This is a genomic window from Psychrobacter sp. NZS113 (assembly GCF_015864825.1).
Lineage (GTDB): Bacteria > Pseudomonadota > Gammaproteobacteria > Pseudomonadales > Moraxellaceae > Psychrobacter.
The window spans coordinates 1-115343 of the sequence record NZ_JADYWL010000005.1 but is presented as its reverse complement, the minus strand read 5'-3'; the positions used below and the strand labels follow the sequence as shown (position 1 = coordinate 115343).

Below are 115343 nucleotides of genomic sequence, written 5' to 3'. Positions count from 1 at the left end.
TGACTTTAGTGTGATGACCGTACAGCCGGGCGACACACCGTTGCCAGTGATGAGTTATATGGGTGATGTGTCTATGCATCCAGAGCAGGTCAACTGCTATATCACGCATACCAATGCGCGTACTCATGACATTATCCGTGAGAATTTAGATCGTTCGCCGATGTTCTCTGGCAAAATCGAAGGCGTGGGTCCACGTTATTGCCCATCTATCGAAGACAAGATTCACCGCTTTGCGGATAAAGACAGCCATCAGATATTTATTGAGCCAGAAGGTCTGACCACACATGAGCTATATCCAAACGGTATTTCAACCAGTTTGCCATTTGATGTACAGTTAGACTTTATTCATAGTATGAAAGGGTTAGAAAACGCGCATATTACCCGTCCAGGTTACGCCATTGAATATGATTACTTTGATCCACAAAATCTAAAGCCAACGCTAGAAACTAAGTCTATCGATCGCTTGTACTTTGCTGGTCAGATCAATGGTACGACAGGCTATGAAGAAGCGGGCGTACAGGGTTTGTTGGCAGGTACAAACGCAGCATTGGTGACCACTAATAACAGTGAGTTTGATGTGTGGACACCGCGCCGTGATGAAGCGTATCTTGGCGTGTTGGTTGACGATTTGATTACCCATGGTACGACTGAGCCGTATCGTATGTTTACGAGCCGCGCAGAATATCGCTTGCTGCTGCGTGAAGACAATGCGGATCAACGCTTGACTGAAACAGGTCGCAAGCTTGGCTTGGTTGACGATGTGCGCTGGCAGGCTTATCAAGAAAAAATGGAAGCGATCACGACAGAGACTTCACGCTTAAAAGACATGTGGGCAACCCCTGCAAATGCGCTAGGCAAAAAAGTGACAGAGCAAACAGGAGAGGTGCTTAGCAAAGAAGCGACAGCCTTTGATTTGCTCAAGCGTCCGCAGATACATTTTGCTGATATCGCCGCTATTACTGATTCGCAGGTCGATACACAAGTGGGCGAGCAGATAGAGATTTCTGTCAAATATGCAGGCTATATCGATCGCCAGCAAGAAGACATCGATCAGATGAAACGCTTAGAGAATACTGCACTACCGATGGACTTTGATTATAGTGTGGTATCTGGACTATCAAATGAGATTGTACAGAAACTCACGCAAGTCCGTCCTTCGACTTTAGCCCAAGCTGGACGAGTGAGTGGGGTTACACCTGCCGCCATTCAATTGTTAGCCATGACAGTCAAAAAACAGAAAAAAGCGAAGGCTGCGCTAGATTCATAATAGTCGTATTAATTTTTGATGACAGCCTAACAAAGTCTTTCATAACAAAGTACTTATAGTATAAAAAGCCCGTAACGAGATATCGTTACGGGCTTTTGTTTGTTAGAATTACAGTTGGTTTCGAAAGAAAGGAGCATGTGACCTTGTCTTACTTGCTACTTTGTCTCTATACTAGGTCAGAAACTTTCTCATTACTTGTTAATTTATCTCGCTGATGTCCATATTATGATGGGCTTGTCACCGAATTGAGCCTATTTATGATTGATGCTATTGTATTTGCTATTACTATCGTCTTACCCAACCTTGCCTTAATGTGGTTGGGTTTTTTTATGCAAAGACGTGGCGAAGCGAGTAAGACGTTTATCGATCAAGCCTCTAGTTTTGTCTTTAATTACTGCTTACCTTGTCTGCTGTTTTTCAGTGTGGTCGACAGTGATGTCGATTATGCTAAGCAAATCACACTGATTATCGCTGGTATCTTAGTGACATTCCTTTTATTTATTGGAGCGGAAATTTACGCCAAGTATTTTGTGAGTAAACCTGCTGACCAAGGCGTATTTGTGCAAGGTGTGTTCCGTAGTAATATGGCGATCATAGGTTTGGCCACGGTTGCCAACGCCTATGGAGAGCGAGGTTTAAGTATCGGGGCCGTCTACATGGGAGTCGTCACGATATTATTTAACATCTTAGCCGTGATTACCCTCAGCCGTGTGTCTAAAAGTGTGGATGATACATGGTCCAGTCGCAGCATTATGATTGTCAAAAAACTATTGACCAATCCACTGATTCTAGCATTGGTCAGTGCTTTTGTTTATAAAGCGCTGCCATTGCCGCCTATCACTGGTGTCATTCATACGACCGGCGACTTATTGGCAGCAGTAGCCTTGCCATTAGCACTTATTTGCGCAGGTGCGAGCATCGATATGAAGTCCATGTTGCATCCGTCAGGGTTGTCTATGCAGGCCAGTATAGGACGTATCGTCATTGCGCCAATCGTTGCTATCGCCATTGGCTTGGCATTTGGTCTATCTAGTGTACACATGGGCGTGCTGTTTTTGATGGTGGCATCCCCAACCGCCGCAGCCAGTTACGTGATGGCAAAAGCGATGGGTGGTAATGACATACTCGCGGCCAATATTCTAGCGTTTACCACCGTCGTCGGTATGTTTGGCATGGCGATTGGGGCAGCAACTTTACGTGGATTGGGTATGATGTAAGCTCTGTTTGGGCACTATAAGATGACACACGAGTTAAATAATAAATTCATAAGTAGGAGCACTAAAAGTGCAATTGTTAAATAAAGCAGTCGTGACCGAATACCTTAATATGCAGGCAGCCATTGAGGCGATTGAGACATTGTTACATCAGCAAGCAGCACATCCTAATTGGATTAAATCCCCTGAGCGTTTGGTGATAAGCACCTTTACTGACTCTGATAGTCATCGTTCAGGCTCGCATCTATCTATGCCAGCCACGATGTATAATGGTGAGAACGAATACACGGTCGTAAAGTTAGTGACTATTTGCCCTGATAATCCCAGTCGCGATATGCCAACGACCACAGCTATTATCACTGTATCAAATAACGATACTGGCGCCATACTAGCGGTTATGGACGGCATCTATATTACGCAGGTACGTACCGCCGCATTGTCAGGTATCGCGACCAAGTATATGGCAAAAGCCAATTGCCAGAGTGTCGCAGTGGTTGGTTGCGGCGGCATGGCTTATGAGCAATTGCATGCGGTGCTAACGGTACGTCCAGAGATTGAGACAGTGTATTTATGGAATAGAAATCATGAAGGAGCGCAGCAGTTTAAAACGCGTTTTGCGCGTGATTATGCCCAATGGAATGTAGATATTCAGGTCTGCGAAGCGTTAGACGACGCCGTCCGTGACGCAGATATTATTAATGTAGCAACTCGTGCCACTGAAGGTTTATTTAGCATTGCTCAAATGAAATCTGAAGTACATATCAATGCAGTCGGGGCCTATCAGCCTTCGATGAAAGAGATAAGTAATGATGTTATCGCTAATAGTAAGATGGTCATCGTGGATGATTTGGCTGGCAGCCATCACGAAGCGGGTGACTTAATTCAAGCGCATGACAGCGATGACTGTACGTGGGTATGGGATGATCTGAGCGGTGATTTGCAAGCGTTGGTTACCGCAAAATTAAAAGAAGGCGTTGCTAAGAGCGATAAAGGTATTACACTATTTAAATCGGTTGGTGCCGCCAGTTTCGATGCGGCAGTTGCATTATATGTGGCAAAACAAGCCCAACAACAGAGTCTAGGTTCTTCAGTAGATTGGTAAAATTGCTTATCGTTGAAACACAATAAATTATTCTGTGACGGATAGTAAAATTAAATAAGGCCCCCTTTTCAAATAAGAGAAGGAGGCTTTTTTTATGAATTCAAATTGTTTTTATTGCGTTTGTCTTCTCTACGCTGCTTGCGTTTTGGGCTAGTGCGGTACGTCAAATAACCACCAACGACCATCACGGCGAGAAACGCGACAATGTACAAAAATATCGATGAACCAATCAAAGTAGAAGTTTCCATAGCACTTGTCTTATTAGGGTTTATCAATAATTATGCAATTGTCCTATATCATTGTAAAGTAAACAAGTTTAGCTCAGATGTAAGTTCAAGTGAACGCAAACGAGCTGCCTGATCGTAGATGTTGGCAGTCACAATCAGCTCATCTGGCTCATATTGTGCGAGAAATGCAGCAAGTTTTGGTTTGACGGTTTCGACAGAGCCGATGAACGATACTGACAATGCATTATCTACCATCATCTTTTCTGCTTGACTCCAGATGCTATCCATATCGTGAGTAGGCTTTGGCATTTGACCTGTTTCACCACGGCGCAAGCGTACAAAGCTTTGCTGCGCCGAGGTAAAATGATACTGTGCAGTCGCATCGTCATCAGCCAGTAACAGGTTCGCGGCTAGCATGACATAAGGCTTGTCTAAATAAGCGGATGGCTTGAACTGCTCACGATAAGCGGTAATCGCTTGCTCAAGCATTTGCGGGGCAAAGTGAGAGGCAAATACATAAGGCAGCCCAAAGTGTGCAGCTAGCGTCGCACCAAAGAGAGACGAGCCTAATATCCAAATTGGGATATTTGATTTTGCTCCAGGGAATGCTTGCACAGCACTGCCGTCTGTATCATTGCCTAAGAAATACATCAGCTCTTGCACATCTTGCGGGAAGCGCTCAGCATCTTTCATTTGTCGGCGTAATGCCTGAAAAGTAGCGCCATCAGTACCGGGTGCACGGCCCAGACCCAAGTCTACGCGATCACCATACAATGCTTGCAAAGTACCGAATTGCTCAGCGATGACGAGCGGCGCATGGTTGGGTAGCATGACGCCACCTGCACCGATACGTATACGCTTGGTTTGACTGCCAATATGAGCCAATAGTACTGAAGTTGCTGCACTAGCAATACCGGGCATATTGTGATGCTCGGCCATCCAGTAACGGTTCAGACCGAATTTTTCTGCTTGCTGTGCAGTGTCAACGGTCTGGGCAATACCTTCAGCGATTGTTTTGCCTTGAGGTACGGGTGCGAGGTCTAAAAAAGATAAGGGAATGGTTTTACTCATAAATCACCTGTTTGGTCAGTTTAAAAGCATTCATCGTTTTTCTGACAGTCTTATAGGCTGCTTATAAAAAACGTTGAGTGCTTGACCTTTAACATGATGGGGCAGTTCTACTGAATATAAAGGTCAGAGATGGAGACGATAACAAATCTTAATAATGTGATATGAATACAAGAGGAGAAGATTGAGAGTAAGTTCTTAACAGAAATGGCAGTATGGAAAGCAAACCGCACCCTTATCTAGTGACGAGGGTGCGGTCGAATTTTGTATGAATAGAAATGTTAGCTAACTTACCTTTTGAACCAACAATGCTTTTTAGCTAAGATAGATTTTAACTAAACTGCTTTTGGCATAATTCCATAAAAGCACGTCCATATTGGCGAATTTCAGCATCGTCACGTACTGCCATCCAACTGGTAAAGCGACCAAAATGATCGACTGGTATCGCGGTCAAGTTCTGATAATGACTTGGTTCAAACGCCATCTCGGCGATAATACCAATGCCTAAACCAAGACCAACGTAAGTACTAATAACATCAGCATCAAGTGCTGCTAGCACGATATCTGGCTCTAATCCTGCTTCATCAAAGGTTTTATCAATCGCACCACGACCTGTAAAGCCGCCGTGATAGGTCACGATCGGATAGCTAGCAAGGGTTGGCAAATCAATAGACTCTTGATTAGCAAGTTCATGGTCGCTTGGCACAATGACTCGATGCGTCCAATCATAATAGCGATAACAACGTAGATAGTTATTGTGTAGCAACGACTCGGTTGCGATACCAATATCAGCCTGCCCACGAATCACCATCTGGGCGATGGTCTCTGGATCTGCCTGCTGTAGGATTAGATTGACCTTAGGAAAGCGCTCTTTAAACTCTTTTACCACTTGCGGCAATACATAGCGTGCTTGTGTGTGAGTGGTGGCAATGGTCAATGTGCCGATATTTGGGTTGTTAAAATCAAGACTAAGATTTTCAATGGTACGAATTTCAGCGAAGATAGACTCAATGTGAGGCATGAGCGCTGTGCCCATAGTCGTCAGACCTGTCAGGCGTTTGCCTTGACGTACAAAAACCTCGGTCTTTAGCTGGTTTTCAAGCGCAGCAATATGCTTTGACAGACTTGATTGACTGGTATGTAGCACGGTCGCTGCTTGACTTAAGTTATAGCCATTAATCACTGTATGCCATACTGTTTCCAGCTGCTTGAGCTGAATCTGTAAATGTCGCTGATTGACCACTACATCGATTGCCATAACTTAGTCCTGTTATATAAATATATAAACCCTGTCCGTATACATAAAATAAAAATGTATCAGTATATAGTAAGAGAACAGTGTAAAACAAAGTGGTTATTCTTGTATATACTAAATAGTTATCTATTTATATCTTTTCGGAATATAAGCATAAATAATGTGTATTGGAAATTTTTTAGAGTCTCTAAAAGTATTTATACCGTCTTTTGTCAGCGAGTTGTTGACCCTTGAAATCAGTACATAGCCTAAGACAATATGATACAAACATAAAAAACAGCCACCTTTCGATGACTGTCTTAGTTTACAACTTAAGTAATAATATGACCTGTGGCTGTCTCTAGCTGAAACGATCCGCATTCATGACTTTATTCCAAGCATTTACAAAGTCTTTAACGAACTTCTCTAAGTTATCATCTTGTGCGTAGAGCTCAGCATAAGCGCGTAAGATAGAGTTAGAACCAAACACAAGGTCGACACGGCTGGCTTGCCATTTCACGTTACCAGTAGCGCGCTCACGTAATTCGTATAGTGTCGTGGCTTCATTGTTATCCGTTTTGATAGGATTCCAAGTGTAGCTCATGTCAGTCAAATTCACGAAGAAGTCATTGCTAAGCGTACCCGCACGCTCAGTGAAGACGCCTTGCTGGCTTTGAGCATAGTTGGTATCAAGGACACGCATACCACCGACTAACACAACCATTTCAGGAGCAGTCAGACCCATTAGCTGAGTACGATCTAATAGCATCTCTTCTGGAGATACCACATAGCTACCTTTAATCCAGTTACGGTAACCGTCATGTATCGGCTCAAGATCAGAGAAGCTCTCGATTTCTGTCATCTCATCGCTAGCATCACCGCGACCGGCATTGAATGGTACTTCAATCTCAACACCTGCACTCGCTGCGGATTTTTCAATGGCGGTATTACCAGCCAATACGATTAGATCTGCTATGCTTACTTCTTTATCAAAGTTCGTTTGAATAGTCGTAAGTGCTGCAAGTACACGTGCTAATTGCTCAGGCTCATTACCCAACCAGTCTTTTTGCGGCGCTAAACGAATGCGTGCACCATTGGCACCGCCACGATAATCCGAAGCGCGGAAGGTACGAGCGCTGTCCCATGCGGTGATAATAAGCTCGCGATGGTCAATGCCACTGTTTAATATCTGTGCTTTCAGGCGATCGATATCATCAGCACTAAGATCAGCATTACCTTCTGGAATTGGATCCTGCCATGTGAAGTCTTCTGATGGTACATCTGCCCCTAAGTAGCGAGATTTTGGTCCCAAATCACGATGGGTTAGTTTAAACCAAGCTCTTGCAAACACTTCGTCGAAGTACTCTGGGTTGTTGTGGAAATTCTCTGAAATTTCACGATAGATAGGGTCTTTAATCATCGCCATATCAGCATCAGTCATGATTGGGTTACGGCGTACACTTGGGTCATGCGCATCTAAAGGACGGTCTTCTTCTTTGATGTCGACTGGCTCCCATTGCCACGCACCTGCTGGGCTTTTCGTTAATGCCCACTCATGATTGAGCAGTAGGTCGAAATACTCATAGTTCCATTCGGTTGGATTTGTGGTCCATGCGCCCTCGATACCACTTGAGACGGTATCGCCTGCATTACCCGTACCTTTAGGGTTGCGCCAGCCTAGGCCTTGCTCTTTGATGTCAGCGCCTTCTGGCTCATCTTCTAGTATCGTTGCATCACCATTACCATGACACTTACCAACGGTGTGACCACCCGCTGTCAAAGCAACTGTTTCTTCATCATTCATCGACATACGACCAAACGTAGTACGGATGTCTTGTGCCGTTTTGATTGGATCAGGATTACCATCGACGCCTTCTGGATTGACATAGATCAAACCCATTTGCACAGCAGCTAAAGGATTCTCTAATGATTCGCGCGCTTCATCACTGTCGTAACGGTTTTTGGTAGCGGCAAGCCATTCGCGCTCAGAACCCCAGTAGATATCTTTTTCTGGATGCCAAATGTCAGCGCGTCCACCAGCAAAGCCTAACGTCTTAAAGCCCATAGATTCATAAGCCATGTTACCCGCTAATATCATAAGGTCAGCCCACGACAGTTTGTTGCCGTATTTTTTCTTGACTGGCCATAATAGACGACGTGCTTTATCCAAGTTGACGTTGTCAGGCCAGCTGTTTAGAGGGGCGAAGCGTTGATTACCCGTATTAGAACCACCACGGCCGTCAGCACGGCGATACGTACCAGCCGAATGCCAAGCCATGCGAATCATCAATCCACCATAGTGTCCCCAATCTGCTGGCCACCATTCTTGTGATTCTGTCATTAGGTTTTTTAAATCAGTTTTGACTGCTTCTAAGTCTAGCTGTTTGAATGCTTCAGCGTAATCAAAATCCGCACCCATTGGGTCTGTTTTGTAATCTTGCTGATGTAAGATATCTAGATTAAGCGCGTTTGGCCACCAATCTGTTGCAGCAGATGAAGTGGTAGTATGTGCTTGATGCATAACTGGGCAGCCACCCATGCTAGGACGCTGAGGCTCGTGCGAGTTATCGACGTTTTCGCTATGGATCGTTGGGCCTTTACCATCACCTTGATCATAGGTGGTATTGGTTGATGCAGTATTGCTGCCTTTATGATCTACAGGACAGCCGCTAGTATCTGCTGTGTTCTTATTGTCAGTTGAAGTATTGGTTGAGTCAGACATGGTATTACTCCTGGGTTGTGATAATCGAAAAGAACAAACCGTTAATCTTGGTAACCGTTGTTTATGTAAAGAGCATAACCAAACTTAGTAGATTTATAAAACTAATATATAAGAATTATAAGTTTTAAATTATCAATCATAAAAAGTTTGATGTTTTGTTTATTAAAATCACTGTTAGTACTACTGCTCATTACTATTGGTCTAATAAAAGCCAGTTGAACATACGGCAAAACTACCAAGCAGGCATCCATTCCATTTTTATTTATATATTGCCTATCTATTATATGTTGCCCATTGATAATGCCATTATTAGAACCCTTTAAAAAGGGGTGCTAGTAAGAAAAAAGAAAGCCAAATTAACCCTAGTGAAATATTACTACCATTTGCGTTACTACTTAGAAAGATAGTCTACTGTACAAAGGCCACGAGCCATAAGTTAATGCAAAAACATCTAGTCAAAATAAAGGTTCTCAAGTACCATAACTGAATTTTGTTGTAATCGTAATATTAGTGCAACGTAGAGCAATTTTTATCGATCCTTTCGTTTGTAACTTATTCTAAAGATTGATAAAAATTGTGCACGGTTGTGTTCTTTGTCTGAATTGTTGGTGAGTTATTATGTCTGCTGTCAAATCTGTGCCACCCAATCAACCGGCTGTCAAAAAATCATGGGGAGAAGCTGCAAAAGCTTATTTAGACCCACGTGTCATTATCATGTTGTTTTTGGGCTTTTCAGCGGGTATTCCCATACTGCTTATTTTCTCAAGCTTGTCCTTATGGCTAAGAGAAGCTGGCATTGATCGTAGCGTCGTGACTATGTTTAGTTGGGCCGCACTTGGCTATTCGTTTAAGTTTATATGGGCACCATTAATCGATGCGCTCCCTGTGCCATTTCTGACCAAGTGGTTGGGCCGACGCCGTAGTTGGATGGTGGTATCGCAGCTACTTATCATATTGGCTATCTTTTTGATGGCAAATGTGAACCCTGTTAGTGAAGATGTTTTAGTCTACATGGCAGGAGCTGCGGTGCTGTTGGGCTTCTCTTCTGCCACACAAGATATCGTGATTGATGCTTACCGTATTGAGTTGGCACCGCCATCGATGCAGTCGATTTTATCTTCTATCTACGTGTCAGGCTACCGTATCGGTATGATTGTCGCTGGGGCAGGCGCTTTATATTTGGCTGACTTTTTTGGCTCGAATGAGACTTTTTATAGTTATGAGGCATGGCGTAATACTTACTACATCATGGCAGGTGTCATGACGTTAGGGGTATTAACCACGTTTGCCAGCTATGAGCCAACGGCTGAGACGTTGCAACACAAAAAGCAGAAGAGCAATCTTAAGGTATTTCTTATTTATTCTGGTTTGCTACTAATACCGGGATTGATTTTTAGTTTGATATATCTAATCAATATTTTGGTCAATAAAGTGTTTAGCAGTACATTAGCGCTAATACCGTTAATGGCCATGCCAGCGATTAAATTTTACTTTTTGGCATTGGTCGCTTGTGCGCCTTTATTACTGCTGTACTTCATTATCAACCAACCTAAAATTATCAATAAAGCCCCATTGGTTGCTGAAACTCGCGAAGATTACGTGAGATTGGTATTGCTGTTTGTATTCTCTGTTGTCGCGTTTGTCATGGCTTATGTCTTGATTGGACCATTATTTCCAGAGTTCGAAGGCGCGTTTTCTAGCTTCTTTGTAGAAACATTACATCTGCTGATAAGCTTGGGTGTGGCGATGGCTGCAGGTTATGCACTCGTACAAGTAGGGTTGGTCAAAAAAGAAGTAGCGATGGCCACTTGGGTTGAGCCGATTTTAGATTTCTTTAGACGCTATGGTAAACAGGCATTTTTATTACTGGCGCTCATTGGGTTATACCGTATTTCAGATATTGTGGCAGGTGTCATCTCCAACGTCTTTTATCAAGACATGGGCTTTAGTAAAACAGATATCGCCAACGCAGTGAAACTCGTCGGCGTGATTATGGCGATTGCGGGTGGGTTTTTAGGTGGGCTATTAGCACAGCGTTTCCGTATGATGCATGCCATGATGATTGGCGCGATTCTTGCGTGTGTGACCAATTTGTTATTTGTGCTACTAACTTACAATCCAGGCAGTTTGCCATTTATGTATGTTGCGGTCATATTTGATAACTTAGCAGCAGGACTCGCCAGTGCGGTGTTTATTGCTTTTTTATCAGCGTTGACCTCCATTCGTTTTACGGCAGTACAGTACGCTATTTTCTCATCACTCATGACGTTGATTCCTAAAGTCATGGGCGGATATTCAGGTGCTATCGTCGATAATATGGGCTATCCATTTTTCTTTATCTTTACCTTTGCGATTGGTATTCCGATTCTGGCGCTGATTTACTTTGTCGATAAGCATATCGTCATTGGTGACAACGATGATATTTATGGTGATGATGATAGTGATGGAAACAGTAGTAATGGTATGGGGGATAAATTAACTAAGTCTAATCCAAGTCTGTCCGATACCAAAGAGCCACCACGTGCTACAGAGTAGTGGCTGCATCTGGTTTTATCTTATTCACCATGCATATATACTATTTTTAAGAGCTACCTATGACAGCATCCATTCATCAGATAAAGCAGCACATTCAGCAATTGATGAATGAGGCTGTAAACAGCAAACTACCGTCATTTTGGCTAACGGATTGGCTGTTGCATGTCGTTGATAAACCTGCGATAGCGCTAATCACTGATGAAGACTATCAGCTAACAGACAGCGAATTTGAGCGATTCAATTCAGGTGTGACCAAGATGCAGGCAGGAATACCGCTTGCGTATTTGACTGGTCAGCAGGAGTTTTGGTCGCTGGCGTTTACTGTCAATGAGCATACGCTAATTCCTAGGCCTGACACTGAGGTATTGATTGAGCAGGTATTAGGTTGGATAAATACTCAATCAAATCGTGCAGGTAATAATCAACCGAAGCGCTTACTTGATTTGGGTACAGGGTCAGGCTGTATCGCAATCAGCCTTGCGCATGAGCTCAAAGCAAAAAATATTGGTGATACATCCGATAGCTGGCAAGTGGTTGCGGTTGATTTGTCATTAGAGGCACTGAAAGTAGCTGAGCATAACGCGGCTATCAATGACGTCGCTGATATTGAGTTTATACAGAGCAGTTGGTGTGACAGTTTGCCTACTGATGACAGTCAGCTATTCGATGTCATTGTGTCCAATCCTCCTTATATCGATGAAAAAGATGAGCATTTGGCTCGTTTGGTCGCTGAACCTATTAGCGCGTTAAGTGCGCCCAATCATGGACTGGCTGATATAGAACATATCGCCCAGACAGCTTCGCAATACTTGCGTGTAGGCGGATTGTTAGCGATTGAACATGGTTTTGACCAAGGATTGGCTGTTCGACAGCTGTTTCTGGATAATGGCTTTGAATTTGTGCATACGGTAAAAGACTACGGTGATAATGACCGTGTGACGCTAGGGCAAATTCAGTAGATATTGTACTGAACCGCTTACTGAGTTGCTTAGTGCTGATTTTTTTGTTTGAGAATAGATTTGAGACTGTAGTAGATAAGGGTTAAATATGGCACATTCATTAGAGACAGCGCAGCTATCAGATGAAGAGCTGCTGCGTTATGCAAGGCAGGTATTACTCGATGGCTGGGATATTGATGCTCAGATACGCTTGAAGTCGTCTCGTGTAGTCATGATAGGCGCAGGCGGACTAGGTTGCCCTGCTTCTGAGACACTAGTGCGTGCAGGGCTTGGGTACATTCATCTCATTGATGATGATGATATTGAGGCCAGTAACTTACAGCGCCAGACATTGTTTTTACCTGAAGATATCGGTAAGCCTAAAGCGATAGCAGCGGCGCAGATGTTAGAGAAAACGAATCCTTTAATCACTGCTCGCGGTACGGTGGCACGTTTGAATGAAGACAATGCTTATGAATTGCTCGATATAGCGACCGGTAAGCCTGATTTGCTCTTAGACTGTACTGATAATTTTGCCACACGTGATGTGATCAATCGTATTAGTGTGCGTTATCAGATTCCGTTATTATCTGCTTCAGCAATTGCGATGCAAGGGCAGTTAGCCCTGTATGAGCCACAGTTAAACACTGGTTGCTATCATTGCGTGTTTGGTTCAGTGGTGAGTGATACTGAGTCGGATGAGCGTACTTGTGCCAACTCAGGTGTGCTTGCTAGTACGACTGCGATTATGGGGAATTTGCAAGCCAACGCTGCTCTACAATACCTTGGATTAACCAAAAATCCACTGACAAATAAGCTGCTCATATGGGATGGTAGCCAAATGCAACAACGGCTAATGGGCTATCGCCAAGATGCAGAGTGTCCTATCTGTAGCAGTCATTAATCAATAGATATGAGTTAGTGATTCTATTTGGTTTATCTGCATATATTACCGTCTATTTTCTCACATCCTTTTTATGACCATAGTTGTTTCTTATGAAAATTCACCGTCCGCATTTATTAAAACATACGTTCAATGTTGTCAATCGTGTTCGTCAAACGGCGAGTGTTGCTGGTCTGTCAGCGCTTAGAGTCGCGAGAGGGGAAAAGCCCGACGCGATGCTATTAAAAGAAACGTTTGAGCAATTGGGCACGACTTATATCAAGATTGGTCAGTTTATCGCTAGTACGCCGTCTTTATTTCCACGCGAATACGTAAAAGCCTTTCAGAGCTGCTTAGATCAAACCACGCCCTTGTCTTATGCTTATATCGAGCAGGTGCTAAAAGAAGAGTTGGCGGCTGACGGCATGACGCTGGATGACAAGTTTGCCCATATCGACTCAGAGCCATTGGCTTCAGCGTCTATTGCCCAAGTGCATGCTGCCCGTTTGCATAATGGCGATGAAGTGGTGTTAAAAGTGCAAAAGCCTGATGTTGAAACCATTATGCAGACGGATTTGGGCGTATTGCATGGCGTGACCAAATTACTTGAAATCCTTATGCCATCGATGAAGTTTGCCAGCATTGCACCAATTATTGATGAAATCCGCCTGCGTATGCTAGCAGAGACAGATTTTATCGCTGAGGCACAGAATATCCGTGATTTTCAGCAGTTCTTAGCCGTATCAGGCAATACTCGTGTGGTGGCTCCGACCGTATATGAAGCGCTGACCACTAAGCGTGTACTGACCATGAGTCGCTTGTATGGTGTCTCTATGGTTGATGAGTCGCTCATGCGTCAGTACTGTGCTGATCCTGCACAAGTTATGGCAGATACGTTGAACACATGGTTTGCTAGTCTGATGCTGTGCAATAGTTTTCATGCGGATTTGCATGCGGGCAATTTGATGCTATTGACTGACGGCCGCATTGGGTTTTTAGACTTTGGTATTGTGGGTAAGCTAAAAGCAGAAAGCTGGCGGGCGTGTATGGGTATGATGCAAGCCATGCAAGACAGTGACTATCAAGCAATGGCGCGTCATATGATTGATATGGAGATGACGCATGGTGGCAATCAGGTCGATGTGGTGGCATTAGGTGATGATCTACAGCGTATGATGAAGACCATCATGGCAGAGGACAGAGCCTTTACGAGCGGTGTACCTTTTAATAGTAAAGAACAGGCCGATGAGCTCAATCAAATGATGCTTGAGATTGTGGAAGTAGGTAAGCGTCATGGTATTCATTTCCCACGTGATTTTGCTTTGTTGACCAAGCAGATGCTATATTTTGATCGGTTTATGCGTACACTGGCACCGGATATGGACATGTTTAGCGATCAGCGCGTACAAATGCTAGGGCAAGCATAAAAATAAGTGGCATTAAACGCGATTAAACGGGTGCAACCTCACCAGCTATATTGAATATAATAACTCCACTACCAAAGTATTACAGCGTTAACCTCGCTTGAAGTATCACATATACATCTACACTCGGTTGCCTTGTACTACTTTTAAATTGAATCGACTATACTATTGAATATGTCATCGCTTTTAATGAGAGGTTGTATAGAGTGTCATTGACAGGCATGGCTCAATTCTATACAACCGCTGTGCTTTCAAACGTCCGATACCATTTGCACCCTCTGATACAGAGGGCTGTATGTTTATTGCCGACAGAGGATTGTGATCATTGCCGAAAATCAGCTCTGTCATGATGACGCCCTCTAAAAGCTTTTTTTTCCTGCACTCGGTGTACTCACTCATGAATTCAGCAGCAGTGGTTTACACCACGCTACGACTAAACACTTCTCGTAACTCAAAACTGGTATGTACTTGGGCGACGCCTTCGATACGATTCAATCTATGCAATAAGAACTCTTCATAATGCGCCATGTCACGTACTCTGACTTTAATGAGATAGTCTTCAGAACGTCCTGTGACAATACTGCAGCTAATGACTTCATCGAAGCTCTGTATTTTAGCTTCGAACTGTTCAAAACGCTCGGCAGTATGACGATCCATACTGATAGCAATGAACACGGCCAGCGGGTAGCCAAGCTTTTGCGCATCTGTTTTGGTGTAATAGCCAGTGATAACGCCAGCATCTTCTAAGCGTTTGATACGGCGAGCACAAGGCGTGGCTGAAAGGTTCACGTGTTCAGCAAGCTCTGTGATGCTCATGCGTGCCTGAGTCTGTAATAAGCGTAATAATTGTCTATCGGTCTCATCTATATCAGCCAAAAAGGTGCTATCGAAAGGGCTACTTGGCATAATTTATGACCTTATTAGTGAATTCATCTAATTATACTTATCAATGTAAACTTTTCCACTAAAAAAACCTAAAATTATATAAAATAAAGCCGATTTCTATCTTGCAAACTTTGATATTATAATGACATAAACATTGGTTATCTCGTATGAGAAAGATTGACCTAGTCATCAGCCATTTAGCTAAAATATAAATTCCCATACTTTCTAAGGATTGATTATGTCTGACCAAGCCACACGCACTGTAGCCGCTACGACTGCAAAGGTTACACCCAAAAACGCCGCTTTCGATTATAAAAAGTATCGTCCATTTGCATTTGCACCATCGTTGCCAGATCGTACTTGGCCGAGCAAGACAATTGAGAAATCACCGATATGGGCAAGTGTGGATCTGCGTGATGGTAACCAAGCACTGATTGATCCGATGACTATCGAACAAAAAATGCGCTTTTTTGAAACCCTAGTCGATGTGGGTTTTAAAGAGATCGAAATTGGTTTTCCATCAGCTGCGCAAGTTGAGTTCGATTTTGCTCGTAAACTTATCGAAGAAAACCATGTGCCTGACGATGTGACTTTGCAAGTTTTGGTACAAGCTCGTGAGCATTTGATTGCTCGTACCTTTGAATCATTAAAAGGTGCAAAGCGTGCTGTTGTCCACGTATATAACTCAACATGCCGCATTCAACGTGAAAAAGTCTATGGCAAAGACAAAGCCGAGATTAAAGAAATTGCTATCACGGGTGCCAAGTTATTGCAGCAATATGCCGCGAAATATCCTGAGACAGAGTGGGTCTTTCAGTATTCACCAGAAAGCTTCAGCCAAACAGAGACTGAATATGCCGTAGAAGTCTGTGATGCAGTCTGTGACGTATGGCAACCACAAAATGGTCAGGAAGTAATCTTTAACCTACCAGCGACGGTTGAAGCCTCTATGCCTAACGTCTTCGCTGATCAAGTTGAGTATTTCTGCCGTCATCTTGCCCAGCGTGAGCATGTGATTGTCAGCTTGCATACACATAATGACCGTGGCTGTGCGGTTGCTGCTGCTGAACTTGGTGTATTGGCTGGTGCGGATCGCATCGAAGGGACATTATTGGGTAATGGCGAGCGTACCGGAAACATGGATATCATGGTCATGGCAATGAACTTGTTTAGCCAAGGTATCGATCCCGATCTTGATTTCAGTAATATGAGCGAAATCGTTCAGGTCGTTAGCGAATGTAATAACTTACCTTTGCATCCACGTCATCCTTATGTTGGTGAGCTAGTATTCACTGCTTTCAGTGGCTCACATCAAGATGCCATCAAAAAATCTCTCGACTATAATGAAAAGCATCAAGACGAAACAGACAACGTGTGGGATGTGGCTTACTTGCCGATTGATCCGGCACATATCGGCCGTAGCTATCAAGACGTGGTACGTATCAACAGTCAGTCGGGTAAAGGCGGAGTCGCTTATATCTTGCAACGTAATTATGGCTTCAATTTGCCGCGTTGGATGCAAATTGACTTTAGCGGTGTGGTACAAAAGCAAGCTGAAAGTGCAGCACGTGAATTGCAGAATGACGAGATTTTACAGGCATTTGAAAACACTTATCTACAGCAAGGTGAGTTTGAGCTATTAGACTATAGTGTCAATAATAAAGCCGGTGAAGTGTGCTTTGACGGTCAAGTACAAATGAATGGCGAAACCATCAATATTGATGGTACAGGTAACGGTCCATTGTCATCATTCATCGATGGTCTTGCTCAGCATACAGGCAAGTCGATACATGTTATCAATTATGCTGAACATGCGATCAATCCGCAGCACAATAGCGGTGATGGCATTGACGATGACACCAATCGTGATAACAAAACCAATGCCAACGCAGCAGCTTATATTCAGCTAAATGTCGATGGTCAGGTGTACTCAGGTATTGGTACATGTAGTAGCACTGTGTCAGCCATGCTAAAAGGCGCACTATCAGCTTTTGCTCAAGCACTTAGCGCCGTAACTATTGCTTAATATTAGAAAACATTAAGTTAAAAATAACACCATCGCTTTTTTGCTTATCGCAAGTAAAGTGATGGTGTTATTTTTTTGCATACGAAACAGAAAATCAGTTTAAAGCATTGTATCTCAAAACAGTCTGCGTTTAAGTGGATTAGAGCACCATGACCAATAGCATAATATTACTTGTGTTTTTGGTGTCTAAGACTTACGCTAATGTATATAGTACCTATTATAATATTAATATAAACATAAGGTTAATCATGGAACCTCTATCCTTTGCTTCATTGTCATTGGCATCTATCCTGGCTTCAATACCAGCGAATGGTGAAATTATCACTAAGCCGACCATCACTACCCATATCAGCCCAGCTATTGCAGGACAATGGGAGATCGACTTAAATAGTCCAATTACGATGACAAAAGAAGCCAAAGCGGAGCAAGATACGCTGAAATCTCCCCAACAGGCAGAGAGTACCGAGCCCAAAGTAACGGCTAGTATAGAGGGCGGTGTTTTCTCACAAAGTGAAAGTCGTGTTTTTGATATCAAGCCTAATATGAATACAACATTGAGCGCATCTGCGAAAAAGCCAAATCAATGCCGCGAGCTGTATAATTTTGGGGCTGACAATGAGATGTGGGCAGTGAGTGGTAAAGAGCGGACTTACAGTCGTTATTTAGTCACGCACCGAGAAGAAGGGCTGCCGGTTATTGCTATTAGAACAGTCTCTGACAATAATGAAACAGACTGCTCTGGTAATAAAGTTGATCAGACTGGTGAAGCCTTGATTGCTTTTTTGAATCACGATGGTAATCAGATGCAGTGGTGTGCAGACCCTGAAGGTAGGGAATGTTTCATGAATTTTCATAGAGTGTTGCCATAGAAGTCAGGTGTTTATCATCTATCACCGCTATCGAACACTGCTCATCAATTTCTATATATGGCTATATGCATCACCATATAGCTATCTAGCATGAATAACTTCGCCTCACTCTATGACTTGTACAAATAAAAAAACCGCTATCTATTTAGGTAGCGGTTTTTTAGGTTCTGAGCCAGTTGAATAGCTTATGACTTAGTTTTTTCTTTATTAGCAGTCAAAAGCTCTCTTTCGAGATAATGAATATTTTGTGCTTCATGAACAAAGTTATCATCTGCCAAAATCACATCACGATGTAACGGTATATTGGTTTTGATACCTTCAATCACTAATTCATCAAGTGCATGCAACGTTTTAGATATCGCTTGCTGACGTGTTTGACCATGGCAAATAAGTTTACCAATTAATGAATCATAATAGGTCGGTATCTCATACCCAGGGTACAGATGCGAGTCAAAACGCACACCTGAGCCACTTGGCGCAAACAATTGACTAACGGTACCAGGGCAAGGCACAAAAGTCGCAGCATCTTCAGCATTGATACGACATTCAATCGCGTGGCCTTGGATTTCAATTTCGCTTTGACGATAAGACAAGCCATAACCAGCTGCAATCTTAAGCTGCTCAACGACCACATCAATGCCAGTAATCATTTCGGTCACAGGATGTTCAACCTGTACACGAGTATTCATTTCAATAAAGAAGAACTCGTTGTTTTCAAATAAAAACTCAAAAGTACCCGCGCCGCGATATTTTACGAGCTCACATGCTTTGACACAGGCTCTTAAAATAGGCTCGCGTACGTCGTCAGGGATATCTGGTGCAGGCGCTTCTTCCAGTACTTTTTGATGGCGGCGTTGCAATGAGCAATCACGGTCATATAGATGGATAGCGTTACCGTTACCGTCACCAAGTACCTGTACTTCTACGTGGCGCGGGTTTTGTAGATAGCGTTCCATATAGACCGTATCATCGCCAAACCACAGCTCAGCTTCTTGTTTGGCAGCTTGTACTTGTCCGATTACTTCTTCAAAGCGTTCAACGACACGCATACCGCGACCACCGCCGCCAGAAGCTGCTTTGATCAATAGGGGAAAGCCGATATTGCGTGCTTGTTCTTCAGCGTTATGTAGTGTCACAGCACCAACAGAACCAGGTACGGTAGGCACACCCGCTTTTTTCATGGCATTAATAGCAGAAACTTTATTGCCCATTAAGCGGATGTGATCGGCATTAGGACCAACAAAAGTCAAACCAGCTTCTTCAACTTGTTCAGCGAATTCAGCATTCTCTGACAAAAAACCATAGCCAGGATGAATGGCATCGGCACCAGTGATTTCAGCAGCAGTTAGAATAGTATTGATATCAAGATAGCTTTGATTGGCATTGGGTTTGCCAATACAGATTGCCTCATCAACAAAACGCAGGTGCATCAAGTTAGCATCAGCCGTGGAGTAGACACCGACGGTCTCTATTCCAAGAGCTTTACAAGCTCGAACGATACGTAGGGCAATCTCACCTCTATTGGCGATGAGCAGTTTTTTTATCATGGGGTCATCCTTGCCGAAGCGGCAGTCATTGATAGAGTCGCTATTTTGGCATCATGAACCTAAGCTATTATAGTCAATGCAATATAACTTAAATTCAGATGCCAAAGGGTAACGAGGTCTCAATCATAATGAGATAAAGTGTGGCGAAAGTTACCGTTATGCTTTGTAGCGTACGATAGGTTGGCCAAACTGTACTACTTCAGAATTGTCGACTAAGATTTCGTCAATGACGCCACTTTGAGTTGCTTCAAGCGGATTCATGATTTTCATGGCTTCAATGATACCGAGTGTGTCACCCGCCTGTACCTTTTGTCCAACCTTGATGAAAGGTGGGTCATTAGGGCTAGGAGCTGAATAGTAAACGCCAACCATTGGTGATGTCTCAACGCTACCAGCTTTTACCGCTGGTTTTGCTTCGGCAGCAATGGGAGCCGCGCTCGCAGTAGGAGCAGCCATCATCGTTGGTGCAGGGGCATCATAGTGACGAGTCAAACTAATGTGTTCGTCGTCTGAGCTGATTTCTAAATTAACCAGTTCACTTTCTTCCATGAGTGCGATCAGAGTGCGTATTTTTTCAATATCCATAGTTTTAATTTTGCCTTGTACTAAATTCGAGAAATAGTGTAACTAAATATTGTGCAGATAATTGCTAATGATACCTATATTCACGTCAATGAGCAATCGATGTACAGTTGTTAACTGAGATTTTTTACATATTATGACGTACGTATATGTTATGCGTAAGAAATGTTCAATGATTTATCATAGTCTATGTAACCATATAGCGCCAGTGATGGTTACCAGATACTATAGTTAAATCCATATAAATTCGCTACATCGTCATTCTCATTAGCCATACTAATGTATCACTTGCACTCGGCTTTCTTGTATCGAAATTATTTGGAATCAACTATACGTCAGACAAACATGATTTAGGTAGGCTGTTAAGCCCACTTTGCTGTTAAGCGTCTCTGTTGATAGCGCAGTCGCAGCGTCAGTAGAATAGACGATAAAAACAACCCTGTGATTAATGCCATCCAAAACCCTTGGGCGCCAACGTCAGTGAAACGCACCAAGTAAATACCGAGCGGTAGCGCGACCAACCAATAGCAGAATAGCGTGACCCACATTGGTATGGTCGTGTCTTGCATGCCGCGCAATATCCCAGCAATGTTGACTTGCCAGCCATCAAATAACTGATAAGCCAGTGCAAAGATAAGCAAATGCATGGCTTGTGCTCTGACCACTGGATTGTCAGTAAATGCTGCTGCCAGTTGTGGTCTAAATAGCCAGATTCCAAGCATACAAGTAATGGCAATCAATACGGTCCAAATCAGCCCTGTGGCTTGTACTTGTCGTAATGCCATTAGGTTTTTTTCGCCGAAACGATTAGATATCATAATAGTCAGCGCCATGGCGACTGATATGGGTATCATAAACAGCTGCGAGGTTACCGCCAATGCTACTTGGTGTGATGCCGTTGCTATCTCACCTAAGGGACTGATGACTAGGGCACCTAAGCTAAATAAGCTGGCTTCAAAAAATATCGAGATACCAATCGGGATGCCCAGTTTCAGCAGTTTTTTGATCTGTTCACGATTAGGACTGGCAAAACCATAAAAAAACCGTGTGCTAGCAAACTGTTGTCGCTTAGTGAAGCTGGTATAAGCAGCAAGTAGCAGTACATTTATCCATAATACTAAGGCCGTCGCGACGCCGCAGCCTGCACCGCCCATCTCAGGCATACCAAATAAACCATGAATGAAAATATAGTTAAGAGGAATATCTGCCAGTAGACCAATGATACTAATGATGGTGACAGGCTCAGGGCGCCCAAGCGCCTCACAATAGCTGCGTAATACGGCATAGACGGCTAGTGCAGGGAAACCAAACGAGACACCATGCAAATACTGTGTGGCTATTGGCTGGATGTTTTCAGGCACTCCCATTATTCCCAGTACGTTTGGGGCCAAATTAACCACAATAAAACCAATAATACCAATGACACCAGCAGTCCATAAGGATTGCTGCGTGATATGAGGTACTTGATCAGGCTTGTTTTGGCCGATTGCCTCACCAATGAGTGGCGTGGTAGCAATCAAAATACCAGTAGCTAATAAAAATAACGGCAGCCAAATGCCAGAACCAACGGCAACAGCAGCCAAATCGAGCGCAGAGACTTGACCTGCCATAATGGCGTCGACTACGCCAAGGGCCGCTTGGCAAAACTGAGTAATCAAGATAGGTAGCGCGAGCACACCTAAGCGTAAGCTGTAGCTTTTAAAATCTCTAAAGGATAATGGGAAAACCATAGTGAGCAACTTTTTATTCTTTACGGTATTTATTAGGAACGAGCAAAACCTGCCATCAATAAATTAATAGCGAGACAGAGAGATAAAACGAAACAATGAGATAGGAATAGTGCCGACGATAATACTCCGATAAATAATATGAGCAAGCCTATAATGTTGCATAAGTAGATAGATAGAGTATGAAAAAAAGTGATGGCACTAAAATAAAAATAACCCGTCAATCCAAAGGGTAGATTGACAGGTCATAAATAAATAAGATGGTAAAGAAGCTAGGCTATAATGTCAATGTTTCAGAGGCGAGCAATGATAGTGGATACAAGACAACTATAAAGAAAGGAAAGTATGCCGCTTTTATATGATATCCAGTGTCTCTGCCATATCCATAATCGCTTGCCAATGCTTTGGCTCTAGCGGAATGACCGTCAACTGCTGACAGCCTTTTCTAAGTAACAATGAATCTTCAAGCGCGGGCAAAAACGTAAGATCTAGTAGGGGTATGATATCGGTAAAGGCCTGCTCAAATTTGACATCTACCATATACCAGCGTGGCTCATCTTCGGTTGCAATAGGATCGTAATGGCGATGTTCAGGATGGAACTGGGTGGGATCAGGGTAGCCCGCTTTGCTAATAGTCATGATGCCAGCCACGCCTGATGGTTTGGCGCTAGAGTGATAAAAAATTACTTGGTCGCCAACTTTCATGTCATCGCGCATAAAGTTGCGGGCACGATAGTTACGCACACCATCCCAACTATCCGTCCTTAGACGTTGCAAATCCTCAATACCAAAAAACTTTGGATTAGATTTCATCAACCAGTAAGCCATATTTTTATCCTGTTAATTATTATGGTTTTGTTAGAGGGGTGAGTATTCACCAGACGTCAACCGATGGTAATAGTAGCTATTTTGCCAATAAGAGGATGTAGTTAACATGAGTGTTTGTTACTGGTTTTGTTATTGAAATTATTTTCTTTAAGAGAGCCTTTTTTTTACTGAATTTAGGCGTTATCCTAGCGCTACTTTCTGCTAATGACAGCAGCAACGCATTTATAGATAAATCCTTTTATGTCAAATATCAATATCGTTAACGATTCACAGCACACTGATACCTCTAATGACTTTACTGTTAGTGAAATAGCAGTGAGTGCCATTCCATTAGCACTATATATTCATATTCCATGGTGTGTAAAAAAATGTCCCTATTGCGACTTTAACTCGCATGAGCTACCGATAGACGGTCAGATATCGATGTATGACGAATACGTAGATGCATTACTGTTAGATGCAAACATGCAGCAATCACTAGCCCAAGGGCGCGAGATTAGTTCAATATTTATCGGCGGAGGCACGCCATCACTATTACCGATTGCACAGTATCGACGACTATTCGCTAGCTTACGCAATACCTTTACATTCGCTGATAATATAGAAGTGACCATGGAGGCCAATCCTGGCACGCTAGAGCATGCACCCTTTGCTCAATACCTAGAGGTCGGTATCAATCGTCTGTCGATTGGTGTACAGAGCTTTGCTGCTGATAAATTGACCACGCTTGGACGCATACACGATCCTGCTCAAGCACTGTCTGCCATTCATGCTGCACGCGCTGCTGGCTTTGAGCGCGTCAATGTCGATCTGATGCATGGGCTGCCGAAGCAAACAATGAGTGAAGCGTTGGATGATATTCAAATGGCGCACGATGCAGGGGCGACACATATCTCTTGGTATCAGCTGACGATTGAGCCCAATACCGTGTTTTATCGTAGTCAGCCTATTTTGCCAGACGAAGACAATTTGGCAGATATTGAACAAGCAGGTCAAGCGCTATTGCAGCAATTGGGCTACAACAATTATGAAGTGTCCGCTTGGGCAGGCTCATCCGATCAACCGTGTCGTCATAATGTCAATTATTGGCAATTTGGGGATTATCTGGCCATTGGGGCTGGGGCGCACGGCAAAGTGACAGTTAGTCATAAGGCGATGATGCGTCATAAAGCGAACGAAACAGTAGAAACGAATAAAGCATCAAATAGTGAGCTTTTAATACAATCTGGCATTTATCGTTTTAGTAAGTCGCGATTGCCGAAAGACTATGTAGGGCATTTAGAGGCTAATGAGCAATCTATCGCAAGCCGAAATACCCCAAAGATGGTGGGCTGGCAAGAAATTGATAATGATGAGCTGGTCAGTGAGTTTATGCTAAATGCGCTGCGCCTGCATAGCGGGGTAGCTTGGTCATTGTTTCAAGAGAGAACAGGATTAAGCGCTAAGAGTATTGCCTTATCAGTAGACAAGCTCGTGGCTCAAGGTCTATTGATAGACAGTGCTGAGCGGTTACAGCCAACAGAATTAGGGCAGCGTTATCTCAATCAGATATTACGAGAATTTTTATAGCACTGTCCCTGAATAATTGGTTAATAGCAGCGAGGTACTAACACAAAAAAGGCTTATCAAATAAATGATAAGCCCTTTCTAAAATCTAAAAAAATCAAACCTTAGATTTTGTTTTGAACTTCTTGAGCACTACCACTAACAGCATTACCAGCGCTTGATACGTCTTGGCCTAGACCTTTAAAAGTGTTACAACCAGTTAGTACAAACATAGCGGTCAAAGATGCGATGATTACTTTTTTCATAATAGTATCCTCAAAAAATAAATGAAGTGTTATAAATAATAACAGCGATGCCAAGCGCGATGCTTAACACTCACTGAAGGTTTATTAGATAGAGAGATAATTATAGGTAATAACTATCTCTCTATCCGTTACAGACATCATAGTGAAAGTTAAAAACGCTGCACAGTATCAAAATGTAATTATTGGCAGTAAACTGTAACTTTCGATTACTTATCGATGATAAATACAAATAATAAGTTTCGACCACTGACGGAGTTAGTATGACCATCCATATTGTGTTGGTAGCCCCTAAAATGCCCAGTAATACGGGCAACATCATTCGTTTGTGTGCCAATAGCGGGGCACAGCTGCACTTAGTCAGACCTTTAGGGTTTGAGCTTGATGACAAGAAGCTACGCCGTGCAGGTTTGGATTATCATGAATATGCACATCTGCAAGTACATGATGACTGGACAGCAGCAAGAGAGGCATTGAACGTAGCTGATTGCCATGTGGTTACAGCATTGACTACCAAATTGAGCAAACCATTTTATGATTATGACTTTAGTGGTCTACAAACTAGTGAAAATTTAGAGGGCGCGCATATACCTAAGCAAATGCCTAATATTGCATTGGTATTTGGTTCTGAAACGGCAGGTCTGGCAGATGATATACGCGAAGATATTGGTGCTGATAATTGGTTAAGATTGCCTATGCTAGCTGATTCGCGCAGTCTAAACCTATCTAACAGCGTTGCGATATGTCTATATGAGATATGGCGCCAGCAAGGCTTCGTTGGTGATGAAGGACGTAGTGTCGGCTATGAGACCTTGACGGTATATGATCCTAAATAGCGTTGTTTTTGCTGATGATAGTCAATCCTCTTCCTTTTATGGTGTTTTTTTATGAACAGAAGGAAGAGTGTTTGATAGCCTATTATGCAACGAACACAGTAAACGAAAAAATCACCCCAGTAGTAGGTGTTTTTGGTAGGTCGATTTGTTCAGAACGACGTTCAGAGTGACTTGGATATGGCGGTTAGTCATCCATTACAAACAATTGGGTGGCTTCGGTAGGCCTGATAGGCGATTGACATGGCGGGCGACCAAACCTGTCTTAAATAGCTGCTGTAGTTTTTGATTACTGATATCGTGCTCAGGTAAAGTTTTCTGCAGCCATTTAATCAGCGGGCGCGTTGCTGGCGCATGATTGAATTTAGCAAAAAACGCCCGTACTTGTTGTAAAATCTGCAAATGCTCAGCTTCCAACTTGACATCTAATGTGTCGGCCAGTTGCTGTGCGATATTGGGTGTCCAGATAGTATGATCACACAGATGACCATCTTGATCTAATTCAACACTGATTTTAGTATTATTAGGCATCATAGCAGGGGTAGTAGCGTTATCATTATTCATAAGGCAATGGTCACGACTTTATCAAATTGTGCGTCTTGAGTCAGCTCGACCCACTCGTTGTCTGTCAATACTCTACTCAATTTGGCCTCTAAATTAAGCTTGAGAGTCGTATTAATCGTCAGTTGCGCGACATCATCGGCTAGTGCATAAATACCAGCAATACCATCAATCTCAATATCGCCCAAATAAGCGTCCAACCAGTCGATAAAGGCAACAGTAGTGCCTAGCAGTAGAATGCTATCACCCGTGCGCCACGTGCGTGACATCTCGTCAATACCGCGTCTCAGTGTATCCATTGGACTATGCAATTGATATAACGTTGCCATTTGGTTCTTCCTATCTGCTCAATTAAAAGGTCAGTATTTGCTCAAAGTCTTGTGAGTTAACGACTTCTGGTATCAACGTCAGTTGTGATGCCAAATCTGTTGGCAGCATACCCGTGACCCAACCACTGAATACATCATCAGGCAGCCAAGCTGCTGGCATGTCGTATAGCTCAAGTGATTGAATCATGCCATGCAAACGCGTTTCAGACTGCATCAGTAGGCCAAAAACAGGTGCATCCAAATATAATTGTACGTCATGACCAAAAGTCGCTAGCGTTAGCGCCAGCGCACAGCCCTCATAACTGGCCATTTCAGTCGGCGTGTGCAACTGAATTAATAATTTCATGGTTGAATCCTAATCTGATTACTTGCGTGATGATTGTCGTCTTTGCAATCATATCTTCCAAGCCAAAATATCTTAAAACGGTGCGTTGTTAAAATTGAATCAGGCGGCAGTATTCTTGCATCATCATCGCAAGCTCACTCAGGCCGACTAGCGAAAATCCTGTTGCAAGATTATCACCATTGAGCTGATGGCGTGAGCTGTTATCCTTGTCACTAATCCCGCGACTGAGAGCAGTACTGACGCAGACGGGTAGCGATAATTGATACTGCTCGGCAAGGTTTTGCCATTCTTTGGTCAAATCAACTTGCTCTGCGGACTGCCAGCGTAGGCGATTGGCAGTATGGGCAGCATCTCCATAAAAAAAGACATTTAACGTTTCACTGCTATTCGCATTTTCTTTGCTGGAAGTGTTTTTAAGATAAGCACGAGCATAACGTAGCGCTAGAGAGCCAAGTGGATGACTGGGATCAGCGGTAATCAGAAGTAAAGGAGGCATGGTTGTCATAAGGATTCTTGTCGATCGTCAATGCTAAAGGTGTTTATGCTACCATAAAGCGCTCAAAAGCAAAGCGCGTCAGTGTGATTAAAAGTGGTTTTATCATAAATACTGGCATATATTAGTATGGTTGTCAGATTCGGTGACTACCTCGTAAGAAAAAACGCTAATATTATGCGCTAGGTTCACGTAGTCTTATCATTCCATGTAAGGAGTTTATTTACCTATGTTACCTGCTATGCCTTCACGCGAGACCCATGGTACAGATAATCAGCCTACAGTAGAGCAGCTGCAAGTATTGCAGACGGCGAGTGAGTTTGCTTATCAAATTTGGGAGAGCCGTACGGTCTCATGCCAAACTTTTTTGCGCAGCTACCCATTAGATCATACCTTAACGCGCCAGCAAATCGATGATCTGATACAAGACTATACTTTGGATGAGAACTATCAGATCGCCGATGAAGACAAGGTAATGAAAGGGCTACGTGATTTGCGTACTCTGCTAATGATGCGTTGGATCTGGCAAGATGCCTTACAGATGATATCACTTGAGCAGTTGACTGATGAACTCTCTGAGTTTGCAGGGGGTTGTATCTCTTTTGCTAAGGATTATACCTATCAGCATCTGATCAAGCAGTATGGCGAACCAACCTTTATTGATGCCAAAGGTAATGTGCAAATCGACGATATGGCCATCATGGCTATGGGGAAACTTGGTGCCCACGAGCTAAACCTATCTAGTGATATCGATCTCATTTTTGTCCATCAAGCACGTGGTGAAACCAATGGTGATAAGGCCAAAGGTACTCGTAGCATAGACAACAAGCGCTTTATGACTCGATTAGGTCAAGGTATCATCAAATTGCTTGATCATACCACTGCTGATGGTTTTGTCTTTCGCGTTGATATGCGTCTACGTCCGTGGGGAGATGGTAGCGACTTGGCTATTCATTTGTCAGCGCTGCAAAAATACTTTTCTCAACATGGCCGCGCGTGGGAACGTTTTGCTTGGCTGAAAGCCCGTGTAGTCGGACAGTTAGAGCAGCCGTTCTATGATGAATTACAAGCGCTCATCAGGCCATTCGTTTTTCGCTACTATGTCGACTACAGTGCTTTTTCGGCACTGCGAGAAATGAAGTCTCTCATTCAAAACCAAGTGGCACAGCGTGAAGATTTGGACAATATTAAGCTTGGTGCAGGCGGTATCAGAGACATTGAGTTCATCGTACAAGCGTTTCAGTTGATTTATGGCGGAAGACATCCTCAGCTGCAGATTAAGTCCTGTTTGGACGCGATGAAGGTGCTATATAAGCTCAAATATTTAGAGCTTGAAACTTATAAGAAATTACAAGCCGCGTATCGGTTTTTGCGTCGACTTGAACATGCGATTCAGGCGATTAATGATCAGCAGACCCAGCGCTTACCACATGATACGCAGTGGCAATATAATCTGGCTATCACACTTGGGTTTGAGAACTGGGCAGCGCTACTCAGCACGCTCAATCAGCATCGAAATAATGTAAATGTCCCATTCGAGCGCATGGTCACCGAACGTCAAGTGCCGGATCAAGAAGATGCTAGCCTTGAGCCAAAAGATCTTGATGAGCAGATTGCACGACTGGATAACGTACTCACGGAAAAAAACCGAGATCTATTAGATAATTTTTGGCAGTCAAAACTGGTTGCCAATTTAAGTGAAGAAGCCAGAGAACGTCTAGATGATGCGTATCCTGTCATCGTCCACGCGCTATTGGCACATCAAGACCAGCAGCAACTTGCGAATACAGCGTTGCCTCGTCTTATCTCGTTGCTCGAAGCGATTTGTCGTCGTTCCATCTATCTCGTGATGATTGCAGAAAACCCCAATGCCACGATTGAGCTGATTCCAATGCTGTCAGCCAGTCCTTGGATTGCAAAAGAGCTGGCACACTATCCTGTACTGCTAGATACTTTTTTACAGCAGCGCTATCATCATTTGCCTGATAAGCGTGAGCTGCGTGACATTCTACGTCAACAATTACTACGCGTAGAGCCTAATGACGAAGAGAAGCTGCTCAGCGTTGTACGGCTGTTTAAAAAGAACCAAATATTGGCAGTAGCGGCTAGCGATATATTAGCTGCGCGTCCGATTATGAAGGTGTCTGATTCTTTAACTTATATCGCTGCGGTGGTACTAGAAGCGGTATTAGAGCGTGCTTTTGCAGAGATTGTCAGACGCTATGGCTATCCTATTGGCCAAGATGGCGATCCTGTGACCGAAGCGGATTGTGGCTTTGCTATTATTGGTTACGGTAAGCTTGGTGGATTAGAGCTGTCATATTCTTCTGACTTGGACTTGGTGTTTTTACACAAGATAAAAGAGCAGGGCATGACTACGGGCGAAAAGTCGGTCAGTGGTATGAAGTTTGCTGCGCGTCTGGTACAAAAATTAATGAACTATCTCAATACGCAAACCCGAGATGGCCGTGCTTACGAGATTGATATGCGTCTGCGCCCATCAGGTAACGCCGGTATGATGGTGGTGTCATGTGATGCTTTTGAGACATACCAGCTAGACAAGGCTTGGTCATGGGAGCATCAAGCACTGGTGCGTGCTCGCGCGATTTGTGGAGATAGACGAGTAACGGCACGTTTTTGTGATATTCGCCGAAATGTGCTGGCATTACCGCGTACGCTAGAGCAGGTACGTACGGAAGTCACCAGTATGCGTATCAAGATGCAAAAGCATCTAGGTACCAACCAATGGCAACAGAAATCTGGTAAGTTCCATCTCAAACAAGATGCGGGCGGGATAATCGATATTGAGTTCCTAGCACAATTTGCGGTATTGGCTTACTCGCATGAGCATCCAAGCTTGACCAAATGGAGTGACAACGTCCGTATCTTTGAGGAAGTTGCCTTACTTGGCATTTGGGAGGCGCAAGTCTGTCAAGATTTGACAGATGCTTATCTGAGAATTCGTGCAGCTACCCATCAATTGGCATTGTCAGAGCAATCATTGTTGGTCGATGAGTCGCTATGGAAAGAAACACGGGCTCTAGTACAAGACCAATGGAAACATTTGATGGGCGTCGATACAGTAGATGAAGAGTAGGATAGATATCCAGTTTTTTAACTATAAATAATAGCCTACTATGTCCAAACCAAAAGAGTTCATTTGCTAAGACTGCCAGTGATATAATCGGTCACACATCGCCATACCACTGGCAATTATCCATCATTTATTAGTGACAATAAGGCTGAATTTTAGCAATAAAATTTGATGCAGTGGTGTTATCATATGATGTTGATAAATACTATGAAATATAATCTACCTAAAAAAGTTAGACGTTAGCGCTAGCATAAGGACTACAAAATGAACATGGCAACACAAGATGGTAAGCTTTGGATGAATGGCACAATGATTGAGCAGCCAGATGCTAAAGTTCACGTACTGACACACAGCTTGCATTATGGCATGGCTGTATTTGAAGGTGTGCGTGCTTACCAAACTGCTGATAATCGTACTGCTATTTTTCGTCTAAAAGAGCATACCGAGCGTCTGTTAGGCTCTGCAAAAATCTTTCAAATGGATGTACCGTTCGATGCGGCGACTCTAGAGCAAGCGCATAAAGATGTGGTCAAACAAAACAACTTGGCAGAAGCGTATATCCGTCCATTAATTTGGGTCGGTGCAGAAAAGCTAGGTCTGTCCTCGCGTGACAACAGTATCAACGCGATGGTTGCTGCTTGGCATTGGGGTGCGTATCTTGGTGACGAAGGTATCAAAAACGGTATCCGCGTGAAAACGTCTTCATTTACACATCATATGACCAATGTGACGATGTGTAAGGCGAAAGCTTCAAGTAACTATCCAGTGTCTATCATGGCCAATCAAGAAGTGACTCGTAACGGCTATGACGAAGCTATTTTGATGGATCCACAGGGCTACGTTTGCCAAGGTGCTGGCGAGAACTTGTTCTTAGTGAAAGATGGCGTATTGCATACTCCTGACTTAGCTGGTGGTGCGCTAGATGGTATCACTCGCCGTACTATCATTCAGTTCGCTGATGATCTAGGCATTAAAGTCGTTGAGCGCCGTATTACTCGTGATGAGTTTTACTTAGCAGATGAGATATTTATGACAGGTACTGCTGCTGAAGTGACACCTATTCGTGAATATGATGATCGCATTATCGGTAACGGTGGCCGTGGAGAGCTGACTGAAAAGCTACAAACTTTATACTTTGATGTAGTACACGGTCGCAATGAGCAATATATGGATTGGTTAAGCTTCATTGATTAACAATGTAGTTACTTTGAAAAACTAAAAAAGACTGAACGTAATTGTTCAGTCTTTTTTTTATGCTAATATAGCCATCATATTTATTCATACCGTCAAAGTGAGCAGTCAATGCCAATAGATTCTGATACAGCAGATAATAAAAATATCAAACAAATCATTTGTATTAAATGGGGTACAAAGTACGGAGCTGATTATGCCAATAAACTATATGGCATGGTGTCCCGTAATATTACGCCGCCATTTCGTTTTGTGTGCTTTACAGACGATACCACCGATGTACGTCCAGAAATCGAATGCCAAGCATTGCCGCCGTTAGATGTCACTATGCCAACCAATACATTGGGTAAGTGGCCAAAATCTCGTTTGTGGGGCGAAAAACTTGGTGATTTAACCGGTACAGTACTGTTTGTAGACTTGGATGTGATTATCGTCGATAGCCTCGACCCCTTCTTTGAGTATGGCAAGCCGGACGATGTTATTTTATCTTATAACCCAAGCAACCCGTTGGAGCGTTTGGGGCAGACTTCTTGTTTCAGATTTCAGATAGGTTCGCTTGTTTCACTACAAGAAAAATTCAAGGCGGATCCACAAGGCATCGCTGATGAGTATCGTTTTGAGCAGCGTTTTGTCACACGTAACGCACCAGGTGGCGTGAAGCTGTTTCCAAAGGCATGGGTGGCGCACTTTAGACGCAAGTGTCGTCAACCGTTCCCGTTCAACTATTTTAAAGAACCAAAGATTCCTAAAGGTGCTCGTTTGGTTATTTTCCCTGGTGATTTATACCCTACGCATGCAATTGATGGCATGTATAATAAAAATGCGGCTAATAATGCTAAAGATCATTTGAAAAGAATTACTGAACCCAAAAACTTGAAACGCCCTTTACGACATTTACGCCACTTTATCTTGCCAGTAACTTGGATTGAGAAATACTGGAAAGAATAAGCTTAGCTTTATAACTGAGTATTATCACATTAGACGTAATTAAAACTGATGTTTTATAGCCCTGTAAATAATCAGGGCTATATTATTCTCTAGTGAACGGATAGAACTATGAAAACAAACGATACCATCAGAGTCTTTGTGGGCTGTGACCCAAATAACTGTGATCTAGAGCAGATGATGGTTCTGGATTATAGTATCCATAAACATACCAGTGTGCCAGTGGAAATAGTATGGATGCAGCTATCACGTGATCCTGATAGTTATTGGTATTCTAACCCTGAAACTGGTAAAGGCTGGGATACCACCAAGTGGTCAACGCCTTTTTCAGGTTTTAGATGGGCGATTCCAGAGTATTGCAATTATTCTGGACGTGCGATCTATATGGATGCTGACGTCGTTGTTTTAGACGATTTAGCAAAATTATGGCAGCATCCTATTGAAGGACAGTCCATAGTAGCGGCTAAAACGAATGCTGATATGACTCGGTTATGTACTTGCGTGTGGGATTGTGAAGCTGCAAAGTCTGTCATTTTACCTATCGAAAAACTCAAAAAAGACCCTAAAAGCCACAAAGAAATGATGGCGGTGTTCCAGAAAAATACTCAGCTGATTGAGTCTTATCAAGACAGCTATAACTGTATTGATGGTGAAGACTTAGCGATAGAGGAAATCAAAGTCTTGCATTACTCGGATATGGGAACGCAATTCAGTCACAAATATTCGTTGCCTAGAGTGAGTGAAGAAGGGTTCGAGCATTGGTTTGATGGTGAAATAATGCCCCATCCGAGACAAGATCTGGTCGACCTTTTTGATGAGTATTATCATGAAGCGCTTGATGCTGGATATCATTTAGACAGTTATCGAATTGAACCTTTTGGTAGTTTTCCAAAAAAATCTCAGCAAGGCTACAATGGTAATAAAGTCACTCGTCCGAGTGCTTCCAAATCACTATTTTCAAGACTCTTTAAGCGCTGATTTTTCGATCAAATAATTATAAGTTTCTTTAAGTGGACAAAGATATCACTCGATAGGTCGTAGTTTATGAAACAGCACAAAAAAATAGTGTTACTTGTTATTAATTGCTTACAAGGCGGCGGTGCGGAGCGTGTGGTATTAACGTTAGGTCAAGGGTTTTATGAATTGGGCTACGAAGTACATGTTCTAAGATTCAAACCATTGGTAGAGTATGACTTAAGCCCAGACCTTCATTACCATGTACTCAAATTTAAACCCTACAAGCTCATACCAGGAGCTGAAAGACGTGATAAGATTTTTGCACGTTCTGTCGATAAGTATGTTTCGCAAAATATCGGTCAGCCTGACATGATACTTTCTAATCTAGATCGTGCGGACAGTATCTTGAGCAATAGTAAGCTACCGAATATCACCTATATCATTCATAACACCGTATCACTGCTCTACAAATTCAATAAAAATCAAGATGCTGAGCAATTGAAGAGGAAAATGGTCGAAATTTATTCTAAACATCCTTGTGTTTGTGTGAGTGAGGGTGCTGAAAAGGATTTTATCAAGAGCTTTGGCGATATTACACCAACGGCGGCCATCCACAATCCGATCGATAGAGACAGTATTCAAAAGCAGGCCGATGCTTTTGTTCCTGAATATCAGAAATATATCATTCATGTAGGAAGCTTTAAAGATGCAAAGCGTCATGATGTATTGGTAAAAGCCTACGCAAAAACCGATCAATCTATACCACTGTTGCTGTTAGGCCAAGGCAAGCATAAAGGTGAGATAGAGAGTTTAGTCACAGCGTTAAAACTAGAAAATAAAGTGATGTTTTTAGGCTTTCACGAAAACCCTTTTCCTTATATCAAACATGCACAATTTAAAGTGCTGACGTCTGACTGGGAAGGCTTTGCGTTAGTCATCGCTGAAGCTCTAGTGCTAGGTACACCGGTCATCAGCACCAATTGTCCATCAGGCCCGAGTGAGCTATTACCTGAAAGCAACTTGATGCCGATGGGAGATATTGAAGCCATTGCTGAAAAAATGCGTCAGGCAATGAGCAACCCACAACAGTTTCATGCCCCCTTTGATGAGTCACTTCTTCCAGTCAAAATAGCTGAGAAATATCTAGAATTTTCTCAAAGACTAGATGTCACAAAGTGATAATGTCAAACCCTCTTTATACTCAAAACACTCACTTCTAAGAAAGTTTAAAATGACTAACAATGCCATGAGCATAAGCACTAATTTACCTAAAGAAAATAAGAAAAAAATACTTTTAGTCATCAACTGTCTACAAGGTGGTGGCGCTGAACGTGTTGTACTTACCTTAGGACAGGGGTTTTATGAATTAGGATATGAAGTACATGTTTTAAGATTTAAGCCTCGGGTAGAGTATGATCTTAATCCTAACCTTATTTATCATGTTTTAAAATTCAGGCTTTACAAAAGAATACCAGGAGAACAGCGTCGAGATAAATTTTTTGCTCATGCTGTAGATCGTTATATCACGAAAAAAATTGGTCAGCCCGATATTATTTTATCCAATCTTGATCGTTCAGACAGCGTTTTTAGTTACAGTCGTTTACCCAATATTGTATATGTGATTCACAACACTTTATCTTTATTGTATAAATTTCAACAGGCAGAGATTGGTCGTCAGAAAAAAGATAACTTTACTAAAATTTACTCAAAAAACCCTTGTGCCTGCGTAAGTAACGGCGTTAAAAAAGATTTTTTAGAAAATTTTGGTGATATCACACCAATGGCAGCCATTCATAACCCGATAGATAGAGATTGTATTCGAAAACTAGGTGATGCGTTCGTTCCTGAGTATCAGAACTATATTATTCATGTGGGTAGTTTTAAAGAGGCAAAACGTCATGACGTGCTGTTAAAAGCTTATGCCAAAACAGATCAGTCGCTACCTTTATTGCTTTTAGGTAAAGGCAAGCTTAAGAATGATATAGAGCAATTGGCGGTCGAACTCAATTTAGAAAATAAGGTAGTTTTTTTAGGTTTCCATGAAAACCCTTTCCCTTATATAAAACATGCGCGGTTTAAAGTATTAACTTCTGATTGGGAAGGGTTTGCTTTGGTCATTGCAGAGTCTCAGGTGTTGGGTACACCAGTCATCAGTACCAACTGTCCTTCAGGTCCAAGTGAGTTATTGCCTCAAAATAACTTAATGCCAATGAGAGATATAGATGCTATTGCTGCTAAACTAAGCTTAGCAATGAAAAATCCAGAGCAATTTCATTCTGAATTTAATGAGGCATTGTTACCTATCACGATAGCCAAAAAATATATTGAATTTGCCTCTGATTGTGAGAGTGTAGGTGAAAAGGCCTAGTCCAACCACCATTTAGACCAATCATCTCTGTGTAATTGCCGTAGCGTGGCAAATGCACTTTGATTGTTTTGTAGTTTTTCGAATACATCCAATAGTATCGTTGTCGCTAATTTGTCGACTTTAAGGAATTTACTATAGCGTTTGCGCATATTTCTTAAGCTATCGTCCGTACCTATACGAAAATAGGTAAGTCCGTCATATAGTGGTAAATCCCCAGCATAAAGTTTTTCAGTTTTTTCATCCAGTAGTGGCATAGCCTCAGTATTAGCACTCAACTGTAAAAAGCTTTTGGTCTCATGCACTCTCAGCGTATTCATTAGAGTAATGACATTCATCAGAATTGCAGCTCTACTAGTGTCATCTGAATAGTCGATGAAAGTATCGCAAGCTGAAACAATCCAGCGTAATGAGAGATGCTCTAATAGATAATCGCTTTCTGCCTCCCAAAGTCTCTCAAATTCAGCAAAGGTTTTATCTATCTTGTATTTACGACGCATCAATATAACCAGTGTATTGTGATAAAAACAGAGCTCAGAATCACCCAATGATTGATACTTTAGATTATTTAGATGGGTCTCTAAGTCTGTACTTTTACGTTCATCTGTTAGTGCTTCAATATCGCACAGTGACTCAGTAATTGTGGTTGCTTTCATCTCGTTAAAACTTTTGCCATCATAATTTTTGAAAATCTTACCCGCATTCAATCTTTTTTCACTGCGAAATACTAATAGCAGTTTTCTTTGCCAGTTTGATGATGTGGTCATGTTATTAAAATCCTTCGAGCAAAAAACAAAAGTAGCCGTTAAATTTTGGCATTACCACTGATATTAGTATGAGTAGTATTGCTTATACCAAGTGACAAACTTTTCGATGCCGTCTTCAATACTGGTATTGGGTTTAAAACCAATATCTTCTACCAAAGCATCTATATTGGCATAAGTGATTGGCACATCGCCTGCTTGCATAGGCAGCAAGTTTTCTTCCGCTTTTTTACCGCAGGCACTTTCAATAGCTGTGATAAATCGACGTAAAGTAATGGGCTGATTATTGCCGATATTATAAATCTTATAAGGCGCGGTAGCTGTGGTAACCGTTGATTTCTGTGGCGCTGGCAATTTATTCATTATCTGCACAATGCCTTTAATAATATCATCAATATAAGTGAAGTCACGTTGCATCTCACCATTGTTGAATACATCGATTGTTTCACCTGCCAGTATTTTTTTGGTAAAAGAAAAATATGCCATGTCTGGTCTGCCATAAGGCCCATAAACGGTGAAAAATCGTAACCCTGTGGTCGGAATGTTATACAAGTGGCTGTAGCTGTGCGCCATCAGTTCATTAGATTTCTTAGTGGCTGCATATAGGCTGATAGGGAAGTCAACACAGTCAGTGGTGGTGAAAGGCTGCTTGGTATTCATACCATAGACAGAGCTAGAGCTGGCATAAATCAGATGCTTTACTTTGTTATGGCGACAGCCTTCGAGCACATTTACAAATCCGACTACATTAGAATCAACATAGGCATTCGGGTTTTCAATAGAGTAGCGTACACCCGCTTGGGCACCTAAGTTAATAACCACGTCGAACTGATAATCTGAAAAGAGAGTTGACATGGCCTCGCGGTCAGCCAAGTCTAATTGAATAAACGTAAATGCTGTAGCCGCTATGTGTTCGCTGAGTATGCCCAAACGTTCTTCTTTTAGGCCTATGTCATAATAGTCGTTGAGGTTATCAATGCCTACAATCGAACAATTGTCATTACCAATATTTGCCATCAACAGTGTGTTTATTAAGTGAAAGCCAATAAATCCTGCTGCTCCAGTGATTAAAACTCTCATTAATCGCTCCCAAATAAGTCTCTAGTGAACACTTTATCTGCTACATCTTTTATATCAGCAGATAAGCGGTTGGCAACAATTACATCACTCATTGATTTAAAAGCTTCTAAGTCTTTAATTACTCGTGAATTAAAAAACTCTTTTTCTTCTAATACAGGCTCGTATACGACAACCTCGATGCCCTTTGCTTTAATACGCTTCATAATACCTTGAATTGCGGAAGCTCTAAAATTGTCTGAGCCACTTTTCATAACCAATCTATGTATGCCGACTATTTTTGGTTTCTTATCAATAATTTTGTCAGCAATAAAATCTTTACGGGTTCTATTGGAGTCAACAATCGCTTTGATGAGGTTGCTTGGTACTTCATCATAATTGGCCAATAGTTGCTTAGTATCCTTAGGTAGGCAATAACCACCATAGCCAAATGATGGATTGTTATAATGATTGCCTATACGCGGGTCTAAACCAATACCTTCAATGATTTGCTTGGTATCTAGTCCAAATGTCTGTGCATACGTGTCGAGTTCATTGAAATAGGCTACGCGCATAGCAAGATACGTATTAGAGAATAATTTGATTGCCTCGGCTTCGGTTGATGCTACAAAAAGGAGAGGTACTTCTTTTTTAATTGCGCCTTCAAGTAATAAATTTGCGAATACCGTTGCTTGCTCCGACTGCTCACCCACAATGATTCTAGAAGGATATAGATTATCGTGTAGGGCTTGGCCTTCTCGTAAAAACTCAGGCGAAAAAATAATGCGGTCAGTCGCATAACGTTTTCTAATATCTGCCGTATATCCTACTGGCACGGTAGATTTTATGATAATAGTTGCTTGCTGATTTACCAACAGCACTTGCTCAATCACGGCTTCTACAGTTGACGTGTTAAAGTAATTGGTTTTAACATCATAGTCGGTTGGCGTGGCTATAATGATAAAGTCAGCATCCTGATAAGCTGTTTTCGCGTCAAGTGTTGCAGAAAAATTTAGATTTTTATTGGATAAAAAGTCTTCAATGTCCGTATCTTCAATAGGGGACTGCTTTGCATTTAATAGGTCGATTTTTTCAGGGACGATATCCACTGCAATAACGTCATTATGCTGTGCTAGCAGCATTGCATTTGATAGGCCGACATAACCTGTACCTACTACTGCTATTTTCATAATATATCCAAATAATTTTTAAGCTTTTATTGTTTTATACCAAGATTGGGCACTGATGGTAAGAGTTCAAGCTTGGGCTAGATTAGTTTAGGTTTGCTCGCTGGTGCTTGTAGCCACAGAGGTGGGTAGATAAGCCCCGAGTTTATACTTCATGGCTTGGCTGACTCTTTTTTGTAAATCTGGTTCAAGAAGATCCAAACTTTGAATACAGCCATATTTAATAGTTTCGTCTTCTAAGTCAATGATAAAGTTCTCTACGCTATTGTCATTCTTCAGGTAGTTGATAGAGGTGTTTGGTTTTAACTTCGCTTCATCTTTTTGAATTTTCAGATGATTCATCAAGGTTATGGGGTTCACTTGGGCAACATCTCTGAACTTGTATTTTATTTGTTCTGTCAATAACTGAGGATGACTTAACAAATGGGTTTTTAAAATATTTCTGTCGACAATATGAGGATAATGATGGATCTCAAAAAACTGATCCATACCAATTATTTTAGCACTCAACATTTGCGCTACAGTATGTCTTGGCTGTATCGGCGTTCCAAATAATTTAAAGCGAGATTTTCGAAAATTTAGCTTAGCATTTACAGCTGCACTTTTGCGCCATTGGCCATGAATGATAAGATTGTCACCATCCAAAAAGTCACCTATCGTCACTGGCTGATTAAAAAAGAAATCATCGTTCATATAGATAAAATAGTCAGACAATTCTTTAATATTCCATATCATGGTCTCAATTGAGCGGGTATTAAATGTCGGTAAAAACTCCTCATAACCCGAGAATATCTCTTTATGATCGACAATACGTATTTTGTCCACAGAACATATATTTTGCTTGGCGAATTCATCGATGAATGCTGGTTGTTGTTGGTCCGTGACAATATATATGTGGCGGCAAAAAGGCACGTATTTGATGATAGAAGCGACATTATAGTATATCTCATCGTCACTAGCGAAACGAGTGGCCGTTATTGCATCTGAAGCCACTGTTTTCTCTGATTTATAACGTTCTCTTTTTTGTTTGAGGATGGGGTCTGCGCCATCTACCCAAGCAATGACAACGTCTAAAGTTTTCTCGTCAGGCTGCTTCATGACTGATCCTATTTTTTTGTGAACACGTTTTTATACGCTAATATTGTTCATAGCCACATCAGTTTAGCTATGATATTTACGGCCATTACTATTGGCAAGGTTTAACTGACTTATACAATAAACATTGATCACGATTTTACTATGGGCGGATAACCAAATCACGCTTATACTTCAATAAGTCAAAACAGCGGCTTAAAGGTAGGTGAGACTAGCATATAAACTCAGAACGCTGCAATAATTATGACTACTGATACACTTATTTGACAGATCTGTTATATCTATATCTCCACGTAATTAAGCTGAGACATTAATGCCACCTATTATTCTATTTATTTTAAAGGCGCTTGAAGGTCGGGGTGCTGAGCGTATGGTTACCACATTGGCAAGCGCTTATGCAGCGATGGGCTATCGTGTTCATATACTATGCTTGGAAGAGACGCAGGACATGCTATTAGATTCTCGTGTTCACTATCATATAGTGCCATATACTGAGGTATTCTCTGAGCAAAATATCGAGCCAACATCCACGCAATCTAAAGCTTATGAGGCAGTCGCTAGGCGTATCGATCATTATGTGTTTAGCCGAATAGGGACGCCAGATTTAATACTCGCTAACATCTATAAAATAAACTGGATTATGGCATATAGCCAGTTACCAAATATTGTGAATGTAGTACATACGGCGCTATCTAAGCAGTTTCAGCATCAGTTATTAGAGGCTCCAGTACAGACTATTAATCATCTAAAAATGATCTATGGCACGCATGCTTGTAGCTGTGTGAGTGAAGGGGCGCGGCAAGATTTAATATCTCTGATTGGCCAGATTACCAAAACCACGACAATCTACAACCCATGTGATGTTGCTAGCATCAGTAGCAACGCGGCACAGAGACCACGTATCGAACAGTTTGGCTTAATAGATAAAGGGTATATTATCCATGTAGCCTCATTTGACAGTATGAAAGGTCATCGAGACTTGCTACAGGCTTATGCTAAAACAAAGCGAAAGTTGCCATTGGTGCTGGTGGGTAAAGGTAAGCTTGAAGCAGAAATCAAACAGTTAGCTTTGCAACTTGATATTAGCGATTGCGTTAAATTTCTAGGTTTTCAGATAAACCCTTATCCGCTGATTGCTTCAGCAGCATTTATGGTACTAACCTCTAAGTTTGAGGGTTTTGGCTATGTCATCGTAGAAGCGCAAGCTTTGGGAGTACCGGTAATTAGTACCGATTGTCCCTTTGGTCCAAGAGAGCTATTACCTACTAAAAACTTGATAGCTGTCGGTGATATTGATGGATTGGCCATACTCATTGATTATGTAATAGACAATCTTACACGTTATATAGTACCGCTTAACCATCAACTATTGCCTAAAAATATTGCATGTCAGTACTTAGCGTTTGGATCTGTGCTAAGTTTGGATGAAAATTAGAGTCTACGAGTATTAGGAGTTTTTAAGTAAAAGCAGTCAATTAGAAGTCATTAATCAGAAAGTGTTAAATAATGATTTGGAGACAGGAGAATGATTAATGACAGGGACGCCATGCGATTGATAAGTTCTGCCTAATAAGTTAAATGAAGGCACAATGCGCTCATTCATGACGTTACTAAGCATACTTGGCGCACTATTGTTTTTATGTTCATAAAACCGTGGTTGTTTGCTGTTGAGTAAGTCAATACCGTAGAGATGGATGCTAGTAACCTGACGGGAAAAAGCCAACTGGGCAGCCACATAAGCGACCGTACCTGCTTCTACAAATCCATGAGTAATATTAAGAGATACGCCAATATCAGCCGCTTTATAATTACCGTCAATAATAAAGTTTGGATTATTTATAAAGTATGATAAAGGCATTCTTTTATTTAGTCGTTTTTTCTTAAAAATAAGCTTACTAAAAGACAGCTTATTTGATTTGACGCCCCATGGTCTGTCTACTGGATACAGCACACGCATGGCATGATGGTAAGTTCGCATGATATCAGGATGCGCCGTTGCCATCGCTTCAAAGACGGCTAGCGTCGCATATAGAGGTTGGCCAGTATAGTACTGCCGTAAAATTTCAGGCTGATGATTGATAAATCGCGCATCACTAATGACGTAACCAACGATATCGGAAAAATGATGCTGACCAATAAGGCTGATGCTGCCATTGACGAAAATAATAGGCGTATCTAGTAGCTCAGATAACGGCATCTGCTGTATAGATGGACCTGAGGCAATAATGCTAACGTCTTTTCCACGCAGGCTTTGCTCTGGGTCATTGGCATTAAAAGCATTGATAACGATGAGTTCATTATCAATATTGAACCCAGCAGTAGCAGGTAATCTCAAATATAGCGCCATACTATTTTCCAGTAGTTGACTTTGCCTGTCTTATATCGTACCGCATCACCTTCAAATTATCTGTAAAGCATTTAAATACCGCTAAACGTTTATTTCCAATAATCTTTAAGCCAAGGGCTTGGCTTCACATGACGATACCATTTGCCGCCACTACCGTTGATGGCATCTGGCGGATTAATCTCTCCATGGAAGATAACAATCTTTGCGTTATCAGGCAGAGTAGGTGTACGCACGAAATTAAATGGAATAGGGGCAATGCATTGGTATTTGAAGCTGACACACCAAGTTTTATCCCAATACTCTAAATGATGATGCTCACGCAAATAGTTGGATAAATAAGCTTGCTCGTGGCGTACTTGCTGACGAATGGTATCGAAGTTACGTTCAAAATTTGCAAGCAAATCAGGATAAGTGCCCATACCAATGTTAAAGCGATACACGGAGCTGTTACCAATCATCCGCCATGGCTTTTTCCAATCACGAATAATCACCACACTGTCTCTATGCGCAGCTTCATAAGTGAAAAAAGCATCGATATTATCGACAATCACAATATCGATGTCTAGAAACAGCGCAACGCCTTTGAGGTTATACAGCTCTGGTTTAAACGTTGTGAGCTTTTTCCAGCCACGCTCAGGACCCGCTGGCAGATCCATCTCTGGGATAGGATGGCAAGTAATAGCAGGATCAATGCCCGTACTATCATCGGTGAGGCAGACCATTTGAAAGTCTAAGGTAAGGTGGCGGCTGACCATATTATAGAGGCGATTGACGTATTCAGGACCGTATTTATCACCCCATTTCATACAGATAACATAACGCTGATCAGCAATGTTGAGCTTTGCTTTCGCTTGGTCTGTCGATGAGGTATTCGTTACGTCAGTTGCCATAATGCACTCATATTGATGTCAATAAAAAATAGTTAATAAAATAAAGGGTATAAAAATATAAAATTTAGCCAATACTAGCACGACTACGATTCAAAACCTCTCTAAACGCTTAATTGATTGTACGGTTATTACTCATGGCTATTGGATTTTACCGTATCACTAGCGTTACGATCGTGATGGATAGATTGCTTATTATGATGAATAAATTTTGCCAAGTTTTCTTCACTGGCGTTATAAGGATTTCCCAATGTGGGAATACGTTTGAAGCGTCGATAGCCCCACATGTAATGACTACATTTGCTCTCAATCATCTGTTGCATGGCTTGATTTAGCGCATGAGCAGCAGTTTCGGCATTGCGGTCATAAAGTGCTGGGTCATCGAGCGTATAACAATAGATATCAAACCCACGGCCGTCTTCACGGCGAATACACGATATACCGACTAGCGCACATTTGGTTTTGCTAGCGAGTTTTGAGGCCAGCGTACTGGTCAGTGTTTCTACCCCAAAAAAAGGTACAACCACACCGCCCGATGGGTCTGGCACATGATCAGGAAGCACAATACTAAAACCACCTTTCTTAAGGGTTTTAAAGACAGCTTTGACGCCGCTACCATCAGTAGGGACCAAAGTGGCATTGAGCCGTGAACGACCTTGCAAGACAAAGTTATTGGTAATATTGCCTTTAACGGGCTTATACATAATGGTCGGCGAACCAAATTGGTTGAGCCAAGCATTCATCATTTCCCATGTACCGAGATGTGGGACGATTGCTAGCATGCCGTTAGGACTAGCCAGCCCTTCTAATAAAATGTCTTTATTATGGACGTCACGAATTTGAGCGATACTCCACTCAGGAGGCATCGCCCAACTCTTAATAGACTCAATGCTAGTTAAACACTGATGATAAATAATTTCTTTGGTTAAGGCTTGTTTTTGCGTAGTAGATAAATCAGGGGCAATCAGCGCCATGTTGGTACTGACAGTACGCATAATACTCAAGCTGGGTATCTTTATAATCACCCACGCAACAAAACGTGCCAGCATCTGCAATACAGACAATGGCACGATTTTGAAAATATGATACGGATTCATGACCATTCACACGGTGATAAATCACGTAACCAGTTAGATAGCAAAGAACTAAACATTATCTTAACTATTTACTGTGCAGGTTGATTGGTGTCAGCCTGTGCTTTTTCACGCACACGGATACCAAGTTCACGCAGTTGCTTGCCATCAACACCAGCAGGCGCTTGCGTTAATGGGCACTCAGCAGTTTTGGTTTTTGGAAACGCGATGACATCACGGATAGAGTCAGCGCCTACCATCAACATAATCAATCGATCCAAACCAAATGCTAAGCCACCATGCGGTGGTGCACCGAATTTCAATGCATCAAGTAAGAAGCCAAACTTGTCTTCAGCCTCTTGCTCGCCGATACCTAAAGCGTCAAGTACGGCTTGCTGCATATCGTAAGTATTGATACGTAAGCTACCACCGCCAACTTCTGTACCGTTCAATACCATGTCATAAGCGATAGATAGGGCAGCTTCTGGGTTGTTTTTCAGCTCATCGACCGAGCCTTTAGGCTTAGTAAATGGATGATGCATTGATGTCCAGCGTCCATCGTCAGTTTGTTCAAACATTGGGAAGTCAGTGACCCAAAGTGGCGCCCACTGGCAGGTAGTCATTTCAAGGTCTAGACCGATTTTTTGACGTAGTGCACCAATTGCATCGTTCACGACACTGGCTTTGTCCGCACCAAAGAAGATGATATCGCCATCTTCTGCAGCAGTACGCTCGATCAGGCTGACAAGCACATCATCAGTCATGTTTTTGATGATTGGAGACTGTAGGCCAGACTCTTTGTCCACACCGTTGTTGATGCTGCTAGCGTCATTGACTTTGATATAAGCCAAACCACGTGCACCATAGATACCAACGAACTTGGTGTAAGCATCGATTTGCTTACGGCTTAATGAAGCGCCACCAGGGATACGTAAGGCAGCCACACGACCTTTAGGATCGTTAGCAGGACCTGCGAATACTTTGAAGTCGACATCTTTCATCAAATCTGCAACGTCGACCAATTTTAGTGGAATACGTAAGTCAGGCTTGTCTGATGCATAGTCACGCATAGCCTCTGCGTAAGTCATACGAGGAAACTGCTCGAACTCAACGTCCATCATGGTCTTAAACAAATGCTTGATAAGGCCTTCGTTGATGTTCATGATTTCTTCTTCATTTAAGAAAGAAGTCTCAATATCCACCTGAGTAAATTCAGGCTGACGATCTGCACGTAAATCTTCATCACGGAAGCATTTAGCGATTTGATAATAACGGTCAAAACCTGACACCATCAATAACTGTTTAAACAGCTGTGGCGACTGCGGCAATGCAAAGAAGTTACCTGGACGAGTACGTGATGGTACTAGATAATCACGCGCACCTTCTGGCGTCGCACGAGTCAAAATAGGGGTTTCAACATCTAAGAAACCATGATCGTCTAAATAACGACGAATCGTTGAAGTCGCTTTGGCACGGAATACCATGCGCTCTTGCATTTGTGGACGGCGCATATCGAGATAGCGATATTTAAGACGCAAATCTTCTGATACGGTAGTCTTTTCATCATTCAATGGGAATGGTGGTGTTTCAGATTTCGCCAGTACTTCAATCTCTTTGCCTAGTAGCTCGATTTGACCACTGGTCATAGTAGCGTTTTCAGTGCCTTCATAACGGCGACGTACACGACCAGTAATTTTTAGTACATATTCAGGACGTACCGCATCAGCAGTAGCAAAAGCTTCTGGGGTATCAGGATCGACGACTACCTGCAAGATACCAGCGCGGTCACGCATGTCTAAAAAAATCACGCCACCGTGATCGCGACGACGATGTACCCAGCCTACGACACTAATGGTTTGATCAATTAAGCTTTCGGTTACAGCTCCGCAATATTCGTCTCGGTATTCGCTATGCGTCATAATATAGTTATCCAGTTGTCAGCCCAATTCGAAATACAATAATGCAGCCATTACTGCGCGATTCAAGCTATTCGCTAAAAAAACGCACAAATAACGCGATTAAGACAAATGGTCATCACGTCGACTGCAGAAAATTTAATGTAAACGCGTATTATGCCTAATCTGCCCTTGTTATACAACCAGCTGAGTCCAATCGAGGTATAGGAATGCCTCGGTATCGGATGTATCCGTGCCCAAACATTTACATTAGGTTAAAAATTGTCATTTTGCTTGAAAACCTGCTTGACTGTGCCTATATCAAGCTCACTTATAAAATCCTATTGATCCTACTACTATTGATCTTATTAAAGTTATCTTAATCAAGGAATATTGCTCATGCTTTTTCATCCTGCAAAAAACCCTGTTGAATTGCGCGTCATTCATCTAAATAAAAACCAAGAGCAACGCCGTGAAGACTTAATGGAAGCCACGCAAGGTAAAGCGGCGCTTAAGCAGTTCAAAAAAACAATGGCTAAGAAAGCCAAGCAGGCGCTAAAGGTGAAAACCAAAAATAAGAAAAAAAATGCTGATGACAAAGCACAAGTTTTTATCCTTGATTTTGATGGTGATATCAAAGCAACGGCGGTTAAGCATCTACGTGAAGAAATTAGCACGTTGATAAGCACGGCAAGCAAAGGTGATGAAGTCATCGTGCGTCTTGAGTCGGGTGGTGGTGTGGTGCATGGTTATGGTTTGGCAGCAGCGCAATTGGTTCGCCTAAAAGATGCTGGACTAAAACTGACTGTTTGTGTGGACAAAGTCGCCGCGAGCGGTGGCTATATGATGGCTTGCGTCGCAGATAAAGTAGTGGCCGCGCCATTCGCCATTATTGGCTCAATTGGCGTGGTCTCACAGTTGCCAAACTTTCATAAATGGCTAAAAAACCATGACGTCGATTATGAGATGTTTACCGCAGGTGATTACAAGCGCACAGTTACTGTGTTCGGTGAGAACGATGCTGAAGATCGTGCCAAATATCAAGAAGAACTAGAGCAGACGCATGAGCTATTCAAACACTTTGTCAATAACTACCGTCCAACACTAGATGTGGCAAAAGTGGCCACTGGCGAGCATTGGTATGGCGAAGATGCGCTAAAACTTAAACTGGTGGATAGCTTGCAAACGTCAGACAGCTATATTCTAGAGCGTATGGAAGACAGTGAAGTGTATGCACTACATTCACGTCAGAAACCAACACTCGCTGAAAAGCTAGGTTTGGCTCAAGCAGCTGAAGCAACGTTGAGTATGGCAGTCGATAAACTGCCTGATGCGCTCGCGCGTTTCGATCTTAACAGCCGTTTAAATATCCTAAAATAGCGTTAAATATCATCATGATATTCGATAGATGATTTTTTCAGGATAAACAAATATCTGTACATTGTTTGTATTTTGTAAAAGGCGTGGCCTAGCTGGTCGCGCCTTTTTGCTGTTTATTGATAATTGCTGTGTTATAAATGTAGCATACAGAAAACAGTATACGTACGTGCACTATAGTCATTCCACTATAAAAGTATTACTGCATTAACCTCGCTTGAAGTATCACATATACATCTTCACTCGGTTGCCTTGTACTACTTTCAAATTGAATCGACTATAAGGTTCTCATGGAGCTTTTTATCAACACTTGATTTAGACAATCAATATAGAAAAGGAAGTCATTTATGTCTAACGATAATTTAATGTTTACCGCAACAGAACATGGTCAAGCCATGCATGCCAAAGTCAAGGCGTTCATTGAAACGCAAATTGAGCCAATCGAAGCGCAATTTTGGGAAGATTGTCATAAGAAAAACCCTGATGGTAATTGGGAAAACTGGGAGTGGCCTGAAGCCTATGAAAGTCTACGTAAACAGGCGCGTGAGGCTGGCTTGTGGAATTTATTCTTGCCTGATGAAACGTTAGGTGCAGGGCTTTCGGTAACTGATTACGCGCCTATTGCAGAGCTAACTGGTCGCAGTTTGCTTGCGCCCCATGTATTCAACTGTAATGCGCCTGACAGTGGTAATATGGAGCTATTGTGGCGCTATGGCACCCAAGAGCAGCAAGACAAGTGGCTCACGCCAATCCTAGAAGGTAAGACGCGTTCTGTGTTCTGCATGACTGAGCCTGATGTGGCATCAAGTGATGCAACCAATATGCAAGCAACAGCCGTAGTCGATGGTGATGAGATTGTCATTAATGGTAGCAAATGGTGGTCATCTGGTCTTGGTGATCCTGCCGTTGATATTTTAATTGTCATGGCATACACCGCTGATGAGAGTGCAGACCGTCATCATCAACATTCGATGGTACTAGTACCAGTAAAAACAGCGGGTGTGAACATCAAACGTATGCTTAAAGTATTTGGTGATTATGATGCACCGCACGGTCATGGTGAGATTAGCTTTGATAATGTACGCGTGCCAGTCAGTCACTTTATTGGTGGACCAGGTAAGGGCTTTGAGATTGCACAAGGGCGTCTAGGGCCAGGTCGTATTCATCATTGCATGCGTTGTATTGGCGCTGCTGAAAAATCTCTAGAACTGGCTGTTAAGCGCGGCATGTCACGTACTGCTTTTGGTAAGCCATTACTAGAATTAGGCGGTAACTTTGAGCGTATCGCCGAAGCTCGTATTAAGATTGATCAAGCTCGTTTGATGACCTTATATGCTGCACAGAAGATGGATGCGCACGGCACCAAAGCAGCATTGACTGAAATCTCCGCTATTAAAGTCGTGGCGCCAACTGTATTACAAGAAGTCGTCGATATGGCGATTCAGATTCATGGTGGTATGGGCGTCTGTCAAGACACGTTGCTACCGAACTTCTACTCGCAAGCACGTGTGCTACGTTTAGCTGATGGTCCTGATGAAGTACATAAAACCATGATTGCCAAACTAGAACTCAAACGTCAGGGCTTTAGACGTTCGACTAAATCTGATAAAGCTTAATCTTAACAAATGGTTGTGTGAGTCAGTCTTGATCTGCTCATGCAACCTTTATTAAAAATAAGCAAATCGTAATGCTAATTGAAAATTCACTATTAACGACTTAGTAGTGAATTTTTCATCACTAGAGTGACTCCTCATTCTTAACCCATTTAGATGACTATCGATTGAATTGAGGACTAGCTCGCATATCTGTTATAAAAATAAAAGACCACATGATAAGGAATGTCTCATGGCAACTGATAATAAAGTACTAGACCAAGGCGGCGTGGTACGTGAGGGTGAAGAGCTCGATGCCCAAGCGGTTAGTGAGTGGCTTAGAGGCCAAGGTGTCGATGTAGTAGGCGAGCCTACCGTCACTCAATTCTCAGGTGGCGCATCAAACTGGACCTATTGCTTACAGTACGAAGGCAATGACAAAAATCAAGATTTGATACTGCGTCGTCCACCAAAAGGCACTAAAGCCAAATCTGCCCATGACATGGTGCGTGAATATACCGTTCAAAAAGCCTTAAAAGAAGCTTATCCCTACGTACCTGAGATGATCGCGCTATGCACTGATGAAGCTGTCATCGGCGCTGATTTCTATGTGATGGAGCGTATGGAGGGGATTATCCCTCGTGCAGAACTACCAGAGGGTATCGATCTAGATCCGGAGCAAACTCGTATACTTTGTACCAATGTTTTGGATGCTTTGGTAGAGCTACATCAAATAGATTATACCGAGCACCCTGATTTGGTGAATTTGGGTCGCGGTGATGGCTACTGTGAGCGTCAAATCAGTGGTTGGGATAAGCGTTATGTCAAAGCGAAAACCCCCAATGTACCTAGCTTTGCGCTAGTCAGAGAGTGGCTTGCCAAGCACACACCTGCTGATAGCAAAACCTGTATTATTCATAATGATTGGCGTTTTGACAATGTGATACTTGATGTGGCTGACCCCACCAAAGTCATCGGTGTGCTCGACTGGGAGATGGCAACGCTTGGTGATCCATTGATGGATTTGGGTAGTGCATTGGCTTATTGGATTGAAGAAGATGACAATGTCGTGATGCAGCAGTTCCGTCGTCAGCCCACCCATCTAGAAGGCATGATGACACGTGATAAAGTGGTTGCTTATTATCTAGAGAAATCTGGATTAGAGATAGACAATTGGACTTTCTATGAAGTATTCGGCTTGTTCCGCTTGTCAGGTATTATCCAACAGATTTATTATCGTTATTACCATAAGCAAACGACCAATTCTGCTTTCAAAGATGCGTGGCTTGCCATACACGTGATGCATGCTAAATGTCTTAAATTAATTGCGCAATACGAAGGTGAGACACTGTTTAATGAGTACGTCCAGCCACATTTAGAAGACATAAGCGCAGATGCTGCTGCTATCGAGCAGTTACCAAGCACTGTTCAACAAGTTGTTAAAAGTATTTTACCGAAAGGTTATTTTGCAAAAGCATCTCATTCTCCAGAAGCCTAAGCGCTCAGAAAACCGCATTTTAGCAAATATGATAAAAGGTAATAATTTATGACAACTATACTTTTAGCACGTCATGGCCAAGCGTCTTTTGGGCAAGAGAACTATGATCAACTCTCAGAGCTGGGTGGTATTCAGGCACAAATGCTGGGCCAGCACTATGCGACAACCCAGCGCCGTATCGATGCGATATTTACTGGCAGTTTAGTAAGGCAACAAGACTCTGCACGGCATTTTTTAGCACGTTATCAATTGTCTATTTCTTCTAATGAGAGCAACAGTGTGCCTGTGTTGCCTATCATGAATACAAATGAGCCAGATAGTTATATTCTGCCGCAATTTGATGAGTTTAATCACAAAGACGTATTTATTAAATCTGATCCTGACTTTATGAATAAAGGTGCGATTACGGCTGAGGTGGCTAAATCAGAGGTGCCAGCCACGCGTTTGGCTGAGCTATTTGATCAGGCAATGCAGCGCTGGCATGGTGGCGATAATGATCAGGACTATATTGAGAGTTGGCCACAGTTTAATAACCGTGCACAGCAAGCGCTTGAACAGGTACGCGCACAAGCAGCAAGCTTAGGGTTAAGTCGTGATAGTACTGTGTTGGTATTCACCTCAGGTGGTGTCATTGCAGCTATCACTGCACAGCTGCTCAAGCAAGGCAGTCAGACGGCTTATCAATTGAATAAAAGCTTGGTCAATACTGGGGTAACCTCGATCACATTCAAAGATCAAAGTACTCGCTTGATGTCACTCAATGAATATAGTCATTTGTTCTCTGATGGTAATTCTTTTGTGACGTGGCGTTAAGCTAGCAACCAGTAAATAGAGTTAAAAGCAAGGTAAAGCGGTTGCTTAAGATAGGTAGCGGCACTTTATTTGATTAAGAGTAGCCATCATAATTGTTGAATACTATGAATTTATTTTGATCACTGACAAAACCAACCTAGAAATTTGCGATATGATAGATTATTGTTTTGATCTCATGTCGATATGAAAAGGACTGTCCATGCAAAATAGATTGATAAATTTAGTCACCAAAAGCGCTAAACAACGTAAAGATGAGATAGTCGGTGCCATTCAGCCATCACGTTATTTACGAAAATTAAATAAGCAGCAGGTTGGACGCGATAAAACCGTGCTCATTACGGGTGCGAGTTCAGGTTTGGGTGAGGGGATGGCCAAACTCTTTGCTAAACTTGGCTACAACCTTGCGATATGTGCTCGTCGTATCGATCGCTTAGAGAGTTTACAGTCAGAACTAGTAGCGGAGTATCCGAATATCCGTGTTGAATACCGAGCTTTAGATGTCAGTGACTACGATGCGATCTTTGAGGTGTTTGATGCATTCGCGACTGATTTTGGTCATATCGACAAAGTGGTTGTGAATGCAGGTGTTGGCGAAAGCCGCCGGATTGGTAAAGGTCGGTTTGAGACGAACCGCCGCACGGTTGAGATTAACTTTATCTCAGCATTGGCGCAATGTGAAGCTGCCATGAATATTTTTCGGGCGCAGAGTAGTGGTCATCTAGTGGTCATATCAAGCATGTCAGCTATTCGTGGAATGCCCAAGCATTTGACAGCCTATGGCGCTAGTAAAGCTGGCTTGGCGCACTTAGCAGAAGGCATTCGTGCTGATATGCTATTAACTAAATTACCTATTAAAGTTTCTACTATCTACCCAGGCTATATTCGTACTGAAATCAATGAAAATGCGAAGCCACTGCCGTTCGAAGTAGATTCCGATACAGGTACCAAGGCAATCGTTGCGGCAATTGAAGCTGGTGTTGATGAAGCTTGTGTACCAAGTTTGCCATGGTCGATCGTGGGACAGGCAATGAAGCATATGCCACTGCAGGTAATTAACAAAGTAAACAAATAACTATAATCAACGCATTACACAGAATAAAAAAAGCCCTTTACCTAATAGGTAAGGGGCTTTTTTTATTCTTTCTATTTTTAAGTGTATAGCGCTTAAAACTTAAAGGGTTTGAGGGTTGTCTGATATATGTTTTTCACGTAGTTTTTGACGCAGGACTTTACCAACAGCACTCTTTGGCAGTTCACTCACAAACTCAATATGACGTGGGCACTTATATCCAGTTAAGTTTTCCAATGCAAATTCTTTAATATCACTTTTGGTGACATTGTTGTCTGCAGGAACGACATAAATTTTAACTGCTTCGCCTTGATGTGCATCAGGAATACCAATGACTGCGCAATCAACAATAGCCTTACAATCTAGCATGACAGATTCAATTTCATTCGGGAAGACGTTGAAACCTGAGACTAAGACCATGTCTTTCTTACGATCAAGTAGGGTGATATAGCCTTTTTCATCCATGCTAATAATATCGCCAGTGCGGAAATAACCATCACTGGTAAAGTCATTGCTACTGTCTTTGTTGAAATAGCCTGAAGTGACGTTAGGGCCTTTAATGCACATTTCACCCGCTTCATTTAGACCCATACGTTTGCCGTTCTCATCGACCACGATGACATCAACACTAGGAACTGGTATGCCAATAGTACCGTTGAATTTACGGTCAGTGATGACGTTGGCAGTACCTGCAGCTACTCCTTCAGTCATACCCCAACCTTCAACCATAGGGCAGCCAGTGACTTCAAGCCAGCGTGATGCTGTTTGCTCAGTTGCTGCCATGCCACCTGCTTGAGTGATACGTAATGAGCTAAAGTTCAAATCCTTAAAGTTTGGCTGATCGAGCAAACCCTTGAACAAAGTATTAACCGCTGGGAAAATATGGAACGGTTGCTTTGATAATGTTTTGATAAACCCTGGCATATCGCGCGGATTGGGTATCAATATAAAGGTGTAGCCCGAGCGCATACCGAGCAGACTCAGCATAAACGCAAATATATGATATAGCGGCAGCGCCATAACCATATTGATATAAACCTCATTAATATTTGAGGTGACAGGACGGTACCATGCTTCTGACTGCATAGCAGCAGCAACGACGTTGCGCTGAGTTAAGACAGCACCTTTAGATAGCCCCGTTGTTCCGCCCGTATATTGCAGAATGGCTTTTTGTTCCATGGTGGCTTTTGGTGACTGAACAGGTAAATGCTTACCTTTTTTGAGCACTTCAGGAAACTTAGTAACATGGTACTTAGGATCATTAAGATTATATTTAGGAACGAGGCGTTTGACCTGACGGATAACTGTATTGACCAAGATGCCTTTTAGCCCCATCATATCACCCATTTTTGAGAGGACGATGCGCTTGATATTGGTCTCTTCGATGACTTGCTCAAGTGCTTGGGCAAAGTTATCCACCACAAAAATGACCTGAGCGCCCGAATCATTTAATTGATGGCGCAGTTCTCTACCAGTATAAAGTGGATTAATAGGGGTACATACATATCCTGCACGCAAAATACCAATCATCGTAGGCAGGTACTGTGGAACGTTTGGCATCATCATTGCCACCACACTACCTTTTGGAATGCCTTGTGCTTGTAACCATGCCGCAACTGCCAGTGATGCCTTATCGACATCGCCATAGGTATGAGTAACGCCCATACAAATAGTCATTGGATGCATACGGAAACGCTCAAAACATTCCTCATACAGCTCTATAAGGCTAGTATACTGATCAGGATTAATGGTTTTGGGTACGTTTTGTGGGTATTGAGCAAGCCAAGGTTTATCTACTGTCATACTTAAAGTCCTTAAGTGTTGAAATAAGTTAAGGTTCTATAGAAAAGTAGTCACATCCGTGTCAACAATATATATCATTGCTAAAAAAGCAATGAATTGTCGAGTGACATCATAGTGATTCACAGACTGCTAGAATAGGGTGGCCTTTACATATATAAAGTTTTTAACTACAAATTGATTTAACCACAATGGGTAGAATCGGAGTAGATTAAACGGCAGGTTGTTATCTTTATTACTGTAAAAATGAAGTAACTTGTTTTAGCAATACAGTAACATAACTACAATTGATTTCGTTATGGCAATACAAGAACTTGATAGTTTATAATTAAATTTGATAAAAACAACAATATATGTTGCAACATATATTTGGATAAACGGTTATATATAATGATAAACGGCTTTTTTTCTAGAAAAATGTTAAATTATTATAACAATAATCTTTCTGGTAATACAGTTAGCTGCATAATTACTTTAATAAAATTGTTACAGTTCTGAAATTTTGTTTATAGAAATGATTGGCTTTTCATAAAAAAAGCGCTCTATATTGAGATAGAACGCTTCTATATTATTGATGCTTTATTTACCGTTGTGGATTGTCTGCCTGATGCTTTTCACGCAGTTTTTGACGCAAGACTTTGCCGACATTGCTTTTTGGTAGCTCGTCAATGAACTCGATATAACGCGGACATTTGTAGCCAGTCATATTGTCTAAAGCAAATTCTTTGATATCACTTTTGGTGACATTGTTGTCCGCAGCGACGACATAAATCTTAACCGCTTCGCCCTGATGTTCATCTGGGATACCAATGACTGCGCAATCAACAATATCATTACAATCCAGCATCACAGATTCAATCTCATTCGGGAAGACGTTAAAACCTGAGACTAAAACCATGTCTTTTTTGCGATCAAGTAGGGTGATATAGCCTCTGTCATCCATGCTGACAATATCACCAGTACGGAAATAACCATCACTGGTGAAGTCATCACTACTGTCTCTGTTAAGGTATCCAGAGGTAACATTGGGGCCTTTGATGCACATTTCACCCGCTTCATTCATACCAACACGATTACCTTCATCATCAACCACAATGATATCAACGCTTGGGAGCGGCAAACCAATAGTGCCATTAAATTTGTGATCCGTCACAATATTAGCCGTACCTGCAGCTACTCCTTCAGTCATACCCCAACCTTCAACCATAGGGCAGCCAGTCACTTCAAGCCAGCGTGCAGCTGTTTGCTCAGTCGCAGCCATACCACCCGCTTGAGAGAGACGTAGTGAACTAAAATTTAAGTTTTTAAAGTTTGGATTATCCAGTAAACCTTTATATAAAGTATTAACCGCTGGCAATATATGGAATGGTTGCCTTGATAGTGTTTTGACGAAGCCTGGTATATCACGTGGATTGGGTACCAATATAAAGGTGTAGCCGGAACGCATGCCTAACATACTCAGCATAAACGCAAATATATGATATAGCGGCAGGGCCATAACCATATTGATATAAACCTCATTAATCTCTGAGGTGATCGGCCGAGTCCATGCTTCTGACTGCAAGGCTGCAGCAACGATATTACGCTGCGACAAGATAGCACCTTTAGACAGTCCAGTCGTTCCACCTGTGTACTGCAAAAAGGCTTTTTGACTTAATTGCATGGCTGGTTTATGGAACGGAAGAACTTTACCTTTTTTGAGCACATCAGGAAATTTGGTCAATTCGTACTTAGGGTCGTTCAGCTTATATTTAGGAACGAGGCGTTTGATCTGACGGATAACTGTATTGACCAAAATACCTTTTAGTCCCATCATATCGCCCATTCTTGAGAGGACAATGCGCTTAATATTGGTTTCACCAATGACTTGCTCAAGCGCTTGGGCAAAGTTATCAACCACAAAAATAATCTGCGCGCCCGAATCGTTTAACTGATGGCGCAATTCTCGACCAGTATAGAGTGGGTTAATAGGGGTACATACATATCCTGCGCGCAAAATACCAATCATCGTAGGTAGGTACTGTGGAACGTTTGGCATCATTAACGCAACGACGCTGCCTTTAGGGATGCTTTGTGCTTGTAACCATGCTGCAACTGCCAGTGATGCTTTATCAACGTCACCATAAGTATGAGTAACGCCCATACAGATGCTCATAGGGTGCATACGGAAACGATCAAAGCACTCTTCATATAGGTCTATGATGCTGTTATATCTATCGGGATTGATCGTCTTAGGCACAATATTAGGATAATGGGCAAGCCATGGTTTATTCGGCGTCATAGTCAGCGTCCTTGAGGTTTACTATTTAAAGTTGTGATATGGCAGTCGTATCCGTGTCAATGATGCTCATCAGCGCTGACGTGATCGTTTGCTGTTGAGAGTGATAATTTCTTATCGATTGACTGACTGATGGATTTATCTTGTTGTTATATAATGCGATCTAGATATCATTTAAAAACGAAGATCGTTCGATAGAATGATTTTTAGAAAGTATAATTTATCATTAAGGAAATTGAAAAAATAGGTATCTTCATAATAATAAAAATATTTTATACCATTAAAATTTTAAAAAACAAATGAACCTCCAATGAGTACATTAGCATGAGTATTATTAGAAGTAATATGAAAATGAAATACTAATCAGTACATAAATTAAAATCAAATATATGACTAATATTAAATATATAGAAGTATGTTTAAAACATGAGGTGATTTTTATAACTGGACATTAATACCGCAGTATTTAAGGTAGGATAAACTGATGTTTCTTATTAAAAAAGCGTCGATAGATAAGCAGTGCATTTATTGTACAGCCGAGCGTGCTACTCACACATATCAAAAACATGGTCACAATCTGATAGCGAACCGCTTGAGTAGGATCGGCACCAGCAAGGATTTGACCTGTCATCATCCCCGGTAAACTGACAATACCGACGACTAACATTGAGTTTAGCGTTGGCGTCATGCCGTTGATGATCGCAGCACGTATGGGCTCGTGTACGGCTTCAAATGGTCGCGCAGATAAGCTGAGCATCATCTCGATGCGCTCGCGTTGCTCATGAAAAAATTCAATTAACTGGTTGCTGGTCAAAGAGATGGCAGTGAGCGAGTTGCCCAGTATTAAGCCTAGTATAGGAATAATAAATTGCGGTGTGTACCAAGGCTGCACCCTCAAAATAATGATGATGGCGATTGCCGTAACGAATACTGCTGAAGTGCTGACTGCGATAAACGTATCGTTGAGCAAACCTTTGTAGCTGCGTTTAACTCGGTTTTTGGCAGCGCTGCCTGCAATTAAGGTCATGATGGTTAAAATTAGGAGTACTTCGTACCATTGTTCACGTGCAAAGATCCATGCCAATATCAAACCAATGAAACTGAGCTGGACCACCGTACGAATAGCAGCAGTTAATAGTATCTTAGTCAGATGCAGGCGCAGTCGCCATGATATAAGGAGTACGATGAGAATTAGACTACTCGCTAGGGCGACATCCCCGTAACTCAGAACCATCTGCATATCATCCGTACTACTCATAAGTGCTCATTATAGTTAATCCTCTATAAATTGGATACGGTGTCAGTCTCGCTTAGTCTACTACTTGTAGCACTTGCACTCGGCTTTTTTGTATCCAAATTCTATTGAACCGACTATATTATAATATAAATATCAGGTAGAGCCAGTCAGTTCAGACATGACATGAGGGGAGGTGTTGATTGGATATCAGATATCGGTACTAAAACACTTCGGTTAATACGCCTGCTTGCATATGCCAATGATGATTGGCTAGTGGCATGATATCCTGCGTATCATGAGTGACCCATAATAATGTGCGCTGCGTATCTAGTTGTAGCCATCTCATAAGTAGCTGTACCAGCTGTACCGAAGTGTCAATATCTAAAGCAGCTGTAGGCTCATCTAGTAATAAGACCTGCGGATTTAACTGTAAAAGGCGTAGGGTATTGACCAGTTGGCGCTCACCACCTGATAATTGATTGGTATCTTGCTGTAAAAAATCAGCGTTCCGTTGCAAGTGTTCGAGCTGTGCGATATGCCAATCTATATCAAAACTGCGATGCTGGTGAGCTTGTAGGCGATAGGGCGTTTTTAGGTTATCAATGACACGGCCTTCTAGCAGTTGCGGGTGCTGTGCGAGTAGGGCAACTTGCATGCGCCATCGTGTGGGCAATGTATCGTGGACACTCTGAGGCGCATTGATGTTTGATGCATCCTCATTATTGAGATAGACGTCACCGTTGCTCATTGGCAATAGTCCTGCTAATACCCGTAACAACACAGATTTCCCACTACCAGAAGACCCTGTCAGTACCGTTACTTGTCCTGATAGTAGTGTACCAGTCCCACCATTTATCAATACTCGCTCATGAGCGGGTAAGCCAGGATCTGGCTTTACTATTTTTCTTAGTTTTTTAGACCATTTTTGATAAATATTAAATGGTATAAAGGGGTTTGTTTGAACGCTAGTGACATTGCTAGTGACATTATCAGACGCATTGTTAGATACATTGTCAGAAGAGAATGAGGTCGCTGTACGTCTGCTGTGTACCCAAATATTTTTGAATGTAAGCATAACTTCAAACTCACCCTTATTATGATGCACGCTCATCTATTAGGATTATTGACTACCCATTTGCTCGCTAATAGCTTGCTCGATAGCACTACGTAATTTTTGTGGTACACGGATAGGACGCATGGGCGCATTGCTCGCAGCGGTAGCGTCTGATTTATCAGTAGATATAGCTTCTGCTTGAACTTGGTTTTGTACACAGGCAATAACGATTTTAGCGCTACTCAATACACTGTTGCTCGTATTGATGTTACCAGTAGCGTCGCTATTTGCTATGTGACGATGGATGCTTTGATGGAAAATCATACTGGCAGGTTTTAATTCGACTTTGTCTACACGCACATTGATCACTTCATCTAAGAGAATAGCTCGTTTGTATTGCAAGTCTGCCTGACTCACGACAAAATGCTGTATATCACCATTGTCCGTCTGTAAGAAATAACCATTTAAACCAAGTTGGCCAAACCAATCACGGCGGCAGTTTTCAAAAAACACCAAATGATTGGCATGGTAGACTATACCGCCGGCATCAGTATGGTTAATATAGACGTTATAATCTTTAGCAAACAATGGCGTAATTGTATTGGTTCCCGTTGATGTTGCAGTGGAGTTTTTGCTATTAGTCGTTGTCATAATTATGCTCAGTATTTTTTATCAGTATAAATGGTTTAAAGTTTTTGCTTAACAAAGGTCAGGGCGTGTCTTCAATTCACTTGATAGTCATCTAAATGGGCTAGAAATGGCTAAATATTACCAAACATCGTCAAATAGCTGGTTAATATCCCGATATTATCTACGCTATTTTCTTGTTTGACGGCAATTTATCTCATTTTTATCACCGTTTTTAAAATGAAGACACACTCTAGTATTGCCTTTTGAATAAATAACGATGCAGTTTTTTAATAGAGTTTTGACGATAATAAAGTGTCATTCAAAACTATTATAGAAATAACAATTAATAAGAAGAGCTACTCTAGCTCAAGATATCAGGACACGCAATAGTTAGGTTGCGCTCCGTCTGTTATCATATAGTCATTCCACTATAAAAATATTACTGCGTTAACCTCGCTTGAAGTATTCAATATACATCGACACTCGGTTGCCTTGTACTACTTTTAAATTGAATCGACTATAGTGGTTTTTATCTTTTGCCTCTCAACTATTTGTATTAGCACCGTATTTCATCAATCAGTATAGGATAATTTATGACCCGTTTTGTCAGTTTTAATATTAATGGTATTCGTGCTCGCCAACATCAGCTTGAGGCTGTGCGAGACGTCATCGATCCTGATGTGATGGGTCTGCAAGAAACTAAAGTACATGACGAGCAGTTTCCCTTAGAGAACATAGAAAGCTTGGGCTATCACGTAGAATATTTTGGTCAAAAGGCGCATTATGGTGTTGCACTCTTGTCTAAAGTGGCGCCTATTTTTGTGCAAAAAGGCTTTCCGGGTGAAGAGGAAGAAGCGCAAAAGCGTTTTATTCATGCCCGCTATGAGTTTGAAGGACGTGAAGTTGATGTGCTCAATGGCTATTTTCCGCAAGGAGAGAGCCAAGACCATCCAACCAAGTTTCCGATGAAGCGTGCTTATTATGCAGATTTAATGGCTTATATTGATACATTAAAAGCAGAAGGTCGCTCTCTCGTGGTTATGGGAGATATGAATATCGCTCCAGAAGATATCGATATCGGCATCGGTGAAGTCAATGCAAAGCGCTGGCTCAAAAACAGAAAGACTTCATTTTTACCAGAAGAGCGTGAGTGGTATAGTGCATTGATGTCGCGTGAGCTGACAGATACGTATCGTTTGCATTATCCAGAAAGCACTGAGCTCTATAGCTGGTTTGATTACCGCAGTCGCGGTTTTAATGACGAGCCTAAGCGCGGACTACGTATCGACCATATTCTGTGTACTGCAGACCTAGTTGAAGCATGTGTTGATGCAGGTATCAGCTATGATCTGCGCGCTATGGAAAAACCGTCTGACCATGCACCAATTTGGTCGGCATTTGACTTAAAAAAACAGTAGCACTGTTATAGTATTTATCAAAACATAGTCTATAAATCATAATAAGACTTGAACAATAAGGATGTAATGATGGCTGTCGGAAATATTGAAGTACCCAATACGATCTATCCTATCGAAGGTATCAAGCTAAGTGCGACTGCAGCGGGTGTGCGTTATAAAGACCGTGATGATTTAGTCGTCATAGAGATAGCGGATAATGCAACCACTGCGGTTGTTACTACCAAAAATACCTTTTGTGCTGCACCTGTGCGTGTATTGCGCGAACACTTCGCTAAAGCCAGCCCTCGCTATTTGGTGACCAATACAGGTAATGCCAATGCAGGGACGGGCGCTGATGGTAAGCGTCGTGCTGTCGATATCTGTGCTGCACTGGCTCATAAAGCTGGTGTAGATAGCAATGCTGTATTGCCATTTTCTACAGGTGTCATTGGCGAGCCATTAAATAGTGACGCAGTGATCGCAGGCTTAGACAATGCACTTGCCAATCTTGGGGCTGATAACTGGCTTGCAGCAGCCAATGGTATTCGTACCACTGATACGATTCCTAAGCTTGCCAGCCAAAAAGTTGATGTAGCGGGTACCAGTTATCACATAACAGGTATGTCAAAAGGCTCAGGCATGATACGCCCGAACATGGCGACCATGTTGGGTTATGTGGCAACTGATGCCAATATCGCTGCTGACTTATTGCAAGAGATGCTAAGCGCCATCAATGAGCAATCTTTTAACCGCATCACTGTCGATGGTGATACCTCTACCAATGACTGCTGTGTATTGATAGCCACTGGCGCTGCTAGCTCAGAAGTGATCGATAGCCCAGAACATCCGCATTATCAGTCAATATTTACGGCGTTGACAGAAGTATTTGTGCGTTTGGCGCAATTAATCGTGCGTGATGGAGAGGGTGCAACCAAGTTTATGACAGTGAAAGTCACTGGTGGCCAGACAACGCAAGAATGCTGCGATGTAGCATATGCAGTGGCGCATTCACCACTCGTAAAGACTGCATTCTTCGCTAGCGATGCCAATTGGGGTCGTATCTTAGCGGCAGTTGGTTATGCGGGTATCGAAGATTTAGATACAGAGCAAGTCGACGTGTATCTGGATGATGTGATGATTTGTCAAAGTGGTGGTGTTGCGCCTAGCTATACGGAAGAGGCGGGCAAGACAGTCATGAGTCGTCCTGAGATTACTATTCATATCAATCTTGCACGCGGCAATGCTAGTGATACGGTGTATACCTGCGACTTATCTTATGATTACGTTAAGATAAATGCTGATTATCGTAGTTAGAATTTATTAAAGTAAATACATTGTTGATTGAGCCAGAATGACTATCATTCTGGCTTTTTGCTGTCTGACGCCTGCTCGGTATCAATTAGCCCTACTAGTTAATACGTGTCATTAACATCAGTTGCAAAAGCTGACGTTACTTTACAAAGCAGTTATAGAGAGATGGAGAGCTTGCGACTTATACTAATTTCAGTAAATAACACATGGCAAGACTTTTGAACTTTGATGATTTACTTGTTAATAACACATCTACTTTGCCGTGCTTACTGTTACAAAGATTAGCTATTACAAATATTAAATGTTAAAAAAATAAATTTAGACAAGCTACTTATAATTAATAACAACTCACTGAGGGTTTTATAATGAAAAAACTTGCACTTGCAGCATTGATGACGACTTTTGCACTTTCTGGTTGTTCTACTATGGACAATGAACGTACGATGGTTGTTGAAGGCCAGCCTATGGATGTAAAAGTGGTCAATATTCCAAGTTTTGAAGTAGAAGTTGCACCGCGCAAAGCCGTATGTGACCTTACCGCAACTGATGGCTCTATGGTTGAATCTCAGTGCCTGCAGTATCGTCAAACTTATCAGAAAAACTACACCACTTTAAACGGTAATATCCAGGGCTTTACCTATGAGCCAAACTATCGCTATATGCTCGATATTCGTCAAGAAGCTGTGACTGAAGAAGGTTCTAACGTCGTACAGCCAGTTTGGATTTTGAATGAAGTTATCTCAAAAACTGCTGAGTAAAAATTACTTGGTTTAATAAGTGTTTTATACCCTCACCATAAAAAAGACAATAAAAAAGGCCTCTAAAGAATTAGAGGCCTTTTTTATTGTCTTTTTTTAATCAATTATTGAGTAGCTTTAACATTGGCTGTAATTAACAGTAAAGCCGCGAGTTGCCGTAGGAATGCGATTATCAGCATAGACAGCAAGTCCGCCACGAGATGTTTCTTTGTATTTATCAAGCATATCAGCACCTGTTACTTTCATCGTTTCGATTACTTTGTCTAAAGAAACGAAGTGCTGCCCATTACCACGGCAGGCAAGGCGTGCTGCATTCACAGCTTTTACCGCGCCCATCGCATTACGCTCGATGCAAGGTACTTGTACTAGTCCGCCCACAGGGTCGCAGGTGAGACCTAGATTGTGCTCAATACCAATTTCAGCGGCATTGAGACATTTGGCAGGGTCGCCGCCTAGTATTTCAGCCAATGCTGATGCTGCCATCGCACAAGCAGAGCCAACTTCACCTTGACAGCCGACCTCAGCACCAGATATGGAAGCGTTTTGTTTGATTAAGCTACCGATAGCAGTAGCATTCAATAAAAACTTGCGAGCGCCTTCTATGCTGTAAGTTGATAGGAAGTCACGGTAATAATGCATGACAGCAGGAATAATACCTGCAGCACCATTAGTAGGAGCAGTCACAACATTACCGCCGTTGGCATTTTCTTCATTGACGGCTAGGGCATACAGATCAATCCAATCCATCGCCGCAAGCTTATCGTTTTTCGTCACTGGCTGGTTTTTTTCAGCACACAGTTGTAGATGCAGCGCTTGAGCACGACGCTTCACATCTAGGCCACCAGGTAATATGCCGCTATTTTGACACCCTCGTGTCACGCAGTCCTGCATAGAAGCCCAAATAGAATCTAAATAGGAAAATACTTCTGTTTGATTACGATAGTGACACTCATTGGCCAGTACCAGATCGCTGATGCTTAGATCATGCTTGCGGCACTGCTCTAAAAGCTCTGCGGCACTATTGAACGGGTAAGGAACCACATCAATCGTTGGGCTGGCATGATCTTCATCTGGATTGGTGGCATCTTCTTCATTAATCACAAATCCGCCACCGACTGAGTAATAAGTCTGCTGATAATGCGTACCGTCTATCGATATGGCTCGAAGCATCAATGCATTGGGATGATAAGGAAGCACCGTATCGTCATACCAATGAATGTCACGTTCTGTATCAAAATTAATGAGGTGAGTACCCGATATATTCAGTGTCTTGTCAGAAAATATAGGCGATAAATAACTACTGGTCAACCGTGTATCAATGGTACTAGGAGCGTGTCCAAGTAGACCTAGCAAGATGGCTGTATCGGTGGCATGTCCTTTGCCTGTGGCAGCTAAAGAGCCATAAAGCTCGATTTCAATCGTTTTAATCGTTGTCAGTTCTTGATGCTTACTTAATGAAGCCAAAAACAGGTTTGCAGCAAGCATCGGCCCGACTGTATGTGAGCTTGATGGTCCTATACCGATTTTAAATAAATCAAAAACACTGATCATAATAAGTTACCAAAAGTATTGAGTGCTTTAGCCTGTTGTATTGATTGCTTTAGGCACTTTTATTGAGAATATGATAGACAGCCACCACCCTTATGCACCGAAAGCAAACGTGTGCAGGGCAACACCTATGAAAGTCTTAGCGTAAAGGGGTACAACTGGTGATTGAATAATAACTTTTATTTATTTTGAAACTCCGTTATCATGCTCGGAGTCAACTGCCGTGTAACATCCTGTAAGTTGGTTGTCGCTATAAAGTACGTTGAGTACATAACGGCCGAAATCGTTTTTAGTAGAACATATCCGACTTGATACATCTAGCAAAACATGGTCATCATACCAAATAATACTTTTGGTTTGCTATATTGCAACATAAATGAATGAATTAGGGCGACATATTATAAATGAAAGGATGTGGAGCTTGCTATAGTCATTCCACTATAAAAGCATTACAGCGTTAACCTCGCTTGAAGTATTTGATATACATCTGCAGTCGGTTGTCTTGTACTACTTTTAAATTGAATCGACTATATTCATCTTTACCTACATCTCTTTATCTATTGAATTCACGATTTGACTCAGTTTTAATTCCATCATTTATTGTCGCCTATTATTTTAGCTCAGCTCACATAGGATAAGCGCATGCCATCTCAAAAAGACCCTTCCTCGCATTCAGAAAGTAGCGCCCAAGAGCAATCGGCTCACAACGCACTAGAAGCTGCAGGTATTGATTCAGCAGCCATGAGTTATCCAAAAAACCCAGATTTTGAAAACGGCCGTTGGTTTCCAACATGGCGCTCTTATCAGGGTGATTTGGATCGTGATCCAGTTGGTATCAATGAATACCTGCCACCATCAAAAAGTGTGTTGCTAGGTGTACAGCATACGTTTGCAATGTTTGGGGCAACGGTACTGGCACCATTGTTAATGGGTTTTGATCCCAATCTGGCTATTTTGATGTCAGGTATTTGTACCGTAATGTTTTTCATAATTACGGGCGGGCGCATGCCAAGTTACTTGGGATCAAGCTTTGCTTTCATCGGTCCAGTCATTGCTGTTACTGCCTATGCAGGTGCAGGATTCAATGATAATTTAAGTGTCGCTTTGGGCGGCATTATGGCATGCGGTATCATTTATGCGTTGATTGGACTGCTGGTGATGAAAACCGGCACTGGCTGGATTGAGCGTCTGATGCCACCTATCGTCACTGGTGCTATCGTGATGATTATTGGTCTTAATTTAGCACCAGTCACTATTCAAGGGGTATCTAGCAATCAGTTTGACGCTTGGATGGCTACATTGACGGTACTATTGATTAGTGGTGTGGCTGTATTTACAGGCGGCATGTTGCGTCGCTTGCTACTGCTGGTTGGTCTGATACTATCGTATCTTGCCTATTTTGTGATGACTAACGTCTTAGGATTTGGGTCGCCGATTGATTTTAGTAGTGTGGCAGCCGCTTCATGGTTCGGTCTCCCAACCATTCATACGCCTAGCTTTGATAAAAATGCCATTATTCTGATTGCGCCTGTAGCCTTTATTTTGGTTGCTGAAAACTTAGGGCATTTTAAGGCCGTCGAAGGCATGACCAAAGCTCGTGTGACGCCTTATATGGGCCGCGCATTTTTTGCAGATGGTTTAGCGACGACTTTTTCAGCAGGATTTGGTGGTACAGGTGTGACCACTTATGCCGAAAACATTGGCGTTATGGCGGTGACTAAAGTATATAGCACGACGATATTCGTTGTAGCTGGTATAGTTGCTATCATTCTTGGGCTATCACCAAAGTTTGGTGCCATTATTCAGACGATACCAGCGGCATTATTGGGCGGCGCATCTATCGTGGTGTTTGGCTTAATTGCGCTTGCAGGCGTAAAAATCTGGTTAGACAACCATATTGATTTTAGCAAAAACAGCAACCTGATCATTGCGGCAGTGACTGTCATTATGGGTACTGGTAACTTCAGCTTGCACTTAGGCGGTTTTGATTTGGGCGGTATCGGTACTGCTACGTTGGCAGCTATCGTATTAAATGCATTATTTAACCAAAGCGGTGAGATGAAGGCTGCTAATAAGTCGTTAGCCAAATAATGGATTGAGTTCTAGAATATTTATAGAACATCTCAGCCAAACTGTTAACGTTAAAAAAGCACCCATGCTATCGATAGCATGGGTGCTTTTTATTGGCCTATAATGTTAGCGCTATTTATATCTACGTTTATAAAAACGCGCAAAAAACCGATAACGGCGTAGGGCGCGTGGCTTGGGCTTTAGCGAGCCTAAATAAATGGCGAACATAGTCAGTAAAGCACCGCTCCATTGCAGAGTATTGATAGGCTTGTCTAGCCAGCTATAGTCAATTACCAATGCGGCCACCGGCTCACTCAATAAGAGCAGTCCTGTTAATGCCAGTGACATCTTAGGGATAGAGTAAGCAATCAGGCCCCATGCCAAGCATTGCATGACGGCTCCATAAATCAGTATCCAACCAATCTCCGACCATGTATTGGGTAATATGTGTCCCATATCAAACACAAACATGGGCACAATCATCGCTAATACGCCACCAATACTGACCAATTGCATCAATACAAATATGGGCGTGGGTTCTGTGTCGTGGGTTTTTCGAATAAAGGTCATAGAAGCAGCTAACATGGCTCCTGATAGAATACCAGTAACAAACCCCCAAACAGCATCTGTGTTATGTGCAAATTCAGGGCTACCAATCATAGCCACACCCAACATGGCAAGGAACAAGCTAATTAACTGCAAAATAGACTGACGCTCTGCAAAATACAAAAATCCGATAGCCGCCAAAAAGAAAATCTGTAAGCTATTAAGCAGGGTTGAAATACCAGGTCCGACTGCATAAATACTCTCATGCCACAGCGCCAAATCTAGCCCCAAAAATGCCCCAGACAATAAACCATAGATGATGGCACGCTTCGAACGTGGCATATGTTGCCCTGTTAGCTTGGCCAGTACGGCAAATATGACACCGGAGATGGCCAGTCGCCAAAAGGCCATTGCCCAACCACCCACATCCACATGAGCCACAATCAAACTGCCCAAACCAAAAATGATACAGCCGATGACCAAGCCAATAGATGCAGAACGCGAAGAGGTCTCTGCCATAAATGATCCTTACTTTAATATTTGTTACTAAGGTGATGTTACGTTGGTAAAGGCCAATCATTTATAGACAATAAAATGATGGTTATAGTACAACAAGATAATTTTAGTAATGCCCGATTTTACATAAGTTTCACTGTAAACGTTTTGGCCTAAAAAATGAATGCCTTGCTAGATAATTAGTAAACATTTTTAAAGAAATATTCTGAAAAGCGATGAAAGAAATAAGATTACGATTTTTTATTCGAATAGTTATGTAATAGCATTATCATGTTATCGTTGATTCAGTTTAAAAGAAATACAAGGCAACCGAGCGCAGATGTATATGTGATATTTCAAGTGAGGTTAACGATGTAGCTCTTTTATAGAGGATTGACTATAGTAACCCTAAGTAGCTATTCGCTATTTATCAATGTGGGGGTTTATAATGATTATAAATTATAAGTGCGTGTCATCAATTAGCACATTAATACATTTAGTGGCCTTAAAATGGCTAAATTTCGCTAAACATCGTTAGAAATTTTGTCAATATGTTCATATTAACGGCAATTTCTTCCTTGTTTATTTACAATTTTTCTCATTTTAGGCCTCACAATTTAATTGATGACACGCCCTAGCATGTGCTTACTATATTCATTGGGTAATGGCACTATATTAACCGTGCTGTTAGTATTGAGTGTATTGTCAGCCAGTCGTGAAGGTTTAAAACGCCGCCATACTTTTAGCTTAGGGTTATTTATGCGTCAACGTTCTTTGTCTTTTTTCCCACTACCTGCGTTAGTCTATTTTTGGTCATCTCCAAAATACATACTTTATATGTGTCTTGGGGGGCTGTTGGCTATTGTGATTGGTATGCCAGCGCATGCGGCGAGCTGCAAATTGCCCAAGAGCTATTATAAAAATGTCTCTTGTACATCAAGTAGTGGTTATTTTTTAGCAATAAAAGATTTTGGTGCACCAGTGGCTTTGATTGACAGTAAAGGCAAAGCTGTCGTTGATTTATCACGTTATCAAGAGATCAAGGCAGATAAAATCGCTGGTGGTTTAATTCCTGTCCAACGCAGCAATAAAGTCGGCTATATCAATATGCAGGGCCGTGAGGTTGTGCCGGTTGTTTATGACTTATTGGGCGAGTCCGCAGGCTGGGCAAGAGGGGTGTCAGAAGACCGTATCATTGTGAAAAAAAATGGCAATTACGGGGTAATCAACACAGCCAATAAAACCATTGTGCCATTTTCGGCAGCGATTAGTGATATCGATGATTATCGAGGTGGCGTGGCTCGCGTCAATAAAAGCCGAGCAATCAGTTGGCTGGACAAAAACGGTAACACGACCAGCGATCCAAATGGTAAGGATAGTGATGAGTCTGCTGCCTCTTCATCAAAATCCAATTCTACCGAATCCAGTATTGCCCAATCAAAGTCAGCACCTCTCAATCGTTTTACGACATTGCAGCCGAGCCAACAAGATGGCAAGTGGGGATTTGTTGATGACAATAACGTGATTATGATTACGTATTCGTTTGATGAGGTGCAGTCATTTTCCGAAGGCTTAGCTGGCGTACGAATTGGTAAGGACTGGGGGTTTCTCAGTCTTGGTGGTGAGCTTGTGATTCCGTTTCGTTTTTCTGACAGCGGTGTGTCTGAGAATGATAGCTACAAAGGTAAGCCTGCGTTTGTATTTACAGATGGTAAGGCGTGGATTGGTAATCTAAAAAATGGTAATAAAATGTGCATTGATAAAGAAGGGTCTAGTATCAGTTGTGAGTAGAGGCTGCCCTTATGTTTAAAGACACATGTAAAGTATTTAGGTCGTATCCTAGCAATAAAAAAGAGTGTAAGCCTATAAGTTGATGATAGGTTTACACTCTTTTTTTATGTGAAGCAGTTAAGCTGCTAGCGCTTTAAAAACTATTTTTCTAATAAGTGCGAGCCAATCAAATCAACCATATATGGCTGATAATACTCAGGAATGTCATGCGCCATACCTTCGATCAATTGGAACTTGGCGTTAGGAATGGTCTTGGCCACCACGCGGCCCTGCGAGGCAGGTAGTAGGCCATCTGCACTACCATGTAGCACGATAGTCGGTGCTTTAACTTGTTTGCTAAATCGACTGATAGAACCTGATGCCAAGATAGCATTGAGCTGTTGCACCGTACCGAGCGGATGAAAATTGCGTTGATAGCGCAGCTTGGCAATCTCACGCACCATACGTACATTGACATGTCCGGGCGTGCCGACAGTTTTCATAAACCAGACGCTATGACGCACAATATCACGCTCAGAATGGCTTTCAGGACGATTAATGAGTGTATATAGCTGCTTGGGCTTCGGCGGTTTCAAAAAGGCACGATTGGTCGTGGTAAACATCAACGCCATGCGTTGTACTAGGCTTGGATAACGTGCTGCCACGATTTGGGCAATCATACCGCCCATAGAGGCGCCTAGGATGTGTGTTTTACCTAACTGCAATGCCTTAATCAAGCGCACGGTATCTTCTGCCATGTCTGTCAAATTATAAGCAACTTGCGTGCTCTTATTGGACAGACCCGTTTGCAAGCGCATCATCATTTTTAGTTGACTGATACGCGGTAGACCTTCAATCTGAACTTTAGAAGACAAGCCAATATCACGATTATCAAAACGAATCACAAAAAAACCTGCATCAATAAGCCGCTTGATGAAGTTATCTGGCCAAAATATCATCTGTGAGCCAAGACCCATAATCATCAGCAGTGGTGGATTATTGGGATTGCCACCAGCCTCGACACAGAGTTCAATACCATCACCGATGTTGATCATCGATTGATACAGATATTTGCTCAAGTCAGAGTCGCACCATTGATGCGCGCCAAACTTTTGCCACTCAGCAGTAGGGTAGCTTCCTACGCTGTCATCAAGGCTTACAGATGGTTTGGCACTTTCTTTGGCATTATTGATATCATTTGATATAGTCATGAAGTGTCCTAATTAGCGAGTCGTCTACTACAGCTCAATCATCTCAAAATCAAGCTTGCCCACACCGCACTCTGGGCACGTCCAGTCATCAGGGATGTCGTCCCATTTGGTACCTGGTGCGATTCCTTCTTCTGGGCAACCAAGCTCTTCATCATATATCCAGCCACAGACAATACATTCATAACGTTTCATAAATAGTCCTATCGATCATTACTAGTGTTACAGTGCGCTATTGACACTTATATTTGGGATTACAGTCAATATGTCAGACTGCGAAAGCGCACGTAGTTTAGCATATAACCGTGATTTTCGTAGTTAAGTTTACACTTGTATATTGAGATTGCTTTGCTTTTATCAAGAGGGATGTTGGTTCTGTCCCTAATTGAGAAGCGACGAGCTTCAGAGCCTAGCCTAGATGCTGGTATCAGTTATGCTATAATACTTGCCGCTAAACTCACCGTATTAGTCATCATTTATCGTTGATACAGTATCATCCAGTTACTATTCAGTTGTTATCTAAACCATATAAGTTAAGGGTTGTCCATGAGCACCAGTACCACTGCTACATCTACAAACACCGAAAACGAGTCATCTAATATGCTCAATACCGATCATCCATTTTGGCAAGTTATTCGCACAGTACCAAATTTTCCAAAAGTTGGCATTGATTTTTATGATATTACACCGTTACTGCGCAGTCATATCAACGAAGTCATTGATGCGCTACTTGCCGCACTGCCAGAAGGGTTGATGGATGAGGTAGATTGTTTTGGGGCTGTAGAAGCACGTGGGTTTGTGTTTGCAAGTTTGCTGGCAGGCCGATTGGGCAAAGGTATGATTTTGCTACGTAAACCGGGTAAGCTGCCACCACCCGTTGCAAATAAAGCCTATGCTCTAGAGTATGGTAAAGATACGCTTGAAATGCAAAATAATTTGCCGCCTGAGCGTGTATTACTGGTTGATGATATCTTAGCGACTGGTGGTACGCTAACCACAGCCTATGAGCTGTGCCGCTCAGCAGAACATACAGTCGTGGGTGCTTTAGTATTGCTAGACTTAGTTGATTTACATGGCGACTTTCCAGTACCTGTTTATACAGTGCTGAAAGCCTAGCAAGCGTTATTTACAGGCCAAGATAAACCTTAGATATTGAACAAAAGCGCGCTGATATTATTCAGCGCGCTTTTTTATTTTAAGCGTTCTCTTGGGCTTGCTCATAACTTTTACAAGCTTGTTCTACCAATGTGCGTCCGACTGTATTGGGCGTAGTGGTTCTAAAGTCTTTGGTGGTTAGTATTGGTTTTTCTGATTGCCAAGAGGCCAATACTTTATCCTTGGCTCCGTAGTTCACATAGGCACGTCTATAATAACTGGCATCTTTGCAAGAGATTAGTAGTTGCTGGTCACTATGATGAATATTGTCTTTTTTCGCTTTGTCTTTCTTTACGTTATCTTTTTTTACGTTATCTACTTTCGTCTCATTCGTTTGTGGAGGATAGGTTCGACGAATAGACACAGTGATATTTTCGACGTCTTTTTCGTCTATGATATTGATGTCGGAGCTTTCGATAGATTCCAAGTCTAAGCTAAAAATTGATCCAGTTGGACTCTCTGATACTTTTGACCAGTCCACTGCATGCGCACTGACTGCGAGAGCACCGCTTACTAATAACATTGATAGCCGCTTCATAATCAAGCCTTGCTTCTGGTTGTTGGAAGTGGGCCATAATAGCCAACTTGCTATTAGCAGGCAACTTTCTTTTATTGCCTGTTGTTACAGTTCGCAGAGTATTATCGATATCAGTGGATGCATTAGTGACTGATCTAGTGACTATGAATCTTAACTTAGTGTCTTAACTCCGTATAGTCGCTAGCATCTGAGCAAGCTCATCACGTGCATTGATAAAACCATCGATACCTTTTGGTAATAAGTCTTGTGTGACCGTGTCTTTTTGATAGGCCGCACTGAATTCTTCATGCGTCAAGCTCACGCGGGTCATATCCGCCATATCCAGTGACATGCTCGGTGACAACTGTTGTATTACTTCAGTGTCCATCGCTGCGAGCTCATCAATGAGATTGGGTGCAATGGTTAATAGGTCACAACCTGCCAGCGCTAATATTTGCTCTGTTGAACGGAAACTTGCGCCCATGACTTGGGTGTAATAGTCATGCTGTTTGTAGTATTGGTAAATACGCTTCACTGACTGTACGCCCATATCATCAGAGGCTGGCACGTTTTGGCGGTTTTGTTGGCGTTTTTGCCAGTCTAGGATACGACCCACAAACGGTGATATCAGTGTCACGCCAGCATCGGCACATGCAATCGCTTGATGCTGTCCAAACAATAACGTCAGATTACAGTGGATGTTTTGGGTTTCAAGATAGCGTGCGGCTTCAATGCCTTGCCAAGTTGCGGCCATTTTAATCAACACACGGTCTGAGTTGATACCTGCCTTTTGGTAAGCGTCCATAAACGCTAAGGCTTTATCAATCGTCGCTTGAGTGTCATAAGACAAGCGTGCATCGACTTCGGTGGACACTCGGCCTTCGATGAGTTCTAGAATATCACAGCCAATCTGAATAGTAAGTGCGTCAATCACAGCATCTATATCGCCATTATGGCGGCTCATGGTCTCTGATAGCATGCCTTGGTTGTCAGGGTGGATGAGTGCCTTGGTGATTAAGCTTGGATTAGTGGTTGCATCGATAGGTTTTAGACGCGCAATGGCGGTCAGGTCTCCAGTATCAGCGACAATGGTGGTCATGGTACGAAGCTGTTGTAATGCGTTCATCTAATATCCTTTAATTTTCAATTTATAATGCCATTTATTAATTGGTTGTTTTATTATTTATAGTGCTATCTGCTGTTAGTTTTAAACTGTAACACAGTTTTGAGCCAATATTGACCCATAGTTTGACCGTGCATTTCTGTCATATCTTATAACTTTGCTAATATTAGCGGGTTTACACGTATTTACGCATGGGCACTGACCATAGTTTTTGTTATAGTAGAGCGGGTCAGTGGTTTGGCCGCTACATTTGCTAGCTGATGTATCGTCAGCCTGTCGCAACAGTGCTAGACAGGTTTAGGAAGTTAAGTTGTTTTGATAGATTATTCGATGAAATGTCATTTATCTAAGCATTATTGCTAGAATACTTTATCTCAATAGCGATATCTTAACAGCGACTACCTAAACGTTTATGAATTTTGACGATATGCCAAGTATTTAGAACCAATATATTAGTATTTATTAGTAGTATCTATATTAGTAGTATCTAACAGTTATAAAACTCAGTAATAATTTTAGAAAAAGGATGGGCGGTAATGAGTGAGCAGTCACCAAAGCAAAACATAGATAACCTAAATCAGGGCATTGCAGGCACTAGCGATACCGCGACTGAAAAAGAATTTTTGAATAATATCCGTCAAAACATCGATGCAGTAGACTGCGAAATTCAGACGTTGATTAATAACCGTGCCAAGCTGGCTCAGCAAGTGGCCGCAGTTAAGAAAAACCATATTGCTAATAGCTCGGCGACCGAAAGTAGCAATCCTATTTTTTATCGTCCTGAGCGTGAAGCGCAAGTGCTAAAAGCTGTCATGGAGCGTAACGCTGGCCCAATTGCTGATGAAAAGATGGCACGTTTATTCCGTGAAATCATGTCAGTTTGCTTGGATTTAGAAGCGCCGCAACGCATTGCGTTCTTGGGTCCTGTTGGCACCTTTACGCATGCTGCCGCGCTCAAGCATTTTGGTAAGGCTGCTGACACGGTACCGATGACGACCATTACCGATGTGTTCCGTGAAGTGGAAGCGGGTACAGCAATGTATGGTGTGGTACCTGTTGAAAACTCTTCAGAGGGTGTGGTCAATCATACTTTAGATGGATTTTTATCTTCTACCTTAAAGATTATTGGTGAAGTTGAATTACCTATTCATCAGAATTTCTTGGTCGCTGAACACACTAAAGTAGAGGCGCTAAGCCGTATCTATTCTCATCAGCAATCATTGGCACAATGCCGTCATTGGCTCGATGTGAATTTTCCTAATGTTGAGCGTGTTGCCGTATCGAGCAATGGTGAAGCAGCCCGTCGTCTGAAAAACGAATGGCACTCAGCTGCGATTGCCGGTGATGTAGCAGCGGCAGAGTATGATCTACACAAGCTCTACTCAAACATCGAAGACAATCCAAGCAATACCACACGTTTCCTCATCATTGGTCATGAAGCGATTGCGCCATCAGGACAAGACAAAACGTCTATCGTGGTCTCTGCCCATGATAAAGCTGGCGCGCTTATCGAGATACTAAAGCCACTGTCTTATCATGGCGTGTCTATGACCAGTATTGAAACACGTCCTGAACGTCCTAATAAGTGGGCATACGTTTTCTTTATTGATATGGACGGTCATATTGACGATCCAAATGTCAGCGCAGCCATCAACGATATCCGCCCATTAGTGAAGGATTTACGCGTGTTGGGCTCATATCCAAAAGCCGTACTATAAATCTCATAAGCACTATCGTTATACGCTATTGTCTTTAAGCTACTTTCTTTAAGCTATTGCCTTTAAGTCATAGCGTATAACAACTGGCCGCCACCACTAAGATTCACAGGCTTAACCAATAATAGGTGCGTTCTCACATCTAAGGATAAATCATGCAATCATCTCAGTCGATAGAGTCAAGCTTGTCACCGCTTGTACCTGCTTATGCCAGTATTTTATCATTGGCACCTTATCAAATAGGAAAGCCAGTAGAAGAACTCACGCGTGAATATGGCATCTCAGATGTGGTGAAGCTTGCGAGTAATGAAAATCCAGTAGGGTGCTCACCAAAAGTTACGCTAGCGATTACTGAGCAGTTAGGTCAGTTGGCACGCTATCCTGATGGCAACGGTTACTATCTCAAGCAAGCATTGGCTGATTTTAATGATGTGAATGTCGACCAGATTACCTTGGGTAATGGCTCTGATGATTTGCTTGATATCTTGGCGCGTAGCTTTGTTGGTGCTGGTGATGCCATCGTTTATAGTCAATATGCCTTTGTGGTGTATTCGATGCTAGCGAAGATGCAAGGTGCTATGGATGTTGAAGTACCTGCACAGCGCTTTGGTCATGATCTAAAAGCGATGAGCCAAGCGGTTCAGGACAATCCTAATACTAAGCTCGTGTTCATTGCCAATCCTAATAACCCAACGGGTACTCAGCTTACGCATAAAGAGTTGCATGCATTTATGGCGAGTGTGCCAAGCTCAGTCTTGGTGGTGCTAGATGAAGCCTATATCGAATACAGCCCTGAAAGTAACAATCGGGCGCTGCTCGACGAGTTTGATAATGTCGTCATCGTCCGTACTTTCTCCAAAGCGTATGGGCTGGCTGGCTTGCGCGTGGGTTATGCACTGAGCTCGGTCGCCGTTGCTGAACTACTGAACCGTATTCGTCAGCCATTTAATGTCAGTCGTATTGGTTTGGCAGCCGCAGCCGCAGCACTTGCGGATCAGGACTTTATTGAAAGAACGCGTCTGATGAATGATGAGCAAATGCGTTGGTTGGAAAAGCAGTTTGACGCGTTAGGGTTAGGGTTTATCAAGTCACACGCTAACTTTATTATGGTAAAAATAGAGGTTGAGATGGAAGACATAACTGCTGCTTCTATCCATGAAGCGTTGCTAGAGCAGGGTGTTATCATCCGTCCATTAGCTGCTTATGGTCTACATAACTGGCTACGTATCACCGTTGGTTTAGCAGAAGACAATCTACGCTTGATTGATACGTTGCGCTCTATTTTAACTGACGATTAAACGATACTATTCGTGTATTTTTAAAGTAAGTCAAACTACCCTTAAATATATAACGAGAACGTGAGTTTTTTCGACACTGATATATCTAAACGGACGTTAATTTGTTCAATGAGAAAAGCCGTGAATAGCCAGAAAGACAGTCAACAAAATAATAAAAAATCGCTTACCAATATGCAGATGCCACGATTCAAGCAAGTTTGTGTCATTGGGCTTGGACTCATTGGTGCCAGTCTTGCTCAAGCCATCAAAGACAATGGTCTCAGTGACCGTTTGGTTGCCGTCGATAGACACGCGCCAAGCATCGAGGAGGCCATTCAACATGGCTTATTAGACGCAGGCAGTTCAGCATTAAGTGATGTGGTCGCAGGTAGTGATTTGATAGTTATCGCTGTGCCAGTACAAGCTGTGCAAGCGGTGTTTGTCGATATCAAAGCCGCGATGGATGACGGACAACTGGCGACTGACTGCATCATTACGGATGTTTGTAGTACCAAGGTCAATATCATCAATGCCGCCAAATCGGTGTTTGGTTCGCTACCGACAGGACTAGTACCAGCGCATCCGATTGCTGGTGCTGAGAATTCAGGATATCATGCCAGACGCGCCACTTTATTTGCCAACCATAGCGTCATTATCTGTGAGCTACCGACGACCAGTATCGTCGCGATACGTAAGCTAAGACGGTTATGGGAAGCAGTGGGTGCTAGCGTGATGGCAATGGAAGCCGAGCATCATGATTCGATTTTAGCGCATACCAGTCATTTGCCGCATTTGCTCGCTTTCAATCTGGTTGAACAGTTGGCCAGTCATGATGATAATTTAGATATGTTTCGCTATGCAGCGGGCGGCTTTCGTGATTTTAGCCGCATTGCTGCCAGCGATCCTAAAATGTGGCACGATATATTTTTTGCCAACGAAAGCGCGATTGTTAGCGCCCTTGATGAGTATGGCGTCTATCTACAGACCATGCGTCAGCTTATCATTGATAAAGATTCAACCGCCCTGATGGGACTTTTAGGCCGAGCGCAAGCCGCACGGCGACATTTTGGCCATATGTTAGCCAGCACCCCTTATACGGATACTTCTGCCATGTCAGCATCTTATAATATTACTCCTAGCAATACCGTTTCAGGCACCATTACCATTCCTGGTGACAAGTCTATCTCTCATCGCAGTATCATGCTTGGCAGCCTTGCAACAGGTGTCACGCATGTCACTGGGTTTTTGGAAGGGGAAGACGCGCTTGCGACCTTGCAAGCATTTCGTGACATGGGTGTGACGATTGAAGGGCCTGATAACGGCAAATTGACGATTCATGGTGTCGGTATGAATGGACTCAAACCAAGCAAGACACCTTTATACATGGGTAACTCAGGCACCAGTATGCGTCTGCTATCGGGTATCTTGGCGGCACAATCATTTGATAGTGTGTTGACAGGGGATACCAGTTTAAACAAACGTCCGATGGAACGGGTGGCTGCACCACTTCGCGCCATGGGTGCTGTGATTCAAAGCACAGGGCATAGTGGTACCGCACCACTTAGCATTACTGGTCGTGAGATGGTTGGTAAGCCGCTGCAAGGTGCTGAATATGATATGCCAGTAGCATCTGCACAGGTCAAGTCTTGCTTATTGCTGGCGGGACTATGGAGCGAGGGCATAACGACTGTCATCCAACCTGAAGTCAGCCGCGACCATACCGAACGTATGCTATCAGCCTTTGGTTATCCAGTGACAGTAGAGGGCAATCGTATCAGTGTCATAGGCGGTGGTCAGCTAACGGGTGGCGATATCGCTGTGCCAGCTGATATCTCCTCTGCAGCATTCTTTATGGTCGCTGCTGCGATTAGCCAAGGTAGTGAGTTGACCTTAACGCAAGTGGGTATCAATCCTACGCGTACTGGCATCATCGATATCCTAAAGCTGATGCAAGCCGATATTAGCCTAAGCAATGAAACGCATGTTGGTGGTGAGCCAGTCGCTGATATTACGATTCGTGGCTCAAATTTGCAGGGTATTGAGATACCAGAGCATCTCGTACCACTAGCGATTGATGAGTTCCCAGTATTGTTTATCGCTGCTAGCTGTGCAAAAGGCCGTACGGTATTGACTGGTGCTAAAGAGTTGCGCGTTAAAGAGTCTGATCGTATTGCGGTCATGGCTGAAGGATTGCACACTCTCGGTATTGATTGTACCGTAACGGATGATGGGCTAATCATTGAAGGTCAAGGCACAGAAAGTGAGAACGGCGAAGTCAATAACAGCCAGCCTGTATTCGGTGGTGGTCACATTATCTCGCACCATGACCATCGTATTGCCATGAGTTTTGCTGTTGCTAGTTTGCGTGCGTCTGAGCAGATCACTATCGAAGGGGTCGAGACCGTTAACACCAGCTTCCCAGGATTTGCAGAATTGGCCAATCATATTGGTATGTCTATCCAAGTTGATAGCACTAATGGCTAGGCTAGTGCTAGTACACTTATTGTTTGAACTTTACTTAAAATAGTTTTTTAAAACGGCGCTTATCGTTAGCAATGTGTTGATGCCCAAACGGGTATCAACGCATTGCTTTTTTACTTTTTACCTTATCTGTAGTAACCCTGCGCACCTGCTTCTAGGTTTATATGATTGATAGAAGTAGGTGAGATCGCGCTTTGCTCTAACACGTTGTATTGTATTATGACCATCCAAAATGTTGTCAAAAAACCCGTAGTCCCTATTAAAACGACGAGAAGCGGTATCATCACTGCGCTTATCGCTTTCTGCATATGGGGCGCCTTTCCTCTATATTTCAAGCAGTTGTCTGCTTATAACGCGACAGAAATTATCGGTCATCGCATTGTTTGGACGTTTGCGTGTTTGCTTATCGTAGTGGTCGTGACCAAGCGCTGGCAATGGATAGATACCCTGAAGCAAAATCCAAAATGGATCGCATTAACTTTTATATCAGGTATTATCATTGCGACCAACTGGCTCACTTACGTATGGGCGGTCAACCATGACCGTATCCTTGAGGCGAGTTTGGGCTACTTTATTGGCCCGCTCGTTGGTGTCGCGCTATCGATGATTTTGTTCAAGGAGCGCCTGCGACCCTTGCAGTGGGTCGCTATCGGATTTGCACTGTTATCTGTGGTCATTCAAGTGGTCATGATCGGTAGTCTGCCGTGGCTATCGCTTGTGCTAGCCTTTAGTTTCAGTACCTATGGTACGATTCAGCGTCAAACACCGCTAACGCCTGTCGATGCGATGTTTGTCGAAACCTCGATGCTCGTCCCTATTTTTCTTTGGTGGTTTTGGCAATCGGATGTGGTCAGTAGCCAACTGAGCTTTTGGTTCACCTCAAACATATGGCTATTAATGATTGCGGGCCCGATTACATTGATACCATTACTGTTATTTAATAAATCGACTAAGATGGTCGCTTTTAGTATTTTAAGCTTTATGAATTATTTGACCCCAACCTTTATTTTCTTTTTGGCTGTGTTCTATTATAAAGAGCCATTTGACTTACATCGTTTAGCGGTCTTTGGCTTGATTTGGCTAGGTCTGCTATTATTTAGCATTGATTTATGGCGCCATCGCCCAAGCAAGGCCTTAAAAGCAGCGCGCTTGCGTGAAGAAGCACTGCAGCAAACCAATTAAAAAAACTGAGTTCAAAACTCTAATTAAACACTTAGCAAGCAAGGATGAGAGCATGTTTCATACTGAATCTGATGTGGTATTTGTAAAAGGTTTAAAAGTAGAGGCCGTCATCGGTGTCTACGATTGGGAGCGGGCGATTACGCAACCGCTGCTGATTGATATCGCGCTTGAAACTGATATCAGCGCTGCTGCTGTGTCAGATAATGTCGATGATGCACTGAACTATAAAGCAGTCTGCGATGATGTCAGCGAGTGGTGTAAAGAGATTAAAGCAAAACTACTGGAGCATCTGGCAGGTCAAATCGCTGACAAGCTACTCACGAAATATGCTTGCCATAAAATCACGTTAAGTGTTGCTAAGCCAACTGCTATTGCACAAGCGGATGCGGTTGGGGTGCAAATCACGCGCTATGCGTCAGCGTCAATAGACGAGCTAGCTACTAAAGAAGCTGCCAAAGAAGCTGATAATAGCCAATCTAATGATGCATAAAATGTCAGTTGAGTTGAATTTAGAAACGCTAAAACAATGCCTGCCTGAACAGCTGCAAGCGCAGTCTGTGACGGCGGTGATGTTGGCATTGGGCAGTAATTACCAAGCCGATAAGCACTTGCCACGTGTTCGTAAGGATTTAGCAGCCCTAGGCGAGATACAGTTATCAACGCCGTTTCAAAACCCTGACTTTACAGCGACTATCGAGCTACCAAAACCTGACTATACCAATCAGTGTGTCTATTTACGTTTGGCAAAACCTGTGACATTGCAACAGTTGCAAGCGTTGTTTAAGCAGATGGAAGGTGAGTGTGGTAGAGAGCGTTTGGCAGTAGCAAAAACGTCAGTCAAAAAAGTCACCATGGATATCGATATTCTGTTGATAGAAACCCTTATCAATAAAAATAGCCTAAGCAAAAATTCATCACCTAACCAAAAATTCGAATGGCTAATCATGGCAGATCGTTATCCATTTAAAGCGCATGAACGCACAGGAGTTGAGGAGTTAGTTTCAGTCAACTCCTTATTGTTAGTAACAACAAAACTATGAGCGACCAATAAAAAGCCCTGCTATTCGAATAGCAAGGCTTTTAGTTCAGTAGCAATGTCTTAAGGTTTCAATTATTACTTGTTTTCGTCAGCCTCATCTTTACCAATCACATCGAATTCTTCTAAGCACAACTTGTCATATTCTTTTTTACAAAAACTAGGGTCGATTTTGCACATGGCAGCTTGTAGTTGATCGAGGCGGTTTTCTGATTGCTGAATGTGCTCTAGCATTTTAGCAAATGCTTCTGCAACGGGATCTTGTGAGGTTGGATCGATACCATAAGCCTGAAATGCCGTATCGCGTGCAGTAGCTTGTTTTGAGGTCGCTGTTTTTTCTTGTAACTTAGTATCTGGTGATTTTTCAGCAATTGGATTGCCTTTTTCATCATGATGATCCGATATCATGCGAGCTGCATTACCGACCATTGTAGCGCCTGCTGGTACCGGTTTTACCACCACCGCGTTTGAGCCGATTTTGGCATTTTTACCCACCGTAAATGGGCCTAATACTTTTGCACCAGCGCCAACGGTTACGCCATCTTCTAGCGTGGGATGGCGTTTGCCATTATTCCATGATACGCCGCCAAGGGTGACGCCATGATATAAGGTGACATCGTTGCCAATCTCAGCGGTTTCACCAATGACCACACCGACACCATGATCAATAAAAAATCGTCTACCTATCTTGGCAGCAGGATGAATCTCGATACCAGTCACGATACGTGAGCCATAAGAGACCACACGTGCCGCTAGTTTTTGTTCGTTATTCCAGAGACAGTGTGCCCCGCGATGTAAGATAAGCGCATGGATGCCAGGGTAGGTCAATATAACTTCTAGACTATTACGTGCAGCAGGGTCACGTTTGAATACCGCATCGATATCTTCTTTTAAATCCTTTTTGATGCTAGTAAGCGTCTTTAACAATTTGGTTGGCAATGACATAAAGCGTCCTATCTATTTATCGGTAGAGTGTCGTTACTGAAATAGCGATCTCTTTCATTTATAGTTGTTAGATTTTAATCGTTATTAAGTCTGCATAAATATTATATTTTATAGTCGGTTCAATATAATTTAGATACAAGGAAGACGAGTGAAAGTACTACAATTAGTAGGCTAAGCGAGACTGACACTGTATCCAATTTATAGAGGATTGACTATATTTACGCTAAGGTCTTTCAAGTTATAGCAGTTTCACACGATAAAATATAGTGATGAGCTATTAAATACTCACAAACCCATCACATAATATAAGTTTGTGAGTGTCGATTTTATATTTGGTAGCAGTCCTAGGGAATGTCATCAATTAGCACATTGATACATTTAGTGGCCTTAAAATGGCTAAACTTTGTCAAACATCGTTAGAAATCTTGTCAATATATTCATATTTACGGCGAGTTCTTCCTTGTTTGACTGCAATTTTTCTCATTTCAAGCCACACAATCTAAATGATGACACGCCCTAGATAAGTTATCTAGTTTTTCGACAGTTTGGCAATCAATGCACTTAGTAATTGATACTCTTTTTGATCAAGCTGTACACGCGAACCCAGTCTAGACAGTCGTGATGGCAATGACTTTAGATGTTCGCTATCTGCCAGTCCACGCTGAACCATGAGGTCAGTCATACGCTGAGTGAGCTGTAGTAACTGCTGCTGAGTGATGGCTGGCTCGTCCCACTGCTGACGCAAATGAATATCTATCATTGGCTGAGCAGTTGTACTGACATCGGTATTTGAATGATTATCAGCTATCTTCGTGTGCGTCTGTGCGTAAGCAAAGATAAAGCTGGCGATCACTTGCACTGCTGATGCGACATTCAATACAGGATAAGCAGGATTGGCATCGATTTGAATATGATAATCTGCATAAGCCAACTCTTCATTGGTCAAACCGCGATCTTCACGACCGAACAATATCGCGATATTTGGTTTATCGTGAACAGCGGTGTCTTGCTGATCCATAAAGTCAAACATGATTTTGGCTGCCTGCGTGGGTGTGACCACAGGACGAGGCAAGTGACGGCTGCGACTGCTAGCTGCGAACACGAGCTGGCAGTCTGCAATAGCAGACTCAAGGTTTGGCGTGATAGTCGCTGATGAAAGCAGCTCACTGCCACCTGCGGCATGAGAGACACTGGTGTCATCAATTGGCAGTTTGGGCTCAACGACCGTTAGGTGCGAGAGCCCCATAGTGTGCATTGCGCGTGCTGCTGAGCCAATGTTGGCAGGTAAAGTCGTATTAACCATGACAACTTGCACAGCGTCTAGGTAATCGCTCACGCTATGAGCTGATGGTTCTGAGAGAGATGGTAACGCTTCAGATGATGGAGTCTCGCTACGCATTTATTGCTCCAATCTTAAGTTTATTTCTTGTTCAGCGCGTTCTAATGCGGCTGCGATGTCTTCAATCAGTGCGGCTTGCTCACCAATACGGCGCTCACGGCAGCACTCTTGTAATTGGCTGCTAAGCTTGACCAGTTGTGTCGTTCCCAAATTAGCACTCGCGCCTTTTAGAGCATGAGCGGTCTCATAGCCATTGGCATGATCGTTTTCTTGCTGAGCGGTTCGCAGCGTTGCGACACGTTTTTTACTGTCTATAAGATACACTTGTATTAAGTCGGCAAAGTCTTCTTCGAGCAGATCACGCATGTCTTCAAACTGCTCATCATTGATGATTTCTGTTGTGGGCTGAGCCATTGGGTTATTCGAGGTGTCGTCCATGGTTTTATATCCAATTTTTAAAAGTTAAAGTTAAAGCAATAAGGTTCATTAATACCGATATATTTTATGATACTACTGAGAGCGCTAATTATAATGAAAATGTAGATTGTCTTCACTAATCATGGTTTTTAACTGCTGTAAGTTGTCATCGTTTGGGTAAATACGCCAATGCTCGGATAGTCCCACATTAGCAATACCAAACGCTTCATAAATGCTCAGCCCAAGCGGTAGGCAATTATCATTGATAGAGGTATCCGTATTGCTTAAGGCGCTATTAGCATAATTTTGGTCGGTAGGGCTGCCATTGTCTACTGCCAGTAAATCATTGCCGTTTTCGTCGTATAAACTGCCACCTATAGTAGGGTCGTAAGCGCCATTACCACTGTTACTGTCTTGCTCATCCTGATCGCTATTATAAGCCAAGCGCGGTGTAGGTATGATGTCGGCTTGTGCTGATTTGAGCAGTGGTTGTAGATGCATGAGCAACTTAATGTCGCTACCATGAACTTTAATGCTTATTTTTTTGAGCCAACGCAGGCGTGCATCAACCATACTCATGGCACTATCAAGACGGGCAAAGAGACGACCCTCACGCTCACGAATACTGCCTTTAATGATGACCACTTCGTCGACTTTTAGCTGGTCTTTTACGCGGTTAAAGCGCTCTGCATAGCAGCTGACTTCTAACCTTGAGGTCCCATCGTCTAAGGTAATGACGTTGCGAGTACCAAAGTTGGCAATATCGATGATTAAGCCTGCAAAATAGCAGCTGCCGTTGTAGCCAGTATCTGTTAGCTTATCAAGGCGCGTACCAGAGGTATATCGTTTTAGCTCTTCTAAGTATTCATTGATAGGGTGACCTGTCAAATACAGCCCCAAGGTGTTCTTTTCCGCTTTTAGGCGATGCTTGTCACCCCAGATTAGCTCTGGTGTCATGACGAGTGGCGGTGCGGCGACCACACCATCCATTTCACCAAACAAATCCATCATACCTATTTCACGGTTTTGACGGTCTTGTTCAGCGGCCTGTACGGCGCTTGGCAATTGACTCATCAATGCACCGCGAATTTCGTAAGCTTCATCGCTTGGCAAGTCAGGTCGTAAGGTTGCGGCAAAGTCATCAAAACAGCCCGCACTGACCAATGCTTCAAGCGTACGCTTATTGACCTTTTTGATATCAACACGGCGGCAGAAATCATATAAGTCTTTAAATGGCCCTTCTCGGCGGCGTGCATCAACGATAGACTCAACCGCACCTTCACCAACGCCTTTAATCGCGCCCAAACCATAAATGATATTGGTCGGGGTGTCAGCGACGAAATGCCATTCACTACGATTCACTGATGGATTCACCACAGTCAATTCAAAGTTTTCGCGGCAGTCATTGATAAAGAACACCACGTTGTCGGTGTTGTTCATATCAGAAGTTAAGACCGCTGCCATAAATTCGGCAGGGTAGTACTGTTTTAGATAAGCCGTTTGATAAGCCAAGACACCATAAGCGGCAGAATGCGAGCGGTTAAAACCGTAACCAGCAAACTTCTCCATCAAATCAAAGACACCACCTGAGGTGACTTCATCGATGCCTTGCGCAGTGGCACCAGTGACGAAGATATCGCGCTGTTTGGCCATTTCTTCGGGTTTCTTTTTACCCATCGCTCGGCGCAGCATATCCGCACCGCCTAAGCTATATCCTGCCATTACCTGTGATATCTGCATCACCTGTTCTTGATAGACAATAACGCCATTGGTATTTTCTAAAATCGGCTCAAGATTGGGGTGATCATAGATGACTTCCTCACGACCATGCTTACGGTCGATATACATCTCTACCATACCGGCATCAAGTGGCCCCGGACGATATAGCGCACACATGGCGATGACATCTTCGATATTGGTCGGTTGCAATTTGGCCAGATACTTTTTCATACCCATACTTTCTAACTGAAAGACGGCAGTGGTTTTGGCATCTTGCAATAGCTTATAAGCTTTTTTGTCATCTAACGGCAAGTCTTCTAGGATCAATGCGTCTTTGCCTTCTTTGGCACGGCGCAAGTTGATGTTTTCAACCGCAGCGTTGATGACGGTTAAGTTACGCAGACCCAAAAAGTCAAACTTCACTAGCCCAACGGCCTCGACGTCATCTTTGTCAAATTGACTGACGCGATGTCCTTCATCATCACAATAGATGGCGCTAAAGTCAGTGATCTTGTGCGGGGCAATCAATACACCGCCGGCATGCTTACCGACATTTCGGCAGACGCCTTCTAGCTTGATTGCCATCTCCCAAACTTCAATGGCATCTTCATAATCCATATTGTCAGGATTAGAGATTAAGTCCTTGAGCTGTGGCTCTTGCTCGAGTGCTTGACTGAGGGTGATACCGGGTGTTTTGGGAATCAGCTTAGATATTTTATTAGCGAGGAAGTACGACTTACTTTGTACGCGCGCCACATCACGTACCACAGCTTTTGCGGCCATGGTACCAAAGGTAATAATCTGCGAGACTGCGTCACGGCCATACGTTTGCGCGACATAATCAATGACTCGGTCACGACCTTCGATACAAAAGTCAATATCGAAATCGGGCATCGACACACGTTCAGGGTTCAAGAAGCGCTCGAATAACAGATCATAATGAATTGGATCAAGGTCGGTAATATTTAACGCATAAGCGACCAGCGAACCAGCACCAGAACCACGGCCCGGTCCAACGGGTACGCCATTGGCTTTTGCCCAACGGATAAAGTCCATAACGATCAAGAAATAACCCGGAAACCCCATTGATAAGATAATCTCAAGCTCATATTCTAGGCGCTCGTCATACCTTTGGCGAAAGTCGCTCCAATGTTCAGTACGCTCGGCGACAGGGAAGAGCTTATCTAAGCGATTATTTAGACCACGTACAGACTCTGCCCGAAAAAATGATTCAATGGTTTCACCTTCAGGCACGGGGAAGTCGGGTAGGACGTTAATGCCCAGTGTCAAAGTCACATTACAACGAGTGGCTAAGCGCAAGGTATTATCAATAACCTGTGGAATATCAGCAAATAGCTGCTCCATTTGAGCTTGGGTCTTGAGGTACTGCTCATCCGAATAAGTTTGCGGACGATTGAGATCAGCCAATACATAAGAGCCTGCAATACAGACACGTGCTTCATGGGCATCAAAATCATCTTGCTCCAAAAACCGCACATCGTTATGTGCAATGATAGAGATGTGGTGCTTGGCACCCGAGTGAATAGCCGCCTGAATAAAGGCATCTTCACCTGAGCGGCTGGTGCGCTTGATGGAAAAATATAATCGATCAGCAAACTGTGACTGCCACTCGGTAATCAGCTCATCGGCTTTCTCTGGCATTGAGCCGACCAATGCCTGACCAACATCGGACTTTTCGGTAAATAATACAATCACGCCTGCCGCATATTCCAAAATATGACTGCGCTTAACCACTGGCACACCGTGGTTGGCATCATCAGCACGACCTTCGGTAAAACCAAGCGATACGATACGGGTGATGTTTTGATAGCCCTCATTGTCCATCGCTAACAAGGTCAGTCGCGTGTCTTCATTTTCCATGATGACTTCGCTGCCGATAATAGGCTTGATACCAGCGCCTAGGCAGGCACGGTAGAATTTCACCGTCGCATAAAGGTTGGATAAATCGGTCAAGGCCAACGCGCGCTGATTGTCAGCCGCCGCCGCTTTAACCATCGGCTTAATACGCACGATAGAATCAGTAATTGAATATTCGCTGTGAATGCCAAGATGTACAAATGCCATAGAAGACTCTTACGGATGCGATCGGAAAATAGGCTGATAAGAAATAAATTTTTAATTATCAATGATTTAAGGTTTTAATTTAGTCTGAAAACGACGTTAGTTATCGTATTTTCTTGTTTCAAATCAGGTCGTTAATAATAGCATTATTTGCCGCAGACAGCCACTGATTCCAAGGGTTTAATCTGAGTGAAAGAGCTTGTATTTCTGATTTGTAAAGGTGAAATATTGAAAATGAGTAAGCCCCTAAAACTGCTAAGTTAAGAATCAATGGAATTCCTTTGTCATATAAATACTATGAAAAAGAAGTAGCAAATAAAATCTATCAACCAAAAAATCGGATTGGTCTATTTAGCATTATTCTATTAAAGATGGACCAATAAAAAAATTATAATAGAGGCACTATGTATGATAGTTATGATAGTGCCTCTTTGTGAGGATTAGATATTGGTATTATAAGTTAGTACCCAACCACAGCCGCATCGACGATACGTGGATCAGATGAGCCGTAGACACCATTTGGCGTAATCATAATCGATTGCGTCGAACCCATTGCTGATTGCGGACTGACCGTATGACCCATTGATTCAAGCTTTCTGACAGTGTCAATATTAAGTGCTTTTTCGATACGGATTTCATCAGGCAACCATTGGTCATGAATGCGCGGGGCATGAGTGGCTTCAGCGATATTCATATCATGGTCGATGACATTGGAGAGGATTTGGGTGACGGTGGTGATGATACGGCTACCACCTGGGCTACCCGTGACGATATACGGCTTGCTGTCTTTGAACACGAGGGTTGGACTCATCGAGGATAGTGGGCGTTTATTGGCTTCGACAGCATTGGCTTCACCGCCTAATAGGCCATAACCGTTTGGCACACCAGGCTTGGCAGAAAAATCATCCATCTCATTATTGAGTAAAATCCCTGTACCTTCAGCAACGAGACCAGTGCCGTAAGAGAAATTAAGCGTATACGTATTGGCTATCGCATTGCCATCTTTATCCACGATAGAAAAATGCGTGGTTTGGTCGCTCTCGTATGGGAGTGGGTTATTGGCTTTGATGGTCGCGGCTGGCGTGGCTTTGTTTGGATCAATTAAGGCGCGCAGTTTGTCAGCATAAGCTTGAGAGGTAAGACCGCTGGCAGGCACATCGATAAAGTCCGAATCGCCCAAATATTCGGCACGATCTGCATAAGCCAGTTGCATGGCTTCGGCCATTAAGTGAATAGTCTGCGCGCTGTTTTGTCCATAGTCTTTGAGTGGATAGCCCTCTAAAATATTCAAAATCTCGATGATATGAATACCACCAGAAGAGGGTGGTGGCATTGAGACGACTTCATAACCACGATAATTGCCTTTGACTGGCTCACGGGCGATTGCTTCATAATCGCTCAAATCCTGCAAGCTCATACGCCCGCCGGCGTCATTGACCGCTTTGACCAATTTTTGCGCTGTTTCGCCCTTATAAAACCCATCAGCGCCTTGTGCGGCAATCAGCTTTAGCGAGCGGGCAAGCTCCGGCTGCTTTAAGCGTTCACCCGGTTGATAAGCACTACCGTCTGGTTTAAAAAACACCTTTTTCGTGCTGGGCCATTTTTGCAAGCGATCACTTAAGGCTGTGAGCGACTCGGACAATCCCGCTGTCACTTCTATACCGTCCTCTGCCAGTGCAATCGCTGGTGCCATGACTTGCCCGCGGCTCATCGTGCCATGCTCTCCTAATGCTTTGAGTAGTCCTGCCACTGTGCCCGGCACGCCCACCGCTAAGCCGTGATAGCGGGACAAGTCGCTAACGGCGTTGCCTTCCTCATCGAGATACATATCACGAGTAGCGCTATTGGGAGCTTTTTCACGGTAATCGAGCGCCACTGTTTTGCCTTGTTTGGCATCATAAATCATCATAAAACCACCACCACCGATGTTGCCAGCACGGGGTAGGGTGACAGCTAAGGCAAAGCCAACAGCGACGCCTGCATCGACGGCATTACCACCCTCTTTTAAAATATTTAAGCCGATATCTGATGCGAGAGCCTCTTGCGTCGCGACCATGCCGTTTTTTGCCCATACTGGATGATGAATCGCATCTACAGAGTAGATTGCTTGATCACTATTCGTGTTGTTAGCAGTATTAGTCGTGGCGGTGAGGGTGCCTGATTTAGTGGTCGTAATGCGTTTGGTCTCAGACAGCACGGTGGGATTATTAGTCATAATACCGAGGTTTATCGCACTGGTATTGATAGACGTATTTTTTACCGAATCAGTGGTGGTTGATGCCACTGGTTCAAGCGCATTAGCCGAGATGGACAGTAATAATGTACTGGTAATGAGCAAGACGCTAGATTTGAGTGATGTGTTGGTCTTTGAACGCTGTTGCTGAGAAGCATGATGAGAATATAGTAATGACATGACAAAGTCCTTTTTATAAGAGTGATTGACCAGTAAGGCTGTAGAGAGTTATTTTACGCAAAATGACAAAATAGTAGGATAGCATGAGAATAGAGGTGTATTACCTACATATGTCTATAAAAATAATGTTTTTGAAAAATATAGCTATTCATAGCAATGTCTTTTCTTATTACCTCTAAGCTCAAAGACAGTCTCATATTAAGGAGCTTTGACTGTTTTATTAATCGATACGATGGCATGACCTCAATAATTTATGGAAATTAAATGAAAAATTGCTCTATTGTCGCTAGCGAGTAATGTTTTGTGATATAAATAACCCTACTAATACGATACTTACAATTGTTTGTCAGCTTAGACTAAGGAAGTCTTATGTCACCGCCTATCTTTCGTAAAAATGACCAGCCAACTTTGCCCCAATCATCAGATTACCAGTCATCGAATACTAGTAAGCGTCAGTCGATAATGATTGCAGGCTGTGCCATTTTGTCTGTAGGTGCGACGACCTTGCTGGCAGGCTGTCAATCTAGCCAGATAGCGTCATCAAATGCTGCTGTATCAGGCAAGATGATTAATTTTGAGATTGCAGACACCGCGCAAAGTCAAGCACAGGGCCGTGCATTTAATGCCAGTTTACATGCCAATTCTGAACGCTATGCCCAGTTGTTTGATCAAGAAAAATATCCCAGTACAGAGAATCAAGCCAAATCACATTTATTGACCGCTATTCGTCAGCATCTAGCAACGGAGCATGTGTCAGTCTCGCAAGCCAACTATCAAGCAGCTCCTTTTATTGATCCAGACAGTATCGATGCCGGCGCTAGCAGTTTGCTTAAGACTATTTTAGAGACCTACGTTTATAAAAAAGAAACCTCGGGCGACTATGAGTCGGACTATGACTCAGATGATGATAGTTATGTCGATGCTGCAGATGCAGTGGTCGTCGAAGAATATGCTGAGGAGTCAGATGAGCTTGAATATGATGAAAATGGCTATGACGAGTATGGCTACGATTATGAGGGTTACGATAAAAATGGCTATGACGACTATGGTTTAGATCAAAACGGTTATGATGAAGAGGGTTATGACTGGTACGGCTATGATACAGACGGCTATAACGTGTATGGCTACGATGATGAAGGTTACGACCAAGATGGCTATGACGAAAACGGTTATAGTCGTAGTGACTATGCTGCAGAAGCCTATGAAACCGATGATTATGAATCGGGAAGTGCTTTTTCAAATTTATCAGCATTAAATCCCAAAAGCATGACAGAGCAATATGAAGCCATGCAGATGGCAAAACAACAAGCAGAAATGGCGGGTACAGCAAGCGCGTTTCCCCCTGAGTCAGCGTCAGGCGTGCTTGGTCAAATGCTTAGCATGATTCATCGTACTCCCGAGCAGATAGCAGCATCAAATGAATATCACTATAAAAACCTCATGTTCAACAGTGTCAGTCAATATAAGCCTCAGCAAAGACAACTACAAAGCGTCTATAGCTATGACTATGTGACGCCGACGATCAGCTCATCAGTACAAATACCACTCGCGTTTGATTTTAACAACAGCAATGTCACGGTCGATCCTTCAGTTATCATGCCTATCATGGCGATTGCTAATCCTGAGAACACCCCATTACCGCACGAGATGGCATCGCATACGGTCAGTTTTGGTTTGCCAGAGAGCATTACGGAGCAACTACCGCCAGCAGTAGTCTATGATGCGGCGATTGCTGCGATACAAGACAGCATGGCAGAGCTGGCACCTGAGCACTTTAGTGCGGTCGATATTCGTGGTGATGCATTTGCCAAAGAAGTCGGTGCTAGCCGAGCGGTAAAAGTATATTTTGGCAGTCAGCAAAGCGGTGAGATGATTGGTAAAGTTCTAAAGTATATGACTCAGTCACTACAAGAGTATGTCGATGCCAATCCAGAAAAATACCCTGATGGCGCCATGCTAAAAACAGCCATTGATAAATTACAGCTGTATAACAAGGGCTATCAAAGTGCGGATGTGGGAGCGCTATTGCAGGTTATTGAAGCTATTGGTCCTATCTCCTTTAATCAGATAAATTACTATTACTTAGACAGCTCAGATCGACTGCTTGCTAAGCAGCAACGTATGAATATTGGTGGCGATTTGATGGGTTCTACAACCACTGTGATAAACCAAGTACGTTATGATAAAGCCAGCTTTAATAAGAGTGCATTGACCCCGTTATTGACTGAGTCATTTGGTGCAAATGCCAAACCTGCTATCGATGGCAATGCTTGGATGGCAAAACAGCGTCAAAAAGAAGATAGGCTACAAGCTGCTCGTTATGCCCGTTATGATTATAGCGGCAGTAGTGATTATGCTGATGCTAGCGAGGCATATGCCAGTGATGCGACAGAGTATGAGTCTAGTAATTATGATGACTATAACGAAGACTATGCCGATGCGGAAGATGATACAGACAACCGATAGAGCGTCATTAGCACTATAGTTGGTTCAATATATTTGGATACCAGGAAGCAAAGTGAAAGTACTACAAATAGTAGGCTGAGCGAGGCTGACACCGTATCCAATTTATAGAGGATTGACTATATATCTTGTCACGTTCAAGCCCATATTTATTAAGGATAAGCAATGAAAACAGTACATCAAGCCATCGTAGGTCGTCTGCCGTCAACTATCAAGAGTCACACTTTATTGACCAGTGCATTCATCACAGGCACACTATTATTAACGGGCTGTCAATCTACTAGCCTTGGTCAGTCTAATAGCATCACAGCACAACAAACCCCAATAGCGGCTAAAACAGCGTTGGCAACGGCACTAAAAAAACAGCGTCGCCAATCATTTAGCTACCATGGCAACCTTGAAATTAGTAACAATCAGTATTTTGCCGATGTAGATGAGGCAGAGTTGGTTACGGCAGACTATGTGGATACCTATTGCGAAGAAACACATGATCAGGCATATGCTGCTCTAGTCGGCCAAGCACAAACGCAAAATAACGATGTGATGGCTGCGGATTATGATACTCAGCGAACTGCAATCAAAGACAGCTATCTTGAGTGTTCCGATGCCTATGAAGCGTGGATAGAGAGTAGTTACGATAGCGATGTGAGCGTACCACCATCGTATCAGCAGCTATTTGATGGTTATCATGAAAAAACCAAACCGCTAGATATCAAAAAAGCCAAGCTACTGGATGCTTACTTATTAAAGCCATTGTCTATCAATGCGCAAGGTATCTATCAACCAATGGCTGGCAAAGCTACTATGCTAGCCAGTGCACAATACCAAGCGCGCAATCATCAAAGCAGTATCAATCAGCCTATTTATATCGATTTTAAAAATGGTGTTATTTATTTATGGGCCGATAATTTTGCGATGTTGAACTCCGAGCTATTAGACGACAAGCTCGGTACCACATGGAAAAACAAGTGGCTAAAAGTAGCGCTAGATGATGGTACGCTGCCAAAAGGGTTTGGTAGTGAGGTGATAAAAGCCCATTTTGAAGCGTTAGATCGTACTTTTGATGAAGCCTCTGTCAGCCAGTTTGACTATGTCGCGCCCAATACACTGGCATCACTATCTCCTAAATTACCTGAACATCAGCTGCCAGTTATGCAAGCAAGTGCTCAAGTGATTCGCCGTGTGCAAAGTGCTGATAGCTATGAACAGTTTTATCAAGACTATATGCAAATCTTCTACGATCGTATCACTCAGCAATATCCCGAACTGGTCTCAGATGGTGAGTCTTCTTATACAGAAACCGACATAGATACTGATGCTAGTATTAATACATTGACTAGTAAGGCATTGGTGCAGCAAGCATTTGCTATGATGAAAGGCAGTATGGATAGTGATAACGACGTTGAGACGGTAGAGGATGAGACGGGAGCGAACACAGCAATACAAGAGCTGTTTGGGTTTGATAAACGGGGTCAGCTCAAGTGGCATCACTCACGTAACACAGTTCATTCTGTTAGTAACGAATCTGGCAAAGGCATGGTAATAGACGCATTACAGCAGTATTCTGCTATTAGCTCTAAAGACATGGCATTCCCTAACTTGACAAGTGATGCGCAAGTGCCGAATGCTAGCAATAGCGTCGATGCACGGCAGTATAGTAAGGAGCTGCTACAATACTATCGTGATGGCAATGGTACTGGACTGGGAAAAATGATGTTTAATATGCTTCCAATGGTGAAAGGTCGGTTTGCTTCGACTGATTGAGGATAGGGCAGACCTGTTTGTCCTATTTAGAGATAGAATGAAAAACTTGTTATTGATTGTATTCTTTATTTGAAGTCATAAAAAAGCGCACTGTTTATAGGTGCGCTTTTCTATTTTACGTATACAGCTAGACCATGAAATGCATTAATGAGCTAATTGATGACAGGCCCTAGGTAAAATAACACTTTTCCGGAGTGAATTATTACATACCTTACTGTGCACGCTCGCCACGAGGCTCACGACGGTCTGAACCACGACCACCTTCGTCATCACCTTTTCTATCTTCTTTCATTTGTGCCAGTTCAGCACGCTGCTCAGCAGTTAATACTTGAGCAATTGCATGTTGGGTTTGTACACGTTCGATGAAGCGCTGCTTTTCTTTCGCTGCTTGTTGATCAGCCAAACGGTTTACAGCAGCACTATTTAATGTGCGTGCATTGGTCAGTGCTTGAATCTGCTGATCCATTTGCGCGCGCTCTGCTTGATGTTGTGTACGTTCTGCTTTGCGATCACCATGCTTCGCTTCCATAATGGCTTTGATTTTGGCTTGCTGTGCTTCTGTAAGGTCTAGCTGAGACAGTGGACCTTTCATCTCACCTTTTTTCATGCCACCCTTTTTCATGTCTGCTTTATGATGCTTTTGCATTTGTGTCGTTAATGGTGTGGTATCTGTGTTTGCATTAACACTGGTACATGCAGTAACAGTAAATACGCTAGATAATGCGATGGCTGAACCTAATAGTAACTTTTTCATAGTAACGTCCTTTATTTAACTTCATATGGTTTGATTGAATGGATATTTAACGTTTTATCTGGCAATTATTGTTTTTAAGCGTTGAATATAAAGACAATACTCGCTGTTGATAGGTGCTATCTTACGACAGTTGAAGGTTGCGAACATTTATGAAGTATTAAGAAAAGTAACATTTATAGCATACCGATCAGTTATTGCCTGATAATATAAATAACAAAGCTATTTAGCGCTTAAGGAGAGATATATGCCAAACATATTGTTAGGTGATGACGACGAAGAGTTGACTCAGTTATTAGAAGAGTATTTGCATAATCATGGCGTCCAATGTGACTGCGTTCATGATGGTGAGGCTGTCATAAAAAAACTAAAAAAAGCCAGCACGCAGGCCCCTGTTTATGATTTGCTAGTGCTGGATATTATGATGCCGAAGATGGACGGACTCAGTGTACTACGTCAATTACCGAATATTATTGATATCCCTGTCATTATGCTAACCGCAAAAGGCGAGGAGATTGATCGTATCATCGGTTTAGAGCTTGGTGCTGATGATTACATTACCAAGCCTTGTAATCCTCGAGAGCTGCTAGCACGTATTAATGCAGTCATTAAACGTACCAATGCAGCAGTGTCAGAGCACACACCGCTACCAGAAGGTCGCTTGCACTTGGATCAAAACCAGCGAGTCTGTCAAATAGATGGTGTTGAGCTGCAAGTGACGGGTACAGAGTTTGACTTATTGGTGGCGCTTCTCAAACAAAAAGGCGAGGTCGTTAGTAAGGAGTGGCTGTCAGAGCATGTGTTGCAACGTGAGTTACAGCCTTTTGACCGTAGTCTCGATGTTCATGTGTCACGCCTGCGCAAAAAACTCCAACCGTTTCATGACGAGCCTATAAAAGCAGTTCGTGGTAAAGGTTATCAGCTGGTACTTTAATGATGGAATCATCGATGAATAACCCTAAGTTTAAGGTGAGGTTTACCCTGTTTTGGCGGCTGTTTTTGAGCCTGTTAGCCACCATTTTGGTCACTTCTATCTTGTCTGTCATGGTAGAGCGTTGGTTAAGTGAAAAAGCGCTCACCGCTCGTATGGATGTGCAGGTAGACAGTTTATTGGTTCAGCGTCAGGAACTGGTCGCAGCACTGAAAGCCGGTGATATGGAAGCGGTCAAACAACTGTATCGTCAAGACCGCTGGTTGATGAATCAAGTCAGAGTCTATGATGAGCAAGGTAGCATTATATTTCCGCGTTACCGGGATAGAGAGGATCAGAAACCAGTCCGTCAGTCAGATAATAAAGAAGAAATACCGTTACCATCGATAGAGCCAATCCCGCCCAGAATGAGCGATGACGTATCGAAGAATGCGCGGTCACCTCTGAGTTATTTTATGCCGCCGATGATACCAACTAGTGCTGAGATAGCTGACTCTGAGAGTCGCCCAGAACTCGCTGATATGGCAGTCGTTTTGCCAGATGAACGCACAGTTATTGTACAATTGCGTCCACATCTACGTTTTTCTGATGTCGTGGAGCTGAAATATACTAACTTTCCCATCCGCGTGCTATTAATTATCTTGTTGAGCATTTTGGTCTGTATTTGGCTAAGCCGTACGATGACTCAGCGTATTCGCCGTGTACAGCACACAGTGCACCGTATGATTGATGGTGACTATCAAGCCCATCCAAACTTATCCAAAATGGGAGATGACGAATTGGGTTTATTAGCGAAGGATGTGGCCGAATTATCAACGCGTTTGGCTGAAAGTGAATTGGCACGTAAGCAGATGTTGAGTGACATCTCGCACGAATTGCGCTCACCGTTGGCACGTCTTGAGGTTGCAACAGAGCTGACCCGAGATTTTGCGCCTAATGCCAGCCGTTACCTCGATCGTATTGATAAAGAGTCGGCGAGAATGAATGAGCTGATTGAGCAGATTATTCATATTCAGTCGCTACAAATGCAGCAATATACCATCGATAATTTAGAAAATGGCATGGTTGATATGACTGAGATTATCAGCGAGATTGGCCAAGATGTGTGTTTTGAGTTTCAACATAAGGATGTGCGTTGGCAATGGCAATCACCTGATTCGTCGCCACTACTGGCTGTATCGAGCGCCTCTTGGAAAGTACTGGGCAATCAAGAGCAGCTGCATAGCGCCCTCGAAAACATCATTCGTAATGCATTTATGCACACAGCAGCTGATTCAGAGGTTATTGCCGAAATCAAAAAAGTGGAGATGAATAACAAGGCACCTGCTATTCAAATTAGCATAACGGATGAGGGTGGCGGTGTAGCAGAAAAAGACTTAGAACGTATTTTTCAGCCTTTTGTGCGGCTAGACTCTGCGCGCCATCGTGAGACAGGTGGTTATGGATTGGGGTTGGCAATCGTTCATGCGGTAGTGACAGCACACAAAGGACGTATCAACGCTTACAATCGACAAGACGGTGTACAAGGGTTGGTGGTACAGATAGTATTGCCGATAAGATCTAAAGAGGGCTAAGAGGTTGTTATAGTCAATCCTATATAACTTGGATACAGTGCGAGAATTGCTTGGTTTGGCTGTCTACAATGCTCGCACTTGTATTTTTCATATTTAGGCTTTAATGCTTAAGGCATCTTAAATCGACTAACACTAGCATAGTGAATACGCTTTTATCCTATATCTTTGATATATCGATAAGAGCGTGTTTTTTAGAGGAACAAGTAGACAATTGTTTTTAGTATGGTCTAATACCATTCTTTATATTCATTTTTCGACATATATAAGACAGTCGGTATCAAAGTCAAGACAAACGGCATTGTCTCTCTGTATATATTCGGTAATACTGATATATAGAGAGTGATAAAGAATTCACGAAATAAAATATATTATTTTTGAAGTACTTATACAAAAAATATTCAATAAAGGCTTCATTAGCATTAATTTATAAACCATTTTATTTTTTAATATCAACTCTCTACAAGATAGATTTTGTCTTTGGTTTTTAACTCTGACTATTCTGTAAGGGAGTACACATCATGAACCGTATTTATAAAGTCATCTGGAATGAAGCCTTAAGTTGCTTTACCGCAGTCGGTGAGTATGCGAAAGGGCGTGGTAAGTCTTCTAAATCTAGTGTGAGTGCTAACGCTACCATCAATACAACATCCAATCTATCTTCTATTCCTACATTACGCTTGAGCGCGATAGGGCTCGGGCTGCTTGCGGCTGGTTTTGGCATGCAGGCAAATGCAGTAGGTACCTATTTTGCCGGAGATGATCCAGCAGGTGAGATTTATACCAATCCGTTTTATCATCAGACTTTGACCATACAAGGTGGTGAGACGGTTACGGGAGACTCAAATACCAGAAATATCAGTGTCGAGGCTAACAAGCATGATAAAACACTTACGATAAAGCTCGATGAAACGGTCGATTTGGGTGCTGATGGTAGTCTTAAAACAGGTGATACGCTGGTCGATAACTCTGGTATCAAGATAGTAGCTAGTAATCTAATCAATGATGTCATGCTTGGTCATAGTGGGCTAAATAATGGCAATAATAAAATCATAAATGTCGATGATGGTGATATTACAGCAACGAGTAAAGAGGCTGTGAATGGTTCGCAGTTAAATAGCTTAACCAATATAGTTGCAGCTAATAAAACCAAATACTATAGCGTAGACTCAACTGCTAGCGGTAACGAAAATAATGATGGTGCCACAGGCTATAACGCCATAGCTATGGGCGGCAACGCAAAAGCAACTGGCAGTCAAACCATTGCGATTGGTAGCTCGGAATCTGGGCAGCAAACGCTAGCGAGTGGTGAGCAGTCTATTGCTATCGGCGCAAATGTTGTCTCACGAGGTGGCTCTTCTATTGCCATTGGTGGAGACGATCTAAACCTAGCATCGATATACAATCTCGATGGTACTATCACTGACACCACTTTGAATAGTGGGACAGTGAATACCGCCTTTAATGAATATGCTGGTCGAGATTTATTGGATCTAAGCGATCCCTATGCTGGAAATACCGAATCCGGTGGTGCCGCCTCCATAGCAATTGGTGTCAAAGCCCGTACAGAAGGTCATCTTGCGACAGCGATAGGTACACATGCTAGCGCTTCTGCAACTGCTTCATCCGCATTTGGTGTGGCGTCTTCCGCTACTGAAAAAGGCGCGTTGGCGCTTGGTGCAGGTGCTGAATCTGCAACCCAAAATGGCGTAGCACTGGGATCAAAATCTATTGCTAATGTCGCAGGTGGAGCCACTGGATTTGTGCCAATAGGCACTTTACTCATTGATGAAAATGCCATTATTGCAACAAAAAGTGTGACACTCGGCGCTGTATCAGTTGGTACTGGTACAGAGGGTGGCAACCGTCAGATTGTCAACGTTGCAGCGGGTACGAATAATAGTGACGCTGTCAACGTGGCTCAGCTAACGGGGCTGCAAAATGGTATCAATAACGAAATTGCCAAAGGTATCAAAATAGGTGACGGCAATAGCGATAATGATCAGCAGTTTGCATTGGGTGATACTATCAATGTCACAGGTGATAGCAACCTGACTACTATTGCTTCTGAGACTGGCGTCCAGGTTAAGCTAAATAATCAGCTAGACTTAGGGGATGCTGGCAGTATGCAAATAGGCGATAGCATCATAAACAGTAGTGGTGTCAGCTTCTTGGGTGGCAGTACGGTTAGACTAAGTAGCAATGGCCTTAACAATGGTGGTAATCGAATCACCAATGTAGCGGATGGTAGCGCATTAGATGATGCCGTTAATGTTAGTCAGCTTAACAGTTCATCTGCTGCTGCCAGAACCAAAGTTGTGCAAGGAACCAACATATCTAGTGTCGACTTTTCAACTGATGGTATCACAGGTCAAGACGTCTACACAGTCAATGCAAATGCCGTGACTACCTCAGCAGGATCTACAGCCGTCACAGTTACTGCAGGTGACAAAGATATGGCGACTAACACGACTGACTATGCAGTCGACTTGAGTGAAGCCAGTAAAGCCAGCTTAGTGAAAGCTGACAGTGCCATGCAAACGGTCATTGCTCAAATAGATGGTGCTGAGGTAAAAACACTTAATCAAACTGACAACACGGCCAACTTTTTAACAGGCGATAACATCGTTCTTAGTGCTGAGGACGGTGGTATTAAAGTAGCTACAGCAGAAGATGTTGCTTTCACTAGCGTCACTACAGGCGATACACTGCTCGACACAGCTGGTGTGAGTTTCCTTGGTGGCAGTACGGTTATACTAAGTAGCAATGGCCTTAACAATGGTGGTAATCGAATCACCAATGTAGCGGATGGTAGCGCATTAGATGATGCTGTCACTGTTAGTCAGCTTAACAGTTCATCTGCCGCTGCTAAAACAGAGGTTGCCGCAGGTACTAATGTGGCTGATGTTATGAAATCTACGGGTCAGAACGGTCAAGACGTCTATACCGTCAATGCAAATGGCGTGACTACCTCAGCAGGATCTACAGCCGTCACAGTTACTGCAGGTGACAAAGATATGGCGACTAACACGACTGATTATGCAGTCGACTTGAGTGAAGCCAGTAAAGCTAGCTTAGTGAAAGCTGACAGTGCTATGCAGACGGTCATTGCCCAAATAGATGGCGCTGAGGTAAAAACACTTAATCAAACTGACAACACGGCCAACTTTTTAACAGGCGATAACATCGTTCTTAGTGCTGAAGATGGCGGTATTAAAGTAGCTACAGCAGAAGATGTTGCTTTCACTAGCGTCACTACAGGCGATACACTGCTCAACACAGCTGGTGTGAGTTTCCTTAGTGGCAGTACAGTGAGCTTGAGTAGTAGTGGTCTGAATAACGGTGGCAATCAAATTACAAACGTAGATAACGGTGAGGAAGACACAGACGCTGTCAATGTTAGACAGTTAAATGCAACCAATAGCACAGTTGACTTGGGTCTGAACTTTACCGGAGACGATACCGATGTTGTCGTCAATCGAAAATTAGGTCAAACATTGACGATTCAAGGAGGCGCAACAGAATTAACTGAGAACAATATCGGTGTCATCGCTGATGATGAAGGCAATCTAAACGTTAGATTGGCTGAAGATGTAATGCTTGGCAAAAATGGTAGCGTGAGAATGGAAAGTACGGTGGTGAATAATGCTGGCATCACTATCACTGATGGTCCTAATCAGACCATTACGCTTAGTACCGAAGGACTTGATAATGGTAATAATAGAATTATCAAAGTCGCTGAAGGGATTGCACCAAGTGATGCTGTCAACTTTGCACAGCTCACAACGACCAATAACGAAATTGCCAAAGGTATCAAAATAGGTGATGGCAATAGCGACAATGATCAGCAATTTGTATTAGGTGATACTATCAATGTCACAGGTGATAGCAACCTGACTACTGTTGCTTCTGAGACCGGCGTTCAGGTTAAGCTAAATAATCAGCTAGATCTCGGAGATACTGGCAGTATGCAAATAGGCAGTAGCATCATGAACAATGCTGGTGTCAGCTTCCTCGGCGGTAGTACCGTTAAATTAAGCAGCAGTGGTCTGAATAACGGTGGTAATCGAATCACCAATGTAGCGGATGGTAGCGCATTAGATGATGCTGTCACTGTTAGTCAGCTAAATGATGTCACAGAAACTGTCAATCAAGGTTGGGATATTAGTGCACAAGGCAACAGTAATACAGTAAGCAATGTGGGGCCTGGCGGCACCGTTGACTTCAATAGTAAAAATGGCAATATTATTGTTTCTAAAGAAGCAACCAGCAATGATGTCTCATTTGAGCTCAACGACAACTTAGACTTGAATACTGTAACCACTGGTGATACCACCATGAATGACAATGGACTGATCATAGCAGAAGGTCCAAGCATCACGAAAAGTGGCATTGATGCCGCTAATAACAGAATCACCAACGTCCAAAATGGTGAAGTTTCGGCAGAAAGTCAGGATGCCATCAACGGGAGTCAGCTGTATGCACAAGGAAGTGGTATCAGTAGCATTATCGGTGGGGACACTGTCTACAATTCTGAGAGCGGTACGTTCACCAACAGTAATATCGGTGGAACAGGTGAGGGCAATATAGATGGAGCGATTGCCTCTATCAGACAAGGCACTATTGAAATCAATGAAAATGTGCAAGTCAACACCACGAACATTGCCACTAACACTAGCAATATCTCCACCAATACAACCAATATCGCTACGAACACTAGTAATATCACGACCAATACAACTAATATCGCTACCAACACTAGCAATATTATGACCAATACCACGAACATTGAAACCAACACGGACAAGCTTGATGCTGGGCTCAATTTTGGTGCAGACAGTGGTGCTAATATAAATAAGCCAGTCGGAGATGGTAGTGTCCTGAGCTTTACAGGTGGTAACAACATAACCACCACCGCAGAGGGCAGTAGTATCAAGTTTGATTTAAACGGTAACATCAGTGTCGATAGTGTCACAGTGGGGACAACGGTTATCAATAGTAGTGGCATCAGTATGCAAGATGGCCCAAGCATGACTGCTCAAGGACTATATGCTGGTAATCAACGCATAACAGGTGTCGCTGATGGTGTCGAAGCGACAGATGCGGTCAACTACAGTCAACTGAGTGAGCTAGATAGTAGACTAAATAACAATATGAGCGATCTAGGCTATAAAATTGGTGAAGTCGAAGAGAATGCTAACGCTGGTATTTCAGCAGCAATGGCGATGTCTTCATTACCGCAAGCTTATATTGCAGGTAAGTCAATGATTAGTGGTGGTGTCGGTACGTATAATGGAGAAAGTGCGGTTGCTGTTGGTTTCTCCAAGTTATCAAATGATGGTCGTTGGGTCATGAAGATAAATGGTACCGCAGATACTCAGGGCAATGCAGGCGGCGCGATTGGTGCAGGCTTCCATTTTGATTAAAGAGGTCTCTCAATTATGATTGTCAATCAAATATAAAAAAGCAAGACATCGAATGTCTTGCTTTTTTACGGGTACATAATAAGTGTTTTACGAAATTACTAAGCAGTAAATTCTAAGCAATAAAAAGCGCTTGTACCTCACGTTGTACAAGCGCCAGTACCTATTCTAGAAGTCACATTCATATAGTTGAGTTCAAACAATTTCGATACAAGGAAGCCGAGTGCAAACTATACATTAGTATGTTTAGCGAGGATGACAATGTAGCGGACTTGTATGGGTTTGACTATACTCTAAACATCGCAGCGTTCGGTGTTAATCCAACATAGGCCATGCCAGCTTGATTCATCCAATGAGGCTGCACAATGCCGTGTTGCAAAATCGCATGAATGTCTCTATGCGCTCTTTCTATTTTATGTTGTTTATACAATGAAGCAGTGCCAGCAACCGCATAAATTTCAGACACCATCGCTCGAGCTTCTCTGGCAGCCTCACATGATGCTGCCCAAACATCCGCAAGTTGCACATTGGTAAAGGTGTTCTGTTGCTGTGATTCGTTCCATAATGTCTCGACGCTATTATGTAACTGTAAGCGCCTAGATGCTAATAGGGTTTTACTCTTTGCGATGGTAGCTTGTACGGTGGCGCGGTCGCGTAGATCTGGGTTCTTACCAGGCGTGACTCTCTCAAGACACATGTCAATCAAGTCGTCCATTGCCGCTTTTAATACACCTAGAGACATGGCAGCGCAACCTGCTGCATTGATACAACCAATAGGCAGGCGACTATAAGCATTATCGATGGTGACAGGGCTATCAAAACTGACAGCATAAGTTTCTTTTACAAAGGCATCTTTGATGACTATGTCGTGACTGCCTGTGCCATTCAATCCACCAACATGCCATGTATCAATGACTTCTACTTCTGTCTTTGGGATAAAAAACAGTTTTAGATTTGCTCCTGGCCCCAAAGTGGTTGGAGATCCTTCTGAGACCACCAAACAGCGCAGCACAAACCAATCCGCCAATTCACATCCGGATACCAGTGTCCATCGACCAGATACCATATAACCATTATCAACCACTGTGGCAACGCCCTCGGGGCGGGCTGAGTTGGCATAAACGTGGGAGGAGTCGCCGTATATCTCTTTCATACTAGACTCGTCTAAAAACCTGCCAAACGTACACGCTAAATGGTTATTCCAAACGATCCAAGCTACTGAAGCTTCAGCACTGGCTAATCTCTCATACACTTTCAAGGTTTCTACAGGATTGCCTTCCCACCCTCCCAGTGATTTTGGCAAGCCCATTCTAAACAATGCGAATTCTGAAAGCTGCTTGACCACGGTCAGTGCAATTTTTCTAGCGGTTTCCGTGTCTTCTCTAGCGGATACAGCTAATGGGTAAATTTCATTGGCTGCATTAGAGGGTAGAAGGTCTGTCTTGTTTAGCGAAGTGTTATAGTCCATTATCTCCAACCTTTTTTATAATTGATAAAACAGCATAATTATTTATAATCAACAAATTTATATTAATTCTATATTTGATATATAAAGTATTTTATCAAGAATATCCAACAGTTGCTCACTATATAATCAATAATTCGCATATATATCGTATTATATTGAAAGTTGGACCATCAGAGGGGATATAACGATATTGGTTAGCCCTCTTGCTCGACTTATTGAGGCTTTGGTGCATCAGGCTGCTGCATAGGATCTGCGTCTGCAAAGGCTTTTAATGTGCGGCAATGCGCATCAATTTCCATAATATTAGGATAAGCGCTGAGGTCTACTTTGAAGCGGCGAGCAGAAGAAACTTGCGGAATGAGATAGCAGTCTGCAAACGTAGGGCTGTCACCGTAGCAAAATTTTCCACGATTTTTGTCTTTCGCCAGTATTTTTTCCAAAGCGGCAAATCCTTCGCTAATCCAGCGATTGCACCATGCAATTACATCTTCCTCGTCTACCGAAAGCTCATTACGTAAATATTGTAAGATACGGCGGTTATTAAGGGGGTGAATGTCGCAGCCAATCATGGAGCTAATGGCACGTACTTGCATGCGTCCAGCAGCATTATCAGGCAATAATGGCTGCTCAGGGTAGACCTCTTCTAACCATTCCAAGATAGCGGGGCTTTGATAGAGTAATAAATCGTCGGCTTGTAAGACAGGAACCAACCCTTGTGGGTTTAGGAGTTTAAATGCGCTTTCTAATTGTTCGTCTTGAGCCAAGTTGACCGCGATGTAGTCATAATCCAAGCCCTTTAGGTTCATCGCAATACGAGTACGGTAAGAGGTGCTACTACGAAAGTAGCCATAGAGTGCCATCATTATGAATTCCCTTTTATTATGGTATGTTGTGAATGAGATAAGCGGTTATAATTCGTTATAGCATTTTTATTTCATACAATTGAGATAAGTATCTTGATATTCAGTCTTTATTTCAATGATGTTTATTTGAATTAACCCAACAAATCATTAATCGAGCAAGCCATGCCAGCAGCTGAAAACCTTATAGACAAATCTGCTACCACCAATAAAAACCAAGGTGGCGTACAGTCACTTGAGATTGGGCTGTCGATACTAGATGTGCTTATCGACCGCAATGAACCTATGATGCTAAAGGACATCGCTGAAGCCATGCAAATGCATCCAGCAAAGTGTCACCGGTATATGGTTAGCCTCATCCGCAAAAATTACGCTCGGCAGCTAAACGATGGGCGCTATGGACTAGGTATTCGAGTCAATGCACTTAGTCATAACGGGGTCAGTTCAAATAACATCTTGGAGCGACTGACTCATGCGGCCAATGAGATCAAAGATATCCTCAACTGCGGGGTGCAAATTGCCAAATGGTTTAGTGAAGGCCCTATCATTATTCAGTCTGTTGAGCCAGACAGTCCAATCAGTATCATTACTCGCATTGGTTCACGTATGCCACTGACGACGTCGGCGACAGGTCAGCTGTTTGCCAGTTATCAATCTGATGCTATTGTCCAACCACTAGTGATGGCTGAATGGCATACAAGCGATGAAACCGCTAAAGTAGAACAGTGGCGGAATTTCACCCAACTACAAGCCAACATTCGTACTCATGGCTATGCAACTGTCACGGGTGATATGGTGATGGGTATTAATGCTATTACCATTCCTATTATCGTACCTCAGATGACAGGTGATATCGCCAGTCAGTCTACGGTTACTGCTGAATCAGCTACTCAGAGCTTGCCATTAGAGTATGCCATTACGGTCATCGGAACCACAGAGCAGTTACCGATGAGCGAGCAACATAACGTGGTTAAGCAGATACTAGCGATAGCACAGCGTTATCAACTAGCATAGCCAGTATTTTGTGCTATAAGCTAACTGGCTATCGCATCAAAAGATTTATTTTCGAACATCATCTAATGATATTTATCCTCTAAACCATACAGACGCTACTGGCCGCTTTTGCTTTTTCGTATACGTTGTCAGCATCTAGACCAGTCGCATTTACTTCATCAAGGTAATGTTGAGAGCCTTCCATTAATGGACCTCTCCAATTTGGGTCATTAAGTGGATCAGGGATGTCGATCATGATATCGCCTTTTGCTTTGGCAGCGGCCATCGCTTTGGCATTACTTACATCAAACACTTGAGAGATATGTGCTGCCAACTCTGCTCCTGAATTGTCATCAATTACTTTTTTGAGGTCATCAGGCAAACTGTTATATTTATCTTTATTCATACTGATAACAAAAGTGGAATTATAAAAAGGGATGTTGGTGTGTGTATTGATTAACTCATCAAGGCGAAAAGCTTGAATAGGTTGCCAAGTAAAGCTGAGCCCATCAATGACACCGCGCTGAAGAGAGGTGTAAGTATCACTGGCAGGCATGCCGACAGGTGCAGCACCAGTGGCTTCGATGATGTGGCTAGCAACCGCAGAAGGCTGGCGAATACGTAGACCTTTCATATCGGCTGGCGTGCGAATCGGCTTATCAACTGTATGAAGCGCACCTTGACCAGTCCCTATCAAAGCGAGCAAATGAGTGTCTTCGTATTCATCTTTAATGACACCTTCATTATATAGCTTATGAAGTATACAGCTCTGCTGCTGTGCAGTATTTGTGATGCCTGGCAACTCTACGATTTGAGTCAAAGGGAATCGTCCTGCTGTATATCCTTGCGCTTGCATACCAATATCTACACTACCTTTCGCTGTAGCATCATAAGTAGACCCTGGTTTACTGAGCGTCGCAGAAGGGTATATCTCAATCTTTAATCGGCCTTTTGAATCTGCTTCAATTTTCTTTGCCCAAGGTTCCAATGCTTCGGTGTTTATGTTGTCAGTGGCAGTCATAAAATGCGAGAACCGCAACGTTGTCACTTCACCTGCATCTGTAGACGCGCCTGCTGCGTGGTCGTTATTGGAGCAACCAGTCATCGCAAGCGAGGCAGCCAAGAGTATTCCTAGAGGGGTTCTTACTTTCATCATAGAATCCTTTCATGATGGTGAGATATGGTTCGCTACCATTTGCTACCTAGAGCGTGCCGCTAATCATCATTTTTAGGCTTAAAGCGATGATTAACTGATCATGTAAAAAAGTAGTAAACAGAATGATAGGGCAGTTACTCACCGACAGGCGCGATTTCACGTGCTTCAGCCAACTCTTCACTGTGCAAAAACTGCGTATGTGCTGGCGCGCGTTTGGTACGAGACCACTCATCTAGCATGTCTTGCTTGATGGCGTCTGTAATCATCGAGACTTTGTCTTCTGAGGTTGGGTCATCATAGGTCAACTCAAGACGATGCCCATTAGGATCAAAGAAGTAAATAGAGTGAAAGATGCCGTGATTGGTCACGCCAATGACGTCAATGCCACCTTGTTCTAAATGCGCTTTGGCAACTAGCAGCTCATCACGGTCTTTGACCTTTAGAGCCAAGTGTTGCACCCAGTTAGGGGTGTTTGGATCAAAGCCCATTTCAGGTTGATTGGGTACTTCAAAGAAAGCCAATACATTGCCACTACCAGCATTCAAGAAGACATGCATATAGGGGTCAAAGGCTTTGGTTGAAGGCACATGGTCTTCTGCGAATGCTAAGATAAAATCCATATTTAGGTGTTTTTGATACCATTCAACGGTTTCTTTGGCATCTTTGCAGCGATAAGCCACATGATGAATTTTCTCAATTTGAAAGCTCATATCAAACTCCTTTTGATAAGGCGTGTCACTCATTTGGCTTTATTCACATAACTATGAGTAGGTGAATACACTTGTCTTTCTATAAGCCTGCATGAGAATTTTTACGCCTATTTTGCTATTTCTCTGTCTGTATTATTTGATGTATATTATTTTTCAAATGCTATTTATCAAAATCAAAGCTAAGCGCTGGCAATACCTTGCCACACACTTCGCCAAAGCCAACACGGATGCCGTCTTTTTCGCTATAGCCTTTCATAATGACCGTGTCACCATCTTCGATAAAACTGCGCGTCTCGCCGCCTTTTAGCGTGACTGGTTTGGTAGCGTTCCAAGCAATCTCTAGCATCGAGCCATAAGAGTCAGGCGTTGGCCCTGAAATCGTGCCTGAGCCCATCATGTCGCCGACTTCAACTTTGCAGCCAGTGATGGTGTGGTGGGTGAGCTGCTGTGCCATTGACCAGTACATGTATTTAAAATTGGTCTCACAAATGACAGTGGTAGTCTCCGAATTTTCAGGCAGTAATTCAACTGACAGGTGGATATCAAAGCTGTTATCGCTCGCTTTTTCATTTAAATAAGCAAGTGGCTTAGGTTCTTGTGCTGGACAAGCTGTTTTAAACGGTGCCAATGCATCCATCGTGACAATCCAAGGGGAAACCTCAGACGCAAAGGTTTTGGCATTGAATGGACCTAAAGGCACATATTCCCACTTTTGAATATCTCGTGCCGACCAGTCGTTGAGCAGCACCATGCCAAAAATATGATCAGAAGCCTCATCTACGGCGATTGGTTGACCGATATGATTGCCTTTGCCAACGACAAATGCGGTCTCTAGTTCAAAATCCAAACGCTTACAGGCTGAGAAGATAGGGCGGTCATCAGGGTTAGGCTTTAGCTGACCAGATGGACGTACGATATCAGTTCCACTGACGATGACAGTGCTGGCGCGTCCGTTATAACCAACTGGCATTTCGGTCCAGTTAGGTAGCAGGGCGTTGTTTGGGTCACGGAACATGGTGCCGACGTTGGTCGCGTGTTCTTTAGACGAGTAAAAATCGGTAAAACCCGGTACTCGTACAGGTAAGTGCATGGTAACGTCTGCTTGCTTAAACAGCACCTTTTTCTGTAAGTCGGCATTATCACGTAAGGTGTCATTGTCGCTGGAGAGTAGCGTTTGAATGGTTGTACGTGCCTTAGTCCAGTTGTCTCGACCTGAGTCGATAAAAGCATTTAGAGTAGATTGGTTAAAATAAGGACCACCATTCAAACTTAATAGCCCTTCTGTCTCTAATACAGATAAATCAAGCACGTGCTCACCGATAGCAACACCAGCGCGGTGATTGTTATTATCAGCAGCATCTTTGGTATCGCTAAAAATGCCATAAGGAAGATTGTGAATAGAAAAGTCAGAGTCAGCGGCGATATTGATAAATGAGGTGAGAGTATTGTCAATCGTTGACATAGTTTGCTCCTTGCTAATATAAATTATGAATTACGTTATAATTAACTACTTACGTATAATGTAATTTATTGATATATCGATTGCAAGTTTTTTGTGCAATGTCTTTCGTAAAAAGCTTCTTTAAAAAGTTATTACCGTTGTTTTGACTACATGGTCTTGACTAGGGCATGCCCTAAATACTGCACACAAAAAAAGGCTGAGCAATCGCTCAGCCTTTTTATTGGTATCTGTTCTTTACTAGGTTACGTTTTTAATGCGTGATTAAATCAATCTTTTAAGACTTCAACCATTGCATTGGCAACATAATCGATATTGCTGCTGTTCAAGCCCGCAACACACATACGCGAGTTAGATACCATGTAGATACCAAACTTGGTTTGTAGCTGTTCGACTTGCTCAGGAGTGAGGCCAGTAAAGCTGAACATACCGTTTTGATCGGTCAAGTAATCAAAGCTACGACCAGGGATTTTAGCTTCTAATACTGATTTCAGCTTGGTACGCATAGATTTGATACGGTCACGCATCGCGTAAACTTCACCAACCCATTGCTCATGTAACACTTCGTCGTTCATCACGATATCGACGACACGGCCACCATGTGATGGTGGGCTTGAGTAGATACGGCGTACAGTCGCATTTAGCTGACCGAAGACGCGTTTGGCTTCATCTGCTGTTGGGCAAACGACAGATAGACCGCCGACACGCTCACCGTATAGCGATAAGTTTTTAGAGAATGAGTTGCTCACAAACAGTGGCAGACCCATATCTACGGCTTTACGAATAGCGTAAGCATCGCTGTCCATGTCTTCGCCAAAACCTTGGTAAGCAATGTCCATGAATGGAATCAATTCACGAGCTTGGATGACGTTTAGCACGGTATCCCACTGCTCACGGGTCAAATCCATGCCGGTTGGGTTGTGGCAGCAAGGGTGTAGCAAGATGACGTCGTTCTTGTTCAACGTTTCAAAAAACGCAATCATTTCGTCAAATTTGATGCTACTGGTTGTTTTGTCGTAGTACGGATATTTACCGACTTCAACATCAGAGCCTTCAAAGATGGCAATGTGGTTGCCCCACGTTGGATCACTCACGTAGCACTTGGCTTGTGGGAACCAGTCATGCATGAACTCTGCGCCGACTTTCAACGCACCAGAACCGCCGATAGTCGCGATGGTCGCAACCAAATCGTCTTTTAAAATTTGAGCGTCTTTACCAAACAGCAGTTCCTGACAGCCTTTACGGTGTCCTGGTAAGCCGGCCATCGGTAAGTATGGACGAGGAGCTACTGGGTCTGCAATACGCTGCTCAGCGATTTTTACACACTCGAGTACTGGCAATTTGCCATCCTCATCATAATAGACGCCCACGCCTAAATTTACTTTATCTGGATTGTTGTCTGCTGCAAATTTGTCCATCAATCCTAGGATTGGATCACCCGCATAATAATCGATACGTTCAAACATTTTTTTTCCTTACAAGAGATATAAATTGAGGCGTTAAAAAGAATAGAGCAAATTGGCCGTTAACTCAATATCAGATTCAGTTATTCTGGTGAATTTATAAAATAATTAACGAAGGAATGCCCTCAACTCAATCGATGGCCAGCTAAATGAGTTAAAAATGGTCAAATCTTGTCAAACAGCATCAAATAGCCAGTCATCATTTAGATATCATCTGCACTATCTTATCATCTGCCGCCTTACCTTGCTCATTTTCTGAGTCGCCCAACAATACTCAAATACGCTGTAAATCGTTAAAGTGGCTCGAAAAATACGTTTGCAAAAACATCTTAAATGCGATGGTTGCTGGTGACAAAGCACGAGACGCCCGCTGATAGATAAAGAACTGACGCATTCTAACAGGCTGTGCCAGTGGCCGCATCTGTAACCCGTTGGCACTTACCCAGTCGATAACCTCAGGCATGTAGGGCAGGCACAGTGTAATACCAAATCCTTGACGGGTCATCTCAAGCGCCGTGGACATAAAATTGACTTTATAGCGCGCTTGCTGGATATGAGTGGTGATACGCTCATCCAGTTCCGCGGTCACTTGCTTTATAAATGGCCCTTGCAGCGTGATGAGTGGTATGTCTAATAAATCCTGCCATGTAATCTCGGTTTTTTGTGCCAATGCATGGCTATCTGGCATCACCACGCAAAATGGCAACTGATATAACAAATCAGCCCTGATGTCATCCTCCGTCTCCGTAAAGTCAAGCTCGGTACCGACTCCTAAATCTACTTCGATATCTTGGATATGTCTGAGTAAGTTCTCTGCAGAGCAATCCACTAACGACACGCTAATCTCTGGATGCTTTTTGGTAAACTGAGCGATGACTGCTGGCATAGAGGAAGCTGCGAACTGGGAAACGGCCAGTCGCACTTGACCTTGCGCTAAGTTGGTCAAGCTACTCGCTTCATTTTCAAACAGTTGCATCTCATTCAAGATGCGCCGTGCTTGTGGCAATAGATGCCGTCCGACTGCGGACAGAGATAGCTGGCGGGTCGTACGGTCGAATAACACGATACCGAGGCTAGATTCTAATTCTTTGATCAAACCACTAACGGCAGATTGGGTCAAATGCATCTGATCGCTGGCCCGAGTGAAACTGCCGTTGTCAGCGACTTGGATAAATGCGGTGAGTTGGCGAATGCTGATATTCATAAGTAAACCTGATAAATAAATCATAAAAAACAATTAGTCTTATAAATAAAGCTAATCTAATATAAATACAACGTCAACAATAAAGATTGATTACCAATCGTTTTATCGTATTTTTACCACCAATTAAAATTAAGGATGATTACAATGGCCGATTTATTTGAAAACCCAATGGGACTAAATGGGTTTGATTTTGTTGAATTCGCCTCGCCTAAACCAGACTCTGTCGATGCACTATTTAAACAGCTTGGCTTTGCCCATGTGGCCAATCACCGTTCAAAAGATGTGGCACTCTACCGTCAAGGTGACATCAATCTTATCCTAAATCGTGAACCAAAAAGCCAAGCCAGTTACTTCGTTGAAGAACATGGCGCTGGCGCTTGTAGCATGGGCTTTCGGGTACAAGATTCCAAAAAAGCTTACGAGCGTGCTATCGAGATGGGCGCGCAACCAGTAGAGGTGCCAACTGGTGTGATGGAGCTGAGACTGCCAGCAATTAAGGGCATCGGCGGCTCACTGATTTATTTGATTGACCGTTATAAAGATAGTGAATCTATCTATGACGTCGACTTTGAGTTTTTTGCAGAGGTTGACAGACGTCCTGTCGGATATGGCTTCAAAGTCATCGATCATTTAACCCATAACGTTTACCGTGGTCGTATGGCCTATTGGGCCAACTTCTATGAGCGCATCTTTAATTTCCGTGAGATTCGCTACTTTGATATCAAAGGCGAGTACACGGGATTGACCAGTAAAGCCATGACCGCACCTGATGGCAAAATCCGTATTCCGTTAAATGAAGAAGCCAAGCAGGGCGGTGGCCAAATCGAAGAATACTTGATGCATTTCAATGGCGAAGGTATTCAGCATATTGCTCTGGCCAGCGATGACTTGTTTGCCAGTATCGATAAACTAAAAGCGGCTGGTATTTCACTCATGACCGCACCAAACGCTACTTACTATGACATGTTGAGCGAACGCTTACCAAACCACGGTGAAAATGTGGCTGAATTGCAAATGCGCGGTATCTTATTAGACGGGACAACGGAAGGCGGCGCACCGCGTCTACTGCTACAGATTTTCTCTGAAACCATCTTAGGTAGCCCAGTATTCTTCGAGTTCATCCAACGTAAAGGTGATTATGCAGACGGCTTTGGTGAAGGTAACTTTAAAGCACTGTTTGAGTCGATAGAACGCGATCAAGTACGTCGCGGCACAGTTGCAGTTGGTCAACCAGAGACTGAAACACCATAAAATCACGCTACACTCAAAAATTCAACAACTGGACAAGACAAAAGGAGTTTGGCTTGTCCTCAAGGACTCTTCAATAGGTACGTTACTCAAAAGCACGAGTACAAATATCACAAGTGTAAAGGTAATGTACGGATTGCGATAAAAGGAATACAGGCATGGAACGCCTATCATATACAGCTTCTCTCAATACAGCTCCTCTCAATACAGCCATCGGTACCAATAGCGTTGTGATTAATAAGCAAAGCGACGATGCGCCCAGTCGTCCTAACGCGACGAACAAAAAACAGCCGTATATCTCGCACCAGCCAGATAGTAATGGTCATATTCACTACAGTGATGATGAGCATGCGATGTGGCAAGCGTTGCTAGCGCGTCAAGCTCAGCATATACCCAATCGCGCTTGTCCTGCATATCTAGAGGGTTTGAACAAATTAAACTTACCGACCACACGTATTCCTCAGCTACGAGATATTGACGAGGTATTACAAGCCACTACAGGTTGGCAGACAGCTGCTGTGCCTGCGCTCATCAGCTTTGGTAAGTTTTTTAAACTGCTGGCTAATAAATCCTTTCCGGTTGCAACCTTTATCCGTCGATTTGATGATATGGACTATATTGAAGAGCCTGATATCTTTCACGAAATTGTCGGACATTGCCCGCTGCTGACCCATCCTGCGTTTGCGACCTTTAATGAGACGTATGGCAAGCTAGGTCTTAATGCCAGTAAGGAAGAAAGGTGGTTTTTGGCACGGCTCTATTGGTTTACCATCGAGTTCGGTCTGGTCGGAAAAACTCAAGAGAATCGCCGGATCTATGGCGGCGGCATCTTAAGTTCACCCTCTGAAACGGTTTATGCGCTTAGAGAGCATTCTGCTCAGCAAGGTGAAAGCCCGCATCAAGTAGAGCATCAACCAGAGCAGCGTGCGTTTGATTTACTTGATGTACTCCGCACCCCTTATCGTATCGATCATATCCAACCGATTTACTATGTGATTGATAATTTGGATATTCTATTTGACATCGTCGATAGCGATATCATGGGAGTGGTTAAAAAGGCCATGTCAATGGGTCTGTTTGAGCCAAGTTATCCTATAAAAAATGCCTGATTGATTATGGCGTTAAGGATAGCTTTTGTACGATATAACATGCAGTAGTGAAGTATAAGCGTCAACATGGACGTACATTTATCTATCAACGAATATAAAAGGACATAATAATGACGACATTATCACAAGACAGTTGCGAAGCCTGCCGTATCGGCGCACCGAAAGTCGACGATGCTGAGGCGCGTGAGCTGTTACAGCAGATTCCTAGTTGGTCGCTGATTGAAGTAGAGGGTATCAAGCAATTACAACGTCAATATAAATTCAAAAACTTCGTCACGGCAATGGCATTTGCCAATCAGTTGGCAGACATCGCTGAAGCAGAAGGGCATCATCCGGGCATGCTGGTAGAGTGGGGCAAGGTGACCGTCACTTGGTGGTCGCATAGTATCAAAGGTCTACATCGCAATGATTTTGTCATGGCGGCTAAGACCGATCGCTTGCTAGATCAAGCGTAAAACGACTTGTCAATTCGAAAATTAAATTTAACTGGCAACATAAGGATGTGTGATGCCTCCAAGTATTCTCACCCATATCTCTCCTCAGCAAGCCTTCATCATATCAGCCATCGTCATCGCCATCATGGGTATCACCATGATCGGCTTTGGCTGGGTGCC

General features: G+C 42.9%; 90 protein-coding genes (1 of these 90 running past the window's edge). 44 read left to right on the top strand and 46 right to left on the bottom strand.

What is annotated here, in order from left to right; all coding sequences use genetic code 11:
• The 3 genes from mnmG to I6E61_RS08960 all read left to right on the top strand — a co-directional run.
• A protein-coding gene (gene mnmG, locus I6E61_RS08970) for a tRNA uridine-5-carboxymethylaminomethyl(34) synthesis enzyme MnmG (protein WP_197133456.1) crosses the window boundary here: on the top strand, positions 1-1267 show its 3' portion. It extends 629 nt beyond the left edge of the window; the window shows 1267 of its 1896 coding nt (coding positions 630-1896); the start codon falls outside the window, past its left edge; its stop codon occupies positions 1265-1267.
• A gap of 257 nt (positions 1268-1524) precedes the next feature.
• Entirely contained in the window at positions 1525-2484 is a 960-nt protein-coding gene (locus I6E61_RS08965; RefSeq protein WP_197100289.1) for an AEC family transporter, read from the top strand.
• A gap of 67 nt (positions 2485-2551) precedes the next feature.
• The gene (locus I6E61_RS08960) at positions 2552-3583 is read left to right on the top strand and encodes an ornithine cyclodeaminase family protein (RefSeq protein WP_197133454.1); all 1032 of its coding nucleotides are present in this window, start codon (positions 2552-2554) and stop codon (positions 3581-3583) included.
• A gap of 92 nt (positions 3584-3675) precedes the next feature.
• Here I6E61_RS08960 and I6E61_RS08955 read toward each other — a convergent pair whose 3' ends face one another.
• The 4 genes from I6E61_RS08955 to katG all read right to left on the bottom strand — a co-directional run bounded on the left by I6E61_RS08955 (position 3676) and on the right by katG (position 8651).
• Positions 3676-3831 carry a hypothetical protein gene (locus I6E61_RS08955; protein WP_197133452.1) on the bottom strand — a complete coding sequence of 52 codons (156 nt, stop codon included), beginning with the start codon at positions 3829-3831 and terminating at the stop codon, positions 3676-3678.
• A 48-nt stretch (positions 3832-3879) separates the two neighbouring features.
• Complete coding sequence (locus I6E61_RS08950) at positions 3880-4881, bottom strand: LLM class flavin-dependent oxidoreductase (protein ID WP_110922941.1); 1002 nt, start codon at positions 4879-4881, stop codon at positions 3880-3882.
• 328 nt (positions 4882-5209) lie between these two features.
• Positions 5210-6136, bottom strand: coding sequence for a LysR substrate-binding domain-containing protein (locus I6E61_RS08945; protein ID WP_197100293.1), 927 nt, complete (start codon positions 6134-6136; stop codon positions 5210-5212).
• 337 nt (positions 6137-6473) lie between these two features.
• Complete coding sequence (gene katG, locus I6E61_RS08940) at positions 6474-8651, bottom strand: catalase/peroxidase HPI (RefSeq protein WP_197133942.1); 2178 nt, start codon at positions 8649-8651, stop codon at positions 6474-6476.
• A gap of 801 nt (positions 8652-9452) precedes the next feature.
• Between katG and I6E61_RS08935 the strand changes: the two genes are divergently transcribed.
• From I6E61_RS08935 to I6E61_RS08920, 4 genes are all read left to right on the top strand, one after another.
• Positions 9453-11369, top strand: a complete 1917-nt coding sequence (locus I6E61_RS08935) for an MFS transporter (RefSeq protein ID WP_197133449.1) — start codon at positions 9453-9455, stop codon at positions 11367-11369.
• 59 nt (positions 11370-11428) lie between these two features.
• On the top strand, positions 11429-12328 hold the full coding sequence (gene prmC, locus I6E61_RS08930) for a peptide chain release factor N(5)-glutamine methyltransferase (protein WP_197133447.1): 900 nt from the start codon (positions 11429-11431) through the stop codon (positions 12326-12328).
• Positions 12329-12416: 88 nt separating this feature from the next.
• Entirely contained in the window at positions 12417-13211 is a 795-nt protein-coding gene (locus I6E61_RS08925; protein WP_197133443.1) for a HesA/MoeB/ThiF family protein, read from the top strand.
• Positions 13212-13303: 92 nt separating this feature from the next.
• Positions 13304-14617 (top strand): AarF/ABC1/UbiB kinase family protein, encoded by a 1314-nt coding sequence (locus tag I6E61_RS08920; protein ID WP_197133440.1) that lies wholly within the window; start codon positions 13304-13306, stop codon positions 14615-14617.
• 414 nt (positions 14618-15031) lie between these two features.
• Here I6E61_RS08920 and I6E61_RS08915 read toward each other — a convergent pair whose 3' ends face one another.
• A complete protein-coding gene (locus tag I6E61_RS08915) occupies positions 15032-15520 on the bottom strand; it encodes an Lrp/AsnC family transcriptional regulator (RefSeq protein WP_197133438.1) in 489 nt (162 codons plus the stop codon).
• A 217-nt stretch (positions 15521-15737) separates the two neighbouring features.
• On the opposite strand from I6E61_RS08915, the gene leuA reads away from it, so the two are divergent.
• Positions 15738-17525 carry a 2-isopropylmalate synthase gene (gene leuA, locus I6E61_RS08910; protein WP_197133435.1) on the top strand — a complete coding sequence of 596 codons (1788 nt, stop codon included), beginning with the start codon at positions 15738-15740 and terminating at the stop codon, positions 17523-17525.
• A gap of 248 nt (positions 17526-17773) precedes the next feature.
• A complete protein-coding gene (locus tag I6E61_RS08905; protein WP_197133430.1) occupies positions 17774-18394 on the top strand; it encodes a hypothetical protein in 621 nt (206 codons plus the stop codon).
• 185 nt (positions 18395-18579) lie between these two features.
• On the opposite strand, the gene accC is transcribed toward I6E61_RS08905, so the two are convergent.
• From accC to I6E61_RS08885, 4 genes are all read right to left on the bottom strand, one after another.
• Positions 18580-19941, bottom strand: a complete 1362-nt coding sequence (gene accC, locus I6E61_RS08900; RefSeq protein ID WP_197133427.1) for an acetyl-CoA carboxylase biotin carboxylase subunit — start codon at positions 19939-19941, stop codon at positions 18580-18582.
• A gap of 156 nt (positions 19942-20097) precedes the next feature.
• Positions 20098-20526, bottom strand: a complete 429-nt coding sequence (gene accB / locus I6E61_RS08895) for an acetyl-CoA carboxylase biotin carboxyl carrier protein (RefSeq protein WP_110922931.1) — start codon at positions 20524-20526, stop codon at positions 20098-20100.
• Positions 20527-20885: 359 nt separating this feature from the next.
• On the bottom strand, positions 20886-22253 hold the full coding sequence (locus I6E61_RS08890) for an MATE family efflux transporter (RefSeq protein ID WP_197133424.1): 1368 nt from the start codon (positions 22251-22253) through the stop codon (positions 20886-20888).
• Between the two features lie 351 nt (positions 22254-22604).
• On the bottom strand, positions 22605-23078 hold the full coding sequence (locus I6E61_RS08885) for an EVE domain-containing protein (protein WP_197133421.1): 474 nt from the start codon (positions 23076-23078) through the stop codon (positions 22605-22607).
• 240 nt (positions 23079-23318) lie between these two features.
• On the opposite strand from I6E61_RS08885, the gene hemW reads away from it, so the two are divergent.
• A complete protein-coding gene (hemW, locus tag I6E61_RS08880) occupies positions 23319-24647 on the top strand; it encodes a radical SAM family heme chaperone HemW (RefSeq protein ID WP_197133418.1) in 1329 nt (442 codons plus the stop codon).
• A 101-nt stretch (positions 24648-24748) separates the two neighbouring features.
• Here hemW and I6E61_RS08875 read toward each other — a convergent pair whose 3' ends face one another.
• Positions 24749-24889, bottom strand: a complete 141-nt coding sequence (locus I6E61_RS08875) for an entericidin A/B family lipoprotein (protein ID WP_068035587.1) — start codon at positions 24887-24889, stop codon at positions 24749-24751.
• Between the two features lie 260 nt (positions 24890-25149).
• Between I6E61_RS08875 and I6E61_RS08870 the strand changes: the two genes are divergently transcribed.
• Positions 25150-25722 (top strand): tRNA (cytidine(34)-2'-O)-methyltransferase, encoded by a 573-nt coding sequence (locus I6E61_RS08870; RefSeq protein ID WP_197133400.1) that lies wholly within the window; start codon positions 25150-25152, stop codon positions 25720-25722.
• Positions 25723-25917: 195 nt separating this feature from the next.
• Here I6E61_RS08870 and I6E61_RS08865 read toward each other — a convergent pair whose 3' ends face one another.
• The 4 genes from I6E61_RS08865 to tusD form a co-directional block, all read right to left on the bottom strand.
• Positions 25918-26250: a TusE/DsrC/DsvC family sulfur relay protein gene (locus I6E61_RS08865; RefSeq protein ID WP_227685768.1), complete on the bottom strand. Its 333-nt coding sequence runs from the start codon at positions 26248-26250 to the stop codon at positions 25918-25920.
• 29 nt (positions 26251-26279) lie between these two features.
• Entirely contained in the window at positions 26280-26609 is a 330-nt protein-coding gene (locus I6E61_RS08860) for a hypothetical protein (protein ID WP_197133394.1), read from the bottom strand.
• 22 nt (positions 26610-26631) lie between these two features.
• Positions 26632-26955 carry a hypothetical protein gene (locus tag I6E61_RS08855; protein ID WP_197133391.1) on the bottom strand — a complete coding sequence of 108 codons (324 nt, stop codon included), beginning with the start codon at positions 26953-26955 and terminating at the stop codon, positions 26632-26634.
• 88 nt (positions 26956-27043) lie between these two features.
• Complete coding sequence (gene tusD / locus I6E61_RS08850; RefSeq protein ID WP_197133388.1) at positions 27044-27460, bottom strand: sulfurtransferase complex subunit TusD; 417 nt, start codon at positions 27458-27460, stop codon at positions 27044-27046.
• A 217-nt stretch (positions 27461-27677) separates the two neighbouring features.
• On the opposite strand from tusD, the gene glnE reads away from it, so the two are divergent.
• From glnE to I6E61_RS08820, 6 genes are all read left to right on the top strand, one after another.
• Complete coding sequence (glnE, locus tag I6E61_RS08845) at positions 27678-30545, top strand: bifunctional [glutamate--ammonia ligase]-adenylyl-L-tyrosine phosphorylase/[glutamate--ammonia-ligase] adenylyltransferase (protein ID WP_197133386.1); 2868 nt, start codon at positions 27678-27680, stop codon at positions 30543-30545.
• A 261-nt stretch (positions 30546-30806) separates the two neighbouring features.
• Positions 30807-31736, top strand: a complete 930-nt coding sequence (locus I6E61_RS08840; protein WP_197133383.1) for a branched-chain amino acid transaminase — start codon at positions 30807-30809, stop codon at positions 31734-31736.
• Between the two features lie 108 nt (positions 31737-31844).
• Positions 31845-32681: a glycosyl transferase gene (locus tag I6E61_RS08835; protein WP_110922919.1), complete on the top strand. Its 837-nt coding sequence runs from the start codon at positions 31845-31847 to the stop codon at positions 32679-32681.
• A gap of 108 nt (positions 32682-32789) precedes the next feature.
• Positions 32790-33656 (top strand): glycosyltransferase, encoded by an 867-nt coding sequence (locus I6E61_RS08830; protein ID WP_197133380.1) that lies wholly within the window; start codon positions 32790-32792, stop codon positions 33654-33656.
• 66 nt (positions 33657-33722) lie between these two features.
• Positions 33723-34814, top strand: a complete 1092-nt coding sequence (locus I6E61_RS08825) for a glycosyltransferase (RefSeq protein WP_197133377.1) — start codon at positions 33723-33725, stop codon at positions 34812-34814.
• 52 nt (positions 34815-34866) lie between these two features.
• On the top strand, positions 34867-36003 hold the full coding sequence (locus I6E61_RS08820) for a glycosyltransferase (protein ID WP_227685748.1): 1137 nt from the start codon (positions 34867-34869) through the stop codon (positions 36001-36003).
• On the opposite strand, the gene I6E61_RS08815 is transcribed toward I6E61_RS08820, so the two are convergent.
• The 4 genes from I6E61_RS08815 to I6E61_RS08800 all read right to left on the bottom strand — a co-directional run bounded on the left by I6E61_RS08815 (position 36000) and on the right by I6E61_RS08800 (position 40105).
• A complete protein-coding gene (locus I6E61_RS08815; protein ID WP_197133374.1) occupies positions 36000-36767 on the bottom strand; it encodes a hypothetical protein in 768 nt (255 codons plus the stop codon). The genes I6E61_RS08820 and I6E61_RS08815 overlap by 4 nt on opposite strands.
• Positions 36768-36830: 63 nt before the next feature.
• Positions 36831-37844, bottom strand: coding sequence for an NAD-dependent epimerase (locus I6E61_RS08810; protein ID WP_197133371.1), 1014 nt, complete (start codon positions 37842-37844; stop codon positions 36831-36833).
• Complete coding sequence (locus I6E61_RS08805; RefSeq protein ID WP_197133368.1) at positions 37844-39010, bottom strand: nucleotide sugar dehydrogenase; 1167 nt, start codon at positions 39008-39010, stop codon at positions 37844-37846. The genes I6E61_RS08810 and I6E61_RS08805 overlap by 1 nt, the downstream gene beginning before the upstream one ends.
• 87 nt (positions 39011-39097) lie before the next feature.
• On the bottom strand, positions 39098-40105 hold the full coding sequence (locus I6E61_RS08800) for a Stealth CR1 domain-containing protein (protein ID WP_197133350.1): 1008 nt from the start codon (positions 40103-40105) through the stop codon (positions 39098-39100).
• A 310-nt stretch (positions 40106-40415) separates the two neighbouring features.
• On the opposite strand from I6E61_RS08800, the gene I6E61_RS08795 reads away from it, so the two are divergent.
• Positions 40416-41537, top strand: coding sequence for a glycosyltransferase (locus I6E61_RS08795; RefSeq protein WP_197133347.1), 1122 nt, complete (start codon positions 40416-40418; stop codon positions 41535-41537).
• Between the two features lie 54 nt (positions 41538-41591).
• Here the strand turns inward: I6E61_RS08795 and I6E61_RS08790 are convergent, their stop codons facing one another.
• From I6E61_RS08790 to aspS, 4 genes are all read right to left on the bottom strand, one after another.
• Positions 41592-42449, bottom strand: a complete 858-nt coding sequence (locus tag I6E61_RS08790; protein ID WP_197133344.1) for a hypothetical protein — start codon at positions 42447-42449, stop codon at positions 41592-41594.
• Between the two features lie 89 nt (positions 42450-42538).
• Complete coding sequence (locus tag I6E61_RS08785) at positions 42539-43282, bottom strand: glycosyltransferase (protein ID WP_197133919.1); 744 nt, start codon at positions 43280-43282, stop codon at positions 42539-42541.
• 185 nt (positions 43283-43467) lie between these two features.
• On the bottom strand, positions 43468-44433 hold the full coding sequence (locus I6E61_RS08780) for a lysophospholipid acyltransferase family protein (RefSeq protein ID WP_197133341.1): 966 nt from the start codon (positions 44431-44433) through the stop codon (positions 43468-43470).
• 68 nt (positions 44434-44501) lie between these two features.
• Positions 44502-46328, bottom strand: coding sequence for an aspartate--tRNA ligase (gene aspS / locus I6E61_RS08775; protein WP_197133338.1), 1827 nt, complete (start codon positions 46326-46328; stop codon positions 44502-44504).
• Positions 46329-46703: 375 nt separating this feature from the next.
• Between aspS and sohB the strand changes: the two genes are divergently transcribed.
• The 5 genes from sohB (at position 46704) to I6E61_RS08750 (ending at position 52656) form a co-directional block, all read left to right on the top strand.
• Positions 46704-47684, top strand: a complete 981-nt coding sequence (gene sohB, locus I6E61_RS08770) for a protease SohB (protein ID WP_197133335.1) — start codon at positions 46704-46706, stop codon at positions 47682-47684.
• Positions 47685-48046: 362 nt separating this feature from the next.
• Positions 48047-49297: an acyl-CoA dehydrogenase family protein gene (locus I6E61_RS08765; protein ID WP_227685760.1), complete on the top strand. Its 1251-nt coding sequence runs from the start codon at positions 48047-48049 to the stop codon at positions 49295-49297.
• A gap of 229 nt (positions 49298-49526) precedes the next feature.
• Positions 49527-50771: a phosphotransferase family protein gene (locus I6E61_RS08760; RefSeq protein ID WP_197133329.1), complete on the top strand. Its 1245-nt coding sequence runs from the start codon at positions 49527-49529 to the stop codon at positions 50769-50771.
• Positions 50772-50819: 48 nt separating this feature from the next.
• Entirely contained in the window at positions 50820-51584 is a 765-nt protein-coding gene (locus tag I6E61_RS08755) for a histidine phosphatase family protein (RefSeq protein WP_197133326.1), read from the top strand.
• A 199-nt stretch (positions 51585-51783) separates the two neighbouring features.
• The gene (locus I6E61_RS08750; RefSeq protein WP_197133324.1) at positions 51784-52656 is read left to right on the top strand and encodes an SDR family oxidoreductase; all 873 of its coding nucleotides are present in this window, start codon (positions 51784-51786) and stop codon (positions 52654-52656) included.
• 99 nt (positions 52657-52755) lie between these two features.
• Here I6E61_RS08750 and I6E61_RS08745 read toward each other — a convergent pair whose 3' ends face one another.
• From I6E61_RS08745 to I6E61_RS08725, 5 genes are all read right to left on the bottom strand, one after another.
• Complete coding sequence (locus tag I6E61_RS08745) at positions 52756-54456, bottom strand: AMP-binding protein (RefSeq protein ID WP_197133321.1); 1701 nt, start codon at positions 54454-54456, stop codon at positions 52756-52758.
• Positions 54457-55036: 580 nt separating this feature from the next.
• The gene (locus I6E61_RS08740; RefSeq protein WP_197133318.1) at positions 55037-56734 is read right to left on the bottom strand and encodes an AMP-binding protein; all 1698 of its coding nucleotides are present in this window, start codon (positions 56732-56734) and stop codon (positions 55037-55039) included.
• A gap of 463 nt (positions 56735-57197) precedes the next feature.
• Positions 57198-57989, bottom strand: coding sequence for an iron export ABC transporter permease subunit FetB (fetB, locus tag I6E61_RS08735; RefSeq protein ID WP_197133315.1), 792 nt, complete (start codon positions 57987-57989; stop codon positions 57198-57200).
• A gap of 199 nt (positions 57990-58188) precedes the next feature.
• Positions 58189-59043 (bottom strand): ATP-binding cassette domain-containing protein, encoded by an 855-nt coding sequence (locus tag I6E61_RS08730; RefSeq protein WP_197133313.1) that lies wholly within the window; start codon positions 59041-59043, stop codon positions 58189-58191.
• Positions 59044-59088: 45 nt separating this feature from the next.
• Complete coding sequence (locus I6E61_RS08725) at positions 59089-59673, bottom strand: thioesterase family protein (protein ID WP_197133311.1); 585 nt, start codon at positions 59671-59673, stop codon at positions 59089-59091.
• A gap of 572 nt (positions 59674-60245) precedes the next feature.
• Between I6E61_RS08725 and xthA the strand changes: the two genes are divergently transcribed.
• The 3 genes from xthA (at position 60246) to I6E61_RS08710 (ending at position 63118) form a co-directional block, all read left to right on the top strand.
• Positions 60246-61070: an exodeoxyribonuclease III gene (gene xthA / locus I6E61_RS08720; protein ID WP_197133309.1), complete on the top strand. Its 825-nt coding sequence runs from the start codon at positions 60246-60248 to the stop codon at positions 61068-61070.
• A 69-nt stretch (positions 61071-61139) separates the two neighbouring features.
• Complete coding sequence (gene argJ / locus I6E61_RS08715) at positions 61140-62363, top strand: bifunctional glutamate N-acetyltransferase/amino-acid acetyltransferase ArgJ (protein WP_197133307.1); 1224 nt, start codon at positions 61140-61142, stop codon at positions 62361-62363.
• 362 nt (positions 62364-62725) lie between these two features.
• On the top strand, positions 62726-63118 hold the full coding sequence (locus tag I6E61_RS08710) for a DUF4377 domain-containing protein (RefSeq protein ID WP_197133305.1): 393 nt from the start codon (positions 62726-62728) through the stop codon (positions 63116-63118).
• Positions 63119-63235: 117 nt separating this feature from the next.
• Here the strand turns inward: I6E61_RS08710 and I6E61_RS08705 are convergent, their stop codons facing one another.
• A complete protein-coding gene (locus tag I6E61_RS08705; protein WP_197133303.1) occupies positions 63236-64669 on the bottom strand; it encodes an L-serine ammonia-lyase in 1434 nt (477 codons plus the stop codon).
• Positions 64670-65407: 738 nt separating this feature from the next.
• Between I6E61_RS08705 and I6E61_RS08700 the strand changes: the two genes are divergently transcribed.
• Positions 65408-66757, top strand: a complete 1350-nt coding sequence (locus I6E61_RS08700) for a solute carrier family 23 protein (protein ID WP_227685759.1) — start codon at positions 65408-65410, stop codon at positions 66755-66757.
• A 111-nt stretch (positions 66758-66868) separates the two neighbouring features.
• On the opposite strand, the gene I6E61_RS08695 is transcribed toward I6E61_RS08700, so the two are convergent.
• Complete coding sequence (locus I6E61_RS08695) at positions 66869-67801, bottom strand: DMT family transporter (protein WP_197133298.1); 933 nt, start codon at positions 67799-67801, stop codon at positions 66869-66871.
• Positions 67802-68416: 615 nt separating this feature from the next.
• Here I6E61_RS08695 and I6E61_RS08690 point away from each other — a divergent pair.
• On the top strand, positions 68417-69568 hold the full coding sequence (locus I6E61_RS08690; RefSeq protein WP_227685746.1) for a WG repeat-containing protein: 1152 nt from the start codon (positions 68417-68419) through the stop codon (positions 69566-69568).
• 140 nt (positions 69569-69708) lie between these two features.
• On the opposite strand, the gene I6E61_RS08685 is transcribed toward I6E61_RS08690, so the two are convergent.
• On the bottom strand, positions 69709-70758 hold the full coding sequence (locus I6E61_RS08685; RefSeq protein ID WP_197133296.1) for an alpha/beta fold hydrolase: 1050 nt from the start codon (positions 70756-70758) through the stop codon (positions 69709-69711).
• Positions 70759-70785: 27 nt separating this feature from the next.
• Entirely contained in the window at positions 70786-70950 is a 165-nt protein-coding gene (locus I6E61_RS08680) for a rubredoxin (RefSeq protein ID WP_110922890.1), read from the bottom strand.
• Positions 70951-71301: 351 nt separating this feature from the next.
• Here I6E61_RS08680 and I6E61_RS08675 point away from each other — a divergent pair, with 351 nt between their 5' ends.
• Complete coding sequence (locus I6E61_RS08675; protein WP_197133294.1) at positions 71302-71871, top strand: adenine phosphoribosyltransferase; 570 nt, start codon at positions 71302-71304, stop codon at positions 71869-71871.
• 79 nt (positions 71872-71950) lie between these two features.
• On the opposite strand, the gene I6E61_RS08670 is transcribed toward I6E61_RS08675, so the two are convergent.
• Positions 71951-72448, bottom strand: a complete 498-nt coding sequence (locus I6E61_RS08670; RefSeq protein ID WP_197133293.1) for a hypothetical protein — start codon at positions 72446-72448, stop codon at positions 71951-71953.
• 163 nt (positions 72449-72611) lie between these two features.
• Positions 72612-73553 carry a transaldolase gene (locus I6E61_RS08665; protein WP_197133291.1) on the bottom strand — a complete coding sequence of 314 codons (942 nt, stop codon included), beginning with the start codon at positions 73551-73553 and terminating at the stop codon, positions 72612-72614.
• Positions 73554-74086: 533 nt separating this feature from the next.
• On the opposite strand from I6E61_RS08665, the gene pheA reads away from it, so the two are divergent.
• From pheA to I6E61_RS08635, 6 genes are all read left to right on the top strand, one after another.
• Complete coding sequence (gene pheA, locus I6E61_RS08660) at positions 74087-75268, top strand: prephenate dehydratase (RefSeq protein WP_197133289.1); 1182 nt, start codon at positions 74087-74089, stop codon at positions 75266-75268.
• A 152-nt stretch (positions 75269-75420) separates the two neighbouring features.
• Positions 75421-76563, top strand: coding sequence for a histidinol-phosphate transaminase (gene hisC / locus I6E61_RS08655; protein ID WP_197133286.1), 1143 nt, complete (start codon positions 75421-75423; stop codon positions 76561-76563).
• A 171-nt stretch (positions 76564-76734) separates the two neighbouring features.
• Positions 76735-79026, top strand: a complete 2292-nt coding sequence (locus I6E61_RS08650; RefSeq protein ID WP_197133913.1) for a bifunctional prephenate dehydrogenase/3-phosphoshikimate 1-carboxyvinyltransferase — start codon at positions 76735-76737, stop codon at positions 79024-79026.
• 216 nt (positions 79027-79242) lie between these two features.
• Positions 79243-80205, top strand: a complete 963-nt coding sequence (rarD, locus tag I6E61_RS08645) for an EamA family transporter RarD (RefSeq protein ID WP_197133284.1) — start codon at positions 79243-79245, stop codon at positions 80203-80205.
• A gap of 52 nt (positions 80206-80257) precedes the next feature.
• Entirely contained in the window at positions 80258-80695 is a 438-nt protein-coding gene (gene folB / locus I6E61_RS08640) for a dihydroneopterin aldolase (protein WP_197133282.1), read from the top strand.
• Between the two features lies 1 nt (position 80696).
• Positions 80697-81245, top strand: a complete 549-nt coding sequence (locus I6E61_RS08635; RefSeq protein WP_227685745.1) for a 2-amino-4-hydroxy-6-hydroxymethyldihydropteridine diphosphokinase — start codon at positions 80697-80699, stop codon at positions 81243-81245.
• A gap of 74 nt (positions 81246-81319) precedes the next feature.
• Here the strand turns inward: I6E61_RS08635 and cysE are convergent, their stop codons facing one another.
• From cysE to ggt, 5 genes are all read right to left on the bottom strand, one after another.
• Positions 81320-82186 carry a serine O-acetyltransferase gene (cysE, locus tag I6E61_RS08630; protein ID WP_197133276.1) on the bottom strand — a complete coding sequence of 289 codons (867 nt, stop codon included), beginning with the start codon at positions 82184-82186 and terminating at the stop codon, positions 81320-81322.
• Between the two features lie 529 nt (positions 82187-82715).
• Positions 82716-83585 carry an RNA methyltransferase gene (locus tag I6E61_RS08625; protein WP_197133273.1) on the bottom strand — a complete coding sequence of 290 codons (870 nt, stop codon included), beginning with the start codon at positions 83583-83585 and terminating at the stop codon, positions 82716-82718.
• Positions 83586-83963, bottom strand: coding sequence for an Hpt domain-containing protein (locus I6E61_RS08620; RefSeq protein WP_197133270.1), 378 nt, complete (start codon positions 83961-83963; stop codon positions 83586-83588).
• An 84-nt stretch (positions 83964-84047) separates the two neighbouring features.
• Positions 84048-87746 carry a DNA polymerase III subunit alpha gene (gene dnaE / locus I6E61_RS08615; RefSeq protein WP_197133267.1) on the bottom strand — a complete coding sequence of 1233 codons (3699 nt, stop codon included), beginning with the start codon at positions 87744-87746 and terminating at the stop codon, positions 84048-84050.
• Between the two features lie 457 nt (positions 87747-88203).
• Complete coding sequence (gene ggt, locus I6E61_RS08610) at positions 88204-90156, bottom strand: gamma-glutamyltransferase (protein ID WP_197133264.1); 1953 nt, start codon at positions 90154-90156, stop codon at positions 88204-88206.
• A 369-nt stretch (positions 90157-90525) separates the two neighbouring features.
• Between ggt and I6E61_RS08605 the strand changes: the two genes are divergently transcribed.
• Entirely contained in the window at positions 90526-92622 is a 2097-nt protein-coding gene (locus I6E61_RS08605; protein ID WP_197133261.1) for a hypothetical protein, read from the top strand.
• A 162-nt stretch (positions 92623-92784) separates the two neighbouring features.
• Positions 92785-94383 (top strand): hypothetical protein, encoded by a 1599-nt coding sequence (locus I6E61_RS08600; RefSeq protein WP_197133259.1) that lies wholly within the window; start codon positions 92785-92787, stop codon positions 94381-94383.
• Positions 94384-94594: 211 nt separating this feature from the next.
• Here the strand turns inward: I6E61_RS08600 and I6E61_RS08595 are convergent, their stop codons facing one another.
• A complete protein-coding gene (locus I6E61_RS08595; RefSeq protein ID WP_197133256.1) occupies positions 94595-95137 on the bottom strand; it encodes a Spy/CpxP family protein refolding chaperone in 543 nt (180 codons plus the stop codon).
• A gap of 244 nt (positions 95138-95381) precedes the next feature.
• Between I6E61_RS08595 and I6E61_RS08590 the strand changes: the two genes are divergently transcribed.
• The 3 genes from I6E61_RS08590 to I6E61_RS08580 all read left to right on the top strand — a co-directional run bounded on the left by I6E61_RS08590 (position 95382) and on the right by I6E61_RS08580 (position 103062).
• Positions 95382-96068 carry a response regulator transcription factor gene (locus I6E61_RS08590; protein WP_197133254.1) on the top strand — a complete coding sequence of 229 codons (687 nt, stop codon included), beginning with the start codon at positions 95382-95384 and terminating at the stop codon, positions 96066-96068.
• 14 nt (positions 96069-96082) lie between these two features.
• Entirely contained in the window at positions 96083-97639 is a 1557-nt protein-coding gene (locus tag I6E61_RS08585; RefSeq protein WP_197133251.1) for an ATP-binding protein, read from the top strand.
• Between the two features lie 518 nt (positions 97640-98157).
• A complete protein-coding gene (locus tag I6E61_RS08580) occupies positions 98158-103062 on the top strand; it encodes a YadA-like family protein (RefSeq protein WP_197133248.1) in 4905 nt (1634 codons plus the stop codon).
• A gap of 283 nt (positions 103063-103345) precedes the next feature.
• Here I6E61_RS08580 and I6E61_RS08575 read toward each other — a convergent pair whose 3' ends face one another.
• Both I6E61_RS08575 and maiA read right to left on the bottom strand, forming a co-directional pair.
• A complete protein-coding gene (locus tag I6E61_RS08575) occupies positions 103346-104527 on the bottom strand; it encodes an acyl-CoA dehydrogenase family protein (protein WP_197133245.1) in 1182 nt (393 codons plus the stop codon).
• A gap of 212 nt (positions 104528-104739) precedes the next feature.
• Positions 104740-105387: a maleylacetoacetate isomerase gene (gene maiA / locus I6E61_RS08570; RefSeq protein WP_197133911.1), complete on the bottom strand. Its 648-nt coding sequence runs from the start codon at positions 105385-105387 to the stop codon at positions 104740-104742.
• A gap of 165 nt (positions 105388-105552) precedes the next feature.
• Between maiA and I6E61_RS08565 the strand changes: the two genes are divergently transcribed.
• Positions 105553-106401, top strand: a complete 849-nt coding sequence (locus tag I6E61_RS08565) for an IclR family transcriptional regulator (protein ID WP_197133242.1) — start codon at positions 105553-105555, stop codon at positions 106399-106401.
• 79 nt (positions 106402-106480) lie between these two features.
• Here the strand turns inward: I6E61_RS08565 and I6E61_RS08560 are convergent, their stop codons facing one another.
• The 5 genes from I6E61_RS08560 to I6E61_RS08540 all read right to left on the bottom strand — a co-directional run bounded on the left by I6E61_RS08560 (position 106481) and on the right by I6E61_RS08540 (position 112372).
• On the bottom strand, positions 106481-107533 hold the full coding sequence (locus I6E61_RS08560; RefSeq protein WP_197133239.1) for a TRAP transporter substrate-binding protein: 1053 nt from the start codon (positions 107531-107533) through the stop codon (positions 106481-106483).
• Between the two features lie 137 nt (positions 107534-107670).
• A complete protein-coding gene (locus tag I6E61_RS08555) occupies positions 107671-108246 on the bottom strand; it encodes a VOC family protein (protein ID WP_197133236.1) in 576 nt (191 codons plus the stop codon).
• A gap of 160 nt (positions 108247-108406) precedes the next feature.
• Entirely contained in the window at positions 108407-109708 is a 1302-nt protein-coding gene (gene fahA / locus I6E61_RS08550; RefSeq protein WP_227685743.1) for a fumarylacetoacetase, read from the bottom strand.
• A gap of 266 nt (positions 109709-109974) precedes the next feature.
• Complete coding sequence (locus I6E61_RS08545; protein ID WP_197133234.1) at positions 109975-111171, bottom strand: amino acid aminotransferase; 1197 nt, start codon at positions 111169-111171, stop codon at positions 109975-109977.
• Positions 111172-111442: 271 nt separating this feature from the next.
• Entirely contained in the window at positions 111443-112372 is a 930-nt protein-coding gene (locus I6E61_RS08540; RefSeq protein WP_194197599.1) for a LysR family transcriptional regulator, read from the bottom strand.
• 144 nt (positions 112373-112516) lie between these two features.
• Between I6E61_RS08540 and hppD the strand changes: the two genes are divergently transcribed.
• The 3 genes from hppD (at position 112517) to I6E61_RS08525 (ending at position 115184) form a co-directional block, all read left to right on the top strand.
• Entirely contained in the window at positions 112517-113623 is a 1107-nt protein-coding gene (gene hppD / locus I6E61_RS08535) for a 4-hydroxyphenylpyruvate dioxygenase (protein ID WP_197133232.1), read from the top strand.
• 155 nt (positions 113624-113778) lie between these two features.
• Positions 113779-114729 (top strand): phenylalanine 4-monooxygenase, encoded by a 951-nt coding sequence (phhA, locus tag I6E61_RS08530; protein ID WP_197133230.1) that lies wholly within the window; start codon positions 113779-113781, stop codon positions 114727-114729.
• A gap of 110 nt (positions 114730-114839) precedes the next feature.
• Positions 114840-115184 carry a 4a-hydroxytetrahydrobiopterin dehydratase gene (locus tag I6E61_RS08525; protein ID WP_197133228.1) on the top strand — a complete coding sequence of 115 codons (345 nt, stop codon included), beginning with the start codon at positions 114840-114842 and terminating at the stop codon, positions 115182-115184.
• Positions 115185-115343: the final 159 nt, after the last annotated feature.

Bases quoted from the DNA above. Each gene is read 5' to 3' on its own strand.
- I6E61_RS08965 (WP_197100289.1), top strand. From the start codon at position 1,525: ATGATTGATGCTATTGTATTTGCTATTACTATCGTCTTACCCAACCTT.
- I6E61_RS08955 (WP_197133452.1), bottom strand. From the start codon at position 3,831: ATGGAAACTTCTACTTTGATTGGTTCATCGATATTTTTGTACATTGTC.
- I6E61_RS08950 (WP_110922941.1), bottom strand. From the start codon at position 4,881: ATGAGTAAAACCATTCCCTTATCTTTTTTAGACCTCGCACCCGTACCT.
- I6E61_RS08945 (WP_197100293.1), bottom strand. From the start codon at position 6,136: ATGGCAATCGATGTAGTGGTCAATCAGCGACATTTACAGATTCAGCTC.
- katG (WP_197133942.1), bottom strand. From the start codon at position 8,651: ATGGGTGGCTGCCCAGTTATGCATCAAGCACATACTACCACTTCATCT.
- I6E61_RS08935 (WP_197133449.1), top strand. From the start codon at position 9,453: ATGTCTGCTGTCAAATCTGTGCCACCCAATCAACCGGCTGTCAAAAAA.
- prmC (WP_197133447.1), top strand. From the start codon at position 11,429: ATGACAGCATCCATTCATCAGATAAAGCAGCACATTCAGCAATTGATG.
- I6E61_RS08925 (WP_197133443.1), top strand. From the start codon at position 12,417: ATGGCACATTCATTAGAGACAGCGCAGCTATCAGATGAAGAGCTGCTG.
- I6E61_RS08920 (WP_197133440.1), top strand. From the start codon at position 13,304: ATGAAAATTCACCGTCCGCATTTATTAAAACATACGTTCAATGTTGTC.
- I6E61_RS08915 (WP_197133438.1), bottom strand. From the start codon at position 15,520: ATGCCAAGTAGCCCTTTCGATAGCACCTTTTTGGCTGATATAGATGAG.
- leuA (WP_197133435.1), top strand. From the start codon at position 15,738: ATGTCTGACCAAGCCACACGCACTGTAGCCGCTACGACTGCAAAGGTT.
- I6E61_RS08905 (WP_197133430.1), top strand. From the start codon at position 17,774: ATGGAACCTCTATCCTTTGCTTCATTGTCATTGGCATCTATCCTGGCT.
- accC (WP_197133427.1), bottom strand. From the start codon at position 19,941: ATGATAAAAAAACTGCTCATCGCCAATAGAGGTGAGATTGCCCTACGT.
- accB (WP_110922931.1), bottom strand. From the start codon at position 20,526: ATGGATATTGAAAAAATACGCACTCTGATCGCACTCATGGAAGAAAGT.
- I6E61_RS08890 (WP_197133424.1), bottom strand. From the start codon at position 22,253: ATGGTTTTCCCATTATCCTTTAGAGATTTTAAAAGCTACAGCTTACGC.
- I6E61_RS08885 (WP_197133421.1), bottom strand. From the start codon at position 23,078: ATGGCTTACTGGTTGATGAAATCTAATCCAAAGTTTTTTGGTATTGAG.
- hemW (WP_197133418.1), top strand. From the start codon at position 23,319: ATGTCAAATATCAATATCGTTAACGATTCACAGCACACTGATACCTCT.
- I6E61_RS08875 (WP_068035587.1), bottom strand. From the start codon at position 24,889: ATGAAAAAAGTAATCATCGCATCTTTGACCGCTATGTTTGTACTAACT.
- I6E61_RS08870 (WP_197133400.1), top strand. From the start codon at position 25,150: ATGACCATCCATATTGTGTTGGTAGCCCCTAAAATGCCCAGTAATACG.
- I6E61_RS08865 (WP_227685768.1), bottom strand. From the start codon at position 26,250: ATGCCTAATAATACTAAAATCAGTGTTGAATTAGATCAAGATGGTCAT.
- I6E61_RS08860 (WP_197133394.1), bottom strand. From the start codon at position 26,609: ATGGCAACGTTATATCAATTGCATAGTCCAATGGATACACTGAGACGC.
- I6E61_RS08855 (WP_197133391.1), bottom strand. From the start codon at position 26,955: ATGAAATTATTAATTCAGTTGCACACGCCGACTGAAATGGCCAGTTAT.
- tusD (WP_197133388.1), bottom strand. From the start codon at position 27,460: ATGACAACCATGCCTCCTTTACTTCTGATTACCGCTGATCCCAGTCAT.
- glnE (WP_197133386.1), top strand. From the start codon at position 27,678: ATGTTACCTGCTATGCCTTCACGCGAGACCCATGGTACAGATAATCAG.
- I6E61_RS08840 (WP_197133383.1), top strand. From the start codon at position 30,807: ATGAACATGGCAACACAAGATGGTAAGCTTTGGATGAATGGCACAATG.
- I6E61_RS08835 (WP_110922919.1), top strand. From the start codon at position 31,845: ATGCCAATAGATTCTGATACAGCAGATAATAAAAATATCAAACAAATC.
- I6E61_RS08830 (WP_197133380.1), top strand. From the start codon at position 32,790: ATGAAAACAAACGATACCATCAGAGTCTTTGTGGGCTGTGACCCAAAT.
- I6E61_RS08825 (WP_197133377.1), top strand. From the start codon at position 33,723: ATGAAACAGCACAAAAAAATAGTGTTACTTGTTATTAATTGCTTACAA.
- I6E61_RS08820 (WP_227685748.1), top strand. From the start codon at position 34,867: ATGACTAACAATGCCATGAGCATAAGCACTAATTTACCTAAAGAAAAT.
- I6E61_RS08815 (WP_197133374.1), bottom strand. From the start codon at position 36,767: ATGACCACATCATCAAACTGGCAAAGAAAACTGCTATTAGTATTTCGC.
- I6E61_RS08810 (WP_197133371.1), bottom strand. From the start codon at position 37,844: ATGAGAGTTTTAATCACTGGAGCAGCAGGATTTATTGGCTTTCACTTA.
- I6E61_RS08805 (WP_197133368.1), bottom strand. From the start codon at position 39,010: ATGAAAATAGCAGTAGTAGGTACAGGTTATGTCGGCCTATCAAATGCA.
- I6E61_RS08800 (WP_197133350.1), bottom strand. From the start codon at position 40,105: ATGAAGCAGCCTGACGAGAAAACTTTAGACGTTGTCATTGCTTGGGTA.
- I6E61_RS08795 (WP_197133347.1), top strand. From the start codon at position 40,416: ATGCCACCTATTATTCTATTTATTTTAAAGGCGCTTGAAGGTCGGGGT.
- I6E61_RS08790 (WP_197133344.1), bottom strand. From the start codon at position 42,449: ATGGCGCTATATTTGAGATTACCTGCTACTGCTGGGTTCAATATTGAT.
- I6E61_RS08780 (WP_197133341.1), bottom strand. From the start codon at position 44,433: ATGAATCCGTATCATATTTTCAAAATCGTGCCATTGTCTGTATTGCAG.
- aspS (WP_197133338.1), bottom strand. From the start codon at position 46,328: ATGACGCATAGCGAATACCGAGACGAATATTGCGGAGCTGTAACCGAA.
- sohB (WP_197133335.1), top strand. From the start codon at position 46,704: ATGCTTTTTCATCCTGCAAAAAACCCTGTTGAATTGCGCGTCATTCAT.
- I6E61_RS08765 (WP_227685760.1), top strand. From the start codon at position 48,047: ATGTTTACCGCAACAGAACATGGTCAAGCCATGCATGCCAAAGTCAAG.
- I6E61_RS08760 (WP_197133329.1), top strand. From the start codon at position 49,527: ATGGCAACTGATAATAAAGTACTAGACCAAGGCGGCGTGGTACGTGAG.
- I6E61_RS08755 (WP_197133326.1), top strand. From the start codon at position 50,820: ATGACAACTATACTTTTAGCACGTCATGGCCAAGCGTCTTTTGGGCAA.
- I6E61_RS08750 (WP_197133324.1), top strand. From the start codon at position 51,784: ATGCAAAATAGATTGATAAATTTAGTCACCAAAAGCGCTAAACAACGT.
- I6E61_RS08745 (WP_197133321.1), bottom strand. From the start codon at position 54,456: ATGACAGTAGATAAACCTTGGCTTGCTCAATACCCACAAAACGTACCC.
- I6E61_RS08740 (WP_197133318.1), bottom strand. From the start codon at position 56,734: ATGACGCCGAATAAACCATGGCTTGCCCATTATCCTAATATTGTGCCT.
- fetB (WP_197133315.1), bottom strand. From the start codon at position 57,989: ATGAGTAGTACGGATGATATGCAGATGGTTCTGAGTTACGGGGATGTC.
- I6E61_RS08730 (WP_197133313.1), bottom strand. From the start codon at position 59,043: ATGCTTACATTCAAAAATATTTGGGTACACAGCAGACGTACAGCGACC.
- I6E61_RS08725 (WP_197133311.1), bottom strand. From the start codon at position 59,673: ATGACAACGACTAATAGCAAAAACTCCACTGCAACATCAACGGGAACC.
- xthA (WP_197133309.1), top strand. From the start codon at position 60,246: ATGACCCGTTTTGTCAGTTTTAATATTAATGGTATTCGTGCTCGCCAA.
- argJ (WP_197133307.1), top strand. From the start codon at position 61,140: ATGGCTGTCGGAAATATTGAAGTACCCAATACGATCTATCCTATCGAA.
- I6E61_RS08710 (WP_197133305.1), top strand. From the start codon at position 62,726: ATGAAAAAACTTGCACTTGCAGCATTGATGACGACTTTTGCACTTTCT.
- I6E61_RS08705 (WP_197133303.1), bottom strand. From the start codon at position 64,669: ATGATCAGTGTTTTTGATTTATTTAAAATCGGTATAGGACCATCAAGC.
- I6E61_RS08700 (WP_227685759.1), top strand. From the start codon at position 65,408: ATGAGTTATCCAAAAAACCCAGATTTTGAAAACGGCCGTTGGTTTCCA.
- I6E61_RS08695 (WP_197133298.1), bottom strand. From the start codon at position 67,801: ATGGCAGAGACCTCTTCGCGTTCTGCATCTATTGGCTTGGTCATCGGC.
- I6E61_RS08690 (WP_227685746.1), top strand. From the start codon at position 68,417: ATGTGCTTACTATATTCATTGGGTAATGGCACTATATTAACCGTGCTG.
- I6E61_RS08685 (WP_197133296.1), bottom strand. From the start codon at position 70,758: ATGACTATATCAAATGATATCAATAATGCCAAAGAAAGTGCCAAACCA.
- I6E61_RS08680 (WP_110922890.1), bottom strand. From the start codon at position 70,950: ATGAAACGTTATGAATGTATTGTCTGTGGCTGGATATATGATGAAGAG.
- I6E61_RS08675 (WP_197133294.1), top strand. From the start codon at position 71,302: ATGAGCACCAGTACCACTGCTACATCTACAAACACCGAAAACGAGTCA.
- I6E61_RS08670 (WP_197133293.1), bottom strand. From the start codon at position 72,448: ATGAAGCGGCTATCAATGTTATTAGTAAGCGGTGCTCTCGCAGTCAGT.
- I6E61_RS08665 (WP_197133291.1), bottom strand. From the start codon at position 73,553: ATGAACGCATTACAACAGCTTCGTACCATGACCACCATTGTCGCTGAT.
- pheA (WP_197133289.1), top strand. From the start codon at position 74,087: ATGAGTGAGCAGTCACCAAAGCAAAACATAGATAACCTAAATCAGGGC.
- hisC (WP_197133286.1), top strand. From the start codon at position 75,421: ATGCAATCATCTCAGTCGATAGAGTCAAGCTTGTCACCGCTTGTACCT.
- I6E61_RS08650 (WP_197133913.1), top strand. From the start codon at position 76,735: ATGCAGATGCCACGATTCAAGCAAGTTTGTGTCATTGGGCTTGGACTC.
- rarD (WP_197133284.1), top strand. From the start codon at position 79,243: ATGACCATCCAAAATGTTGTCAAAAAACCCGTAGTCCCTATTAAAACG.
- folB (WP_197133282.1), top strand. From the start codon at position 80,258: ATGTTTCATACTGAATCTGATGTGGTATTTGTAAAAGGTTTAAAAGTA.
- I6E61_RS08635 (WP_227685745.1), top strand. From the start codon at position 80,697: ATGTCAGTTGAGTTGAATTTAGAAACGCTAAAACAATGCCTGCCTGAA.
- cysE (WP_197133276.1), bottom strand. From the start codon at position 82,186: ATGTCATTGCCAACCAAATTGTTAAAGACGCTTACTAGCATCAAAAAG.
- I6E61_RS08625 (WP_197133273.1), bottom strand. From the start codon at position 83,585: ATGCGTAGCGAGACTCCATCATCTGAAGCGTTACCATCTCTCTCAGAA.
- I6E61_RS08620 (WP_197133270.1), bottom strand. From the start codon at position 83,963: ATGGACGACACCTCGAATAACCCAATGGCTCAGCCCACAACAGAAATC.
- dnaE (WP_197133267.1), bottom strand. From the start codon at position 87,746: ATGGCATTTGTACATCTTGGCATTCACAGCGAATATTCAATTACTGAT.
- ggt (WP_197133264.1), bottom strand. From the start codon at position 90,156: ATGTCATTACTATATTCTCATCATGCTTCTCAGCAACAGCGTTCAAAG.
- I6E61_RS08605 (WP_197133261.1), top strand. From the start codon at position 90,526: ATGTCACCGCCTATCTTTCGTAAAAATGACCAGCCAACTTTGCCCCAA.
- I6E61_RS08600 (WP_197133259.1), top strand. From the start codon at position 92,785: ATGAAAACAGTACATCAAGCCATCGTAGGTCGTCTGCCGTCAACTATC.
- I6E61_RS08595 (WP_197133256.1), bottom strand. From the start codon at position 95,137: ATGAAAAAGTTACTATTAGGTTCAGCCATCGCATTATCTAGCGTATTT.
- I6E61_RS08590 (WP_197133254.1), top strand. From the start codon at position 95,382: ATGCCAAACATATTGTTAGGTGATGACGACGAAGAGTTGACTCAGTTA.
- I6E61_RS08585 (WP_197133251.1), top strand. From the start codon at position 96,083: ATGAATAACCCTAAGTTTAAGGTGAGGTTTACCCTGTTTTGGCGGCTG.
- I6E61_RS08580 (WP_197133248.1), top strand. From the start codon at position 98,158: ATGAACCGTATTTATAAAGTCATCTGGAATGAAGCCTTAAGTTGCTTT.
- I6E61_RS08575 (WP_197133245.1), bottom strand. From the start codon at position 104,527: ATGGACTATAACACTTCGCTAAACAAGACAGACCTTCTACCCTCTAAT.
- maiA (WP_197133911.1), bottom strand. From the start codon at position 105,387: ATGGCACTCTATGGCTACTTTCGTAGTAGCACCTCTTACCGTACTCGT.
- I6E61_RS08565 (WP_197133242.1), top strand. From the start codon at position 105,553: ATGCCAGCAGCTGAAAACCTTATAGACAAATCTGCTACCACCAATAAA.
- I6E61_RS08560 (WP_197133239.1), bottom strand. From the start codon at position 107,533: ATGAAAGTAAGAACCCCTCTAGGAATACTCTTGGCTGCCTCGCTTGCG.
- I6E61_RS08555 (WP_197133236.1), bottom strand. From the start codon at position 108,246: ATGAGCTTTCAAATTGAGAAAATTCATCATGTGGCTTATCGCTGCAAA.
- fahA (WP_227685743.1), bottom strand. From the start codon at position 109,708: ATGTCAACGATTGACAATACTCTCACCTCATTTATCAATATCGCCGCT.
- I6E61_RS08545 (WP_197133234.1), bottom strand. From the start codon at position 111,171: ATGTTTGAACGTATCGATTATTATGCGGGTGATCCAATCCTAGGATTG.
- I6E61_RS08540 (WP_194197599.1), bottom strand. From the start codon at position 112,372: ATGAATATCAGCATTCGCCAACTCACCGCATTTATCCAAGTCGCTGAC.
- hppD (WP_197133232.1), top strand. From the start codon at position 112,517: ATGGCCGATTTATTTGAAAACCCAATGGGACTAAATGGGTTTGATTTT.
- phhA (WP_197133230.1), top strand. From the start codon at position 113,779: ATGGAACGCCTATCATATACAGCTTCTCTCAATACAGCTCCTCTCAAT.
- I6E61_RS08525 (WP_197133228.1), top strand. From the start codon at position 114,840: ATGACGACATTATCACAAGACAGTTGCGAAGCCTGCCGTATCGGCGCA.